This is a genomic window from Methylobacterium soli (assembly GCF_008806385.1).
Lineage (GTDB): Bacteria > Pseudomonadota > Alphaproteobacteria > Rhizobiales > Beijerinckiaceae > Methylobacterium > Methylobacterium soli.
Map to the genome: position 1 here is coordinate 1 of NZ_VZZK01000017.1, position 111,450 is coordinate 111,450.

Consider the following 111,450-nt stretch of genomic DNA (forward strand, 5'->3'; position numbering starts at 1 on the left):
AAGCCTCGCAACTCCAGCGTCCTCGGTTCAGACCGGATGGACAACCTCCTGAAAGCTCACACCTAGCGCCGGTCCCGCGCGGCTTGAGACGGGTTTGCAGGTGGCGCGTTGATGGATGAAGGAGTTTGCCCATGCCTTCACCGTTGTCTGTGGACCTGCGCGAGCGTGTCGTGGCTGCCGTGGCGGCGGGTGCCTCCTGTCATCGCGCCGCAGCTCGCTTCGGGGTCAGTGTTTCGAGTGCCAGCCGCTGGTCGGAGCGCTTCCGCGACCAGGGGCAAGTTGCGCCCAAGCCAATGGGCGGCGATCACACCTCGCATGCCATCGAGGCCCATGCCGCGCTGATCCTGGCCACCTCCAAACAGGAGCCGCGCCTCCTCCTGCGCGAGCTGCGCGACCGTTTGGCTGAGCAGGGCGTGCAGACCAGCACGAGCGGCCTGTCGCGCTTCTTCCAGCGGCATGGGATCACCTGGAAAAGGGGACGACGGATGCAGCTGAGCAGGAGCGTGCGGACGTGAGGTCTACCCGCGAAGCTTGGTTTGAGGCGCAGCCCGAACTCGATCCGGATCGACTGGTGTTCCTGGACGAGACGGCCGCAGCCACCAACATGGCGCGACGCTACGGTTGGGCGCCACGCGGCGAGCGCTGCCGGCTCGCAGCCCCGTGGGGGCATTACAAAACCACGACCGTCACGGCCGCCCTGCGCACGAGCGGGCTATGTGCCACCGCGCTGCTTGACGGACCCACGAACGGCACGCGCTTCCGCAGACGCGGCGGGCTTTTTGTTGCGCACCGAAGCGACCCTCAGTAGGGAGTCACCGCTCAGCTCGGCTGCTCTTCTGTCTCGGAGCCCTCTTGATCCGGTCCAGGCAACGGCAATGTTTGCCGACCTGCCTCAGATTCGCTCACCGGCAGATCATTGTTTGACGAGCGCTTGATGTCCGGCCCAGGCGGGCTCCCCTTGCCGGGGTGCCCCTGCTGATCGTCGATGCTGCCGAGGCCGCCTCCACCACCGGGCGAGTCCAGCGGTTTCGGATTATCCGGGCTGCGTGACTGGATCATATTTCCTCCGAACGTCCGGTTGTCTTGCCAAACTAAGCGGCGATCGGTCGGCATGTTCCGTTCGCGTGCATGGGTGACCGCCTTGGCGCCCAGCGTGGATCTCGCGCTTCTGACATGGCCCTGCCAGCAGATGTTCCTCCGATCCAGCGCTGGGGGGCCACTCTTCATCTTGCCCAATGTGACTCGCACGCAGCCTCACGGTTTGCGGAGCTGTTTTTCCTAAGACGAGCCGCTCGGCGTGAACGGCTCGTCTATTGGACTCAGATGAGCATCGCTCCGTGGCTCAGACTACGAAGCTGCCGTCACCGCCGGTTGGGCGGCCCTCAACGCTGCCGAACTCAAGGTAATGCTGCAGCGGATTGATGCCAGCCGCAGCAACATCTGGGTTGGCCGCAAGGTAGTTGCTCGTATCGAAGTTGGCCGAGGGGTCGCGGCCCTCTTTCCAGCCGAAGGTCAGGTAGTGTTCGAGGGGATTGATCCCCGCAGCCTTCACATCGGCATAGGCGGCGAGATAGCCGTTGGTGTCGAAGAACGCATTGGGATTGCGGCCTTCTCTCCACCCACTCGCGGCGTAGTGTGCCTCTGGATCCACGCCAGCGTTGAAGACGTCACGGTTGGTGCTCAGGTAGTACAGATCGTCGACAAGCGCATTGCCGTCGCCCTGGGTGATCGCGCGGTCTCCGAACTGGAAGATTTCGGTGTTCTTGACCGTATCGGTTCCGTCCGCACCGCTGATTGTCACCAGCGCGCCGGCGGAAACGACGCCCGCCTGGAGGAAGTTGAAGCTAAACACCGCCGTGTCGGTGCCAGGCGCACCGTCCAACGTATCGTTGCCGGCGCCCCCGATCATCACGTCGTTGCCGGCATCACCGAAGACGACGTCGTTCCCGGTATCGCCGAAGAGGGTGTCGTTGCCGAGATCGCCATCGACAAGGTCATCCCCAGGGCCGCCATAGACAAAATCATCGTCGTCACCGCCAGCGACGAAATCGTTCCCAGCCTCACCAAAGACCTGGTCGCGGCCTGCTTCGCCAACCAGAAAGTCGTTGCCGATGCCGCCATAGAGGATGTCATCACCGGGATTACCAGCGGCGTAATCGTCGCCATCCTGCGTGTAGATGGTGTCGTTGCCGGCCTCGCCGATGATCTGGTCGTTTCCTCCTCGACCGAAGATCGTGTCATCACCGGGGCCGCCGGCGATATAGTCGAGATCAGCGCCCCCTGTGATGGTATCATTGCCGTCTTGCCCGTCGATCCGGTTGAATCCACCAGGATCGGAGATCGTATCGTTGCCAAGTAGGCCGAGAATGATGTCGTCGGCTGCCGTGCCAGTCAGGATATCGTTGCCGTTCGTGCCTGAAATGGTAGCCATCGTACGTTTCCTCCGGTGCTGAGTTCCCAATCAGCTAAATTCTCATCCCACGACCAAAAGGTTTGTTCCTCTCCGGCATGTGCGCAGGAATGTCGCATTAATCAAAGTTAATACTGCAGAACCAGCCTCAAAAAACTTAGCCACAGCGAGCTAGTTCTTACGAGCGTCGAGTCGGCGAATTGCACGACCAGCTAAATACTGGTGCGCGCTGACCTTTTTAGAACTGAACGGTGCCGGCCGCGCCTAGGCATTCGAAAGGCCGCCGGCTCTCGGCTGTTTCCGCCACCTGCCGAGTGGGCGAGGCCGCCCTTGGGCAAGGCGGTCTGCAATCTCTATCGTATCGGACAGGTCTGGGTTCCCGCCCGCGGCGCCACGCTCTGGCGAGACGAAGCGCAGGTGTTCCGATCGGAACTGGTAAGAGGCAGCCAGCGTCCGGCAGGGAACAGGGAGAGCCCCGATGGCCGCCACGTATGTCGGCATCGACGCGAAATCCGACCGCACTCCCGCCTCTACTTCGTCCCGCAGCCCAGGCTCGTGAGGTTCCTTCGTTAACGTACCGCAACCGAAAGACAACTTATGTCGGGAAGCCAGCGGAGCAGGAGCAACCTCCGTCGCCGGGCCCCGTTGCCCGTCCCTGAGCCTGACTCAGCCAGCAGGGAGACAACATGAAGAAGCTCGCAATCCTTACCACGCTGGCGCTGATGTGCGCCGGCCCTGTCCTAGCTCAGGGCCGCGATCCGAATAGCTCGTCGGCTGCATCCGGCAATGCCGAAGAAAACAACAAGCCGCGGTCCAACTCGACCGGCGGCGGTGGGGGAAGCGGCCAAGGCCCTGGCGGCGGCGGGTAGTCGATCTCTACTTAAAGGAAGCGGCCTTGCAGCCTCACGGCTCGCGGGGCTTTTCGTTGATCTCAATTACTGCTGACGAGATGCAGACCCGACGTCGCGGGTGCTTGGGCGGAGTTTTCTCCGGAGCTCAGCTCCTCATCCCCGAACAGGACCGCGTATGTCTCGGGGTCGTAGAGGGCAGGATCATCTTGGCGAAGTCGCGGCCGGCAGGCCCAGAGCCTCAGCCCAGACCCGCAGCTTCTCAGGCGGAATGCGCCCACGCCCGGTCTCGATCTGCGAGATGAAGGTGTAGATCCCGGCGCCGACGAGTGCGCACATCTCGCGCTGCGACAGACCCTGCGCCTCGCGCAGACGCTTCAGGAGACGACCGCCTTCGCGGCGGAGCTCCTGACCTGACGACGTTCACCGAGAGCGCCGAGGCGCACGCCTTCAACAATTACGGCGTCAACTCGGTCCTCGACACGGTGGCGGGCGGCGGCCAGCCGAACGCCGGGCAGGACGTCGCTCAGGCACCGGCTGGTACCGGTACTAGCGGTGGAGCTGGGTCAGGCGGATCGGCGCCCTCCGAGCCGCAGATCGTCTACGTGGATCGTCCTGTTCCGGTACCGACTCAGTACGTCGATCGCCCGATGCCTACTGCCGAGGCGCATCACATCACCTTCATCGAGGACGGCAAGCTGCCCGCTGGTACCCTCAAGGCGGATGGAACATTCGACAGCGGCGCCGGGACAGCTAACGCCGGCTTCACCACTCTGATCGACCACGATGCCGGCTTCGATTTCTCCGTCCGGTCGCACGGTCGGCTGTCTGGCTTGTCCGACGACGCAACGGTAAAGCAGAGTGGTCACACGGTTACGGTCGATTACACTGCCCGTGCTGGCTCCCAGAACAACGACGCCGGCACGGATTCGACGAGGGGCAATGCCAGCCTCGACTTCCAGATTAGCAAAATGAATCTCGCTGACGCGGCCGATAACGCTAAAGGTAGCAAGGACGATTTTAGTACTTTTGTCCAATTCAGGTCTTCCAATGCGGATGGCACCCAGAAGGTGATCACGGGCTACCTTATGAACACGGATGATACTCATTTCGAGTTCCGCTCAACAGGTGACGGTGGCGTGAAAAAGGACACCGTGCTGATTTCCGGCTTCAATCCGGCTGGTGACCATATCAGCAACTCGACCAACGCAGGGTTCGGGGTGTTCTCGGGCAAAGCCGACGTGCCGGTCGGAGACTACCATCTCAGCTTCTGGGCCGTGGACAACACCGGAATCGATGCCGGCCGCGAGATTGCACGCCTCGACGTGAACCTGCACCTCACCGATCCCTTGCAGGCCCAATCCGCTATCGCACCTCACGTCGATTTTGCCTGATCCTTAAGCCCCGACGTCTCATACGAACAAGAAGGGCGCCCAACTGGGTGCCTTTTTTCGTTACGAGCTTCGGGGTTTTGACCTCATCTCCTTTCGTGTAGCGGATCGACATGAAGCTGATTTGCATTCTCGTGGCAGCGACCCTTGTGCCGAGCGGTCGCGAGGCCTTATTCAAGCCCGAGCTTTCACGGAAAGTCGATGAGCTGAATCACCGAACAGCGCGATCAGCGCCCGATCTTGCTCCAGTCCCAGTCGATGGTGTTGTCCTCGGGCAAGGTGATCATCGGCCGCACTTCAGACTTCGCCCGCTCGGCAGCTTCGGTCTGAGCACGGGCTCGGGCAAGTTCGCCTAGGGTGGAGAGATTGCCCATCGAGAGGAGTTGCGCGTAGGCCATTCCCACGCCGGCGGCTCGACGAAGCGGGCCGAAGGCAGCATCATCAAGCGTGTTCAGGGCGAGTTCGTTGACGCGGTGCAGGCCGCTTACCTGCTGCATGCCGTCCGCGCCCTGGATCGTGATTGGCCAGGGCTCGATCACCCCGGCCGCATGAAGCTGCGCGCAGGCGTTGGCCAGGACAGCTTCGCTCTTCGCGGCCTTCTGGAGGAAGGCCCAGACCTGCTGGAGGGACGCGCTGGGCTCGCCTGTCTCGTCGAAGAAAGCCTCGCCCTCTTCGCTTTCCACCACGAGCCCGCTCGCCTCATCGACACACAGCACGGGCTGCACTGCTGCGCTTCCCTTTGGCGCGCTAACCCGCCGCTTCGATGTCTGGTTCGTTCCCGGGAGGCAGTAGGGTTACTCCTTCAGCAGATGAAAGCCGGACCAGCTTCTACAGGCTCGGCCTCGCCACCACCGGCACCGGCGACCTCCCGCTTCCCCACCGTGCCGATCATTCCGGATAGGTCACGATCCGCTTGCCGTCGCGGGCTGAGTACCGCTGCCGCAGCGCGATGTCAGGCACGAGCTCGTCCGGCCGCAGCATCTCGAACGGGACCATCGCCTCGGCTGCAAGCGGAGCCGCCGCGCATGTTGCCGGACCTGGCAAAGGTGCCCGTCGCGATCGTGGCGGGCGACGCTTTGTTTCGGGCCACGATGGACGATTGAACGGCCAGGTTCCTGGAGGAGGCCGGAGCGAAGCCGGATCGGCTAGCACTGGCCGAGCACGGCATCCGCGGCAAAGGTCACATGATGACGCTGGCGGCGAACAACGGTGAGGCCGCTGACGCCCTCATCGGCTGGATCACCAGCAAGGTCCGATGAAGGATCGATTGCAGCGCAGGTCACCCCTCGTCCGCTCGAGGGCCTCTCGCGACCTCCTTCATCATCGCGTCGGGCAGGAGTCGTTGCAACTTCAGCGCCTCTTCGACTGGCGCCTCAAGCCAGGTGCTCCATTCGTCTTCGGTCGTCAGCAGCACCGGCACGGCCTTCGGGTGCACCGGGCCGACCACACACCGTTCGCCTCGGTTGTGAGGAAACTGTGGAGCCGGTGCTCCTCCTCGACCGGTTGGTCGCGCTTCGGTCCGCGCACGCCCGTCCACGGGCGCCAAATGCCCGCGAAGGCAAAGAGCGGGCGCTCCTCGTCCAGAGCAAACCACACGGGCGTCTTCTTCGGCTTGGTGTCGGCGTACTCGCTGAAGGCCGAGACCGGCACGAGGCAGCGGTATTCCGGCTTCAGCCAGGGCCTCCAGTAGGGCGACGCGACGTTGCGCACGTTCGTGACCGGCTGCGTGCCAACTTTCGGCGGTGGCGGGAATCCCCAACGCATCATGCTGAGTTCGCGACCATCGTCCCGTCGGCGCACCACCGGCGCCATCTGATCGGGGAAGATCCCGGGCAGCGGCGGCAGGTTGCCGGTTCGGTCCTCCGTGACGCCGAACGCCTTGCGGATGGCGTCCTGACCCTTGTTCAGGCTGTAGAGATTGCACATGCGGCTATCGTCGCGGGACAGCAGTCAAGGTTCAAGTGTATGAGCAGCGAAACCAACCCGCTGCCCGCCGACCGATAGGAGGCCCATGTCGGAGATCGTCTTCACCGTGCGATCCGAAAGCGACGGCGCACAGTACCGTCTGGAAGCCTCGAGGACAGATCGCGGCATTCGCTTCACCTGTAGCTGCGCGGCTGGTTTGAAGGGTGCCCACTGCCAGCATCGTCTCGCCCTGCTCCTCAAGGACACACGCGCCTGCGTGGAAGTGATCGATGCGGACGTCGCGGCCCTTCACCAGATGGCCAAGGGCTCGCACCTGATGCAGGCCGTCGAGATGATGGTGCAGGCGCAAGCGACTGTCGACGAGGCCCAAGCTGATCTCCGGCGAGCGAAGAGGGTGCTCGCGACCATGCTCGGCGGGTGAGCGAGACGAACTCGACCCGCGCAACTCACGGGAACTCCCTCAGAGCCTCAGGGATTTGTTCTCCGCCAATAATGATCGGAGGAACACACCATGAAGGCTTCACGTCTTATCAGCGCCGCTGCCATTCTGGCTCTCACAGCCGGATCTGCGTTAGCGGCTCCTTGCAATACCGGCTCGACGAAGGGCAAGAGCCCGGATCAGCAGACTTCAAACGAGAAGAGCTCGGACGTTGATAAGTCCAGCAAGAACCTCGCTGGTGGTCAGCAGCCGGCTTCGCCGGGTACGGTCGGCGCCATGAACAACGTCGGCGCCAATCAGATGACCGGCGACAAGCAGGCCTCGAACGATCAGAACACTCGCAGCGGACCCAAGGATCCGGCGAGCAAGAACCTTGCAGGCGGCGAGCAGCCTGCCTCCCCGGGGACCGTTGGCGCCATGAACAATGCGGGAGCCAATCAGCAGGTCGGACAGAAGGATGACGGGTGCTAAGCGCAATCGCTGTCAGCTAAGCGAAGACGAGCCCGCCCAGCATTCGCTGCGGCGGGCTTTTGCATGCGCACCTTGTCAGCACGGGCTGATGCTCCACACGAACGAAGAACCGGCCGCCACGACAGATGGGAAGCTCCATCCAACGCAACGACCGGTTCCCCGTTAATCATTGGAAGAACGAGCCCGAAAGCTCAGTCGGATAACAATCAGCCGCTTCGAAAGTTCAAGGCGTCGCCATACGATTGTACATGTTTGTCATGTCGACGCGCTCGCCCCGCTTCTCAGAGGGGAGCGATCTCGAATTCCATTCCTCGGCCAGGACCCTGGTCGGCATAGTCCACCAAGCTGTAGCCGCGCTCGCTCAAGGCCGTTTCCATGATGTCGCGGTGTCTGCGGAACATCTGGCCGATAGCAAGGGGTGTCAGTCGCGGGTTGCCCTGCCTTAGCCGATCAACCCCGATCTGCAACGGGGCACCTTCGTTCGGCCATGCGGACTAGCGCAGATGCCAAGTCGGCGGCTTTTGTTTCCGCCGCAGATTTCGGTTTGAATGCCTTCTTATCTCTCTGTCTGCGGTCGGCGTCAGCCGCCGGTCAGCCCCTCTGCGAAGTCCTCCGGCACCTCGCCGAATTGACCGAGGATCGTTGCGCTTTCCAACTCGCCCGTCTCGTCGTCGGCCACGACCCGTAGCGCTACCGTGCCTGGCATCCGGCCGGCCATGGACTCGGCGCGCTTCAACGCACCGCTCTCGGTCGGCGCGAGCTGCCGCTCCCCTGGTCCCAAGGCTTGCGCTTGATGACGAAGGTCTGCACCAGGAACGTCGTCTTCATACCCATTTCACTCTCCCCCTAAGCCGCTTGGCGCAGCTCGCGCACATCGCTGAAATCCAGCGTGCCGACGTGCCGGCCCTTGCTGTCGTGGACGTCGACGATCCAACTCGACCAGTCGAGGCGGCCGCCGCAGCTCTGCATGACCTCGCGCGCGACGCGTTCGGCGTGACCCCAAATCAGAAGCGGATCGGCCAATCGCTTGCCGGCTCGATCGAAGACCGCATGCGACCATCGGTGCAATGAAAGCGGTAACGATCGGCAGGCATTCGCTTTCTCCTATGCTGTCCACAGGCATTCACAGGCTCGCGAGATTGCGAGCCGAGCCGGATTGAAGCTCGCACGCCCATGATGTCTGTTCTCTGTATGTTCTCGTACCGGAGAGAGCCGTGGACGTCTATCGGATCGGCGAATTGGCCGCGGGCTCGGGAGCGCTTGTCCACGTTCCAATCCTGGGACAATGCCTCTGCGCCGGCTTCCCTCCGCCCGCCGACGACTTCCGGGAAGGCGCGCTGGAGCTGCCGCGCTGGCTCGCGCCCAACCCGCCTGCAACCTTCGCCTGGAACATCTCGGGCAACAGCATGCGAGCTGCGGGCATCTTCGATCGCGACCTTGCGGTGGTCGATCGAAGCCTCAAGGCCGGGCACGGCAGCGTCGTGGTCGCGGCGATTGATGGTGAGATGTCGATCAAGCGGCTGGTGATCGACGGCAATGTCGCGCGCCTCGCTTTCGACAACTCGGACTTGCCGGCCTTCGCGGTTGAGGAGCTGAGTGACGGCGAGATCTGGGGCGTGGTGCGTTTCTCGATCCGCTGGCACATTGCGCGTGCCCGGCTGGTGCGATCAGCCGCGCCATCGCGCTGATCGACGGCAATTCGTTCTACTGCTCCTGCGAGCGGGTGTTCGATCCGAAGCTCGCGGTCGTGCCGGTGATCGTGCTGTCCAACAACGATGGCTGCGCGATCGCCCGAACCGCCGAGGCCAAGGCGCTCGGGATCCGCATGGGCGCACCCTACTTCAAGATCCGCGACATGTGCCGGCGCAAGGGCGTGCGCGTGTTCTCGTCCAACTACACGCTCTATGGCGACATGTCGGCGCGCACCAACGCGGTCTACCGCGACTTTGCGCGAGCCGTGGAGATCTACTCGGTCGACGAAAGCTTCCTCGACCTCTCGGATGTGCGCGAGCATGAGCGTCTGGAACTCGCTCGGGACCTGCGCGCCACGGTGCGGGCCTAGACCGGGATCCCGACCTGCGTCGGCATCGGCCCGACCAAGACACTCGCCAAGCTCGCCAACCACATCGCCAAGAGCATCCCCGAGCTCGGCGGCGTCTGCGACCTCTCGGACGAGGACGAGCGCGCGGCCTGGCTCTGCCGCGTCCATGTCGGCGAGGTCTGGGGCATCGGGCGCGCCTCGCTCACCAAGCTCGAAGCCATGGGCGTCGACACGGTGGCGGAACTGCGCGACCTCGATCTGCGTCCGGTGCGCAAGGCCATGACGGTGGTGGGCGAGCGCATCATCCACGAGCTACGCGGCCTCGCCTGTCTGCCGCTCGAGCTGTTGCCGGCCCAGCGCAAGGGCTGCGCCGTCACTCGCTCGTTCTCCAGCCGCATCGAGGACCGCGCCACGCTGGAGCAGGCCGTCGCGGCCCATGCGACGCGGCTCGGCGAGAAATTGCGGCGGGGTGGGCTCGGCACCTCGCACGTCACGGTCTTCTACCACACGAGCGAGCAAGACCGCGGCGAGCCGATGCTCTCGGTCTCGACCACCGTGACGCTGCCGGAGGCGACGAACGACACGCTGGCGCTGATCAAGGCGGCGCGCCTCGGTGTCGCCAAGACCTGGCGCGAGGCCGGCGAGCGGCCCTGGCGCTACAGCAAGGCTGGCGTCGTGACGACGGATCTGATGCTGCTGAGGGACAGCCCGCGGGCGCTGATCGGGCAACTCGACCGCAAACGCTCCGATCCGCTCATGGCCGCGATCGACACCTGCAACGCTCGCTTCGGCCGTGGCAGCGTCGTGCCAGCCCGCGCCGGCCTCGAGGAGAAGCGGGCTTGGAGCACGAAGTTCGAGATGTGCACGCCGCGCTACACGACCCAGCTTGCGGAGTTGCCGACGGCCATTGCCTGAGACGGGCAGCGTGGGTTTCTCACCGCTTCCACGGCTCAACCAACGCTTGGATCAAGCTTCGCGCTTTGTGGATTCCGTGTCCGATCAGGCTACGGCCCCTGTCGACAGGGACCAGACCGCACTCCGTTGGTCGGTCAGCATATTCGGACGCCACGGGTTTGATCGGCTTCGCCGGCACACCCGCATAGAACCACCCAGGCCTGACGTCTCCCATTACGACACTGCCCACGCCAATCACCGAATGACGCCCAACTCGGCACGGCCCGAGAATGGTTGCGTTCGACGCGATCCAAGCACCCTGCTCGATTTAAATGTCGCGCCCCTGCTCCGGCACTGCAGTTTGGCGTGCGCTGTCGTATTGATCAATCGAATGTGTGCCCGTCAAAACGCAGACGTTGTGTCCGAAGAACGCGTGATCGCTGATGAATATGTGGCCGGAGACGGTGTTGAAGAGCGTGTTTACTAGACTGACGTCACGACCTAAATGAACGCGTTCGCGATCACCCCAGTAGGTGGGGCTAGCAACGATGCGCTCAAGGATATGAGGCATCAGCTCATCGACGAGATGCCGAGCCTCGTCCTGTGTGAAGCGTTGCGTCATCTCTTTTCAGGCTGCCCCAACAGGATCGAAGTGCGTTCCGCGCCGCGCATCTATGCGGTCGCTGGTCTCGGCGTTGACGATGCTCGTGCGCGGCGAGGCGTGGAAGCGAGCTGCCTCGGCCAAGTTCGGTTCGTACCCCTCGTTTCTCACGAACAACGTCAGCATCGGATCGTCCATGTAGGCTTCGACCGAAGCGGGCATACTTTCCTCCATGATCGCCTGAGCGTTGCAAGGGTCACCGATTGTCGACGATTCCGTCATGGCTCAGTTCAACGGGTGGCGATCACTCATGCCGAGCATGTAGGCCCCGGTCATGCTGGCGCAACGCGGCGCTTGAGGCTTGAGGGGCGAAGCAGTCGCGCCAAGCTGGAACGTCGAACGGCACGATCTAAGGGACAGTTGATGCATGTATGCATTCCGAGCGGCTGGAGAGGGCGCCGGGACCGGCGGGTGAGCCGAATCGCTCGAGAAGAGCACCGCGGTCCGTCACCAGCGACGTCATCGCCTGCCTTCAGAGACGCATCAACGGAATGGCGAGTCGGTGCACGACGAAATGCATCAAACGCACCAGCCCCTACCAGAACCTGAAGGCACCGAGTCTGTAATCAACGACATCGGGCGAATTCGGCATATCAAGCTCCGTTGGAAAGACTTCCGAACTCAACTCCAGATGAACGTCCGCTGTCCTGATGAGTGTCAATTCAAGCGTACAGGGAAGCGGCACGCCTCCCAATATCAAATATGGGGAGCAGTTGTTTGCGTGAACGTGTATGACCTTGTGATGTGCGGTTAGATTTCCGATCGCGTCGGATAACAACTTTATATAGCTCTCGTCACGAAAATTTCCCGTAAAGTGAAGCTCGATTACAATTTGTGAGAACGTCGCCAATAGATTAAACGGCGCGTTCGCTAACATGCTCCATTCATGGCCCTCGATATCGCACTTCAGGATCAGTTCTCGGCAATTTTCATGGCCATTCGCCGCGATGAGATTGGCCAACGTGTCAAGCGAGCTGTTCCCAGACTTTACCCCCTCGATGCCAATCTTGAACCACGTAAACAAATCATGTTTTGCCGGGATATCGTCTATCGTATGATCATATTGAAATACAGCTATACCGCGCCGAGCTATATCTTCATCCCATGAAACATCGTCATTGATCCCGAGAGAGTAGGCTGCCTCCACTCCTTCGAGCTTGTCGAGCATGATGTAACCGCCATCGTGATCTCGACCCATACGTACTTTCTTGAATTCAAGAGTAGCGTACGGAGCAAGTCGACGCAGGATCGGCAGCAAATCACTTTGCATTTTAGGCGACAGGTCATAAAGCTCGCTCCGGTGGAGAGCGAATTCCCTGAGCATTCCTTCCACGGACAAGTCATAGAGGCCGCGGCGCTGGAGCGCCGCATCCCTCAAACTGACAGCTTCTGCGGATCGCTGAATAATCTCAATCAGCTCACGGACACTGTCGCACCTGTTTGACCAATGAACACATATTTCCTCCGTCTCCGGATCTCTCAGAAACACAAGATTGTAGGCCCATTTCACATCGTCAATGCTGATAGTCATTATTTTCGAACCTCATGATGTCACTAACCAGACATCTTAATCTTGTATTTTTGGTAGATACGCAGCGACTGGCAAACAGGATTGGCCGTTGTTCGAGCGACTGCTGTGGACAAGCCTCCGTGAACGCGCAGTTGTCGCGGTCATGGCTCCAGTGCAGGCTTCGCAGATCCTGAGAGAGGGCAGGCCGTTCTCTTGTCAACGATGAAAATCGTTCTCTGATGGAAGGCGCCAAATCGGTCTCTCAGTTCACCGGTTGCTGGCCGCTCATACCGAGCAGATAAGCTCCTGCGATCAGCTGCTCGCCGGTCACCTCTTGGCCGTCGACCATGTAGGCCTGCTGGCCGTCCTGCTCGACAATTTCGAGCGCCAGACCGCCCGCGATGAGGGATCGGATCGCGTCGCTCAGAAGCTCGTCGATGGGCGAAAGCTCAGCCATGTACCAGATGGTACGCATTGCCAGCGGAAATCCCAAACAGGTCTCCCGCCCCTGTCCCCTCCCCGGCACGCTCCGCCCGAGGCGCGAGAGGACGTCGCGCCAAGTCTGAGCGCCGGACGGTCTGATCGGAAGCGTGGGTGAGGCTGACATCGACCGAGAGCGGCGGGGAAACGCCCGGGTCAGGCGAGCTGACGGCGAGAACCGCTAGTGCCGAGAGTGCGCAGCCCTTCGCCGACTGAGGGCGGCGCCGTGGCGCTGTGGTTTGCGGGAGCGGCGGATTTGGGCCTGCGGCGGCGCCACTTGTTGAGCCGCGGCAGCGGGACCGTCGTGAGCCGCGACGATGCGGCGCGCCTCGTCAACGCTCATCCCGCAGGTCGTCAGGCCTTGCAGAGTGCCCAGGGCGCGATGGTACTCAGGGAGGTTGGGGCATCCGGGGATGCCCCACGCCAAGGCTGCGGCGGGCACTCCAATCGCCGTCACGAAAGCGAGCAGGGCAGCGCTATTCCTGAACGACAAAGCCGAGGCTCCTCACGATCGATGGCGGATACCTGTCGGTAGGATACCGCATGCCTCGTCAGATGGGACCAGGCAGTTGGCTGCACCCCCTCTCGCGAGCCACCCGTCCGTCGGCCTCCTGCTTGGCTATGCGGAGGGAACTCGAGCCCGCCGGCCACGCTCCGACGCGACAGCACTGGGACGGCCAAAGTCGCGCGGGTGCACCGCGCAAACAGAGTGTTGTTGTGGAGTAGTTGGGGAGCGCCCGAGATTCCGCGTCATCGGATGGCGCTAAGTCATTGATATGTATGGTGGGCGGTGAGGGACTCGAACCCCCGACCCTCTCCGTGTAAAGGGGAGACTATTAATAGTCAGAAGCGTTCGGGGTGCAGCAAGAGTAGCCACCACGCTCTAGGACCTTCTCACTGATTGTGTCATAAGGAGCATCAAGCGAGCACCAGAGGATGGTTCTCTGCACCCCAGTTGCACCCCGAGTTCCTCCATGGGCCGCCGTGCCGACGCCGAAAACCTTGTGCGCCTAAGCCGGTCGGTTGTAACCAAGCTCGCGCTTCAGCCCGGCCAGGGGGAGCGGATTTGGTGGGATGCCGAACTGGCCGGGTTTGGCTACCGGCTCCGTGGTGACCGGGCAACGTGGGTGATCCGCCCTCCCCGTGGTGGCGGGCGCTCTTCCCTCATCACCCTCGGTGCCGCCAACCTCATCGACATCGCGGACGCTCGGCGAGCCGCGCGTGAACAGTTGGCGAAGGCCGCACTCGGCGAGGATACCCGCGCCGTGCGACGGATCGAGCGTGCGAAGGTTGGGCTGACCGTCAAGGACGTCTTCACCCGGTACACGGCAGATGCCGAGGGCAGGCTTCGCCCCTCGACCTTGGCGAACCTCCGCACGCATCTCGGCCAGCACTGGCAGGGGCTTCATGCCCTCCCCCTGGTATCGGTGCGCCGGGCTGACGTGGCCGAGCATCTGCGGAAGATCACAACCGGCTCGGGTCCGCAGGCTGCGCTGCGCGCCCGGCGAACGCTCTCCACCGTCTACGTCTGGGCCATTGGTGAGGGCCTGTGCGAGGCAAACCCGGTAGCAGGCACCAACCCGCCAGCCGTAGAGGTCCGACGCACACGGGTGCTGAGCGACGCCGAGCTTGTAGCGGTATGGGCCTCCTGTCCACCTACCAGCGACTTCGGCCGGATCGTGCGGCTTCTCATCTTAACTGGGCAGCGGCGAGACGAGGTTGCGGGCCTCTTATGGAACGAGATCGATGAAATGGGCCGGGTGTGGCGCCTGCCGGCACCACGCACGAAGAATGGTCGCGCGCATGCTGTGCCGTTGAGCGGGGCCGCCTTGGGCTTGCTGGAAGCCACCCATCGGATCGAAGGCAAGGCCTATGCTTTCGGCAGCGGTGACGGGCCATTCTCGGGTTTCAGCAGGGCGAAGTACCGCCTTGATAAACAGCTCGGCTTTAAGGAGCCGTGGGTGCTGCATGACCTTCGCCGTACCGCCGCTACCGGCATGTCCCGGCTTGGAACGTCGATTGAGGTAGTCGAGAAAGCGCTGAACCATGTCAGCGGCAGCTTCGGCGGCATCGTGGGGGTGTACCAGCGCCATGACTACGCGGACGAAAGGCGCGAAGCGCTGGATCGGTGGGCCTCGCACGTTTTGAGCTTGTCTGACGCCAAATGACCAGATAAGGAATCAGCAGCTCAAGTTCTAATTCGGGCCGTTGCTCCTGCTGGGGGGCGCGGTTGGACGGAAGCCAGCGTTAAGCGCCGGCCGACCTCAGCTTCCGAAGAACTGAGCGATCCCCTATGTCCAATACGAACGTTGTCCTGCGCCTCCCCGTGGCCTGCGAGGCTGCCAGCCTGTCGCTGAGCACCTTGCGCCGCCTGATCCGCGCCGGCCGTGGTCCGCGCGTCATCCAGCTTTCGGATCGCCTCATCGGTATCCGCCGCGCGGACCTGGACGATTGGCTGACCAGCCGCTCCCGCAAGTAGTTCATCACAGGTCCTAGCTACTAGGACCATGCGTTCGCATGTGTTCGTTTGCGTCTCTATATCTAGCTTAGTCAACAGCTAGAAGGACCATCCATGAACACTTCGAAGAAGTTCCTGACCCGACAGGAAGTGCGTAAGATGACCGGCTGGAGCCTCGTCTACATCGATAAATACGTCCCGCGAACCAAGGTCGGCGGCAAGGTGCTGATCCTGGTCGATGCGCTGGAGAACTTCCTGCCGGGCGGCAATCCGCTGTTCCGGGGCGAGGGCTCGCCCTTCGCGCTGGGCCTGCTGTTCCAGTGGAACGAGGGCAGTCCCTACGACCTCGGCTCGGACGACTGGAAGCGCTTCGGCAGCGAACTGGTGGACGCCTTCCGGGGCCACCTCAAGGCGACCGGCGCCTACGACACCGTGACCACGCTCGAAGACGCGCTGGCGTGGTCGAAGACGGTCGAGGGCCAGGCTTTCTTCGATCAGCACATCCCGTCGCCAGGCCGTCAGCGCCGCTTCGCTGTCTACGCAAAGTAATCCCCCGCCCGAGGCTCAATCGGACGAGGGATTGATACTTCCGCTAACCGTATTGTGAAGGACTGTCAGCCCCGTGAATATAGTACGTCAGCCCATTGCGGGCAATACGAACCCGACCCTGGAAGCTGCCCTGGGCTACGCCTTGCTCGGCTGGCACGTGATTCCGGTCGATCCGGTGAACAAATGGCCCGCCGATCCCCTGACGGGCCGCAAGTGGAAGGGCTGGAAAGAGGGTGCGACCACGGAGGCCGCCGTTCTGGCCGACTGGTTCGGTGTCGAAAGTCGCTTCGGTGTCGGCATCGCGACCGGCCGGAAGAGCCGCATCGTGGTGCTTGATTTCGACGTGTCGAAGGGCAAGGACGGCCTCGCCGATAAGGCGAAGCTGGAGGAGAAGTACGGCAAGCTCCCGGAGACCCTGACGCAATCCACGCCCTCGGGCGGCACCCAGGAATTCTACGCCCGCCCGGAGGAGGCCGAGGACCTTCCGAACCGCACCGGGTTTGGCTGGCAGATCGCCGGTCACCAGAACTACGCCCTGTGCGGTGTGGACGTGCGTGGCGACGCCGGTCAAGCCAACGTGCCGCCCACGGCGCGTGCTGGTAGCGCGTACCACTGGCACTCAGATCCCATTGGCACACCCCTGGCCGAGCTGCCGGCCGGCTGGATCGAAGCGCTGTCGGAGAAGCCGACGCCGCCCCCGAAGCCACCCATGTTTTCCGATCCTGATGCCGAGCCGAAGGCAGAGATCAAGGGCAAGATTGAGAGCGTCCTAGCCGGTTGCGCCGCGATCAGTCGCCTGAAGACCGAGCCCGGAAGCGTTCTCCAGTGGCTTTGGGCGATGGCGGCCGGTGTCATCGGTCGAACCGAGCGTGGCCGCCAAAACTTCCACGAACTCTCGGCCCTCGACAAGGACCGGTATGACAAGGACGATACGAACCTCATCCTCAACTACATGCTGGATAAGACCGGACCGCACGGGTGCGACAGCTTCGCCAAGGAAGTCCCCGATGCCTGCGCCGGGTGTCTGATACGGGGCAAGATCCGGGGACCAAAGGAGTTGGCCGAAAAGGACGCTAACCTGCTCGGCCTCATCCGAACCAATGTCTACACGACCGATGGCAACAAGTTCTACGATACCGAACGTCGGCTGGTGAAGTCGGAGAAAGACTTCTCGGCAACGCACGACCACCTCGTCATCAAGTCCGCTTCGCCGGACAAGAAAGACGATGAGGGTAAGCCGAAAATGCTGCTCACCCGGGGCAACAAAAGCAAAGTGTTTACTCAAAGCCCCCTGGCGGCCAAGGCCGATATTGGGGAGTACACGCCCGGAGAGGTTCGGCGCATCTACAAGAACAGCCTGGGCCAGAAAGTCGCTAATACGTGGATCGATGACGGTATTCCTGCCGTTCCGGGCGACTGCAGCGTCTGGGAGGATCACATCGATTGGCTGGTCCCGAACGATGAGGGTGAGCGTGACCTGTGGCTCGACGTCATGGCGCACTCGCTCCAGCGCCCCAACATCAAGATCCGGATCGCGCTCCTGCTGATCAGCCGCAATCACCAACTCGGAAAGGGCGCTCTGATCGAGACTTGGGGCGGGATGCTGGGAGCCACGAACTACGTGAAGCTTACCAACGCCGAGTTGCGGTCCGACTTCCAGGGCGGGATTTACAACAAGCGGCTCGCCTTCTTCGAGGAACTGTTCGTCCGGGACCGGGACATCTACGGTGAGACGAAGGCGCTGATCACCGAACCGAAGCTGCGCGCACAGTTGAAGTTCCAGGATTTCGCCCCGGCGCGTCCGCCCCTGGCTATCGTCGCGGCCAGCAATGAGGATGTGCCTGTTCGCATCACGGAGCCGGCCGATGTCCGTTGGCACGTCACCCGGATCGACCGGGAGCGCCGTAAGCCTGAGTACTACGCGCGACTGGACCGGGAGGGGCCGCGCCAAATCGCGGCTTGGAAGGCGAAGCTCCTCCGGCGCAACATCTCCAACTTCAATCCCGCCGCCCCCGCACCGATGACGAAGGCCAAGGCTGCGCTGATCGCGGATAGCCGGAGCCCGTTCGATAAGGCGCTGGACCACGTGCTCAGCGAGATCGGCCGGGAGGTAGTGATCTTCTCGGAGGTGAAGTCGAAGATGTTGCATCAAGGTCTGCGGGGCTCGGTGCAAGACCCTGAGATCGCCAAGGCGATGAAGGCACGGGGCTGGAAGCCGCAGGGCCAGCACAAGATCGGTCACGGCGATCTCAAGGGCTCATTCTGGAGCTTGGGCACCGAGTGGGACGGTGCCAGCGCGGGTGTGCTCCAGGCCGCCGTTCGGTGGCAGGGTGGGCCGGGGTAAACCGGTCTACCCTTCCGGAAAGGGTAGACGGAAAAACTCCAACCAAATCAAAGGTGTCTACCCCGTCTACCCGTCTACCCCCCTCCGAGCCATAGGTAGTTAGGGAGAAAAGAATTTTTTTAGAAATTAGGTAGACTGGTTAGACAGGTTAGACGGCGTTGTTTTTAAAGGGAAATTTCCGTCTACCCTCTGGGTGGGTGGGTAGACAAGGGTAGACGAATGACTGATCAGCAACCGCTCGGCCCACCCTGCCACCGGAGGGGCGCTACTATCAACATCCTGAGGACCACCCTCGGTGCGCTTCCCTCGGCCTCTGAGGTGGCTTTCCCGGGTCTGTTCGCATGGTCGCCAGTATCCACCTCCGCCGTCACCCGCACCCTGAAAATCGACAAGGGCTTGTGGGGGACGTGGCGCAATCGCGGGATCACACCGAGCCCGATGCCCGAGGCCTGGTTCCGGCGCGCCGCCGGCCGGCCCCTGAACTACCGGCTGGACAGTGTGCTGGCCTGGCTCGCGGCTCGGCGCGGCGAACCGTTTGATCCCCTCACCACCTGGCGGCTCAGCCTCTTGACCGGCTTCGAGACCGACGTGTCCGATCCGGAAGAGGTGCGGAAGCTTGCCCGCCTCTATGCGCAGGCGGTCGGCCCGCACCTCCCTGGTGGTGTGAGCTTCACGTCGCAGGGGTTCCGGGAATACCTCGCATCGCTCTTGATGTAGGTTGGTCCATCCAGATAGCCGCGTGAGCCTGCCATGCGTAAAGGGATGCTGGAGCTGATGAACACCCTGGCCTCAAGTGTTATCGCCTTGAACAGCCTGGCCGATGATTTGATGCAGGCGGCATCGTCGGTGGACGACGCCGTGGCAATTAAGGTGATGCGCGGCGTGGCCTCCGGCATCGGGTCCGCGCACTGGAGATGCAGGGGCAACTGGCTGTTCTGAGTGCGGACTACGCCGAGCGGTTACACACCGGCTCCTGGATCGAGTGAAGGCCGCCCTGTTATCATCCTAGTAAAACCAACATTTTTTGGAAATATAAATGTCAGATAGTGTATTTTAACAAGCATAAATATCTGTAAAATGGCACCCACCCATCCAATTACATTGTAGCGTCAAGTGTTTTGTTTGTGCTCTAGGTAGATTGTTCTGTTGCCCTCTTCCGGATCATGTTCCACTCTCCTGGCTACGCTTCGCCGTAGGCGAAGCAGGGGATGAGGTCGGGATGAGCAAGCCACCAGGGAACGGGCTGTGTGACAACCCCATGGGTTCCCATGGACCTGTCACATCAGTGCCTCGACCCCTGGTGGCCTACCTCAGAGTGAGCACGGACAAGCAGGGCCGCAGTGGTCTCGGCATTGAGGCGCAGCGCATGGCCATCACTGCCTTCGCCGAAGCCAACGGGTTCATCATCGTGGCCGAGCACGAGGAGCACGAGACCGGCAAGGGCAGCGATGCCCTGGAGCGCCGGCCTCAGCTGGCTGCCGCCCTGGCATCGGCCCGCAAGCTCCGATGCCCGGTGGGAGTGGCGAAGCTCGATAGACTGTCCCGAGATGTGGCTTTCATCGCCAGCCTGATGGCGCAGCGCGTCCCCTTCTTGGTGGCCGAGCTAGGTGAGAACGCTGACCCGTTCATGCTGCACATCTACGCGGCTCTGGCCGAGCAGGAGCGTCGGCTTATCGCGGCCCGGACCAAGGCGGCCATGGCTGGCCTGAAAGCACGAGGTGTCCTACTCGGAAACAGGACCAACCTCGCTGAAGCCGCGATTAAGGGCGCGACCGTGAACCGAGCCGACGCTTCGGCCTTCGCCGCCAACGTGCTGCCGGTGATCGAGAGCATCAGGGCAGCTGGTGCCGGCTCGCACCGGGCTATCGCTGCGGAGCTGAACGCGCGTCGGATCGGGACGGCGCGAGGCGGCACGTGGAGCGCCGTGCAGGTCGGGCGGATCGTGGCTCGCGCCAGCACCTGTTCACTCACTCCCTGAACCAGATAATTCAGCCCATGCTTGAAAAAATCTCTGCTATCAATTTGATAAACGACTACCATTCAAACGACGCCAGGCAAGCTTTCAGAGCTCAAACACCTCAGCTTAGAGCATTTGCTGTTGTTGGTATTGTATACGCAGTCCGGTGCCGCTGGCATCCATCCGCGGACATTACCAATATTCTTCGAGCAGAGCTAGCAGATGTATCATCGCTCTTGAATTTAGAAAAGAGAGCACACCAGACATATATAATACATATCAGACGAATGATGATCAAAATATGTAATCTAGATACTAACAGTGACGCTGTATTACCTATCAAGAATTCCAGAGATGAGCAGTCGGCCCTTCAGAGCCAGCTGCAATACTTACATTCCAAAAACATTTTCACAGCCGCTCACATGCGAATTTGGGCACTCAAGAAAGGAGTAGACCCACTGATCTGAGCCGAAAAACAGGTGATGCAGCTAAATTCAGGCTTAAAAACAAATAGTTACTTACCAGAACCGCCCTCACTCTAATCTCGGCGCTTCTTAGCCCGTCGTGGTTTTGGAGCAACGCCGCGGTTCATTCGCAACTTAAAGATGCAATTGCGCTAGACGTCCCGCGTTGCTCCCCGCACGGTCAGCGCAGAAAATGGCTACGCGGCGTTCGCCGCATCAAAAAGTGTACGGGGCGGGGATACCTATGACGGAGCTTACGCCCGGCGACTTCGTCGAACTGCGCGGGCGTCCCTGGCTCGTCGAGGCCGTAGACACCTACACACCGCTGAAGCCTGTGCGCCTCTCCTGCATTGCCGACGACGCTCAAGGTGAGCCGCTCGAGGTGTTATGGGACGCCGAGGTCGACGCGCGCGTGCTTGATCGCGATGACTGGGCGCGGGTTGGCCGAGGCGGCCCCGACAGCGCCGAGGTGCTTGCCGCCTACCTGCGGGTGATGCAGTGGAACTCGGCTACAGCCGCCGAGCGAGATTTGCTTCAGGCACCATTCCGAGCCGGGATTAAACTCGACGCCTACCAGCTCCTGCCATTGCGCAAGGCGCTGCGGCTGCCGCGGGTGAACCTCCTGATTGCCGACGACGTCGGCTTGGGCAAGACCATCGAGGCCGGCCTAATCGTGCGCGAGCTGCTCCTGCGGCGGAGGATCGACTATGTCGTCGTGTCCGCACCTCCGGCTATGACCGAGCAGTGGCGCGACGAGCTCGCTGCAAAGTTCGGCCTGTCGTTCACGATCATTGACCGTGAGCATCTGAACGAGCTGCGCCGCACGCGCGGCTTTGGGTCGAACCCTTGGCGCACCGGCTCGCGCTTCATCATTTCACACCGTCTTCTCACGGACGAGACTTACGCCGCCGACTTGCGCGAGGCGTTAGGCTCGTTCCGCGCCCGCGCGCTCTTGATCCTAGACGAGGCTCACCACGCGGCACCGGCGGCCAGTGCACGCTACGCTGTCTCGAGCCAGTTCACGAAGGCTGTGCGCGACTTGGCGGAGCGCTTCGAGCACCGCCTGTTCCTCTCAGCCACGCCGCACAACGGGCACTCGAACAGCTTCTCAGCTCTCCTCGAGATGCTCGATCCCCAGCGGTTCACCCGCGGCGTCACAGTGAGCCCGAAGGACATCGAGCCGGTCATGGTCCGGCGGTTAAAGAGCGACCTGCGCCGGATCAGCGGCGGCTTCCCGCACCGGGTCGTCGAGGCGATCCCGATCCATGGTCTCCCGGCAGACGCGCCTGAACTCGTCCTGGCCGACAAGCTCACAGCCTATGGCGAGTTGCGCCTGCAACGCATCGCCAAACTTCCGACGGCGAAGGCTGCTCTCGCCAAGCTCGCCTTCGTCGGCCTTCAGCAGAGATTGCTGTCCTCGATCGCAGCCTTCGCTCGGACGCTCGCAGTGCATCGCCGCTCGCTGCTCGCCGCGATCGAGGATACCAACGATGAGAACGTCCAAACGGTCGGTGTCGCGAACCACGATCACGCGGAGCTATTCGATCTCGGGCTCGACGAGGACGAGGCTGAGCGGGCGGCCCAAGCTGACGAGGACGCCACGGCGGACATCGAGACCCGGGCCGGCACCGTCGAGGCCCCACGCGCGGCCCTGCACGCCGAACTGGCGGCCGTCGACGCCATGCTCGTAATCGCTGAGAGCGAGAAGGGGAGGAGCGACGCACGCACGCGATGGCTTGCCAATTGGATCCGCGCCGAGTTGCTCGATGGCGCGCGCTGGCGGGAGCGCCGGCTCATCATCTTCACTGAGTACGAAGATACTCGGCGCTGGCTGGAGCGGCGTTTGATGGAGATGATCGGCGATACTGAGGACGCAGAAGCTCGTATCCTCGTGTTTTCGGGCGCCACGCCGGCCGATCGGCGCGAGGACGTTAAACGGGCTTTCAACGCTGATCCACGCGTGGAGCCTGTGCGCATATTGTTGTGCACGGACGCAGCGCGCGAGGGGCTGAACCTGCAGAGCCATTGCGCCGATCTCCTACACTTTGACTTGCCCTGGAACCCAGCGCGGCTCGAGCAGCGCAACGGGCGCATTGACCGCAAACTCCAGCCCGCACCAGAAATCCGCTGCCGCTACTTCCGCTACGAGCAACGCGCCGCCGACATCGTCCTCGACGCGCTGGTGCGGAAGACCGAGACGATCCGCGAACAGCTTGGCTCAGTTGGACAGGTGATCGAGGGGCGCATTGCGAAGCGGCTGGCAGAGGAAGGCATCCGGGCACGCGGCGAGACCGATCTTGCCCACGCCATCGCAGCTGAGGATGCCGCCGAGCTCCTCGCCCGCGCGCGCGACGAGATGGACGACGCCGAGCGCGCCCGCCACGAGCGCCTGCTGCGGGAGCAAGACGTGCTGCGCCAAGCGCTTGAAGCATCACGCGAGCGCGTCGGCGTTGACCCGGACGACTTGCGCCGGGTGGTGCGGGCCGCGCTCGCACGGGCCGATTACCAGCTCGATGAGGCAGTGTCCGACCCCGTCAATCTGGTCGAAACCTTCCGCTTCGATCCCGAACATCCGGCCTTCGCGGCTGAGGGCGGCTGGTCGGACGCCTTTGACGACCTTCGGGTCCGCCCGCGCCGCCGCGGCGAGCGGCTCAACGAGTGGCGCAGGGCCGCGCCTCCGCGAACCATAAGCTTTGAGACGCCGGAGCTCGCCGATGGGCGCCTCGCGTCGAACGTCGTGCAGGTGCATCTTGAGCACCGCCTCGTGCGACGCCTCCTCTCTCGCTTTATCAGCCAGGGCTTCCAGGCTGGCCTTTCCCGGGTTTCAATGATCCGAGGGCCCGGGGCGCAGCCGCGTGTCGTGTTGATTGGTCGGCTCTGCGTGTACGGGCCGGCGGCGGCGCGGCTGCACGAGGAGATCATCCCAGTCACGGCGATCTGGACCGAGGCTGACCGAGGCGTGAAGCCGTTGCGGCCACTCGGCGAGAGCGGCGGGGCGACGACGCTGCGCCAGCTCGAGGACGCTCTGCGCGGGGCTGTGCCAGCGCCTGAGGGCGCAGTCACCCGTGTTCAGCGCCTCGTCGCGCAGGACATTGACCAGTTGCGTCCTGAACTGGAGCGGATCGCGACCGAGCGTTTAACCCGCGCTGAAGCACTGCTCGCCCGCCGCGCGGAGGAGGAGGCGAACGGTCTCGCCGGCCTGCTCACTGGCCAGTGCGCGCGCATTGTGCGGGAGCTCGGCGCGGCTGAGCGGGAAGCCGCCCAGTTCGAACTCGGGTTTCTAGCCGAGGAGCGCCGCGAGCGCGACCGAGATCGCCGGCACTGGGGCGAGAAGCTCGCTGCCCTAGAGCGCCAGGTCGTGACAGAGCCCGAGCGCGTACGCACGGGATACCGGGTCAACGCGCACCGGCTTGAGCCTGTTGGCCTCGTCTATCTCTGGCCTGCGACCGGCTGAGATCCAGGCCATTCCATCCCGCTACCGTCCCAAATCGCGCCGCGGACCTGCATGCCCGATATTAATGTCGACCCGACCACCGATTGGCTGAAGTACCTCGAGCCGTTCAGTTCAGGCCTCGTCGTTGCTGGTCCTGTCCTGGCAGATCTTGGCCTCGCGCCGGAGCCGCAGGCCGCACGTGACACGGCTGCCGCTGCGTCCGTGATTGCGTTGCTCGAGGAAGAAGGTCCGGCACTGACTGACGCTTGGGCATTTTTTCGCGAGATCCTCGGGTGGGAGACCCGCATCGTTGCAGGCAGCCCCGGCGGTCCCACGATCCCCGAGGCGCTGCACGTACGCCTTCCCGAGCACGACACGACACTTGCGCCGACATTCGCTGTACGCGATCTCGCGGTGCGCAGCGGCGAAGCTTGGCAGCTCCTCGTCCGCGTAGAACCTCCAGGCGTCGGGCCGGACACGCGCGGGGCGCTTGACGGCTGGGAGGCCACGCCTCAGCAGCGCTTGGAGCGCCTGTTGCGCGAGACCGGCGTGCCAGCGGGTCTCCTCGTCACGGACAGCGTGTTGCGCCTCGTCTACGCGCCAAAGGGCGAGACCTCGGGTTGGCTCGGTTTCCCCCTGCGTCCGCTCGCCACGGTCGCGGGCCGGCCGATGCTCGGTGGCCTCAAGCGTGTGCTGGGCCGCGCCGCCCTATTCACGGATGGCGACACGCATCGCCTGCCTGCGATCCTGCGGCGCTCGCGCGACGAGCAGTCAAACGTCTCTACCGAGCTCGCCGGTCAGGTCCTCGGCGCTCTGCACGAGTTGCTGCGAGGACTGGACGCGGCCGACGCTGGTCTGATCCGCGGGCTCTCCGCAGCGCCCGCCGGCCAGGGGCACCTCTACGAGGGGCTGCTCGCGGTGCTTATGCGCCTCGTCTTCATCCTCTACGCCGAGGACCGCGGCCTGCTACCTTCCTCGGGCGAGGCCCGAGCGCGGGAGATCTATGAGCGCAACTATTCCCTGCGCGGCCTTTATGGACGGCTCGCAGAGGATGCGGGGCTGCACCCCGACACAATGGATGAGCGCCGCGGTGGGTGGGGGCAGCTCGTCGCCATGTTTCGCCTCGTCCACGGCGGCTACCCTGGCTTCGTGCGTCGCCGCGGTGGCAAGTTGTTTGACCCCGCTGTCTATCCCTTCCTCGAAGGAAGCGTAGAGGCGGGTGCGCCTGCGCGCGTGCTGCCGGTGTCGGACGGCTGCGTGCTGCGCGTGCTCGAAGGGCTGATGACCCTACGGAGCCGTGGCGGCGCCCGCGAGCGCCTGTCCTACCGTACGCTGGACGTCGAGCAGATCGGCTCGGTTTACGAGACGGTGATGGGCTTCACGGTGCTGCCGGCGAGCGGGCCAGCACTCGCTGTGAAGGGCGGCAAAAACAACCGCACACCGATCTTCCTCGACCTCACTGAGATCGTCAGGTTGAGGGGCGAGGAACGGCTGAAGCGCATCAAAGAGGCAGGCCGCGCGAGCCTCACCGCGGCGCAGGGCAAGGCGGTGAAGGCAGCAATCTCGGTCGCTGATCTCGCCGCGGCGCTAGACGGGATTGTCGACGAGCGCGCCTCTCCAGGACGCACAGTGCAGGCCGCCGGCACCCCGGTGCTTCAGCCCACCGACGAGCGCCGCCGCACTGGCTCGCACTACACCCCGCGCAGCCTCACCGAGCCGATCGTCCGCTACGCCCTGGAGCCGGCCTTTGACCGCCTCGGTGACGCCGCAGCACCGGATCAAATCCTCGACCTTAAAGTTTGCGATCCGGCGATGGGCTCGGGGGCTTTTTTGGTCGAGGCCTGCCGCCAGCTCGGTGCCCGCCTCGTGCAAGCTTGGGCCCACCACCATGCGACACCGGCGCTGCCGCCCGACGAGGATGCCGACCTTCATGCCCGCCGTCTCGTAGCGCAACGCTGCCTCTACGGCGTCGACAGGAACCCTCGCGCCGTCGATCTGGCCAAGCTATCACTGTGGCTCGCGACGCTCGCTGCTGACCACGAGTTCACCTTCCTCGACCATGCACTACGCGAAGGTGACAGCCTCGCGGGCCTGAACCGAGCCCAAATCGCCGCTTTGCATTGGGACGAAAGTAAACCGCCGACGCTCGCCGGCCACCTCGTCGCCGACCATCTGCGCGAGGCAGAAGTCGAGCGCTCAGCGATCCGCGCGCTTGCTGAGACCGCAAGCGAGGTAGAGCTCAGCCCGTTGCTGCGGCGTGTAGAAGCTAAGCTTAACGTCGCTCGCTTGATTGGTGACGGCGTGATCGCGGCGCATTTCTGCGCCGAAAAGCCGAAAGCTCGTCTCGCAGCGCTCGTCACCCTTCAGAAGGCTGTGCAGAGCCACCTCGGATCGGTGGCGTGGCACGACGCGGTCGCGCCGCTCTCGGCTGGGCTCACGGACGGGGCGCACCCATTGCGGCCGTTCCATTGGTCGGTTGAGTTTCCGGAGGTGTTCTCGCGCGAGAACCCCGGCTTCGACGCGATCGTCGGCAACCCGCCCTTCGCTGGCAAGAACACGACGATCACCGGCAACCGCGAAGGTTATCTCCCCTGGCTTCAGACCCTACACGCGGGTGCGCACGGCAACGCCGATCTGGTTGCGCATTTCTTCCTGCGGTGCTTCGCACTGCTGCGCGACGGCTGCGCCTTCGGGCTGATCGCCACCAACACGATTGGCCAGGGTGACACCCGCGACACTGGCCTCGCTGCGATCCTCGCGACCGGCGGGGCAATCAGGCGTGCGACGCGCCGTCTGAAATGGCCTGGCGAAGCCGCGGTAGTTGTAAGCGTTGTACACGTCGCCAGAGGAACGGCCGCCTCTCCGATCCTTGATGGGCGGCAGGTGCGGCGGATCTCGGCTTATCTTGTAGAGGGCGACCTTGACCGCTCACCAGAACGCCTCGTAGCCAACGCACGCAAGGCGTTCATCGGCTCTTACGTGCTCGGGATGGGCTTCACTTTCGACAACTCTGCGGCGGCGAAGGGTGAGGCAGAAAAGTTGGAAGTCATGCAGACTTTAATTGCGAAGGATAAACGGAACGCGGAGAGAATTTTTCCTTATATTGGCGGCGAAGAAGTCAATAACTCGCCAACTCATGCTTATCACCGCTATGTAATTAATTTTGCAGATTTCCCGCTTCGACGCGATCCTGCTCTTTCCTCTTGGAATGCAGCGTCAAAAAAAGACCGCGAGATATGGGTTAAGGAAGGAGTAGTTCCGTCTGACTATCACGGACCAGTCAGTGATGATTGGAGCGATTTGTTAGAAATCGTCGAACGGCGAGTTAAACCATCCCGGCGATCTCTTCCCCCCATCAATGCATGGAATAGATCCGTCGCTAAGAAATGGTGGCTATGGGGCGCCGCTCGAGTTGAACTGAACAAGACTATTGAGGCATCGAAAACGATATTGTTCATACCAAATGTGGCGCCACACCTTACAGTTGCGCGCCTACCTTCGGATATCGTCGTGGCTGCGCCGCATAACGTTATTGCCTATGAGTGCTATTCCGCGTTTGGAGTAGCTCAATCTCGAGCGCATGAAGTATGGACGCGCTTCTTTGCTTCCTCGATGAAGGATGACCTCCGCTACACGCCTTCCGATTGTTTTGAAACCTTTCCATTTCCGCCAAGCTTTGAGGCCGCGCTTGCTCTCGAAGCGGTCGGCCAAGCCTATCACGATCACCGCGCTGCACTGATGGTCGCGCGCAGCGAGGGCATGACCAAGACTTACAATCGCTTCCACGATCGAGCTGAGCGGTCGGAAGACATCCAGCGCCTGCGCGACTTGCACTCCGATATGGACCGTGCCGTGCTGGCAGCCTACGGCTGGGACGACCTTGCCGCTCGCGCGAAAGCTCAGTGGCTCGGCGATGAGAACGAGCCCGAGCACACTTACCAGGGTCGCCTGTTCTGGCCGTCCGCCTTCCGTGATGAGGTGCTCAGTCGCCTGCTCGCGCTGAACGCCGAGCGTGCGGCGGCCGAGCGTGCTGCGGGGCTCGTCGCAGCTTCGTCCGATGAGGCCGACGATGAAGCAGCCTGAACTTCGGGGCGTTGCAGCGAGCCAGCGGCTTTGCGTGACTGAGAGGAAGCGATGAGGACGATCCGAGAGGCTCGCTCCGGTGATGCCTGGTTGCGGCTGCTGCAAACGAAGGCAGGTTTCACAGGCGTCGTCTTCATTGAGGACAAGCGCCGCTTTACTATCGAGGGTGACACTGCGGACAAAGTTTGGCAGCTCCTGCAAGACGAGGCCGCCAAGCTTAACCCGAGCTACTTCGGATTTTCCGGCGCGCGGGCTCGCTTCCTACGGATGATGCCAGACGGCTTCGCGGATCCTGTCTATTTGGCGGAGGAGCGCGCCTACAAGTTGCGGGCGAAGGAGCGGCTCGACGCGGCCCTGCCGCTCGACGCAGCTCTGGCTTGGAATGGGGATGGCAAAGCCGCGCTGGCCGCCTTTCGGGCGACGAACTTGCTCTCGCCATTTGAGAGCACCCGGATCGGTGAGGCTCTGCGCTCATCGGCTGCCGCCCCTTACATTCGTGGCGCAGCGGCCTTTGCGAGCGGCGCGGTCGAGGATGGGATCCGAGCCATGCAGGGGGCCTTAAAACCCTTCGCGATCGCAAAATGGACAGCTCTTACCTACCTGCCGTTCCTCTGGCGGCCCGACGCGCACCTGTTCCTCAAGCCCGAGGTCACGCGCGAATTCGCCGAGCGCGTTGGACATCCCTTTGCCCACGCCTACGCGCCGGAGCTTCACCCGGACATCTATCGCTCGCTCCTCGACCTCGCCGCTGCGATGCGGACCGAGACCGCCGACCTGCAGCCCGCCGACATGATCGACGTGCAGAGCTTTATCTGGGTGGTCGGTCGCTACACTGAGGCCGACGAAGCCGCCGTTCTCGCTAAGGCAGTTGTGACGAAATCGGGAACCCCATGACCGCCACCACGCCGCTCGCCGTCCGCGGGCATATCGTCAAGACCTTCCGCCGCGACCTCGTTGGCCCATCACCCGACGACATCGATCTCTCTCGGGAGCGGCTCTCCGAGAACCCTTCGCGTTGGTATCTGACAGGCTTTCTGGCGCCTGCCGACGACGCAGCGACCTTGGGCGGCGATGCAGACACCGACGAGCCTGGTCTGCTGGATGAAGCCGACCACGAAGGCGAAGAGCCGGACCCAGTTGAAGCAGGTGGCGCGGCGGCCGATCGGCAGGAACCCGAAGCGTCCAACACGCGCCGCCGCTTCTTACCATCGACGATTGGGCTCACCGTGCTGTTGCCGCCCGACGTGCGCGAGGTCGAGGCGATCGTCACCTGGGGGGATTACGCCACGGTGCCGCCGCTGCCTGATAGCGTGCTGCTCGGCGAGCCGGAAACCGACGAGGACGGGAAGCCCAAACGCCGCCGTCGCGAGGACGTCAACTGGGTCCGCGCGCCGAAAGAGCGTCGCTTGCGCCTCGTCGTGCCCGAAGCTGGCCGGGCCACCGCCATCGTGGTTCCAGAAAGCGCGGCCGAGCAGGCAGCTATCGGCGGCCTCGAGCTCGACGCGCACGCCCGTCTGTTCTCCTACGAAACGCCGGATGGCGGCCGAGAGGAGGTCCGCGCGCTCACCGTCGTGCTAGTCAATCGCCGACGCCCGGCTGGGCGCTTCTACGCCGACGTGGCCTTCGCCTTTCAGGCGCGCTTACGCCTAATTTGCGCGCAAGGCTTACGTCCCCGGCGCGACCTCTCCGGCCTGAAGTCCGCCGACCCGGACCTGCGGCTCGCCGATCTGCACTATCGAGACGTGTGCGAGTGGGCGGTCGGCCGCAACACCGCCGCACGCTGGGAGGATCCGGCTGCGGGCTCGGTGACCTGGGCCGAGACTGACCCACTGCCCTCTGCTGAGGTCGAGCGCGTCGCACCGAACGAGGACGATGCCCTGAAGCAGGCCGTCGTCTTCGGCATGGATGACCTTGCGGAGGCTGCGCGAAATAGTGGTTCGTCCCTGGCACAGGCGCTTGGTGCGCTACCTGAGCTCTATGATGCTTGGGTTACGGCGAAGCAGCGTGTTGAACTCACTGGCTTGCCTGATCGTCGGCGTGCGACCGCTGCGACCCTTGTCACCGACCAGGAGCGTGCCCGGGACCGCATTGCAGAGGGCATTGGGCTGCTGACTGGCGATGGAGCTGAGAACCGCCACGCCCGCACTGCCTTCAGGCTGATGAATGCGGCGGTCGCTGAGGCGGCGCGTCGGCGCAATTCGGCCCACGCGAAACCGGCTTGGCGCCCATTCCAGCTCGCCTTCATCCTGCTCAACCTCGCAGGCCTAACCGAGAAGGCGCATCCCGACCGTGCTGTCGCGGACCTGCTGTTTTTCCCGACCGGAGGCGGCAAGACCGAGGCCTACCTAGGTCTCGCCGCCTACACGATCGCTCATCGGCGTGTGACCGGATCCGGCCTGCTCGGCGCAGGTGTGGCGGTCATTATGCGCTACACCCTTCGGCTGCTCACCCTCGACCAGCTCGCACGCGCTGCCGGCGTCGTCTGCGCACTCGAGCTGATGCGGACAGACGGCAAGCATCTCGATGAGAAGGACCGCCCTCTGCTTGGCGATTGGCCGATCGAGATCGGGCTGTGGGTAGGGTCTGATGCCTCACCAAACCGCCTCGGCGGCAAAGGCGACAAGGGGGATGACACCGCGGTTGGTCGTGTGGCCGATTTCCGAAAGGGCAAAGGCAAGGCGCCGGCACCGCTGAAAGCCTGCCCGTGGTGCAGCACGCCATTCACGAAGAACTCGTTCGCCTGCGTGCCCAACGACACTGCGCCAACGAACCTGGAGCTGCGTTGTGACAACCTCACTTGCGACTTCTCGGGATCGCGCGCGCTGCCAGTGCTTACCGTCGATGAGCCGATCTACAGGCGCCTTCCGGCCTTCCTCATTGCCACTGTCGACAAGTTCGCGAGCCTACCTTGGGAGGGGCGCACCGGCGCCTTCTTCGGGCACGTCGATCGCTTCGATGCGACGGGCTTCTATGGCGCTGCCGAGCCTCGGATTGGGCGGCGCCTCGACAACGGCTGGTCGCTTGATCCACCTGATCTTGTTATCCAAGACGAGCTACACCTGATCAGCGGTCCGCTCGGGACAGTCGCCGGCCTCTACGAAACAGCGATTGACGCACTCGCTACCCGCGTGAAGGGCGAGACCCGCGTGCGTCCGAAGATCGTCGCCTCAACTGCAACGGTCCGTAGGGCGGGTGCGCAGATAAAGGCCCTATTCGATCGGGACGCGACGCAGGTCTTCCCACCGCCGGGGGTGAACCGCACTGACAGCTTCTTCGCCCGCACTGTGTCGGCGGACGTCAATCCGGCGCGGCTGTACCTGGGTCTGGCCGCGCAGGGCCGCGGCCCGAAGCTCGTGTATCTACGTGCGCTGACGACCCTACTGGCGGCCGCGCAATCCGCCTACGCCGTGACGGCACCGGACGTACCGGAGGGCAAGCGCAACCCGGCCGACCCGTACATGACGGCGCTGTGCTACTTCAACGCATTGCGCGAGCTCGGTGGGGCACGACGCATCGTAGAGGACGAGGTACGGAAGAACGCGGCCTCCTACGGTCGAGAGCGGCGACGCCAGGAGCCTCCGGATCAGCCATTTGCAGATAGGCCCGTGCGCGAGCCCATGGAGCTGACTTCGCGCGTCTCAACCGACGAGGTCGCAGCTGCCAAGCAGCGGCTCGAAGCGGTGTTCGGTGGCGACGAGGCGACCGTAGACGTTGCGCTTGCCACCAACATGATCTCGGTGGGCCTCGATATCACGCGGCTCGGCCTGATGCTGGTGCAGGGTCAGCCCAAAACGGCGGCTGAGTACATCCAAGCTACGAGCCGCGTAGGGCGCGACCACGACCGACCTGGCCTCGTTGTGGCAATCCTCAACTTGCACAAGCCGCGCGATCGAATGCACTTTGAGCAGTTCGGCCACTTCCACCGGACGTTCTATCGGGCGGTTGAGGCCACGAGCGTGACCCCGTGGGCAGCCCGTGCACTTGACCGGGCGCTCGCAGCCGTCGTCGTGGCGGCCGCTCGCCATCTCGATCCGATGCTGACGCCGAACGAAGCGGTCGTAATGCTCCGAGACCAGTCGGCGACCCGGGCGGCGGTATGCGACACAATCGTCGCACGTGCGCCCGAAGCCGCGGTCCCCGGCGGCCGAGCGGCGCTGCGTGCACAGGTCGAGGGGCTGCTCGAGGCCTGGATCGCGACAGTAGATGCGCAGACGGCGAGCGGCGTGCCGTTCGGCTACGCGCAGAAGAAGAGCCCTGGGCGCCTCCTACACATGCCGCTCGAGCGCGACTGGGACGGTCTTGAGCCCGCTCACAAGCAGTTCCAAGCCAACCGCTCGATGCGAGACGTCGAGCCCGCGGTGCTTCTCAAAGTGCGCGACCGCAATGGTCACGCGATCGCAAACGCGGACGATGTCTGAGCATGAGCAAGAACGCCCAACGCCTGTCGCAGCTCGTTTCGACCTTTGGCCCCGGCAGCATGGTTGACCTGCCGACGCGCTCGATCGTCGTCGGAGGCTTGGAACAGTGGGACATGCGCCCCGGAACGTTTCAGCCGGTGAGCGAACCTCGCCTCGCTCAGCGCCTCCAGATACTGCTGCAAGAACGTGGTCAACTGGACCAAGGGCAGCGCCTCAACTTACGCACTCCGCCCGTGAGCGACGGCAACGGCGAACCGAAAGGCGTGGCTGCGCCTATCTTCCCGAACTGGTTCGTCTGCGACCAAGTCGAGGCGAACGCCGAGGGCACCCCGACGCGCCGGCGCCGGCTGGTGCAGTGGCGCGACCTCGACCCCAAAGGTCGCCGCCGCTTTACGCCCGAGGGCGGCAAGCGGACGGAGGTGACGCCGATCCGCTTCGTATGCGCTTGCGACAAGGGCCATTTGCAGGACATCGAGTGGCGCTGGGTCGTCCACGGCGCCACCCCTTGCCAAGAACCGATGTGGATTGAGGAGCGCGGCACGAGCGCCGACCCGGCTGACACCTCGGTGGTCTGCGGCTGTGGCAAGCGGCTATCGCTGCAGGAAGCATTTCAGCCCCGCCGCCTTGGCTTTTGCAAAGGCGAGCGCCCCTGGCTGCTCGACCGTGATCCCAACGGGTGCGGCGACGGCACTACGCCGCTCAAGCTGCTCACACGCACCGCGACCAACACGTACTTCCCGCAGGTACTGACTGTAATCTCGCTGCCGAGTGAGGAGGACGTGCTGACGAAGCTCGTGGACGAGATCATCGGCGAGATGAACAAGGTCACCTCCATCGAGCGTGTTGGCCTGTTTCGGGAGTTCAACGAAGCCGCAGCAGCGAGCCTCACACGCTACTCCGATGCTGAGATCTTTGACTGCCTGACCCGCCTGCGTGAGGGTGCCACGGCAGACGCAGCGCGCTCGCCGAAGGTCGCCGAGTTCGATCTTTTCGCGAGCGGGCGGCCGGAGATCGGGACGAACCACCCCGGTGCCAAACTCTACGCCCAGACTTTGGCGCGAAGCGACTGGGACGATGGAAGCTGGGCGAGCCTCAAGTTCGTGCAGGCGTTGGTAGCTGTCCACCGCCTTCGCGAGGTGTCCTGCCTCTACGGCTTCACGCGCTTCGAGGCAGCTCCGACCGCGGCCGACGGCGACATCGAAGATATCAGCCTGGCCGTGCATGGCGCGCCAATCGCCAGGGCGACCGACTGGCTGCCGGCCTGCGAACAATTCGGCGAAGGTCTGTTCGTGCACGTCGACAGCGACGCGATCGCCACGTGGCTCAATGGGGCAGGAGATCGCCATCGGCAGCTCGTCGGCGGCTACAACCGATGGAAAATCCGCTTTGGCGCTGCGGCTCCGAAATACCCGACCACACCTTACGTGCTTCTACACAGCCTGGCGCATGCGCTCATGACCGAGATCGCGCTCGACTGCGGCTACCCAGCAAGCTCGCTGAAGGAGCGCATTTACGCGCTCGGCCCGAATGGGGCGGAGCGCTGCGGCATCCTGCTCTACACCGCGAGTGCGGGCGCGCAGGGTACGCTTGGCGGGCTCGTGGGCACGGCGCCGCGCTTTGCACAGATCCTGCGGGCGGCGCTCGAGCGGATCATAATCTGCTCGAACGATCCCATCTGCTGCGACCATGACCCCGAGCATCAGACGGGCGACCGAGCAACGCATGGCGCGGCCTGCCACGGATGCCTGCTCATCGCTGAGACGAGCTGCGAGAGCCGCAACCTGTTCCTCGATCGCAGTTTGCTGGTGCCTACGATGTCGACACCGCGCTTCGCCTGCTTCGAATGCTAAAGCTCAATGCGCCCCGTATGCGCCCCGATTTCGACCTTCGGGGTGCAGGCAACACTGAGAAGCATGCTATGTTATTGAAGTTTATGGTGGGCGGTGACGGGCTCGAACCGCCGACCCTCTCCGTGTAAAGGAGACGCTCTACCAACTGAGCTAACCGCCCGCACCGCCGCCCCCGGATTGGGGCCGTCGGCGGCTGATCGCATGCTGGGCGCGTGGTAGGCCAAGCCGGCCCGGGCGCGCAAGCCCTCCGGAACGTCGATCCCCCAGGTGCGGCGCTCACGCCGCGGCCCAGATGCGACAAGCCCCCGGAGCTAGGGCTCCGGGGGCTTGTCCGTCAGATCGGCGCGGAGATCCGCACGCGGCGTCGCCGATCAGTGGGCGACGACGGCGGCCCCGTCATCCTCGGGCCGCGCGGGCTTGGCCGCGGGCAGCGGCTCGTCCCACTCGATCGGCTTGGGCTGGCGCACGAGGGCGTGCGTCAGGACCTGATCCATCCGCGAGACCGGGATGATCTCGAGGCCGTTCTTCACGCTGTCGGGCACCTCGGCGATGTCCTTGGCGTTCTCCTCCGGGATCATCACCGTCTTGATGCCGCCGCGGAGCGCCGCGAGCAGCTTCTCCTTGAGACCGCCGATCGGGAGCACGCGCCCCCGCAGGGTGACCTCGCCCGTCATCGCCACATCGCGGCGCACCGGGATGCCGGTGAGGGTCGAGATGATCGCGGTCGCCATCGCGATGCCGGCCGACGGGCCGTCCTTCGGGGTCGCCCCCTCCGGAACGTGGACGTGGATGTCCCGACGCTCGAACAGCGGCGGCTCGATGCCGAAATCGATGGCGCGCGAGCGGACGTAGGAGGCCGCCGCCGAGATCGATTCCTTCATCACGTCGCGCAGGTTGCCGGTGACCGTCATCTTGCCCTTGCCGGGCATCATGACGCCCTCGATCGTCAGCAACTCGCCGCCGACCTCGGTCCAGGCCAGCCCCGTGACGACGCCGACCTGGTCGTCCGCATCGATCTCGCCGTAGCGGAACTTCGGCGGGCCGAGGAATTCGGGCAGCGTCTCGGGCGTGACCGCGACCACCTTGACCTTGGCAATCAGGATCTCCTTCACGGCCTTGCGGACGAGGTTGGAGATCTCGCGCTCCAGGTTCCGCACGCCCGCCTCGCGGGTGTAGCGGCGGATGAGCATCATCAGGCCATCGTCGTTGATCGACCATTCCTTCGTGTCGAGGCCGTGCTTCTTCATCGCCTCCGGGATGAGGTGGCGACGGGCGATCTCCAGCTTCTCCTCCTCGGTGTAGCCGGCGATACGGATCACCTCCATGCGGTCCATCAGGGGCGCCGGGATGTTGAGCGTGTTCGCGGTCGTCACGAACATCACGTTCGACAGGTCGTAATCGACCTCGAGGTAATGGTCGTTGAAGGTCGCGTTCTGCTCAGGGTCCAGCACCTCGAGCAGGGCCGCGGACGGATCGCCCCGGAAGTCCATGCCCATCTTGTCGATCTCGTCGAGCAGGATGAGCGGGTTCGAGGTCTTGGCCTTGCGCATCGACTGGACGATCTTGCCGGGCATCGAGCCGATATAGGTCCGGCGGTGACCGCGGATCTCGGCCTCGTCCCGCACGCCGCCGAGCGACATGCGCACGAACTCACGGCCGGTCGCCTTGGCGATCGACTTGCCGAGCGAGGTCTTGCCGACGCCCGGAGGGCCGACGAGGCACAGGATCGGGCCCGTGAGCTTGTTGGCGCGCTGCTGCACGGCCAGGTACTCGACGATGCGCTCCTTGACCTTGTCAAGGCCGAAATGGTCCTCGTCGAGCATGGTCTGGGCGCCGAGGAGATCCTTCTTGATCTTCGAGCGCTTGCCCCACGGGATGCCGAGCATCCAGTCGAGGTAGTTGCGCACCACCGTGGCCTCGGCCGACATCGGCGACATCTGGCGCAGCTTCTTCAGCTCGGCCGTCGCCTTCTCGCGGGCCTCCTTCGAGAACTTGGTCTTCTCGATCTTGTCTTCGAGCTCGGCCAGCTCGTCGCGACCATCCTCGTCGCCGAGCTCCTTCTGGATCGCCTTCATCTGCTCGTTGAGGTAGTACTCGCGCTGGGTCTTCTCCATCTGCCGCTTGACGCGGGTGCGGATGCGCTTCTCCACCTGGAGCACGGAGATCTCGCTCTCCATCAGCGACAGCACGCGCTCAAGGCGCTGGGCCACCGTCGGGATCTCGAGGATCGCCTGCTTGTCGGCGATCTTGACCGCGAGGTGCGAGCCGACCGTGTCGGCGAGCTTGGAGGGCTCATCGATCTGGGTGACGGCGGAGACGACCTCGGGGGAGATCTTCTTGTTGAGCTTCACGTAGTTCTCGAACTCGGACACGACCGAGCGGGCGAGCGCCTCCGCCTCGACGCGGTCGCCGAGATCGTCCGTGAGCGTCTCGGCCTCGGCCTCGTAGAACTCGTCCGAGCGGTTGAAGCCCGTGATCTTGGCGCGGCCCGCCCCCTCGACCAGGACCTTGACGGTCCCGTCGGGCAGCTTGAGCAGTTGCAGCACGCTGGCGAGCGTGCCGATGGTGTAGATCGCGTCGGTCGCCGGATCGTCGTCGCCCGCGTTGATCTGGGTGGCGAGGAGGATGTGGCGGTCGGTGCGGACGGCCTCCTCGAGCGCACGGATCGACTTCTCGCGCCCGACGAAGAGGGGCACGATCATGTGCGGGAAGACGACGATGTCGCGCAGCGGCAGGACGGCGTAGGCGCCCGTCGAGCCCGGGACGACAGGCTGGCGCGATTTGGACTGAGTCATGGCTGACTTCCTCATGATGGACGCCGGGCGATCGCTCCTCTTTTCGAGAGCAAGCATCCTGCCAGGGGCCGACCGGGCCGCGAGGGTCGGAAGTATCTGAAGGGACTGTGCGGCTGGTGACGCAGCACCGCACCTCGAAGGGAGCGTGCGGCCACTGCGCTAGCCCTCAGGTGGCTCTCGGAGGCGCCTGTTTCAAGCGGCGCCTCCGAACCTGGCGGGGAACCGGCGATGCGAAATCTGCATGGCCGGCCAGTCACTTACGCAGTGCGCTTACGCACTCACGCTCGCCGGGACTTCCTTGTTCCGGTCGCCATGGATGAACAGGGGCCGGGACTTGCCCTCGACCACCTCCGGGCCGATCACGACCTGCTCGACCGAGTCGAGGCCCGGCAGATCGTACATCGTGTCGAGGAGGATCGTCTCCAGGATGGAGCGCAGGCCGCGAGCGCCGGTCTTGCGCTCGATCGCCTTGCGAGCGACGAGCGAGAGCGCCTCGTCCTGGAACGTCAGGTCGACATTCTCCATCTCGAACAGGCGCTGGTACTGCTTCACCAGCGCGTTCTTGGGCTCCTGCAGGATCCGCTTCAGGGCGGCCTCGTCGAGATCCTCGAGGGTCGCCAGCACGGGCAGACGGCCGACGAATTCGGGGATCAGGCCGAACTTCAGCAGGTCCTCGGGCTCGACCGCGCGGAAGATCTCGCCGGTGCGGCGGTCGTCCGGGGCCTGCACGGTCGCGCCGAAGCCGATCGAGGTGCCCTTGCCGCGGGCCGAGATGATCCGCTCCAGCCCCGCGAAGGCGCCGCCGCAGATGAACAGGATGTTGGTGGTGTCGACCTGGAGGAACTCCTGCTGCGGGTGCTTGCGTCCGCCCTGCGGGGGCACGGAGGCGACGGTGCCCTCCATGATCTTCAGGAGCGCCTGCTGCACGCCCTCGCCCGAGACATCGCGGGTGATCGAGGGGTTGTCCGACTTGCGGGAGATCTTGTCGATCTCGTCGATGTAGACGATCCCGCGCTGCGCCCGCTCGACATTGTAGTCGGAGGCCTGGAGCAGCTTGAGGATGATGTTCTCGACATCCTCACCGACATAGCCGGCTTCCGTCAGGGTCGTGGCGTCCGCCATGGTGAAGGGCACGTCGAGGATACGGGCGAGCGTCTGCGCGAGCAGCGTCTTGCCCGAGCCCGTCGGCCCGATCAGCATGATATTGGACTTGGCCAGTTCCACGTCGTTGTGCTTCGAGGCGTGGGCGAGGCGCTTGTAGTGGTTGTGCACCGCCACCGAGAGGACCTTCTTGGCGAAATCCTGGCCGATGACGTAGTCGTCGAGGACGCGCCGGATCTCCTTCGGGGTCGGCACGCCGTCGCGGGATTTCACCAGCGAGGACTTCGATTCCTCGCGGATGATGTCCATGCACAGCTCGACGCACTCGTCGCAGATGAACACCGTCGGGCCCGCAATCAGCTTGCGAACCTCGTGCTGGCTCTTGCCGCAAAACGAGCAGTACAGCGTGCTCTTCGAGTCGTTGCCGCCAGTCTTGCTCATATCGGTCTCCGATTCGTGCGCGCGGTGCCGGCCAGGGGCGCACGCGCATCGTTCAAACGTAAGGACATCCGCTTAAAGAAACAGTCACCTGCGCGCATGTGACGGGTCGGTGGGGCCAGAATCCCGATGCAAACATGCTGCCGCGGCAGGATCAAGGCTGATCATCCAACGCCCACGCCCCCGGACCGGGCGCGTGGGCACCGTCATCGGGCGCCTCAGGCCGCCACCGGCTCCGGCCGCTTCTGGATGACCTCGTCGATGAGGCCGAACTCCTTGGCGGCGTCGGCCGTCATGAAATTGTCGCGCTCGAGCGCCTGATGGATGGTGTCGTAGTCGCGGCCCGTGTGCTTCACGTAGATCTCGTTGAGGCGCTTCTTCAGGGCCTCGATCTCGCGGGCATGGATCAGGATGTCGGTCGCCTGGCCCTGGAAGCCGCCGGAGGGCTGGTGGACCATGATCCGGGCGTTGGGCAGCGCGAAGCGGTGGCCCGGCTCGCCCGCCGTCAGGAGGAGCGAGCCCATCGAGGCGGCTTGGCCGACGCAGAGGGTCGTGACCGGGCAGCGGATGAACTGCATCGTGTCGTAAATCGAGAGCCCCGAGGTCACCACGCCGCCGGGCGAGTTGATGTAGAAGGAAATTTCCTTCTTGGGGTTCTCGGCCTCGAGGAACAGGAGCTGCGCGACGATCAGCGACGCGCCGTAATCCTCGACGGGACCCGTGAGGAAGATGATCCGCTCGCGGAGCAACCGGGAGTAGATATCGAAGGCGCGCTCGCCGCGGCTCGACTGCTCGACCACCATGGGCACGAGCGCGCTGTTGTAGAAGTCGACCGGATCTCTCATCATCGTTGCCCCAGGGCTTCAAGGGGCCCGGCCTCGCGCGAATCACGCGGGACCGGGCGAATTCAGCGAACACCGGCGGCGCTTAACGCCGCCTCACTCGGAGCCCGCCGACCCTGAAGGCCTGCGGGTTTTCACTCGACCTTGTCGTCGGCCGGCTTCTCGTTGGCGGCGTCGGCTTCGGCATCCTCGTCGGCGAACAGCGTCTCCTTCGAGACGGGTTCCTCGACCAGTTTGACCTGTGCGAGGACGTGGTCAACCACCTTCTCCTCGAACAGCGGCGCACGAAGCTCGGCGAGCGCCTGTGCATTCTTCCGGTAGAAATCCCAGACCTGCTGCTCCTGGCCCGGAAACTGCCGGACCCGGGCGATGAGGGCCTGGTTCACCTCCTCGTCGGAGACCTTGATATCGGCGCTCTCGCCGACCTGCGCAAGCACCAGACCGAGACGAACGCGACGCTCGGCGATCTTGCGGTACTCCGCTTGCGCCTTCTCCTCCGTGGTGCCCTCGTCCTCGAAGGTCTTGCCGCGGGTCTTCAGGTCCTGCTCGACCTGGGCCCACACGGCCGCGAACTCCTGGTGCACGAGGCTCGGGGGCAGGTCGAAGGCGTACTTGCCGTCCAGCGCGTCGAGGAGCTCCTTCTTGAGCTTGCGGCGGGAGGCAGCCTCGAAATCGGTGCCGATGGCCTTGGAGACGGCCTCCTTCAGCTTCTCCAGGGATTCCATGCCAAGGCCCTTGGCGAACTCGTCGTCGATCTGGGCCTCGCCCGGGGCCTGGATCTTCTGGACGGTCACGTCGAACTCGGCCGCCTTGCCGGCGAGCTGCTCGGCGCCGTAGGTGTCCGGGAACGTCACCTTGACGAGGCGCGCCTCGCCGACCTTGGCGCCGACGAGCTGGTCCTCGAAGCCCGGGATGAAGCTCGCCGAGCCGAGCTCGAGGTCGATGCCCTCGCCCTTGCCGCCCTCGAACTCGGTGCCGTCGATGCGGCCGACGAAATCGATGGTGACGCGGTCGCCGGTGGCCGCCTCGGCGCCCTCGCCCTTGTCGCTGAATGGGCGGCTCTGCCCGGCCATGCGCTCCAGGGCCTCGTCGACCTCGGCGTCGCTCGGCGTCGCGACGTATTTCGTCAGGCTGACATCCGAGAGGTCGGCGAGCTCGAAGCTCGGCAGCACCTCGAGGGCGACCTTGAAGGCGAGGTCGGACTTGGCGTCGAGGGCCTTGTCGACCACCGACTTGTCGGAGGGGAACTCGACCTGCGGCTCGAGGGCGAGCTTGAGGTTGTTGTCCGTGATGATCTTCTGGTTGGCCTCGTTGACAGCATTCTGCAGCACGTCGGCCATGACCGAGCGGCCATAAACCTTGCGCAGGTGCGCCACCGGCACCTTGCCGGGGCGGAAGCCCTTGAGCTGCACCTTGTCCTTCATGCCGGACAGCTCGTTCGTCAGGCGATCCTCGAGCTCATTGGCGGCCAGGAGCACCTGAAACTCGCGCTTCAGCCCCTCGGAGAGTGTCTCGGTCACCTGCATCGTCGTCTTTCCGCTCTCAAGTCCGTGTGATCGTCTCAACTGCGAAAGCCCCGGACCTGCCGCATCGCGGAAGGACCCGAGGCCTGCGGGGAAGCGTGGGGCCGGGTCGCCGGCCGACTCAAAGCGGCAGGGCGGGCCGGCCTTCTGTTGATGAAGCCAATCCGTTCCCGACGGCGTCGCTGGTGCGGGCGGAGGGGCTCGAACCCCCACGTCTTGCGACACTGGAACCTAAATCCAGCGCGTCTACCAGTTCCGCCACGCCCGCGAGCGCCTGCAACCCGGCGCGCTTCCGGCCGCCGGAGGGCGGCTCTATAGCATGCGGGGCCGGGCCCGCAGCAAAAAACTTCATGGCGTGGCGCCGCTTCGCTCAGGTCGCGCCACGCGTGACGGCCCCCCTTCGCTTCCCTGGCGCCGCCCGGAATGCGGTGCTTCCCTCGGGCGCCGCCCGCCGGTGGCGCCGGGCGGATGCGCCCGCTACAAGCGGCGCTCCGCCCCAGCCCGCCCGAGGTGTCATGCCGCAAGCCCGCTTCGCGTCCCTGCCCGAATCGCCCGAGGTCGCCGCGTCGGACACCCCATCGGACAGGCCCTCGCGCCGGGGATTGCTCGGCGGCGTGGCGCTTCTCGGCCTGCTGCCGGGCCGGGCCTGGGCGCAGACGGCGCCGGCCAAGCCCGCGGGTCCGGGACCGGCCCCGGCGACCCCCGCCCCGGCCGCGGAGGCGAAGCCCCTGGTGGCCGGCCCCGCGAAGGCACGCTTGAAGCCCGAGCCCGCGCCGGAGACCGAGACCTGGGCCTTCGACGGCAAGAGCCTGCCCCCGACCCTGCGGGTGAAGCTCGGCGAGAGCGTGCGGCTGCGCGTCGAGAACCGAACGGAGCGGCCGCTCTCGCTGCACTGGCACGGGGTGCGCAACCAGAACCCGATGGACGGCGTCGGGGGCGTCACGCAGGCCCCGATCGCGCCGGGCGCCAGCTTCACCTACGCCTTCACGCCGCCCGATGCCGGCACTTTCCTGGTCAGGCCCCTCGTGGTCGGGGGTTCCAGCGAGCCCTCCGGCCGGGGCCTTGCCGGGTTCCTCGTCGTCGAGGAGAAGGCGCCACCCGCGGTGGACCGCGACATCCCCCTCCTGATGCAGGATTGGCGGCTGCAGGAGGATGGCAGCCTGCTGCCGTTCGGCCAGACCGCCTTCGCGGCAGCGGGCGGGCGCCTCGGCAATCTGGTGACCGTCAACGGGCAAGCGGTGCCCGAGGCGATCGAGGCCCGGCCGGGGAGCCGCCTGCGGCTGCGCCTCGGCAATGCCTGCAACGCCCGCGCGACCCGCATCCGGTTCGACGGCCTCAAGGTCTACGTGGCGGGGGTCGACGGCCAGCCCACCGACACCTTCGAGCCCCTGCGCGCGACGCTGCCCTTCCCGCCCGGCACTCGCTACGACCTTCTCCTCGACCTTCCCGCCGAGGCGGAGGCGAAGGGCAGCATCACGGCCCTCGTGGGCACCGGCCTCGTCCTGGCGACCCTGACCACGAAGGGCGAGCCCGTCACCGAGAAGCGGCCGCCGATCGGGCCGATCGGCGACAACAAGCTGCTGCCGGCCGAGGTGAAGCTGCAGAACGCGGTGCGGCGCGACATCACGATCACGGGCGGCGCCACCATCGCGAAGGACAAGCCGGAGGCGGAGCCGGTCTATACGGGCGATCCCGCCCGGATCTGGGCCGTGAACGGCGCGAACGGGGTCGCGGGCATCCCGCCCCTGTTCACGGTGAAGCGCGGGCAGGTCGTGGTCCTGGCGATCCGGAACGACACCGCCTTCCCGCAGGCCCTGCACCTGCACGGCCACGCCTTCCGCCTGCTGCACCCCCTCGACGACGGCTGGGAGCCCTACTGGCTCGACACCTTCCAGCTCCGCGAGGGCCGCACCGCCCGGATCGCCTTCCTGGCGGACAATCCGGGCCGCTGGCTCCTCAGCGCCACGGTTCTGGAGCGGTTCGATACCGGCCTCTGGACCTCCTTCGAGGTCGCTTGAGCGCGATCAGCTGAGATCCTGGGCCAGGCCCGAGAGGACCGCCGGCATCAGTTCCGGCAGATCCTCCGCGATGAGGCCGGGCCCGTGGCGGCGCCCGGCATCGCCGTGCAGCCAGACCGCGGCGGCAGCGCCCGCGAAGGGCTCCATGCCCTGTGCGATGAGCCCGGCGATCAGGCCGCCGAGCACGTCGCCGGAGCCTGCGGTGCCGAGATCGGGCGTGCTGTGGTCGTTGATCGCGACCCGGCCGTCGGGGGCCGCCACCACCGTGTCGGCGCCCTTCAGGACCACGACGGCGCCGGACAGAACCGCCGCCCGGCGGGCGCTCTCGACCTTGCCGAGGCCGGCCGCGACCGCGTCGGTCCCTTCGAAGAGCCGGGCGAACTCGCCCGAATGCGGGGTGAGCACGGCCCTGGATTCCCCGTCCGCGATGTGGCCGGCGAGCGCCGCGAACTGGCCCTTGAAGCTCGTCAGGGCATCCGCATCGAGGACGAGGCCGCGCCCGGCCGAGGCCGCCACCGCCACGAGGTCACGGGTCTGGGCGCCGGTGCCGAGGCCGGGGCCCGCCAGCACCACGTTGAGGCGCTCGTCGACCAGGAGGTCGTCGAGGTCGTCCGCGCTGTCGCAGGGCCGCAGCATGATGGCGGTGAGATGGGCGGCGTTCTCGGGGAGCGCGCTCGCCGGCGAGGCCATGGTGACGAGGCCGGCGCCGATCCGCAGGGCGGCGCGGGCGGCCAGCCGCGCCGCGCCGGTCCGGTAGGCGGGGCCCGACAGGACAAGGGCATGGCCCCGGGTGTATTTGTGGCTGGACGCGCTGAGGCGCGGGAAGGCCGCCCCCCAGAGGGCGGGCCCGTTGCGGAAGAGGGGCGGCGCGCAGGCGGCGAGCCCCGCCGCGAGGGCGTCCGGGCCGATCCCGATCTCCGCGAGGCGCAGGTCGCCGCAGAGGGCACGGCCGGGCTGGAGCAGGTGGCCCGGCTTGTAGGCCACGAAGGTGATCGTGCGGGTGGCCCGGACCGCGCAGCCCCGGATGGCGCCGCGATCGCCGTCGACGCCGCTCGGGACGTCGACGGACAGCACCGGACGCTTGGAACAATTCGTGAACGATACGGCGGTCTCGGCCTCGCCCTCGAGATCGCGCGCGAGGCCCGACCCGAACAGCGCGTCGATCACGAGGTCGACCCCCTCCGCGTCGAGCCCGGCCATCCCCTCGACGACCGGGCCGGTCCAGTCGGCGGCGGCGAGACCCGCATCGCCCGACAGCGCGGCGCGGGCGCCGAGGAGCCGGACCTCGACGGCGTGGCCGGCCTCGGCGAGGCGGCGGGCCGCGATGAGCCCGTCGCCGCCATTGTTGCCGGGGCCGCACAGGATGAGCACCCGTCCGCGCGCGGGCAGGAGCGCGCAGGCCTCGGCCGCCACCGCGGCGCCGGCGCGGCGCATCAGGTCGTAGCCCGGGATGCCCCCGGCGATCGCGCTTGCATCGACCCGGGCCATCGCCTCAACCGTGAGCAGCCGCGCCGCGTCCATCCTTGAGATCCCTGGCTGGTTGCCCGCCCGCCGCCCAGGTTGGCCGGGAGCGGGGCACGACACCGCATCGATGCCCAAACGATTTGCACAAACTGCCTATCTGATAGGCGGAATCGACCCATTCCGTCGGAAAACAGCGTGGCGGAGCCCGGACCGGAATGGTAGAAAACAGGCTCAGCGTCGTGAAGGTTAGGCTCGTCCGGCATGAAGAAGATCGAAGCGATCATCAAGCCCTTCAAGCTCGACGAGGTGAAGGAGGCCCTCCAGGAGGTCGGCCTCCAGGGCATCACCGTGATCGAGGCGAAGGGTTTCGGCCGCCAGAAGGGCCATACCGAGCTCTATCGGGGCGCGGAATACGTGGTCGACTTCCTGCCGAAGGTGAAGCTCGAGATCGTGCTCGCCGACGCGCTGGTCGAGGGCGCCGTTGAGGCGATCCGCAAGTCGGCCCAGACCGGCCGCATCGGCGACGGCAAGATCTTCGTCTCCACCATCGAGGAGGCGATCCGGATCCGCACGGGCGAGACCGGCGCCGACGCGATCTAGCGGATCGTGCGGGCTCGGACCGTCGTCGCGCTCCTGCCATCGCCCGATGGTCAAGGAGCCGGTTCCCTCGCGCCGGAAACGGCTCTAGATCACGGGCATTCCCGGCGCTCGAATCATCCTTCGCGCTCGAGATCAAGTCGAGACGCCGCGGGCCCCAATGCTCCGCGGCCTAACCACGGCTAAATGCCGATCATCAGGAGACATCAAGGGATGGCTAAAACGGCAGCCGACGTCCTGAAGGAAATCAAGGACAACGACGTCAAGTACGTGGACTTCCGGTTCACGGATCCGCGCGGCAAGTGGCAGCACGTCACCTTCGACGTCAGCCTCGTCGACGACGAGATCTTCACGGACGGCACCATGTTCGACGGCTCGTCGATCGCTGGCTGGAAGGCCATCAACGAATCCGACATGCTGCTGATGCCGGACCCGGCCACCGCCTGCATGGATCCGTTCTTCTCGGCCTCGACCATGTCGATCGTCTGCGACGTGCTCGAGCCCTCGACCGGCGCCCCCTATGCCCGCGACCCGCGCGGCACCGCCAAGCTGGCGGAAGCCTTCCTGAAATCCACCGGCATCGGCGACACGGTCTTCGTCGGCCCCGAGGCCGAGTTCTTCGTGTTCGACGACGTGAAGTTCGGCGCCGACCCCTACCACACCGGCTTCCAGCTCGACTCGACCGAACTGCCCACCAACGGCTTCACCGAGTACGAGGGCGGCAACCTCGGCCACCGCATCCCGATGAAGGGCGGCTATTTCCCGGTGCCGCCGCAGGATTCGGCGCAGGACATGCGCGGCGAGATGCTGGCGGCCATGCAATCGATGGGCGTCAAGGTCGAGAAGCACCACCACGAGGTGGCCTCGGCCCAGCACGAGCTCGGCATGAAGTTCGACACGCTGACGCTGCTCGCCGACCACATGCAGATCTACAAGTACTGCATCCACAACGTCGCCCAGAGCTACGGCAAGACCGCGACCTTCATGCCCAAGCCCGTCTACGGCGACAACGGCTCGGGCATGCACGTGCACCAGTCGATCTGGAAGAACGGCAAGCCGCTCTTTGCCGGCGACAAATACGCCGACCTCTCCCAGGAATGCCTCTGGTACATCGGCGGCATCATCAAGCACGCCAAGGCGCTCAACGCCTTCACCAACCCCTCGACCAACTCCTACAAGCGCCTCGTGCCCGGCTACGAGGCCCCGGTGCTGCTCGCCTACTCGGCCCGCAACCGCTCGGCCTCCTGCCGCATCCCGTGGACGACGAACCCGAAGGCCAAGCGCGTCGAGGTCCGCTTCCCCGACCCGATGGCCAACCCCTACCTCGCCTTCGCGGCGCTGCTGATGGCCGGCCTCGATGGCATCATCAACAAGATCGATCCGGGCCCGGCCATGGACAAGGATCTCTACGACCTGCCCCCGCGCGAGTTGAAGAAGATCCCGACCGTCTGCGGCAGCTTGCGCGAGGCCCTGCAGAACCTCGACCGCGACCGCGCCTTCCTGAAGGCCGGCAACGTCTTCACGGACGACCAGATCGATTCCTTCATCGAGCTGAAGATGGCCGAGGTGATGCGCTACGAGATGACGCCGCACCCGGTCGAGTTCACGATGTACTACTCGCTCTGAGAGACAGGGCCGGGCGCGAAGTGCCCGGCCCCCTGAGACGACCCGGCGCCGGGGCCTCCCAGGAGGCTCCGGCGTTTTCGTTGGGCTGACGAAGCCGAGGCATTGTCCTACGGCCTGGAATCGATGGGATTTCGTCGGGACCACCACTGAGTGAGAGAACGAAGTGGCTGCTCGTCTATCCCGTTTTCTCTCTTGGGCTCGGGGCCGCTCTGGTCTTGGCGTGGATCGGCGCGACAGGATGCTCGTAGCCGAACACGAGGGTGAGGTGCGGTTCTCGCGACGGCTGCTATGGGTGGTGAGTCGTCATTCAGCCGCTGCCCGAAAGCAGATGCCGCCGCAAAGGACAGCCATCGCCTCCGTCGAAAACCGCTCGGGCGTACTGAGAGCTGTTCCCGATCGCGTTGCGACGGGACCGTCGGCCGCGGCCGTGCCGAAGCGGGCGCGGATCCCCTCTCCCGTGCGGGAGAGGGACAGGGTGAGGGGTGCGACGTCTCCGGAAAGGCCGCATCCCTCACCCGGTCGGCTGACGCCGACTCGACCTCTCCCGAACGGGAGAGGTGGGGCGCCACCCTCTGGGTCATCTCGAGCCAACGCGCTGGCTGCCCCTGCCGCGGGTCCCCTCTCCCGTGCGGGAGAGGGACAGGGTGAGGGTCGAGACCTTTCAGAACGAGGTGCGCCCGATCGGCGCCGAGTCGGCGATACGACCGCATGCTCCATCCTGAAGGCGCTCATCCCTCACCCCAACCCTCTCCCGCACGGGAGAGGGGGTCCGTCGCGCCGAACCGGACCGGGGCTGCCTATTTTCCAGCCCGTTGCAACGCGCTCGGGCGTACTTAGGTGCCGTCGATGCGCTCCGGACGACACCCTCACGGTTACGTCCACCGCCGGCTTGATCCTCGGATATCAAGGTGCCTATCTCCGTTCACACCCTGATTCGGCGAGGCGCCTTGTCGTCAGCGAAGAAGGTTCGGGGGCACCGGCGGGCTCGCATTGAGCAGAGTGATCGTCACCCGTCGATTCGGCGCGATGTAGGGATTTTCGGGGAAAACCGGCTCGGTGTCGGCGCGTCCCACGACGGACACGAAGTTGTCGTTGGGAACCCCGGCACCCGACAGGATCTCGCGCACGGCGAGCGCACGCCCGGCGGTGAGGTTCCAAGGTTCGACGGTCCGCGCCGAGCCCGGGCGCGCGGCGGCCGTGTGGCCGGTTATGGACAGACGATTGGGCAGCCGGTTCAGGGCAGGCGCGAGCGCCTCCAGCACGCGACGGGTGCGCTCGTAAGGGTCGACAGAGCCCTCGCGGAACATGGAGCGCCCGTCCTCGTCCACGAAGGAAACGTTCACGCCCTCCTTGGTCGTCTCGAAGACGATGTTGCGCGACAGCTCGCCAATCTCGGGCATCTTCTGGAGCGCCTGCCGGAGGCTGGCGACGGCGTTGTAGTTGGCCTGCATGTCGGCGGGCGGACGGCTGGCCTCGCGATCGCTGGCGCGGCCCGGGCTGGTCGGGCGCGCTCCGTCCTCCGTCTTGGCAGAGCCCACCTCTGCGTCGGGGGGCGTCGTCGGCTTGTTGCCTGAAGCGTCCAGGGCGGTGCCGTACAGCATTCCGCCACCGCCACTGTTTGCAGGGCTCAAAGCCGCCGGCGCGAAGTATTCCGCCAAACCGATCTTCTGCTCCTGCGTCGTCATGCTGATCAGCCACATCAGCAGAAAGAACGCCATCATGGCGGTCACGAAATCCGCATAGGCGATTTTCCAGGCCCCGCCGTGGTGTGCGTGAGCGGCCTTCTTGACCTTCTTGATGATGATCGGCTGAGGGGGCTTGGCCATCGAGTCGCTGCTGGAGATTGGGGCAGATCTAGGCGGGCAGAGCGGCGGTTGCCGCTTCCACTTCGTTGAAGGTCGGGCGGACGTCGCTCATCAGTGCCTTGCGGGCAAATTCTACCGCCATCACCGGCGGCTGGCCGGCGATGTGGGCGAGGAGACCTGCCTTCAGTGAAAGGTAGTATTTGGATTCGGCCTCGAAGAGGCTCTTGAGCGACTGCGCCATGGGCCCGAAGAACCCGTAGGCGACGAAGACGCCGAAGAAGGTGCCGACGAGCGCGCCGCCGATCAGATGTCCGAGCACCTCCGGCGGCTCCTTGATCGCCCCCATCGTCTTGATCACGCCGAGCACGGCGGCGACGATGCCGAGCGCCGGTGTCCCGTCGGCGAGCGACTGCATGGCCGAAACGACACGCTCCTGCTCCTGGTGGTGCGTCTCAAGTTCCTCATCCATGAGAGCGTCGATCTCGTGGACGTTGTTGGCGCCCAGCGTCACCATACGCATGTAGTCGCAGACGAACTCGACCGCGTGATGGTTCGCCGCAAAGGTCGGGAAGGCGTTGAACAGCGTCGATTCGCTCGGATCTTCGATGTGCGGCTCGAGCGCCATCAAACCCTTCTGTTTCGCAAGTTTGTACAAGGAATACTGCATGCCCAGCAATTCGACATAGGATTGCTGATTGTATTTGGGGCCCTTCACCAGCGTGCCCAGCATGGCGGGCACGGCCTTGAGCACCGGCCCGGTGTTGCCGATGACGAAGGCGCCGATCGCTGCACCGAGGATGATGACGAACTCGTACGGCTGCCAAAGGACTTCCAGGTGGCCACCCATCGCCGCGTAGCTGCCAAAGACGCAGGCGAAGACGATCAGTGCGCCGACGATCAGCCGCATAATTTGTCATCCTTGCGCGGCGGCCGGTACAGCCCGCTCGATGCCACCAACCATCCGACAAATTGCCTAATAAGGTTAACGCCGGGTTTAGTGTTGTGGCCGGGCTTCCACTTGGCGACCGTCCTCGAACCGATCCCGTAGCGCTTCGAGCGCGCCCTCAGGCTTGCCTGACCATGCTGGACCGCTCGACGAATCGCCCACGTCGAAGGGCATCGCCGACGCCTTGAACGCCCAGAATATCCCGGCCGCGAAGGGCGGCCAGGGGAGCGCCACGCAGGTCCAGCGGGTCGAGGCGCGGGCTCCATGAGCGCGGATCTGCGCGGGACGATCCTGGAGATGATGGCCGTCCTCGGCTGACCGCGGTATGGTCGAGGCGTTGAGAGACGGCGACCGCTTCCGCTGCCGTGAGCCCTGCTTGGGGCCGGGTCACGCAATCATCGCCCTCCGGCGGCGTACCCTGGCCCTGGAACGGGTCAGGACCTCCACCGGATGACGCTCCGGTTCATGCGTCGCGTCGATACAGGGTTCGAGGTAGAGCGGCATGGTGTTGTGGGCCTGGTTCGACTCCCTGTCACTCCTCGACCAGCTCGTGGTCGGGGCATGCACCGCCGCGTTCCTGTCTTGCATCTATAAGGCCGGCTACAAGCATGGGTTTGCGGCCGGTGCAGCCGCTACCAAGACCCAATGGAAGATCCCATGGCCCTGATTTCAAATCCACTCAGGGTCAACCATCACGCGCCGCCGCCCCATGCCGCCGCAGAGAGGCTTTCAGAGTCCTGGCCGTTGCCGGGCGGTCGCGCGCGGATCGCCGTCATCGTGTCGGCATCCCGGGCGTGGGTCGGCTCCGCGACTTCATCGGGCAGATCCTCGAGAGCGACCGCGCCTTCCTGAAGGCTGGCAACGTCCTCACGGACGACCAGATCGATTCCTTCATCGAGCTGAAGATAGCCGAGGTGATGCGCTACGAGATGACGCCGCACCCGGTCGAGTTCACGATGTACTACTCGCTGTGAGGGCAGGGGGCGGGCGCCGGCCCGCCGCCTGATCGGGACGATCCGCGATGCCGGGGCCTCGGGAGGGCTCCGGCATTTGTCTTTCAGGCATTCGCTGAAAGAAAGCCTTGACGTTATGTATATAATCTTATATCAGAACAAATCGTGAACATATGGAGGTGGCGATGGCGTCATGGTCGATGACCCTGGAAAGAGCGCATTGGCTCGTCGCCGCCCTCCGCGTCCGCGTGGCCCTGGCCCGGGCGCAGCTCGCGCTGCGGGGCTACAATCAGTTCCAGCCGCGCGTGCCGGCCGGCGTCGCGGAAGGCGGCCGGTGGACGGCCGATGACGGCGGCGGATCCGGCGCGGAACGAGACGACGGCCGCATCCGGCTCGCCGAGAACGAGACCGGCCGACAGAAGCCCATCGATCTCCGCGAGGAGGAGATGCGCGGTGGACATACGCTGCGAAAGCATGTCGGAAAAAATGATGAAGAATTACTAGCAAAAGTGATAGGAAGTCGAAGGATATCGACTTTCTATCGGTATGGATACCACCGAGACGGCTCCTTTGCCTCTTTGGGAGATGCAAATTATTTGTAAACGAGGCTCTTAAAAGACATCCAGAAGAAATCGATCTCGTTTCCTCCGGTAAGAAAGATGATATTTTTATCAAAGAAAGATTCGGATATCGAACCGGGCGAGAGGCTTATACGGACGGGTACATCGAACCATATTTGCGGAACACGTACGGAGTCGGAATTCTGATTTTCCACGACCCGGGCAGCAGTCGCGGATTTCGTATCCACACTGCCTACCCTCGAAACGATAAACCTGAAAAGGATGGAGATTGACATGAAGCCTTCCCCGGAATTCGAGAAGTTCGGAATCAGATTCATACAAGATCTCGACACGGTTGCATCGAATGACGAGGAGATCTACAACTTCGTTTTGAAGCATTTTCTGGGCGAAGAGCGCGTTCGTCTGCGCGACTTCATCGATCATGCGCTCCGCGAAGCCTCGGACAGCGAGTTGCTGCAGCTCTGGGGATCTGTTGATGCCGACATCTATTTTCCGACGGCTGCCGATCTGAGGGCGATGCTGACGGGTGCGCGTGACCGGCTTTGATCCGCAGACACCGAGCTTGACGGCGCCGCCGCACCGTCTCCACATGGGCCCCTCGATGGACGATCCGACTCGCCGCGATGGCGCGAAGCAGAAAAGCGCGAAACCGCGCGAAGCGGCAGCTGGGGCGGCTTCCGCCGACGCAGGAATTCCTGCGCTTCGGGCAGCTGTTCCATCAGGACTTGCTGGAGGATCACGACGGCGTCGAGGCCGCCACGCGCTTCGCCCTCACGTTTTTCAGGGGCGAGGAACGGCGCAGGCTCCGCGACTTCATCGGGCAGATCCTCGACAGCGACCTGTCCCCTGACGAATTGAGCAAGCTCTGGAGCCTGACGGGCGCCGACTGGCACTTCGAACCGGCCGGGTATCGCCAGGTCTTCGGCTTCGTGCATGATCATCTGCGCAAAGGGCTGTCGCGTGGCCCGTCCGCCGCGGGCTCACGCTAGGCCATGAGGCACGCATGCTCGTCCTCGATCACCTCGCCGTCGTCGCGCCCTCGCTGGAGGCGGGGGTCGCGCATGTGCAGGAGAGCCTCGGGCTCGCCATGGGGCCGGGCGGGCGCCACCCGGAGATGGGGACGCAGAACCGCCTCCTGCGGCTGGGCGACGACCTGTTCCTCGAGGTGATCGCGGTCGACCCGGAGGCGGCGCCCCCGCCGCATCGGCGCTGGTTCGGCCTCGACGATGCCGAGGCTGTGCGGGCGGATTGGGCGGCGGGGCGGCGGCTGCGGAGCTTCGTGGCCCGGACCGACGGGCTCGACGCCGCCCTCGCCCGGCACACGCCGGAATTCGGGGCGGCCCTGCGGGTGTCGCGCGGGGAGCGGGCCTGGCGCTTCGGCGTGCGCCCCGATGGACGGATGCCCCGCGACGGGCTGCTGCCCGGCCTGATCGATTGGGGACCGGCCGGCTGCCCGGCGCCCGCCATGCCGGAGGCCGGGGCCCGGCTGCGGCGCCTCACCGTGACGCATCCGGACCCGGAGGCGGTCGCCGCGCTCTACGCCGATCTCGGCCTCACCGGCCCCTTCGCCTTCGCGCAAGGCCCCGCCTTCGCGCTCGGTGCCGAGATCGAGACGCCCTCTCGCCTCCGGCACCTCGCCTGACTCCACCATGACAGGGGGCCTCGCGAGACAGGGCGCTCCCCCTCCGTTAGGCTCGCGGCTCCCGCATCCGCTCCGCGAGGTTGCCATGTCGCTCGTCTGCCCCGTGATCCTCGGCACCGTCCGCTCAGACCGGCAGGGCATCCGCGCCGGCAAATTCCTCGTCAGGGCGCTGGAGGCGCGCGGGCACGAGGCGCCGCTGGTCGATCCCGAGGCGCTGGCGCTGCCGCTCCTCGACCGGATGTACAAGGAATACCCGAAGGGGGAGGCCCCGCGGGCGCTGGAGGATCTGGCCGGGCTGTTTCGCCGCGCCGACGCCTTCGTGGTGGTCTCGGCCGAGTACAACCACTCGATCCCGCCGGCGCTGTCGAACACCCTCGACCACTTCCTCGAGGAATATTACTGGCGCCCCTCCGCGATCTGCTGCTACTCGGCCGGCCAGTTCGGCGGCGTGCGGGCGGCGATGCAGCTGCGCGCCATGCTGCCCGAGATGGGCATGCCCTCGATCCCCTCGCTGCTGCCGATCCCGCGCATCCACAAGGCCCTCGACGCGGACGGGCGCCCGGCGGAGGACTGGCTGTCGCGGGCGGCCGACCGCTTCCTCGACGAGATGACCTGGTACGCCGAGGCGATGGGCGCGCAGCGCGCCAAGGGCACGCCGTACTGAGCGCCCGTGCCGCGAGGGCCTCGCGCCGTGAGGGCCGCGTGGCCTGGCATCGCCCTTGCGGCGGCGGGCCGCAGGCTCAGGAGACATCATGGACACCATGGCCCGGACGGTGCGGACCTTGCTCGCCAGCCTCGTGAAGGCGGCGCTGATGTCGGAGGACCGGGCCAGCGCCCTCTGGCGCGAGGAGGCGGCGCAGGCGCAGGCCAGGCTCCGTGCCGAGCCCGAGGCCGCCGCCGCCCTCACGCTCGACGGGCTCTGGTCGCTGGCCGTGCGGGAGGCCGAGGCGCCGGACCTGCGCGAGGCCGAGGGGCGGGTCTCCTTCGGGCTCCCCGCTGCCTGCCCGTTCACCCGCGCGGCGCTGACGGATCCGCATTTCGACGTCGATGCAGCGGTGGAGCGCATCCGCAAATCGGCCGCAACCGGCTGACGGCGCCTGTTGAGGGCGCAGGCCCCGGGCGTTGCCCCGGCGCCCGGCGATCCCCATCTTGGGAAGGCGGCGCCCCCGGGTGCCCGCTTCCCTTCTCACGATATGGACGTCGCTCGTTCAACGCAGGCGGCGCGGCGAGCCCCCTCTTTGGCCAAACGCATCAGCCCGCCCCCGGGCGACACCCCTTCCGGCGATTCCCCCTCAGGCGACATTCCTGCGCCCACCCGCGAGCAGATCCTCGCCTTCATCGCGGAATCGACCGAGGCGGTCGGCAAGCGCGAGATCGCCAAGGCCTTCAACCTCAAGGGCGCGGCCAAGATCGGCCTCAAGCAGATCCTCAAGGAGATCGAGGCGGATGGCGCCATCGCGCGCGGACGCGGGGGCTTGAGCCGGCCCGGGCGCCTGCCGCCGGTGGTGCTCGCCGACATCCGCTCGCGCGACCGCGACGGCGAGTTCCTGGCCGTGCCGGCCGAGTGGGACGCCGCCCAGGGCGAGGCGCCGCGCATCATCGTGGCGGCGCCGCGCGGCGGGCGCAGTCCCGGCCGGCCGGCGCCCGGCATCGGCGACCGGGTGCTCCTGCGCGTCGAGGCGGAGCCCGGCGCGCCGGGCCGCTACGGCGGACGCGTCATCAAGGTGATCGGCAAGAACAAGGCCGAGGTGATCGGCGTGTTCCGGGCGGGCGCGCAAGGGGGCCGCATCGTCCCGGTCGAGAAGCGCGCGCAGGGCCGCGAGATCCTGATTCCGCCGGGCCAGGAGGGCAAGGCCGAGGACGGCGACCTCGTCAGCGCCTCGATCGAGCACGAGACCCGCTTCGGCCTGCCCAAGGGCCGGGTGCGCGAGCGCCTGGGCTCCCTCGGCTCCGAGCGGGCCGTGAGCCTGATCGCGCTGCATCTCCACCATATCCCGCACGTCTTCGCCGAGGCGACGCTCGCCGAGGCCGACGCGGTGGAGCCCGCGCGCCTCGCGGGCCGCGAGGATTGGCGCGACGCGCCGCTGCTGACCATCGACCCGCCGGACGCCAAGGACCACGACGACGCCGTGATGGCGCAGCCCGACCCGGACCCCGCCAATCCGGGCGGCTTCGTCGTCACGGTGGCGATCGCGGACGTCGCCGCCTATGTGCGTCCCGGCTCGGCCCTGGACCGCGAGGCGCTGCTGCGCGGAAACTCGGTCTATTTCCCCGACCGCGTCGTGCCGATGCTGCCCGAGCGCATCTCGAACGACCTCTGCTCCCTGCGCGAGGGCGAGGACCGGCCGGCGCTCGCGGTGCGCCTGATCATCGGCCCCGACGGTATCAAGAAGCGCCACAGCATCCACCGGGTGATGATGCGCTCGCGTGCCAAGCTCGCCTACGCGCAGGCCCAGGCCGCCATCGACGGCCACCCCGACGCGGTGACGGCGCCCCTCCTCGAACCGGTGCTGCGCCCCCTCTGGGCCGCCTACGAGGCCCTGAAGACGGCGCGCGACGCGCGCGGGCCGCTCGCCCTCGACCTGCCCGAGCGCAAGGTGCTGCTCACCCCCGACGGCGCCGTCGACCGGGTGAGCGTGCCCGAGCGCCTCGACGCGCACCGGCTGATCGAGGAGTTCATGATCCAGGCCAACGTCGCCGCCGCGGAGGTGCTGGAGGCGGCGCGCCAGGCCCTGATCTACCGCGTCCACGACGAGCCGGCGCTCGAGAAGATGCGGGCGCTGGGCGAGGTCCTGGCCTCGGTCGGCATCAAGATCCCGAAGGAGGGCGCGCTGCGCCCGGCCCTGTTCAACCGCATCCTCGGAATGGTGGCCGAGACGGAGCATGCCAGCTTCATCAACGAGGTCGTGCTGCGCAGCCAGGCCCAGGCGGTCTACGCCGCCGAGAATCTCGGCCATTTCGGCCTGAACCTGCGCCGCTACGCCCATTTCACCTCGCCGATCCGGCGCTACGCCGACCTCATCGTGCACCGGGCCCTGATCACCGCCTGCCGGCTCGGGCCCGACGGGATCTCCCCCGACGTCTCGGTGGCGGAACTGAACCAGATCGGCGAGCAGATCTCGGCAGCCGAGCGCCGCGCCATGGCGGCCGAGCGCGAGACCATCGACCGGCTGATCGCCCACCATCTCGCCGACCGGGTCGGCGCCAGCTTCCAGGGCCAGATCGCGGGGGTGACCCGGGCCGGGCTGTTCATCAAGCTCGCCGAGACGGGCGCGGACGGCTTCGTGCCGGTCTCGACGATCGGGGCGGATTATTACCGCCACGACGAGGCCCGCCACGCGCTCGTCGGCGAGCGCAGCGGCGAGACCTACCGCCTCGGAGACCGGGTCGAGGTGAAGCTCGTGGAGGCGGCGGCCGTCGCGGGGGCGCTGCGCTTCGAGCTGCTCTCCGAGGGCCGCGCGGGGGCGGCGGGCGCTCCCAAAGGCGCGCGATCCGGACCGCGCGCCTTCAAGCAGGGCCCGCGCGGGCGCCCCGCCGGCATCCGCACCTCCGGGACCCGGCATCGCGGCGCGCGCAAATGAGGGGACTGCGCGCCATCGTTTCACCGACCGCCGGTTCGGGGGCCTGCACGACGATCCCGCGCCGCGTCGCCCGCGCCCCTCTCGACGGCCGCGGGCCGCGCCAGCCCTCCACCGGCTCGGCGATGACCCCTCTGGACGGACCGATCATGAACCCTGACCGCGACACCCCTCGCCACGAGATGCCTCTCCACGAGATGCCTCTCCACGAGATGCCCGCCCGCACCGGGCTCATCCGCGCCATGGCGCGCGGCTTCCTCGGGCGCTGCCCCCATTGCGGGGAGGGGCGCATCTTCGGGCGCTTCCTCAAGGTGCGGCCGGAATGCGACGTCTGCGGGCTGGAGCTGCACCATCACCGCGCCGACGACCTGCCGCCCTACATCGTCATCTTCATCGTCGCGCACGTGGTCGGCTACGTCATCCTGGAGCTGGAGATGGGCTACGACGTGCCGCTCTGGTTCCAGCTCGGCTTCTGGCCGCTCGCCACCCTCGGGCTGGCGCTCGGGCTGCTGCAACCCGTGAAGGGCGCCGTCGTCGGCCTGCAATACGCCCTTGGCATGCACGGCTTCGCCACGCTACCGAGCGGCGGACCCGCAGCCCCGCGGGGCGAGGAGCCGCGCCTTGGATCAACCGACGAGCGAGCCGCCGACACCCGCCACGGCCTCGGCCCCGCCTGAGGCGGCGCGGAAGGCCACCCTGCGCCCGCGCGACGCCGCGACCCTGATCCTGATCGACCGGCGCGGGCGCGCCCCGAAGGTCCTGATGGGCCGGCGCAACCCCGGCCTCGTCTTCATGCCGGGCAAGTTCGTGTTCCCGGGCGGCCGCATCGAGCTCGGCGACCGGCATATGCCGGTGGCCGGGACCCTGCCGGACTACGCCGAGGCGGCGCTGATCCGCCAGGTGAGCCGGCCGCCCCATTATCTCGGCCGGGCCCTCGCGCTCGCGGCCATCCGGGAGACCCAGGAGGAGGCCGGCCTTCTCCTCGGCACCCGGGACTACGGCCCGCCCGCGCGCGTGCCGCGGGGCTGGGAGGCGTTTCAGGCGCACGGCGTCCTGCCGGACCTCGAGGCCCTGCACCTCGTCGCCCGCGCCATCACGCCGCCGGGTCGCGCGCGCCGCTTCGACACCCGCTTCTTCGTCGCCGACCGGCGCGCGGTGGCGGCTGAGGAGCCGGGCCGCGTCGGCGCGGAGAGCGAGCTCGTCGAGCTCGCCTGGTTCTCCCTCGCGCAGGCGCGCAAGCTCGACCTGCCGGGCATCACCCGGGCGATCCTCGACGAGTTGGAGACGCAGATCGGGGTGGATTTCGCGCCCCACCGGCCGATCCCCTATCACTTCATGCGGCACGGGGAGCGCCGGCGCACGTTCCTCTGAGACGCCGACCCGCGAGACCCATCCGACACGAGCGAGCGACCGCGCCGACCGCCGCGGCGTCCCGCTCCCACCTGTGGCCCATGCTCGACACGACGCCCGACCTCGATCCCGCCCGCAATCCCGCCTCGGACCGCGCCCGCATCGCCGCCATCACGGCGGCGATCACCTGCGTGGCGGTCGTGGGCATCGGCCTCAGCCTGTCGATCCCGCTCCTGTCGATCGAGATGGCCCGGATGGGCGCGTCGAGCACGCTGATCGGCGTCAACACCGCCGTCTCGGGGCTCGCCAGCATCCTCACGGTGCCCTTCGTGCCCCGGCTCGCCGCCCGCGTCGGCGTGGTCCGGCTCCTCCTCCTCGCCATCGGCCTGGGGGCGGCCTGCCTCGTGGCCTTCCCGCTCCTGCCCACGATCGGCTGGTGGTTCGTTCTGCGCTTCGTCTTCTCGGCGGCCCTGGGGGCGCTGTTCGTCCTGTCCGAGTTCTGGATCAACGAGGCGGCGCCCCCCGCCCGGCGCGGCCTCGTGATGGGGGTCTACGCCACGATCCTGGCGCTCGGCTTCGCGGTCGGCCCGACGCTCCTCGCCCTCCTCGGAACGCAAGGGTTCGCCCCCTATCTGGCCGGCGCCGCCCTGTTCCTCGCCGGCATGCTGCCGATGGTGCTGGCGCGCGGCCTCTCCCCGGCGATCGGGCGGGGCCCGAGCCGGCGCTTCGCCACCTACCTGCGGGTCGCGCCCGCCGCGACGCTGGCGGCCCTCACCTACGGCGCGGTCGAGACCGGGGGCTTCGCGATCCTGCCCCTCTACGGGCTGCGCCTCGGCTACGACGCCGAGAGCGCGGCCGGGCTCGTCAGCGCGCTGGCCCTCGGCAACGTGCTGTTCCAGATCCCCTTCGGCTGGCTCGCGGACCGGATGGACCGGCGCGTCGTGCTCCTGATCGCGGCGGCCGGGGGTGCCCTCGGGGCGGCCCTGATCCCGGCGGCCTCGGGTTCCCTCCCCCTCCTCGTCGGGCTGCTCTTCGCCTGGGGCGGCATCGCCGGCACCCTCTACACGGTGGGGCTCGCCCATCTCGGATCGAGCGTGCGGGGCGCCGACCTCGCGGGCGCCAACGCCGCCTTCGTGGTGCTCTACAATGTCGGGTTGATGCTCGGGCCCCCGATCATCGGCGGCGGCATGGACCTGATGCCGCCCCAGGGCTTCGCCTGGACCCTGAGCGGCCTGTTCCTGGCCTACGGGGCGGTGGTGCTGTGGCGCCTGCGGGCGCCGGCGCGGCCTTGACGAAGCGGTTCGGATCGGGCATTGAGCCGCCCGTATTCGGCCGGGCCCTCCCGGCCCTTTTGCGTTTCGCTCTCATGCGGAATGCCGCACAGTTCAGGAGCGCCGCGCCATGGCCAAGGCCGTCACCGTCAAGATCAAGCTCGTCTCCACCGCCGACACCGGCTACTTCTACGTCACGAAGAAGAACTCGCGCACGCAGACCGAGAAGCTCTCGATGAAGAAGTACGACCCCGTCGTGCGCAAGCACGTCGAGTTCAAGGAATCCAAGATCAAGTAACCGGCCTCCGGTTCACGACCGCGCACGAAAAAGCCGCCCCCGCCCGGGGCGGCTTTTTCGTGTCCGGGCGGACGCGTCCCGACCCATCGGCCCGATGTCAGCCCCGCAGCGCCCCAGGGCCCGCAGGGCCTTGCGTGTCTGCTGGACTTGCCGGCTCAGCCGCCCTGGAGGCTCTCGGCAAAATCGTCCGGCACCTCGCCGAACTGGTCCAGGATGGTGGCGCTCTCCAGTTCGCCGGTCTCGTCGTCGGCCACGATCCGGAGCGCGGCGGTGCCGGGCATCCGGGCCGCCATCGCCTCCGCCTTCTTGCGGGCGCCGCTCTCGGTCGGCGCCAGTTCCCGGTCGCCCGGAACCAGGCGCTTCCGTTTGACCACGAAGGTCTGCACCAGGAAGGTCGTCCGCATCGCCATGGTGGCGCCCCGTGCCTCTCGTTGTGCCGATGATCCCGACCACCCTCGGCCGCGATCGGACGGCCGAACCGCCGCGCCTCTATAGGACCCACGGCCCCGAGGATCGAGACAGGATTGCGCCGGAGGAGGCCGACGGGCTCATGGGCGTTCCGGCCTCAAGGAGCGCGGAAGGCCGGCCGGTCCGGCATCAGGCTGGCGGCCCGCACGGTGCGGCGCACCGCCCGGATCGCCTCCGTGGTGCGCGGCGGGGCGCCCGCCGACAAGGCCTCGGTCTCGAGATCGGTGAGTTGATCGATGAGCCGCCCCTGCTCGGGCAGCCCCGGCTCCGCCGGGATGCGGGCCACCAGGGTGATCAGCCTGCGCAGGATCGGGCAGACGCCCGGCATTCGAGAACTCGGCACGGGGGACTCCAGGGACGCGGGGCGAGGTACGCAGAGCGGGGTGCACGGGACCGACCGGCGGACCGCGACCACCGGGGTCAACGCCGGCCGCGCCACGATGGTCCCGCGCGGCGGCCAAGTGAGGCACGCATGAGTGCGTGCGCGCGACGTGCGGGTTGCGGCCCGGGTCGCCCGCGCGGCGGAAGCCGGAGGGCTGGCGGCCCGGCCAAGTCGACCGCGGCCAGCCCCGAGATTCCGGAAAACAACGCTCAAATTCAGCGGAATTCGAGCGGTTTTTCCGCGCTTTTCGATCCGCTGTTGTAAATATCGTCTCGATGGCGTAGAAAGCAGCCATCGATCTTTGGCCAGATATCCGGCCGTTTCGCCTGAACAGGGCGCGCGCTCAGCATTTCTCCCACATTTCGAACATCCGTGAACGAGCGCGTGCTCAGCGTGCGCTCGTCCGATCCTATTGCCTACGAAGATACGGACATCTCCATGAGCACCGGCACTGTAAAGTGGTTCAACGGAACCAAGGGCTTCGGCTTCATCCAGCCCGACGATGGCAGCAAGGATGTGTTCGTGCACATCTCGGCCGTCGAGCGCGCTGGCATGCGCGAGCTGACCGAGGGCCAGAAGGTCTCCTACGAGATGGAGACGGACCGTCGCACGGGTAAGCAGTCGGCCGGGAACCTGCAGGCCGCCTGAGGCTTGCTTTCTGCCGGACAAGCATCGAAGCCGTTCCTCCCGGAACGGCTTCATCTGTTTTTCGACATCGGCGCGAATCGCGCGTCGTGTGAACAAGGATTCTGCGTGAGCCAATTCAAAGAAAACCAGCTTTCTGATCGGCTTGAGACCGCCGCCAAGGCGCGCGAGGCCCTGCTCGCCCGCTTCCGGGCGCGCCCCTCGGCCGACGATCCGGTCATCCTCGCCCGACAGGCCGCGCGCCGCGCCGTCATCGAGGCGCGTGAGGTCCGGGCCAGAGAGCGGGAGAAGCTTCGGGTCGCCGAAGAGGCGCGCCTGAAGGCGGAAGCCAAGGCCGCGATCGAGCGCGAAGAGGCCGAGATCGCCCGCATCGCCGCCGAGAAGGTGGAGCGTCAGGCCGCCCTCGCGGCCGAGCAGAAGGCCGCCCGCGATGCCCGCTTCGCGGCCCGCAAGGCGCGCGCGCGCCGCTAAGGCCCCTCGCGTCGGCGGCCGGGCCTGCCCGGCGCCGAGAGCCCCCCAAGATCGGAACCGCCTCCGTCCCGACGGCGACGGCTCCTGGCCCGCTGACGGCGCGCCGACCACCGGCCCGCGGCCAGGAAGGACACGACATGTCTCACAAGTTCAAGATCGGCCAGCAGGTGCGCCAATCCAGGATCGGCTACGCCGACAGCAAGGCCCCGGCCGAGAGCGTCTTCGAGGTCGTCCGGCTGATGCCCGAGGACCAGACCGGCGAACCCTTCTACCGGATCAAGTCCGCCACCGGCGAGCGCGCCGTGCGCGAGGGCGAGATCACCCCGGTCTCCTAAGGCGTCGCCGCGGCGTCGTCCGGGCGCGTCAGCGCGCCTGCCAGAGAAGGCCGACGAGACCGACATTGACGAAGGCGAGGGCGACGAGGAGGCCGAACAGGGCGTCCGGCCCGCCCTGCGCCAGCACGACGGCGCCGAGCGTCGGCGCGAGCGCCTGCGCCACCAGCCCCGGCCGGGCGAGGCGCCCGACGAGGGGCGCGTAGCGGGCCGGGCCGAACAAGGCGAGCGGCACCGTGCCCCGGGCGATGGAGTAGATGCCGTTCCCGGCCCCGTAGAGCACCAGCGCCAGGGCGACGGCGGGCAGGCCCGCCGCCAGCATGCCGAGGCCCAGGGCCACGAGGCAGATGGCGGCCGTCAGCGTCCAAAGGGGGTGGTGCCGGCCACGCCCCGCCATCTCGACCACCCGGGCCGCCACCTGCGCCGGGCCGATCAGGGCCCCGAAGGAGACCGCCGCCGCGAGCGCGACGCCGCGGGCCTGAAGCAGGGTCAGGAGATGAACCGAGAGCAGGGTCATCACGGTGCCGCCGAGCGTCAGGACCCCGGCGAAGAGCCGGAAGGCGTGCCGCTCGGCCGGTGTCAGGACCGGGGCGGCCTCGGCGACATTCCCCGGCTGGACCGGGAGGCGCGGCGCGGCGGGCACGACCAGGAGGATGAGCGGCAGCGACACGGCGAGCTGCAGCCCCGCATAGGCGAAGCAGGTGCCCCGCCAGCCGACATGCTGGATCAGGAAGGCCGAGAGCGGCCAGCTCACCGTGCTGGCGAAGCCGCCCCACAGGGTCAGGCTGGTGACGGCCGGGCGCGCCTCCGCGCCGTAGAGCCGCCCGAGAGTGGCGAAGGCAGGGTCGTACAGGCCCGTGCCCATGCCGAGGCCGAGGAGCAGCCAGGCTCCCACGAAGACCGGCAGGGCCGGGGCGAGGCCGAGAAGCGCGAGGCCCGCCGCCATGATGGCGGCCGAGAAGGCCAGGACCGGGCGCCCGCCCCGATGCCCGATCCAGGCCCCGACACGGGGCGAGATCAGCCCGGCGACGAGCAGGCCGAGGGAGAGGCCGCCGATGATCCAGACCATCGGCCAGCCCGTCTCCGCCGCGATCGGCCCGGCGAGCACGGAGAGCAGATAGAAGGACGAGCCCCAGGACAGGATCTCGAACACCCCGAGGGCGCTGATGACCGCAAGGCGCGGGCGGCCGCAGGATTCGGAGTTCATGGTGTTTCGGGTTCCTGAGCCGGCGAACCATCGCTGCGGGCCGCAAGCCTTAGCGCGGACCGGCCCCGCTTCCCATCCGGCCCGATCCGGAACCCGATCCGCCGCCCGGCCGTTTGCGGGTCTTCGCCGCCCGGTGAAGGCCGGGCGTGCCGAGAGACCACGGGAGGGACGCGATCGTGAAACACCTTGCATGGCTGATGGGCGCGGGCTTCGGCGCCGCCACTCTGCTGGCGCTGCCCGCCCAGGCCTATGAGTGGGGCGGCGGCTCCTGCGTCGGCCGCGGCTGCGTCCGCGCCATTCAGGAGGGCGAGTACCGCCCGGTCCGCGGCTACCGCGACCGGGAGCGCCCCGACATCCGGGTCATCGAGCGCCGCCGCGACCTGCGCGACGCCGAGGATTGGGACGAGGACGACGAGGATTGAGCCACCCGTGATCCTGTGATCCGCTGATCCTGCGCGTCGCAGGGGCGCCGCGTGGTGCCCGCGGGTGATCGCGAAGGGCGGGCGCGGGCCGCGAAGGAGGCCTCCGGGACCGATCGGGATCTCCGGAGCCCTTCGACGCTCCCAAGGGCGGCGCCTTCAGGGCGTCCCACCTCCGGATCGGCAGGGCCGATGCCCGGCCGTCGCATTCCCGCAACACCCAGGCCAGGCCGGCGCGCGGGCGGCGCGTGCATGTGCGCTCCGTCACCACGAAACAGGCGCGCCCGTGCCACGCAATCGTGGCGCAACGATCGGTCGCCAGAATGGCGTCGTCGCGGGCCGGGGGCCGGTGGGGAGGTTCGCATGGTGACGGACATGCAGTTTCGGCGGATGTGCTTCGTGGTCTTCGCCTTCGGGCTCGCGGCCGCCCCGCTCCTCAACACGCTGCTGCCCTGACCCCGGGGCGCGGCGTTGCCCCGACGGCGCCGGCGGCCTTAACCTCCGCCCCGGAGGCCGAGGATGACGGAGAGACCGGGCACGCGCGGACGGGGAAGCGAGGGGCTGTCCCTCCACATCCTGCCGAATGCCGGCACGATGATCGGGATCTGCACCACCCTGATCGGCCTCGTGAAGATCGCCGAGGGGCATATCGGCCCGAGCCATGTCGACGAGTATTTCGGCCTCGCGGCCTTGCTGTTCCTGGCGAGCGCCCTGACCTCCTACCTCTCCATGCGGGCTCTGACCGGCAACCGCCTCGGGGCGCAGCTCGAGCGCGCCGCCGACCTCTGCTTCATGGCCGGGCTGATCATGCTCTCGCTGATCTCGCTGCTCTTCGCCTACGAGACGATCTGACGGGCTTCGAGCGTCCTGAAGCGGACGGAGACGAACCCGGCGCGCCCGCGTTGATCTCTGTCATGCCGGAGAAGCCACCATGCAGAGCAGGCTTGGAACAGGGTTCGTGCTCGCGGGATGCCTGCTGATGCTCGGCTGGTTCGGCGCCGGGCCGGCGAGCGCCCAGCGGCTGGAGATCGGGCCGGAGGGACCGAGCGTGGACCTGCGCAGCCGTCAGCAGCGCGCGATCGACCGCGAGGATGCCCGCCGGGACCGGGAGGAGCTGCGCCGCGACCGCGATATCGACGACGATGACGACGCGGATGACGATCCGCCGCCGCGTCCGCGCTGAGGCAGGCGGAAGTCTAGGCGGCCTGCGCCTCGACGCGGTTCCGGCCCGCCGCCTTGGCGCGGTAGAGGGCGAGGTCGGCCCGCTTCAGCATGTCGCCGGCCGAGACGTCGGCGGGGTCGCGCACCGCGACGCCGATCGACACCGTGACGCCGACGCTGCGCGTCGCCCGCTGCACCGAGAAGGGCATCATCTCGACCCGCTCGCGGATGCGCTCGGCGATGAGCTGCGCCTCGGGCAGGCCGACCTCCGGCAGGATGATTACGACTTCCTCGCCGCCGTAGCGGGCGACGATGTCGATGCCGCGGGTGTGCAGGCGGATGCGCTCGGCGAAGGTGCGCAGAACCTCGTCCCCTGCCTCGTGCCCGTAGGTGTCGTTGATCGACTTGAAGCGGTCGATGTCGAGGATCAGGGCCGCCACCGGGCGCTGGCGCGCGATCGCGTCGCCGAACAGGGTGCCGAGATGGCTGTCGAGGTAGCGCCGGTTGTGCAGGCCCGTGAGGCCGTCCGTGACGGCGAGCTCCATCGAGGCCTGGACGGCGCCGCGCAGAACCTCCGAGAAGCGCTTGCGGCGCACCTGCGTGCGCACCCGGGCGACGAGCTCGTTCCGGTCGACCGGCCGCATCAGGTAATCGTGCACCCCGAAATCGAGGCCGCGCATGATCCGGCTCCGGTCGTGCGGCTCGGCCAGCATGATCAGCGGCACGGATCGGGTGCGGTCGAGGGAGCGGAGCTGGCTGCACAGGCGCAGGCCGTCGAAGCCCGCGAGATCGAGGCTGACCAGGATCGCGTCGAAGGCGTGGTCCGTCGCGGTCAGCAGGGCCTGGTGCGGGTCGGCCTCCAGCGTGACGACGTGGTGCTGCCCGAGGGAAGCGGCCATGCGCTCGGCCGAGGCGCGCCGGTCCTCGACCATCAGGATCTGGGCGTTGAGGCCGGTCTCGGCGGTGGCGAGGGCGAGGGGATCGCCCATGCCGAAATCCCGCGACGCCATGGCGCGGCTGCGCAACTCGTCCGTGACCGCCTTCAGGCGCACGAGGCTGCGCACCCGGGTGAACAGGGCGGTGTCGTCGATGGGCTTGGTCAGGAAGTCGTCGGCGCCGGCATCGAGCCCGCGCAGGCGGTCGGAGGGCTGGTCGAGGGCCGTGACCATCACCACCGGCAGGTGGGCGGTGACGGGGTTGTTCTTGAGGTGGCGGCAGACCTCGAACCCGTCCATGCCCGGCATCATCACGTCGAGGAGGACGATGTCGCAGAGACCCTTCTCGCAGATCGCGATCGCGTCGGGGCCGTTCATGGCTGCGAGGACGTCGAAATATTCCAGCGACAGCTTCGTCTCGAGAAGCTTCACGTTGGGAAATAGATCATCGACGATCAGGACACGGGCCGACATCGTTTCTCGCGTCTAGGTTGCGTAACGACGAATCTGACCCGTTCAGCGAGTACAGACTATCCGCCGACATTCATCGGGTGTCGCCAAGATACGTACGAACCGTTGCCAAAAACTTCGCGACCGAGATCGGCTTCGACAGATAGGCCTCGCATCCGCCTTCACGAATGCGTTCCTCGTCGCCCTTCATGGCGAAGGCCGTGATGGCGATGACCGGAATATCCTTGAGGTCGTCATCCTCCTTGAGCCATTTCGTGACCTCGAGCCCCGAGACTTCGGGAAGCTGGATGTCCATCAGGATCAGGTCGGGATGGTGCGCCCGGGCGAGCTCGATGGCCTCGATCCCGTTGGCGGTCTTGAGGGTGGCGTAGCCGTGCGCTTCCAGGAGATCGTTGAAGAGCTTCATATTGAGCTCGTTGTCCTCAACGATGAGCACCGTTTTCTTCATGGCCCATTGTTCCCGGCGCGCACGCTGCTCATTCTTTACGGACTCTTCGCCCGTCCGATCGCTTTGTAAGTGACACATGTTGATGAAACGCAAACCCGTTCAAGGTGATGATTCTACTGAACGCGTCGCGCTCGACGTTCTGGGCTGGCTCGTCGCCGACGAGGACCGGCTGTTTCCCTTCCTCAACGCCACCGGCCTCACCCCCGAGACTCTTCGGGCGAGCGCGGGGCAACCGGGCTTCCTGGCCGGCATCCTGGACCACGTGATGGGGGACGAGAACGTGCTCACGGCCTGCGCCAACGGCCTCGGCATCCCGCCCGAGACGATCGCCACCGCCTGGCGCCGCCTCGGCCCGCCGGAGCCGGAGGACTTCTGAGGGCGCGGCCCGCGCCCCGGCCTGCCCGGATTGCCGGGCCAGCCACGGCGCCCCGGTATGGCGGAGCGGGCAGGCCAAGCCCCTTCCCTTCAGGAGCCGAAACCCCGCCCTGTCAGGGCGTGCAGGGGGTGCCCTGGACCTTGTCGATGTCGAGGCGGGTCATGTCGCCCAGGATGGCGAAATCGCCGTAATCGAGCTTGAGGGCGCCGCTGACGCCGTTCTCGTAGAGGTCGAAGGTGAGGGTGTAGATCGGCGTGCGCTCGCCCTCCCCTTGCGTGAAGTAGCTGAGCGTCACGGGCCAGTGCGGCACCGCCGCCATCGGGCCGTCGCGCAGGGGTTTGTCGCGCTCGCTGCCCGCCGCGTTCGTCGGGGCCGTGACCTGGCGCCCGATCACCGCCAGGGTGTCGTAGATCTTGCGGCCGTCATCCGAGCCGTCGAAGATCTTGGCGGAGAGCGTGGTCTCGCCCGCCCGCGCGGCCTCGACGAGGCGGCGCATGTGCAGGCTCGGGAACAGGACCGGGCCCTTGTCGCCGACCTGTTCGCGCTTGGGCTCCTTGATGCGCACCTTCAGGCCCTCGGCCCCCGCATCGGCGGTGCCGTCGATCGCCGGGCTCGCGGCGCCGTTGAGCACCGTGGTGGTCTTGAAGCGGAAGTCGCGCCCGTCCGCGCTCTCGAAGGTGGTGTTACGCAGGTCCGAGGTGCGATTGCCGGTCTCGCCGCTGTCGAGCACCGTCACCTGCCGGGTCTGCATCGTGTAGCCCTTGCAGGCATCGCCCTTGAAATCGATCACGATGCGCCCGCGCGCGCTCTCGACGGCCCGGGTGCCGCCGCTGGAGGAGAGCGCGAGGTCGTAGACGGCGCGGTGGCTCGCGAGCGTCACGGGGGCGGCCTTGGCCGGGGCCTCCCCGGCGGGGGTGGCGGGCGCAGCCAGTGCCGCCCCGCCGAGGGCGAGGACGGCCCCGCCGAGGGCGAGGAGGAGGCGGGCGGAGGGGCGCAGCGTCATGGAATCTCCTGCATGGGCCCGCCTCAGGGCGCCGGGGCTGGCGGCGGCCCCGATGGTCCCGTCCGGGGCGGCCTCCGACCCGGCCGGCGGGCATCGATCAGATAGGATGCCGCGCGACCTGGGCAAACTTCGGGCCGGATCAGCGATAACCGGCGGCCTGGAGTTCGAACAATTCGGCGTAGCGCCCGCCGAGCGCCTGCAGCTCCGCATGGGTGCCGGATTCGAGAACCCGGCCCTGCTCCAGCACGAGGATGCGGTCGGCCATGCGCACGGTGGAGAAGCGGTGCGAGATCAGCACCGCCGAGCGACCCCGGGTGAGGTCGCGGAAGCGCTGGAACACCGCGTATTCCGAGCGCGCGTCGAGGGCGGCGGTGGGCTCGTCGAGGATCAGGATGTCGGCCTCGCGCATGTAGGCGCGGGCGATGGCGATCTTCTGCCACTCGCCTCCCGAGAGGTCGATACCATCCTCGAAGCGCTTGCCGAGGGGCTGGTCGTAGCCCTGGGGCAGCCGCCGGATCACCCCGTCGGCGAGGCTGCGCCCGGCCGCCTCGGCGATCCGGGCGGCATCCGCCCGCTCGGCGATGCGGCCGACCGCGACGTTCTCCGAGGCCGTGAGGTCGAAGCGCACGAAATCCTGGAAGATGACGCCGATGCGGGCCCTCAGGGCGTCGAGGTCGTAGGCGGGAAGCGGCCGGCCGTCGAGGAGGATGCGCCCCTCGACCGGATCGTAGAGCCGGGTCATCAGCTTGACGATCGTGGTCTTGCCCGCCCCGTTCTCGCCGACGAGCGCCAGCACCTCCCCGGCCCGCAGGGTGAAGCTTAGATGGCGAACCGCCCAGGCGGCGGCGCCGGGGTAGCGGAAGCCCACATCCTCGAAGGCGAGGCCGTGCCGGATCGGCTCCGGCATCGGCGCCGGGTGCTCGGGGGAGCGGATCAGGGGCCGGATCTCGAAGAACGAGAACAGGTCATCGAGATACTGGGCCTGCGAGGCGATCAGCGAGACGGCGAGGAGCATGTCCTCGATCAGGCCGCGCAGGCGCTGGAACGAACCGGCCAGGAAGGCGAGGTCGCCGATCGAGAACTGGCCCGCCACCGTGCGCCAGACGATGACCGCGTAGGCGAGGTAATAGGCGAGGGTCCCGAGCGCCGCGAAGCCCCCGCCCCAGGCGGCGCGGCGGATCATCAGGCTGCGGTTGTCGGCGAGGAGCTTGCGCGCGAGCGCGTCGAAGCGCTCCGTGAGGTAGCCGTTGAGGCCGAAGAGCTTGACCTCCTTGGCCGCCTCCACGCTGGCGCCGAGATAGCGCAGGTAGTCGATCCTGCGCCGCTCGGGCGTGCGCTGCCAGGCCAGCCGGTAGCCCTGGCGGTTGAAGTGCATCTCGTTGAGGAAGGCGGGCACGAGGGCGGCGACCAGGAGCAGGATCAGCCAGGGCGTGAAGGCCGCGAGGCCGACCGCGAAGGAGGCCAGGGTGACGCAGTTCTGGCCGAGCCCGAAGACCTGCGCGATCAGGTTGGCGCGGCCCGTCACCTGGCGCCGCGCCCGCTCCAGCCGGTCCTGCTGGGCGCTGTCCTCGAACTGGGCGAGGTCGAGGGCCGCCGCGTGGCGCATCAGCCGGAGGGTGGCGGCGTTGCCGTAGAGGTCGGCCATGAGGCCGTCCACCAGGGTGCCGAGCCGCCCCAGGATGTCGGTGAGGACCGCAAGCCCGAGTTCCAGGGCGACGAGGCCGGCCAGACGGGCGAGGTGCGGATCGGCGAGCCACGCCTCGAGCCCCATCGGGGTCGTGCGCGGGCGGCCATGCTCGGCCACGATCGCGTCGAGGATAAGCTTGGCGAGATAGAGCATCGCGACCGGCAGGCAGGCGCGCACGAGCCGCAGGGCGAGGCTCGCGGCGAACAGGCGCGGGCTCGCGGCGTGGACCTGCCGGAACAGGGCCGGCAGGTAGCGGAGCGCGCCGGCGCGCTCGCGGATCCAGGTTCGAACAAGGCGGGAGGGCATCGGCCCGACCATGGCGCCGCCGGGGCCTCGCGTCGATCCCGGCGCCCCGGACCCGCTGCCGCAGGGGCGACGACCGTCGCGCCGAGCCGTCCGCACAGTCACCCGGGCGGGCTCGGTTTGCGGCCGATCCGATTATGCTTATGTTAATGAACGCAGAAAATCTCGACATGAGGGGAGGCGCGATGCTCAGCGGCTCAGCAGTCTTGCGGGTTTCGTTGCTGCTCCTCGCAGCCGGCTGCCTCGCCGCGCTCGTGCAATTCTACTGGCCGCAGATGGGGACTGAGCCCGCGCCGCGCAGCACGGTGCCGTCGCGGCCGTCGCCCACGGATCCGGGCCGCAGCGAGGTGCGCCGCGTGGAGCCGCCCCCCGCGCCGGCGCCCAGTCCCGCGCCTGTCCCCAGCCCTGCGCCGAGCCCTGCGCCCGCGCCCGGCCCTGCGCCTACCCTTGCCCCCGCGCCCAGTCCTGCCCTCGTGCCCGCCCCGGACATGCAGCCCGGCGACACGGCCCGGACGGCCCCGCAGCCTCCCGCGCCCGCCGTTGCGCCATCCTCCGCGCCGGCCCCGCGCCCGGAGCCCGCGCCCGACACGGCCCTGTCGCCGGACCAGGACGGCGAGCCGGTGGCCGAGGGGGCGAACCCGCGGGCCGTCGCGCTGGTCGATCTCAACACGGGCTCCCTCGCGGAGCTGAACCGGCTGCGGGGCGGCGGCAATATCGGCCGCGCCATCATCCAGCGCCGGCCCTACAGCTCGGTGGACCAGCTCCTCAGCAAGCGCGTCCTCAGCCGCTCCACCTACGAGCGGATCAAGGATCAGGTCACCGTGCAATAACGCGTTCGGGCCGATGCGTTTGGGCCATCACGCCCGGATGCCGGGGGCTCGCGGGACCGCCCCGTGGAGGACGGCGCCGGATCACTTCCGCCCGCCGCTCTGGCGCGGCACACGCCGGGTGCCTATGGTGCGTGCGAGCGCGATCGCACGCGACGGTCGCTCCGTCGACAGGCCGAGGAAAGTCACATGCTCACCCAATCCGGCAGCGCGATCCTGCGCGATGACCTGGGCGTTCAGGAGACCACCGAGACGGACAACATCGTCCGCTGGGACGGCGAGAAGCTCTACGTGGAGCACGACGTCTACCACAACGGGCAGCTCGTCCACCGCAAGTACCGCCGCAACGTTTCGGAGCCCGTCGCCCAGGCGCTCCTCGCCCTGATCAACCGCGCCAAGCAATGAGGCGCCCGTCCGGGCGGGCGCTGCCGGGGGGCTCGGCTCCGAGGCGGCTTCTCCGCAGGGGCCTCCTGGCCCGCACGGGCCTTCTGATCCGCACGGGGCTTCTGGCCCTCTGCACGCTCCCGGCCCTGGCCGACCCCGCCACCGCGCAGGGGAGCGTCCGGCCCAGCGATGCGGCGCAAGGCGATGGTCCACGCGTCAACATCCGCTACGTGGCGCCGGAGCGCTTCACCGATGCCGAGAACCGCTTCACCTCCGGCCCGCCCCTGCGGGTGACGCTCGCCGAGATGACCCGCATCCTCGAGGATCTCGCCCGCCCCCGCCTGCGGGCCGGCGAGACCCTCGACCTCGCGGTGCTGGACATCGACCTCGCGGGGTTCGAGCAGCCGAGCGCGGCCCTGCCGACGGGCCTGCGCGTGGTGCGCGACGTGACCCCGCCGCGCATCCGCCTCGCCTACACGCTGCGGCGCGGGCGGCGCGTGCTGGCGCAGGGCGAGGACGTCGTCACCGACATCAACTTCCTGCTCACCAGCAACGCGCGCTTCTCCACTGGGCCGCTCTACTACGAGCGCGCCGTCCTGCGGGACTGGTTCGCGCGCCGCTTCCCCGAGGGACGCCCGACGCGGGATTGAGGGGCTGGCCGGGCTCGCCCGAGACGCCCGCCCCCCGCCGGGTCGCGCGCGGCCGCATCGTCAGGGTCGGGGCGGCCGCTCCTGGCCGGCCCACGAGGGAGCTCCATGCGGCGCATCGCCCAGATCTCGGACCTGCATTTCGGCCGCACCGACCCGGCCGTGGTGGAAGGCCTCGTCCGGGACCTGAATGCCGACCCGCCGGACCTGATCATCGCGTCGGGCGACTTCACCATGGCGGGGCGCCGCGTCGAGTACGGCGAGGCGCGCCATTTCCTGGCGCGGCTGCCCAAGCCCTGGATCGCCGTGCCGGGCAACCACGACATCTCGCCCTTCCACCTGGCGCAGCGCTTCCTCCGGCCCTTCGCGCGCTACCGGCGCTTCATCGCGCCCGAGACCGAGCCGACCTTCCAGGACGCGGAGATCGGCGTCGTCTGCCTCAACACCGTGCGGACCTGGGCGCCCGAGCGCGACTGGTCGCAGGGCAAGATCCACCGCTGGCAGATCGCCAGCGCGGAGGCCCGCCTCAAGGCGATGCCGCCGCACCTGTTCAAGATCGTGGTCGGCCACCATCCCTTCATGCCGCCCCCCTGGGACGAGGAGGCTCGCCTCGTCGGGCGGGCCGACAAGGCGCTGGCGGCCTTCCGGCGGGCCGGCGTCGGGCTGACGCTCGCGGGCCACCTGCACCGGCACTACGCGCGCTTCGCGGAAGCCGCGGGCGACGGCCCGGAGCGCGTCGCCGTCGACCGGGGCGAGATGCGGGGCGGCCGGGGGCGGCTCCTCGCCGTGCAGGCCGGCTCCGCCACCTCCACGCGCCTGCGCGGCAACGAGCCCAACGCCTATAACCGCATCGTCATCGCGGACGGTCTCGCCACCGTGACGGTCCGGCTCTGGACCGGCCGCGACTGGGCGGACGCGGCCTGAATCCGGAACCGCAGACTGAGTATGCGCGCAAGTCTCCGCCGCACACAATCCAACATTTGTTAGAACACGCACTGTACGAAACCGACCTTACCAGCGCGTCTTGATATCGACACAAAACAATACTCAAAAATTCACAGACATGGCCATGCTTCATGGCTGTGATGATTGGTCGATGCGTCACACGTGCGTCGGAGTGCTCGATGAAGACCTTGGGGATCGCGGTGGCCGTGGCGGCTCTGGGCTGCCTTGCGGGAATCCAGGCGGCGGAAGCGGCTCATTGCCGGCCCGGCAAGTACTATCGTCCCTCCCGCGGCGTCTGCGTCACCGAGGCGGCCTTCCGGCGGGATGTCCGCCACGTCTCGCACCAGCGGGCGAGCCGGCATGCCGGGCGCCGGGCCGAGCGCGTCCGCGTCGTCTACGTGGAGCGGCCGGTGCCGGTCTATGTCGAGCGCGCGGCGCCGCGCCCCGCGCAGACCGCCGAGGCGGTCGCGCCGGCTCCGGTGGTTGCAGCAGCTGCGATCGCGGCCGCGCCGGTCGCGGTCGCGACTCAGAACGTCGCGCCGGTCGCGGGCCCCGTCGCGAGCGCGCAGCAGGTCGCGGCCGTTCAGGCCGGCCCGGCGCCGGCCGCGTCCGGACCCGCGGAAGCCGAGATCCGCACGATCGCGGCGATCCCGTTCCAGGCGGTGGGCCAGCAATCCCTCAACCCGCTGCCGCCGAGGACGCGCGGCTGGGAATGGTCGCGCTGAGCGCGTCGCGAGGACCCTGCCGGCCACAGTGACCGGCGCAACCCACGAGCCTCTCTCGAACCTGGAGGGCGGCCGCTGCGCCCGGCTCCGGAGCCTTCGTCGAAGCGCGCGGGCCGCGCCGCCTCAGCCCTCGGCCCAGTCGTGCCCGGCGATCACGGCCTCGACCGGGCGGCTCCAGGTGGCGGGCTGGTCGGAGGCCCCGGTGCCGAGGGCGCATTGGACCATGACGCTGTCGCACCAGCGCCCGAACTTGTAGGCCACCGAGGGCAGCATGCCGACGCGGGCGAAGCCGCAGGCCTCGTGCAGGCGCAGGGACGCCTCGTTCTCGGCGTCGATATAGCCGATCATCTGGCGGTAGCCGCCGGCCGCGCAGGCCTCGATCAGGGCCGGCAGCAGCTTGCGGCCGATCCCGGCATGCAGGTGCTCGGGATGCACGTAGATCGAGTGCTTCAGGGTGTAGCGATAGGCCGGGCGCTTCCGGAACGGCACCGCGTAGGCATAGGCCGCCACCACCCCGCCCCGGTCGGCGACGAGGTGGGGCAGGCGCTTCTTGCGCATGCTCTTGCGCCGCTGCTTCAGGTCGTCGGGCAGGAGGCGGTCCTCCTGGTAATCGCCGACATCGCCGATGCCGCGGCCGATATGATGGGCGTAGATCGCCATCATGGCCGGGACGTCGGCGTCGGAGGACGGGCGGATCACGATGTCGCCGCAAGGTGCGGGCCCCGCGGCAGCCGTGGGGCTGAGGCCCTCGGCCATCAGGCGCCCTCGCGCAGGACGTAGGTGTAGAAGCGGATGCGCCCGTCCGGATCGACCTCGCGGTAGACGCCCTGGATCTCGGCCTCGAAGCCGGGGAACAGGTTGGCGGAGCGCTCGAACATCTTGAAGTAATCCAGCATGGGCTTTGCGCGCTCGTCCAGCCGCTCGCCGGGCAGCACCGTGCCGATTCCCGGCGGGTAGACCAGAAGCAAGGTCGTCGCCACGCGGCCCTCCGCCTCCGCGATCGGCACGTAATCGACCTTGTTGCGGGTCAGCATCTGGGCCGCGTCCTTGGGCGGCATCACCATCTCGGGCAGGTGCCCGGGCTCGAACTGCTTGCGCTGCAGGGCGCTCGTCCCGGATTCGCGGTGGAAGGCGTGGAAATCCGCGCAGAGGTCGCGCAGGCGCACGCCCCGGTACCGGTTCGGGCGCCGCCGCACGAATTCGGGCATCGCCTCCTCGAGGGGCACGTTCTCGTCGTGCAGGCGCTTGAAGGCGACGAGGCCCGAGATCAGCGTGCCGGCCTTCGACGATTCGACGCCCGGCGTCAGCAGGAAGAGCAGCGAGTTGAGGTCGTTCTTCTCGGCCACGATCCGGTTCTCGCGCAGGTACTGCGCGACGATCGGGGCCGGCACGCCGTGCTCCGCATAGGCGCCCGTCGCCCGGTCGAAGCCGGGGGTCAGCACCGTCAACTTGTTCGGGTCCGTCATGGCGTAGCCCGGCGCCACATGGGTAAAGCCGTGCCAGGTGGCGCCGGGGGTCAGCTCCCAGTAGCGCGGGTCGCTCGCGAGCTCGTCCGTCGAGACGCTCTCCCACGCGACCTCCCCGCCCTCGGGCCCCGCCACCACGTCCGGCACGAAGGGATCGAAGAACCAGCGCTGGACGGGGTCCTCGCGCTCCTCGAACTCGCGCCGGATCGCCCGCACCTTCTTGCGCCACTCGATGCCGAGCCGGATCGTGTCGTCCCACAGGATCATGCCGGAGCGCCCCTTCATCATCTGGGCGCCGACATCGAGGGAGGCGAAGAGCGGGTAGAAGGGCGAGGTCGAGGCGTGGACGAGGAAGCTCTCGTTGAGCCGCCGGTGCTCGACGCGCCGGGTCTGCCCGCGGATGTGGCTGTCCTTGGTGTGGATCTGCGAGGCCTGGCTGAAGCTCGCGAGCTGCTTGTGGGTGGATTGGGTCGCGACGATCCCGGGGGAGGTCTCGTCGAGGCCCTTGAGCCCCATGGCGAAGCGGCCGGCGAAGAGCGGGTGGAACTTCATGAAGCCCGCCCAGGCCTCGTCGAACAGGATGTAGTCGCAGAGATGCCCGATCTTCGCGAGGATCTGGCGCGCGTCGTAGATCGTGCCGTCATAGGTGCATTGCTCGATGACCGCGACCCGGAAGGGCCGCTCGCGGCGCCAGGCCTCCTTGTCGGCGACCAGGGGGTTGCGGCGGATCTTCTCGCGGATCGCCGTCTCGTCCAGCGCCTCGTGGTACATGGGGCCGATCAGCCCGTAGGCGTTGCGGTCGGTCTCCAGGAAGATCGGGATGCCGCCGCCGAGGAAGAGCGCCCCGTGATGGGCCGCCTTGTGGTTGTTGCGGTCGAACAGGACGAGGTCGTCCTCGGCCACGAGCGCCGAGAGCACGATCTTGTTCGAGGCCGAGGTGCCGTTGAGGACGAAGTAGGTCTTCTCCGCCCCGAAGATCTGGGCCGCCTCCTTCTGGGCCTTCAGGGCCGGGCCCTCATGGGTGAGAAGGTCGCCGAGATCGAGCACCGAATTGTCGAGGTCGTCGCGAAACACCGCCTCGCCGAGATGCTCGACGAAGATCCGTCCGATCGGCGAGCGGTTGTAGAAGATGCCGCCGTTATGGCCCGGGCAGGTCCAGAGCTGGTTGCCCTTCTCGGCATAGTCGACGAGGGCGCCGAAGAACGGCGTCTTCAGGGTCTCGGCATATTGCGTCACGCGCGAGACGAGGCCGCGGGCGATGAATTCCGGGGTTTCCTCGGCGAGGAAGATGTAGCCGTCGATGAAGTCGAGGAGCTCGACCGGGATGTCCTCGAGGCGCTTGCGCCGAACCATGATGACGATCGGCATCTCGAGGCCGCGCTTGCGCATCATGTTGATGAGCGCCGCCGCCTTGCCGTCGAGGCCGCGCTTGCCCCAATCCACCACCATGCAGCCGATGGCGGCGTCGGTCTGGACCGCGATGGCCGCGTCCTCGACGCGCCGGGCCCGCACCACCTCGAAGCCGCGCCCCTCCACCGCCGCCACGATCTGCTGGACCCGCACCCCTTCGAGATCGTCGGGATCGAAGTTCGGCGCGCACATCAGCACGGTGAAGCGGCGGTGAAAATCCATGGCGTTACGGCCCCCTGAGCATCGAGGCGCGCACCCTTAGGCGGGACTATGACGCTCGCATGACGAGGCGGCGATGCCCGCCCTCGCTACGACTTGGCCTCCCCGGCCGCTTCCCGGGCCAGGCGGAGGGCGCGCAGGCGCTGGGTCTTCACCTCGACGGCATTCTGCGTCGCCTCGTGGTCGGCCCAGGCGGCCGCGCCTGCGATGCTGCGCTCCTGCTGCTTGGCCGCACGGGTCTCGGCCCGGTCGCGAACGCCACTGTCGTTGGCCATCTTGGCTCCTCTCGCTGGGACAGTCGGATCCCGACAGATAGGGCGGCGAGCCAAAAAGGCTCATCCGGGTCTGATCGCGCGGTCCTGCGCGCTGGCCCTGCGCGGCTGCGAAGCCGCGTCCCGCATCAGTCCCGGGTTGCCGCGGAGGGGCCCCGGAATCCGGACCGGGGGCGTGCCGGCGCCGGAACCGAGCCCCGGCTCGCGCCTTCTCCCCAGCGAGGATCCCTCGGGAGACAGGTCGGACGAGACGCCAGGAGACACCCGATGAACCGCGAGCCAGACACCCCGCGCCGGCAGGCCACCCCCACCGCCCCGGAAGGCCGGCAGGCCGACCGCGACGCAGAGCCCGGTCCGCATTCCCCGCCCCCCGCCCGGAGCACCGAGAAGGGCCCCGAGAGCGGCGGCTACGAGCGGGGCCAGCACGACAGCGCCCCCACCAACCGCAAGGGCGGCTACGGCGCCGGCTGAGGCGCGGAACCTTCGCGGTTGGCCGAGGCTTGCCGGACAGGCCTCGCGGATGCGCCCGCCCCGCGGATGCGCCCGTGGCGGGAATCCAGCACGCGGCGGGCCCCTGGAGAATGCGGATGAGCTTTGGCGTCACCGGCCTTCACGGCCTCGAACAGCAATTCGCCGCGGAGACCATCGCCGATGGCGAGTTCGGCGTCAGCGTCCGCCAGGGCGGCGATCAGATCGTGCTGATCCGCCTGCGGGACGGCTCGGAGGCCAATGCCCGCGCGCTCGCCGACCTGCTCGCCGAGAAGGCCAGTGCCGTGATGACCCCCTCGGTGGTCCAGGCGATGCTCGACGAGGCAATCCTGCCGGGTTCCGCCTGAGGGGCCGCGACCTCCGGGCGGGCCCGAAGGCTTTCCGGCGCGCGGAACCGCGCGCCCTACCGCAGCACCAGGAGGGCCTGCGCGACCTCCGCGATGGCGGCGTTGCGGGCCTCGCTCGAGGCCGTGGAGCCGGTGAGATAGGCGGTCACCAGGATGGGCTCGCCGACCGGCGGCGCCAGGAGGCCGACATCGTTGGCGGTGCCGTTCTCGCCGGTGCCGGTCTTGTCGCCGACGCGCCAATCGGCGGGCAGGCGGGCGCGCAGGCGCGTCGCCCCGGTCTTGTTGTCCCGGAGCCAGCCGAGCAGGCGCGCGCGGGACGCGTCGGACAAGGCCGACCCGCGCAGGAGGCGCTGCAGGGTGTCCAGCATCGCGCCGGGCGTGGTCGTGTCCCGGGGATCCTCCGGGCGCGCCTCGTTGAGGTCCGGCTCGGTGCGGTCGAGGCGGGTCACCGGATCGCCGAGGGAGCGCAGATAGGCGGTGAGGCCCGACGGGCCTCCGATGGCCGAGAGCAGCAAATTGCCGGCGGTGTTGTCGCTGAGGGTGATGGCGGCCGCGCACAAAGCCTCCAGCGCCATCCCGCCCTCGCCGACCCGGGGCTCCGTGACGGGCGAGTAGGCGACGAGATCGGCCGCATTGTAAGTGACGCGCCGCTCCAGGCTCTCGCGGCCCGCATCGACCCGCGCCAGGACGGCCGCCGCCGCGAGGAGCTTGAACGTGCTGCAGAGCGGGAAGCGCTCCTCGGCGCGATGCCCCGCCCGAAGCCCCGTCTGAAGATCGAGCACGCCGACGCCGAGCCGGCCCCCGCTCCGCGCCTCGATCTCGGCAAAACGCCGCCGCAGCGCCTCCGCCTGATCGGCGGCCGAGGCCGCGCGCGGCCACGCGCCGGCCAGGCCCAGGCACGCGCTTGCCGCGCCCAGGATCGCGCGGGTGAAAACCCGTCTGCTCAGCATATCGAACCCCTCGCGTGCCGGCCGCAGACTGACCCTCACCGCGTCGCGATGACGGCGGGGCGCGCCGACCGGCTCGGGCCCGGAAACGGGCGGGCCAATGCCGGATTCAGCCCGCATTGTCGGGGCCGGAAGGCCGCGGGCGCGGCCTCCCGATCCTCGGAGCGGCACCCGGCTCAGTAATACGGCCGAGGTCCGTAGAAGCCGTAGGGCCGGTCATAGGGCCGCGGGCGGGCATAGCCGTAGCCGCCATACACGACGGGACGGCGCCAGTAGGGACGCGGACCCCAATTCGGACGGCAGCGGCCCCAGGGGTTGAGGTGGGCGCCGGGGCCGCAGGACCAATCGACGTTCCGGATCAGGGCCTCCCCGCCGGACGCGGCGAGCGGCGCGGGCGCCAGGGGAGCCGCGCTCGCGACGCCGGCGACACCCAGGCTGCCGGCGATCACCGCAGCCATCCCAAGCACGTTCACGTGCCTCATGACAGGATCTCCTCAGATGTCCGGCGACGGCCTCGGCCGTCCCGGCGAGGCAGAAGCTGCACCCCCGCGAATGAACCGTTCCTGACCCAACCTGGACGGTTTTGCGGCACGGTCCCGGGCCGGCCGGGACCCTGACGGGGAACGCCCGCTCCCAGGCTGCCGCGCCGGCGACGGAGGGGATGCGGGGCTCAGTTCATGCTCTTGCGCCGCCGCCCGCTCTCCCGCTTGGCGAGCTTGCGGCCGACCTCGAACAGCAGCATCTCCGAGAGCAGCTTCAGATGCGCGTCGTCCTCGTCGGCGAGGGCCCTGTGGGCCGCGACGCAATGGTCGGCGGCGCGCTCCAGCGGGTGGAGGGCGCCATCCCGCCCGGTCCGCACATAGGCATCCTCGCTCATGCGGCTCGGCGTGATGTCGATGACGATGCCCCGCCCCCGGAAGGGGCGCCCCGCGGCGTCGATCTGGTAGCGGCCCCGCGCCAGGATCCAGCGCGTCACGCCGTCGGCGGAGCAGACGCGGTACTCGGCGACGTAGGACCGGCCCTCCAGGGCGGACGCACCGATCAGCGTGGTGACGCGCTCCCGATCCTCCGGGTGAATGGCGGCCACGAAGGCCGCCAGCGGCGCGCCGGCCTCGGCGGAATCGGGGTTCACGTTGAACAGGAGCGCCACGAGGGCGTCCGCGTGCACGCGGTCCGCCGCGATGTCCCAGTTCCAGCTGCCGATGACATCCTGGGCATCGAGGGCCGCCTGGATGGAGGCTGAGCAAACCTGAGCATCACCGTCCTTGAGCTTGGGCACCGCCGATCCTGTCCGCTTGTGATGAGGTTGCCGGAGGTTAAGCCCGAATCAAATTGCAACTTCAAGTGTGAATGAATTGTGGACGCAACTCTGGCATGTTCTTCCTCGTACGGCTAAGCTGAGGCGAACCGATTGCTGCGTCGTGAGTCGGAGTGCGCCATGGGCTCGAAGGTTCCGCCCGCGAAGGCCCCGAAGATGGAGGTCCCCGAAGGTCGCGAGCACCTGCGGGAGACCGGCGCGGCCGGTCGGCCGGATGCCGCGGCACAGGGCCATGGCGGCCTCGACCTGTCGGCCTCCCTGCGCCTGACGCAGAGCCGGGACACGCACCTCCTGCGGCTGATCGCCGAGACGCTCGGCATGTCGGCCTCCGCCTTCCTGTCGCCCGGGGCGCCCGGAAATCAGGCGAGCCCCGCACAGGAAGCCGCGGGAGAATGCGGCGAGTTGATCCGGGCCTATCTGCGCATCTCCGATCCGAACGAGCGCCGCCGGTATCTGGAGCTGATCCGCATCGCCGGCAACCGCGCGTAGAGCCGCGCCCGATCGCGTTGCAACGGGCCGGAAAATAGGCAGCCCCGGTCCGGTTCGGCGCGACGGACCCCCTCTCCCGTGCGGGAGAGGGTCGGGGTGAGGGGTGCGCGCTGTCCGGAGAGACCGCCCCTCACCCGGTCGGCTCACGCCGACTCGACCTCTCCCGAACGGGAGAGGTGGGGCGTGCGCGATCGGCAGCGACGGGGGAACGCACTTCAGGATGGGACGCAGATGCCGCGACCGGCCCCCTCTCCCGTGCGGGAGAGGGTTGGGGTGAGGGATGAGCGCCTTCAGGATGGAGCATGCGGTCGTATCGCCGATTAGGCGCCGATCGGGCGCACCTCGTTCTGAAAGGTCTCGACCCTCACCCTGTCCCTCTCCCGCACGGGAGAGGGGATCCGCGCCCGCTTCGGCACGGGCGCGGCCGACGGTCCCGGCGCAACGCGATCGGGAACAGCTCTAGCCGGCCCGGGACGGGGCGTCGGGGCTCGCAGCCCCGGGCCGCGCGCGGGCGCTCGATCCGAGAGACGCCGCCGCGCGTGACCCGCATCACAGCGCGGGGGCCGCCCCGGACGCATGGTCCGCCCGAAGTGCCGGATCGGAAGCCATGTCACGTCGTGTCCTCGGCCTCCTGGCCCTGTTGTTCGTCACCGACGCGATCGTGGTGCACGGGCGCGGGCCGCGCCCGACCGCGATCGTCTACCCGGAGGGGGGCGAGGCGGCCCGCCTGCACCGGCAGCACACCCTGCCGCTGCTCTGATCCGCCTTGGCGGCGCCCTGCCCCCCAGATCCCGGGCGTTCCTAGGCGTCGTTCTCGGGCGCGAAGACCTCGCCTTCCTCGGCCAGGCGCGTGTCGGCCTCGTCGGCCTTCAACTCGGCGAGCGCCCGATGCTCGGAGAGAAGCCGCCGCATGGTGCGGTCCGCATCCGAGCAATCGGCCGGCTCGGTCGCGGGGGTGGCGCATCCCGCGATGGTCTCGTCGGCCTGCCGGTCGACGAGGTCGCGATCGGCCGGGCTGAGACCGCCGAGTTCCCCGAGGCCGAGTTCGAGGGCGACCTGCGCGGCGATCTCCTCGCGCTTCGCCCGCAGCGCCGCCACCCGCGCGCCCGGCCGGTCCTCCGGTTCGAGGCGCCCCGCCTGCCGGGCGAGCGTCCGACGCCAACCGGGCGGGAGCGCGACGCCGCGCAGGCCCATCCGCGCCTCGACGCTCGCCAGCACGACCTGCCAATGCTCCGGGCTCAGTTCGGAAATCTCCCCCGTCAGGCCGAGATTGTGGGCCGCGAGGCGGGCGGCCTCCTCCCATTCGGGGCCGAGGTCGTGCTTCTCGATCGGGACGGAGGCGATAGGCTGATCTGGCATGCCGGAACCCTTCACAGACCCTGCGGTGATACGCGGGCGGCTCCCGAAAGTCATGCGAGCCCGGAATGCCGACGGGCCGCGCGTGACGCAAAACGCGAGGAATCCGGGCCCGCGAGGGGTGATGTCCCGCTCCGTCGATCGCTCCATCCTACGGGCGGTTCCGGAGGACCTGCGCGCGCAGGGGCTGGACCAGCGCGAACCCGCGCTCCGGGTCGCTTTCGGCGACGTCTGAGAGGATGGCCTCGATCTGCGCGCGCCGGTCCCGCACCGCCTCGGCCCGCGCCGGATCGACGGCGAGCACGCGGCGCAGGAATTCGTCGACGCTCGCGAAGCTCTCCCGGCGCGCGAAGGTGATGTCGCGCTGGCAGGCGAACCGGCCGGCCGCGATCGCGGCCGCGAGGGCCGCCTGCGCGGCGCGCCGAACCGTGATCTCGTCCTCGATGAGCCTCAGCGCCGTGAAGTAGCTTCCCTCCGCCAGCGGTTCGATCACCAGGATCGCGGCGCCGGGCCGGACGATGCGGGCCGCCTCCGCGAGGGCCGCGGGCGCATCCGGGACATGATGGAGGGCGTTCAGGACGATGGCGCCGTCGAAGCTGGCGCTCGCGAAGGGGAGCGCTTCGGCCCCGGCCACCGCGAAACGCCCGGTCGGCACGGCATGGCGCGCGGCAGCGACCGCCGCCGGGTTGGGATCGATGCCGGTGACGGTCGCGCCCCGGGCGGCGAGCGCCCGCGCGAGCGTTCCGGAGCCGCACCCGATGTCGAGGAGGCTCCGCTCCGCAACCGGATCGAAGGCTTCGAGGATGAGGGCGAGCGAATCCATGGCCTGTCTCCGGCGCGTCGATCGCGGATGGCCCGCGATGGGCGCGGCGCCTGCGCGCCGGCCTGCAGACCCCATCCTCCCCATCGAGAGTGACCCCGATGGAGCGTCCGGCCGCATCGCGGCGCCCACAGACACGAGAGATTTCGTTCGCCGTCAACGGCGCGAGGCCCCGGGAGGCGACGCGCTCCGGCACTGGGCCGAGCCGAAGGGCGGCGCGGTTCATCAGGAGAAGGGCCGGATGCCGTCCGGTCGCGCCATCGCCGCGGATCCGCGCGTCAGGGCCTCGACCCAAAAGGCCGGGGCGATCGAGGGCTGTCCGACCGGCTAGAGTGCGGGCGATTGGGGCGTCCAGACGACGCGATCGTCCACGGCATAAGCGTGGCATTCGGCAGAACGGGCGCGGCATTCCGCCAGGCAGCGCGCCAGGGGGTCGAAGCCGCCCGATCTGTGGACGGCCAGCTTTCCGGGCGCGATGACGAAGGCGCGGGGGAAGGGCTGCGCCAGGAAGCTGCGATAGGACGCCCGGGCCGGCTCAGTGAGATCGGGAACGGCCGCGACGTCGTCGATCCGCGCGTATCCGCTCGCCGGAGGCGACGTGAGCGGCAGGTATTCCGGATGCGTGAGGCGCGCCGGCAGGCCGAGATGGCTCAGGAACGCGTCGAGGCTCGGGGCGAAGACCGGAATGCCCTCCGGGAAGCTCAGGAGCTTGTGCGAATCGAACAGAAACCGGCCGAAGGGCACAAGCTGCGCCTGTCCGCCTGCGGCGCGGTAGGCGCGAACCATCGCCTGCCGGGTGGGCCGCGGGAACAGGTGATCATTGTCCCCGTAGAACCAGATGGAGGGCGTCCGGCTCCTGGCGCCGAGCGCGGCGGCCCCGTTCCGCAGGGCCTCGCCGGAGGCGTGACAGCTCTCGGCCTGCACGCCCCCGTAGAAGTTGACGATGCCGCGCACGCGCGGATCGTTGAGGGCGCCGCCCCCCAGGGCGTTCCAGCCGCCGAAGCTGCTCCCCGCGACCACGACGCGCCGGGCATCGATTCCGGGCTCGCGGAGGATGATATCGAGGACGGCCAGGATGTCGCCCCCGACACAAGCCGGCTCATGACCGGATAAGCTTGCATCACTTAGACCCAACAAGGTGGCCCTGTTGAACTCAAGCCACATTATGTCAAGTTACGATTTTGTTTATGTTTGTATATTGGACAGATTTGTTTCGCAAATACTGCATTCATACCAGCATGGCATTCAAGGCAGCCACGGCGCGCGTGCGCGACAACCCGGCGCATGACCCTCTGCAACGTTCGGTTTGGCGCCTTGTGTTGCGTACCGGTGCGCGAATTGTCCCGCATTCCGGCATCTGAACCGGAATGGCCCGCCCGACACGGTGCGAACATGGGACCTTGGCTTTCGGGGGACAGCGCTCGATCCGGCCAAGCTCCGGGTGCTGACCGCTCTGTGGCCGCCAGGTCTGGCCTGATCGGTCTTGGTTGCCCGGCGCGGCCCATGATGGTGCGCGTGGGAACGAAGGCCTGATCCCGCAGGAACCTGAGCCTCTCGACAGCGTAGCTTGTGAAGAAGCTCCGCGGCCTGGGTTCTCAAGGATTCCCGATGTGCTTCCGTCCAGCCGTCGTCCTGTCAGCCCTCCTCGTACCAACGCTGGTCTCGCTTCCTGCATTGGCCGATGTGCGAATACGGATCGACCAGAGCCATCAGCGCATGTCGGTCGCGGTTGATGGACAGCCTCTCTACGATTGGCCCGTCTCGACCGGCTTGCCGGGGCATCGGACCCCGAACGGATCCTTTAGGGCCCTGCGGATGGAGCGCGTCTACTTCTCACGCAGGTACGACAATGCGCCGATGCCGCACGCGGTGTTCTTCACGTCGGTCGGGCACGCGATTCACGGCACCCATCACGCAAGGCAACTCGGCCGGGCCGCGTCGCACGGCTGCGTTCGCCTGTCTCCTTCCCATGCCGCAGCCCTGTTCAGCATCATCAGGGCGGAAGGGCCAGGCAACACTCGGATTTCGATCAGCGGACGTGAGCCACTCGTGGCAGCCCGGTTTGGCCGAGGCTTCGGGGCCAGGAGCCACCGGCCCGGGCATGAATATGGCCGCGCTATACCCACGGGAATGCCGCTGGAGCCCGGCGAGGGCTACGCTACCCGCATGCCGATGCGTCCATCCTCTCGTGAGCCATTCTATCCCCCCTATGGCTACGGCCGGGAGGATGACGATTTCGAGTAGCGGCCCACCCTTGAGGACCCGGGGGCGAAGTCCGGGACACGGACTTGGTGAGCGGGAAGCCTTCAGGATGTGCCCCCGCCCGGGGGCAGCCCTACGCGCGCCGGCGGCTTGCCGGGCCTGGAGGTGGTTGGGCCTTGAATTCAGTTTCCGTGGGCGCTCGTGACAGCGCCCTGCCCGGTGGTATCCTCCCCTTAACGCTGCGCTTCTCCTTCCGGAAGACCAGCCTTGCGCAAGCCCTCGACGATGCGCTGGTATTCGGCAAGAAAAGTAGGATCTTCGGACCAGCCCGCATTCGCCCATTTCTGGACTGTGTAGCCGGGCATCAACTCCAGCAGCCGGGCCACGGAATTGCGCGCAGATTCCTCATTCCCCAACCATGCATGAGCGGCGGCAAGATCGATCATGGCCTGCCAATACGGACCATCGGCGACCGAGCGATTGCACCACTCGACCGTCTCCCTCCATTTGGCCTGATGCGTGTAAGAGTGGCACATGTAGTATTTCCATATATTCGTCGATGGATCGCGTGGGCTGAGGCGCATCGCCTTGGCAATGTAGGGGGGAGCCTCCGCAGCATGCCCCGAAAGAATATTCACCAGCCCGGCCTGTGCGTAAGCGATCGCCAGATTCCTATCGGCCTCGATCGCGCCCTGCTGCATGTGGAATGCGTCTTCGAATTTGTGCCTGACGCGCAGCACATCCCCCTTGATCGAGCGAGCCGTTGCATTTTCACTGTTTGTCGACAGCACCTTTGAGATATTTCGATCGGATCGCATGATGTCTGATTGCTGATCTTCGCTCCACCTCGCCCCGGCCCTGATGATCAGCGCCCTGGACAGACCGATGAGAGCTTGGGGCGCTTCGGAATCGAGTGCGAGCGCCCGTTCGAAGATGGAGACCGCCTCATTGACGCTCGCCTTCGTCCGAGGCCGATTCAGGATCGCCCATCCGCGCATGGCGAGATCGGCAGCGGTCGGATTGTCGGGCCGTTCCCGGAGGGCCCGCAGACTCTCGGCCTGGGTGAGCTGAACGTCGAGCGAGCGGGCGAGGCGGGCAACAAACTCCACCTGCAGCTCACCCAGTCGGCTCCGGTCTCCTTCGAAACGATCTGCCCAGATGTGGGCCCCTGTCTCGGCCGAGATCAACTGTGCGTTCAGGATGACCCGCTCGCCCGTGCGCCGGACGCTCCCCTCAAGGACGTAGCGGACACCGAGATCCTTGCCGACCTGTTTCACGTCGACCGCCTTGCCCTTGTAGGTGAAGGCCGTGTTCCGGGCGATGACGAAGCTGCCTGTCAGATGCGACAGGTCCGTGGTCAGGTCCTCCGTAAGCCCATCGGCGAAGAAGTCCTGCTCGGGGTCGTTGCTGAGATTGGCGAAGGGCAATACCACGAGCGACAATCCCGGGACCGTCTTCGGGAGGTTGCTCGCCTGCGCGGCGGCGGTGGTTGCCGCCTCCGAAGCCCGATGCGTTGACCACGACCATAAGCCGAGCCCTCCTGTCACGAGGACGGCCGCGACGCTGGCGGTGAAGAGGAGGCGCTTCGAGACAAGTGGGCGAGCGGGCGAGGCCCCTCGCACAGCCGGCGTGCCACCGCCAGCGTCCTCCAGCTCTTCCTCGGCGGGCTGTTCGGGCAGGCTCGCCACGGCCGCAGCCGTGAGGCCAAACACGCCAATCGGCCGAGCGATGTTTTTCAGCTCCCGCTTGCCCAGATCCTCGAAGCGATAGGGCAGCTTGTCTCGCACTTGATCGTGCACCGAGCGAGAAACGCACAATCCTCCCGGTTCAGCCAGCGGTTCAAGGCGGGCCGCGACGTTGACGCCATCTCCGTACAAGTCGCCATCAGGCTCCGCGACGACGTCCCCGACATTGATGCCGAAGCGTAGGCGGAACACACGATCCTCAGGCAGGCCTTTGTCCCGACTCAGCATGGCACGCTGGATCCGCACGGCGCAGGTAACCGCCCGAAGCGGGCTCGGGAACTCCACGAGGAGCCCATCTCCCATGGTTTTGACGATCCGTCCGTGAGCGGCAGCGATGCTGGGATCGACCACCTCTCGGCGGAGCGCTTTCAGGCGACGAAGCGTGCCTGCCTCGTCAAGACCCATGAGGCGACTGTAGCCCACGATATCGGCAACCATGATGGCCGCCAGACGACGTTCTGCGCCGACTTTGTTCATGGCCCCCTCCTGAGCGGCCTTCGATGGCTGCCCACGCTCCTCACCGTGGCGAATTCTAGCATAGAGGATTGCTCGGCGGAGCAGCCCTCCATCGGCGTAAGGCCGTGCCGTTCAGCACAGATTTATCCCGACCAGACTGTCACCTCTGAGCAGTCGAACAGCTTGAGGAGGCCTCAATGTTGAAATCGATCATCTGCTTTTTGCAGATTTGGTGGCGAGATCAACGAATTTGTCGAGAGTTGCAAACCCTTGACTGTCGGAGCCTGGAAGACATTGGACTGGAGCCGTACCAAGTCCCCCGCCGTCGCCATTCGCTCTGACCCGGGCTGACGAACCGGGCGCCCATGAAAGACGGCCCTCACGACTCGAACCTCAGCCGCGCTTCGCTTGCGACAGCAGCGCGACAGACCGACCTGACCAGGGATCTTGCAGAGGATTGTGAACCAGCCGGACACCAAGCCTTCCGGAGGCTTGGAGATGGCGCACCCGACACGATTCGAACGTGTGACCTTTGCCTTCGGAGGGCGATGGTAGACATTGACACTAGCTACTACACACCGTCACTATCATTGAAAATCAAATGCTTAACGCACCGCTTTCCGACAAGACACGCCGTTGGTATCCTGCAACGCTGTAGCCCCGTTGTAGCCCGGAGAGTGACGTGGTCGGCAGGTTGACCCTCCAGATTGTCAAGGCAGCCAAGTCGCGCGAGAGCCGCTACACCCTATGGGACACGGAGCTGAAGGGCTTCGGGCTGAGGGTAAATGCCGACGGCACCAAGAGCTACGCGCTGAAATATCTGTTCCGCGGTCGGCAGCGCTGGCATACGATTGGCAAACACGGCTCACCCTGGACGCCCGACACCGCACGCAACGAAGCGCTTCGCCTTCTCGCGCAGGCGCGCAACGGGGTCGACCCGCAGGAGGTCAAGCAGGTGCAGGCGAATGCCGATCTGACTATGGCCGAGCTGTGCGACCTCTACCTCGCGGCGGCCCGTGCGGGCCAGATCCTTACGAAGTTCGACGAGCCGAAGAAGGCCTCGACGCTCCTAACGGACGCAAGCCGTATCGAGCGCCACATTAAGCCGCTTCTCGGGCGCAAGCGGGTGCGAGAGGTAACGACCGACCATATCGACGCATTTCTGCACGACGTTGCGACGGGTAAGACCGCCCTCGACGTTAAGACGGGCAGGCGCGGCCGCGCCATCGTCGAAGGCGGCCGGGGCGCGGCCACGCGGACGGTCGGGCTCCTCGGCGGCGTCTTCGCGTTCGCGGTGCGCAAGCGGCTGCGTCCGGACAACCCGGTGCGAGGCGTTCAGCGCTTCAAGGACGGCCGCAACGAGCGCTTCCTTTCCGGCCAAGAGCTCCTACGATTGGGGCAGGCGCTCGCGGCCTGCGACGAGGCGTGGGGACAGCATGCAGCCGATCTGGCCGCCTGGGTTGAGGCCGGCCGGCGCGGCCCCTCCCCGCGGACACCGACGCAAGCCGAGAGTCCGTCGGCGACTGGCGCCATACGGCTGCTGTTGCTCACCGGCGCGCGCAAGTCCGAGGTGCTGCAACTCGAGTGGGCCCACGTCGATCGCGAGCACGGCTATCTCCGTCTGCCGACGAGCAAGACGGGCGCGAAGGCGATCCCGATCGGAACCGCGGCACTGACCCTTATCGAGGCCCAGCCGAGGTTCGCTCACAACCCGTACGTATTTACCGGCAACATCGCGGGCCGGCACTTCGTTGGGCTGTCGAAGGTCTGGGAGCGCGTGCGAGCTCGTGCTGACCTGCCCGACGTGCGCCTGCACGACCTGCGCCATTCCTTCGCGAGCGTCGGAGCGTCCTCAGGGAACAGTCTGCTGTTGCTTGGCGCAATCCTAGGGCACCGCGACCCCAAGACGACACAGCGATACGCTCACATCGCGCGCGACCCAGCACGCGCTGCGGCGGAACACGTCTCGAACCTGATCGCAACCTCGCTCACCGCCTCACGGTAGGCACGTCGCTATCAGCGGGCATGAGTTTGCATCCCGAAGGAGCAGCGCAGCAACTCGCAGTGCAGACCATGTAGGCCGTGCAGACCATGTAGGCCGTGCAGACCATGTAGGCCGTGAGGGCTTTGAAGCGTGAGGTGCGCGTGGGTGCCAGCGCACGCAGCGAGAGCCAGGCGGCGAGACGAACCAGATTGAGGGCAGCGGCCGTGGCCACGCCCTGGAAGGTCATTTTGGCCAGCCCGCGGTAGCGCGCCTGACGCAGGCCGAAGCTGCGTTCGCTTTGCGCGATCGTCCCCTCAATGCCTTGTCGCTGCCCGTAGAGCTGTCGGCCCTCCGCGCTCTCCTGCCGCTGCCGCGAAGCCGCCAGCGCCTCGTGCTCGGCGCGCGGATGCAGGCCGAGTCGGCGGCTCGCCGCCCGGGTGCAGCGCGGCTTGACGGAGCACGCGCGACAGACGGCGGGTCTGAAGCCCGCGCGGATGAACGGACGTCCGGTCGCCTTGTCCCTGTACGTGCCCCACCTCGTGCTCTCGTGCTCCTCGGAGCAGCGCACGCGGTGGCGCTCCCAGTCGACCGCAAAGTCGGTGACCTGGAACGCGTCCTAATGCGCCAGCGCCAGGCGCTGACCCGGCTCGGTACGGACGGCGGCTTCGACCTCGACCCCGGCACAGCGGAGTAGACACGTTACGAGGGGCCCGAGACGTTGGCCGAGATGAAGCGGGCGGCCGCGGCACTTTGCGGGCTGGAGAAGACCGGGGTGCACGCGCTGGTGCAGGCCAACCCCAACGTCGTCGATGTCGAGATCGCGCTCACCGGTGCCCCGTCCGCAACCGTCGCCGCCGAGCCGGACGGGGCGGAGGCGGACGCCGCGCTCCTCACCCCGGAGGCCGAGCCCCATGCAACCCCGGCCCACACCCGCCAGGATCGGCTGGACGTAGCTAGCTTGGAGGAGCGGGGCGAGCCGGACGAGGCGTGGCTGGTGTTCCACGAGGCCAAGCTCGCCGCAAACCCGGGGCTTCGTTCAAAGACCACCCCGGCGATCGTCGAGCAGGTCGCCCGCTACCGGGCGAGCCTAACGGCGCAGGCGGAGCGGCTGGCTGCGGGCTACCCGGCGCTGTGCCGCGACCTCGTGCGGCTCGACGCCCTGCGCCGCGCGGTACGGACCGCCCACGGCCTCGACGCCGAGGCACTGCCAGCGCGCGACCCGCTCGTGGCGGAGGTCGCCTCTGGTGCGCGGACGTTGCGGGTCGACCCCGAGCCGCGCCTCGTGGTGTTTGGCTTCGACGCCGACCAGCGCGACGGCGCCCTGCGGGCGGTAACCGACGAGTTGCGCGGCCGGCACGGACTGCGGGTCTACGCGGTCGGCCGGCCAGGGGGACGCACGTCCAGCGCCTTCCGCCGCCTAGCCGGCGCGGTCGCCGACCCGACGCCCGACGCAGCCTGACAGCACCGGCCCGGAGGGGCGCGACCGCCGGCCGCAGTAGAAATCTGCGTCCGGTGGTAAATTCGCGGAGGGGCAACGGGAATACCTCTCCTCGGCTCCGCCGGAGCGTCCGTGAGACCCCTTCGTCATGTCCAGCCCGGTCCCTTACCCCGCCCCGAGCCGCTCCACGCCGCGCCTCCGGGGGCAGGCACACCCCGCCGCGATTGCGCTACGGCTCGGCGCGCTGCTCACGTTCCTCCTCGCCGCGGCGCCTGCCCACGCCGACTCGCCATTCGAGGGGCGCTACCAGGGCCGCGGCGACGGCCGGCTCGACCTGCAGGTGTTCGACCTCGGTGACGGGAGCGGCGCGCACTTCGTTGTCGCCGGCACCGCCGTCCCGAACGAGTGCACCGGCGAGCTGCGCGGTTTGGCCAAACCCAGCGGCCAGGGGTCCCTGGTGCTGACCCGCAAGGAGAGCGGGTCAGAGGAGGCCTGCACCCTCACCCTGCGTTTCGGTCCGGACCGCAAACGCGCGCGGATGGAGGAACAGGGCTGCGGCGACTTCCATGGGACGTCCTGCGCCTTCGACGGCGCGCTGACCCGCCGCTGACCGCGCTCGACGTCTTCCGGGTACCTCGGTGCGCCCGGACACCCCTTTGTTCCTTCCTCCCCTCACCTCCCTGACGGATCACCCCCATGATGCGCGCGATGCTGCCGCTTGGCTTATTGCTGTTAGCCATCCACCCGGCCCAGGCGAACCCGCCGGTTGACGAGACCAAGTCCGGCGGCTGCCTCGAACTCAAGCTCGACGGTCGGCCCACCCCCTGCAACCACGACTTCCGCTTCGTCGACGACGGCAAGGGCGAGATCAGCTTCGTCACGGGCTATGGCGACGGCAGGGCTGCCCCGAAGACGGTGCTGGCGCTATTCACCGCCCAGACGCCCGACATGGAGAACGCCTACGGCTACGCGCTGCGCCTGACGAACGTGACGCTCATGACATACGACAAGCCGGCCAGCCAGCGGATGTGGAAGGCCGCTGGCCTGTGCTTCCTGGTCAAGCCGAACCCGGTACGGGCCGGCGCGAAAGCGGTGCGGCAGGATATCGTCGTGATGTGCTCGGCGACGCTCGCCGACGCGGGTGTACCCGTACGGCGGGTCGACTGGAAGTTCGCGTTCTGACGGGGGCGAGCACCATGAGCACGACCACCACTGGCACCGACACCGCCGTTCCAGGTCTCGAGACCCATACCGGCGAGACCCCAACCAGCGAGACACCTGGACCAAGCGTCGGCATCTTCTGGGGCGTGCCGGAGGGCGGGCGCATGGTGCTGGTCACGGACCGCACGCCCCTGGCGGAGGCCGAAGCCTACGGCGACTGCCTCACCCACCCGCACGGGCACTACGAGGTTTGGGAGGCGTGGCGCAGGCTCGGCGCCACGACACTGCGCCGCCGCGGACTACCACCGGCCATCGCGGGCAACGAGTACGAGGCATTCCCGCGCGGGCGGGTGGTCTACATGCGCGGGCCGGCGCTGTTCACCCTCTACGCTGACCGGCGCCTGCAGAAGCCGGAGACCATCGCCGAACTCGTGCTGCGGTTCGGCCTTGCTGCCGAGTGCTACGCGGTGCGCTCGGACGCGCACTACCGCACCCTCGCCTGACGGAAAGGAGACGCGGCATGGGCGGCAGCTCGGCCGACATCGAGGCGCTGCTGGTCGACGTCACCGACCCAGACAATCCGACACCGGCGATGCTGCCGGCAATCTTCCGCGACATTGTCGGGCGCCTCGGCGCGGCCAGGCTCGCCTACGCCGTGGTCGGGCGCATCGCCCTGGCGCTGCACGAGCAGGCGCGGTTCGTGCGCGCGATCGAGATCGTCGCAAACCTCGACGCGGACGGAGACGATCGCGCCGCGGAGCTCGTGCAGGCGATGCGGGCCCGGTTCGCGACCCACATCGACCCACACCTGTGCCAACGGCCCATCAGCCTAACGCTGCGGCCCTATGCCTGCGCGACCGAGGCGGGACTGCTGGCGGAGGCGATCACCCGCACATGGTTCGGCGTGCCCGCGCAGCTGGCGAGCGCGGAGCACCTGCTCTGGCTTTGGTGCCAGTCCGACGCCATCGACCATCACGCAGACGCCGCCACGCTGGTCGCGGGAAGCACGGTCGACCTCCACCGCGTGCAGGGCCTGCTGCGAGAGACTGACGACAGCGACGAGGCAGGCCAGAGGCGGCTACGGCTGGCGATCGGCGACGCGGTCTTATCGACGGCGTCCTCGTTCAAGCGGTTCATGGATGAGCGGCGCGCACGGCTCGACCCGAACCGCGTGCCGGTGTGGCGCATGCCACAGGATGGCTCCGCCGAAGCCTGAGCTGATCTGACGGAGTGGGGCTACGTGACGCCCTCGCTGCGCAGGTCCCTTGACGTGGCGACTGCACACCGTGCGGCCCGCCAGCTACATCCTCCAGAAACACATTCCCCCGGGGCCGGCACAACGAGGAGGCCTTGCCCCTCAGCGGCAGGGTAGGAGCCATACGCGGCCCACGGCGCCAGCCCCCGACGCCGCCTCAGTCACACTACCGTAGCTCTCAACCCAGCCCGACAGCCCAGTCTTCCGCACTAGTGGACGAGCCGCCAGGCGGACCACCCGACCCGGCACATCGACCCTTTAGCGCCGATTAACTACACATCGGCGGCTGCCGGTAGATTGCGAGGCATTCCAGTCGCTCGGAGTTAAGGGGTTTCAGGCAGGGTGAGCCCCATGGAACGGAGACGAGACATGCGGACCCTGCTGCTGATCGGTGCTGCGGCTTTGGCGCTCGCCGGCAGCGGCCTTGAGGCCGCCGCACGCGGCCGCGGCGGTGGATGGGGCGGCTCGGTGTCCGTGCGCGGCTACGTCACCTCACGCGGCACCTACGTTGCTCCGCACACCCGCTCCCGCCCGGACGGCATCCTGAGCAACAACCTGTCGAATCGTCTGGATCGGCCGGTTCCTGCCGGCAGCGCGAGCTACGTCTCACTACCGCCGCCAGAGAGCACAGAAGTGGCCGGGGCAGCGCCAGGGACCGCCACGGCCGAGAAGGTCGCTAAGGCCGAGCCCTGGTGCCCGCCGGGGCGTCTGGTCGGCTCCGGGGCGGGCTTCTGTCTGATCAACTGAGCTACTTCTCGTCGACGGCACAGGGTGACCGTCAGATCCAGCCATCGTCCGCCTTCGTCCGGGGCATCGAGACACCCACGTGGCTCTGCCTGTCCACCGCTGACCTCTACGCCCATGCCTGTCGTCCTCGCGCGAAGGCCCGGCCTGGCCGTCACCTCGACAGTGTGGTGAGAGCGCCAGGAGGCGTTTTCGAGGCGGTCAGCAATGCCCCGTAAACGGGTCTCGGCTCCGCCTTCGCCCCGCCTTCCGGCAGCTGCCGTCCGGCATCTTCGGCCCCGGGATAATCGAACGCGGGTCGCGCATCTTGGCTGCGGCCGGTGCCCTCGGCGCGAACTTTCTTCATCCTGACATCGTACCGGTGGTCACCCGCGCCCTGGCCTGTCGCGAGCCCCGCGCGGCCTACGACATCGGCCGCCTCAACACCAACCTGCTGTCGTCGCGGCCGCTGGCCTTCGACCTGTTTGGCCCGCTCTCCCGCGATCTCACCCTGGCCGCCCGCTTCGTCACGGAGTTGCTGCCGGGGACGCTGACCGAGCTCAGCAACGTGCTGGTCAAGCACAGCCCAGGCCGCGGCGAAGCTCGCTTCACTGGCGACGCACCACTCCAGGGCCGACCAACGAACGGGAAGCCGGCACCGGAGAGGCGTACGCCCGCCGCAGCCTAATCGGGCTAGCGAGCTCTGCCACCGACGCTTCATTGGCCCTGGCAATCAGTCGCCTCCGCGTTCTCAGACGCGCATCCCTCGAACTCAAGCTGAGACTGGCACTTCGACAACCCCCATCCCGGATCACGCCACAAGTGCGCAAAACTAGCTCTGCGCCTCATTGAACGCAGCTCGAGCGTTCGAACCCGTGAGTAGCCCAAATCGCAGAATCAGCACTCAGAAGCGTGCGCGCAGCAGCACCTCATGAATATATACTACGGGTAGGCAGCGATTATGGGTGGTCATAAATTCAGAATAATCACGCTAATACTTCATGTAGCTAGCAAGACTCGAGAAATCCGGAGTAAAATCATGACGGAAACGATGCCACCTTTGCCGCCGTATGAGGAAGAGGGGTACATGATAGCCGAGCCCCGCATCGCGTTCACGATCGAGCGGATCGTTCGGGCTCGCAGGAATGAGATCTACCGTGCCTGGACTGATCCGGAGACGTTCAAGCGCTGGATTGTAGCCCCCAGTCAGGAACTGGTCTCCTACTCCTTCGAACCACAGGGGAGGACCGTCTGGAGCACAAAGAGCCAAACGGACAGCGACGTATGCGTCGAGTACATCGTGGACGTCCAAACGCACTGGCCATACAAGGCTCTTGAAGCTCAGTGCTTCACCTCGGCGGTGCGAGGCATGCGGAACGAGCATCCGGTTTACCTGCACCTGACACTCAGGAAACGTCGGGTAGAGGACCGGCCGGTTTCTACCAATTTCAAGCTCGAATTGAGCTATCACCACGCGACGCTGTGGCACTACACGAGCTGCGTCGATCTGCACACGTTCTGGCTCGACGCAACCGAGCGGCTCACGCAGCTCGTCGAGCAGGACAGCGTCCTATCCGGGGCGACGGCCTGAAGCACGCCCATCCCGGCGGCTTTGTTCGCCGCCTGGATGCGCATCTCGCGTAATCGGGCTGAGGAGCATGCGGGCGTTCATTCGTACGGCTTCCTAATTTTACCCGATCAGCCTGCTTCATTGCCAGCAGAGGCGGTCGGCTCCCGCTTACAACAGCGGCGCCCCTGCGACTGAGCCTGCGCCGCCAGTCCGATCTTGCCACCCGCCAACCACGCCGCTCAAGCTGCCGTTGCAACGGCGCTTCGACGCACGCGGACGCCTGACTTGCAGCCATCCCAACGCACCTGCCGCCGTCGACGACTACGCCGACTTCGGCCATCCCAGCACGATGCGGACAACCCTCACGCCGCCGACGCGCGCCAGCCACGATCTGCCCGTACGCCGCCAGCCTCCGCACCTCCGTGCCGAAATGGACGACGGCGCGATCCGCCGGCACGACGACACCGACCTTCGTCTGAAGTCCCGCTGAGCCCTTTCCGCTGGCTCATTCCTATTCGGATTGGACGCATGAGCGGGAACCCTGACCTGACCGCACCACCGCGGTCGCATGTCAGGGCTGCACCATGGCCAGCAACGAACTCATCCCACTGCCCACCGCAAGGGCACCCGACGCTTCATCCGCTGCCCTTGCCCTGCTCGATCCCAGCAACCCCGGAACACGACCCTGCGTGCAACTCCCCCGCGTCCCCACATCTGGCTATTCGGGCAAAATTGCCCGGAGCCAAGTGTTTGAAACTTCAGCACGCTCAACCCAATCCTACCGGCCACATGCGGCCTTCATGGCCACCAACGACCTGTAGCTCAGCCCCAGTGTGAAAGACCGAACTTTGTGCCCTGGTTCGTCGATGATCAGCCCGCCTCTGAGTGGCAGCAATGCGCCATGAGCCGTCCTTCAACCTCACCCGCCTGGAGGTCGGCTTCCGACGCGGCAACGGACGTAAAGGGGAAAGGAGCGTTCCGGCAGCCAGTTGGCCGCTGATCGTTCGTGACCTTAGCTTTTTGGATCTACCGCTTGACGAACCCGATGTCGGCGGCCACTGCCTTGAGGCGGTCGGGCTCGCGCTCCTTGCGCTCGCTGTACCGGTCGACGAGGTAGCCGGCCCGCTCGCGGGTCAGCAGGGTGAACTTCATCAGCTCCTCACAGACGTCCACGACCCGGTCGTAGAGCGGCCCCGGCTTCATGCGGCCGGCCTCGTCGAACTCCTTGTAGGCCATCGGAACCGAGGACTGGTTCGGAATGGTAATCATCCGCATCCAGCGCCCGAGCACACGGAGCGAGTTCACTGCGTTGAGGGACTGCGAGCCGCCCGAGACCTGCATGACGGCCAGGGTGCGTCCCTGCGTCGGGCGCACCGAGCCCTCGCTCAGAGGCAGCCAGTCGATCTGGCTCTTCATCACGCTCGTCAGGTTGCGTGCCTCTCGGGCGAAACCCAGACCTGCCCCTCCGACCAGATCGACCGGGACCTGAGCTCCTGCGCCCTCGGGTGGTCGGCGGTGGGCACGCGGGCGCGTGCCAGCCCAAAGGCCGGCTCGGGGCCGACCTAGGCGCGGCTTGGAGACCGCTCAACGAGGCTTCGTGCCTAATGGTGCGGGTCGCGGACGCCCCGCCGGGCCGTCACCCGTGCATAAACTTGGCCGGGCGCTTCTCCACGAAGGCGGCCATGCCCTCCTTCTGGTCTTGCGTGGCGAGCATGGCGTGGAACATCCGCGTCGTGGCCCGCCACGGCGCTTCCGTGATGTCGGGGAACCCACGCATGAGCTCACATGCCTACTACCCGACCGCCAAGGCGCTGCACTTGCTGACGGCGGCCCTCTGGATCGTGGCTTGGTTCTCCGCCGCCCACAAGGTCGCGGGGGCGCCCTGCCTGCGCACGCCCTACCACCCGCACCAGCTCGCCGGCATCATCAGCGGCCTGCAGGCGACCGTGGCGCCGGGCGGCGGCGAGAGCCAGAAGGCGGCCTGATCCCCTCCGGCCTCTGGACGCCCGCGCATCAGGCGGCCATCCAGCCCCCGTCGACCTCGAGGTTGACGCCGGTAATGAAGCTCGCCTCCGCGCTCGCGAGGAAGAGCACGGCTCGCGCGACATCGTCCGGATGCCCGAGGCGCGGCCATGGCGTGCGCGCCCGGGCCCGGGCCAGCACGGCCTCGTCGAGCAGGCGGCCACCCTGCCCGGTGATGATCTTGCCCGGCGCCACCGCGTTGCAGATGATGCCCTCCGCCGCGTAATCCGCTGCGACCTGCCGGGTCAGGTAGGCGATCCCGGCCTTGCCGACCCCGTAGGCAAGGTCCCCCGGCGCCGCGATCATGCCGTGCTGCGACGAGAGGTTGACGATCCGCCCGCGCTCCTCCCCGCGCAGGGGCTGGGCAAGCATCTGCCGGGCGGCTTCCCGGCAGCACAGGAACACGCCCTTGAGGTTCACCGCCATCATCCGGTCCCAGTCGGCCTCCGCGAGGTCCGTCAGGCGACGCGGGTGACGGATGCAGGCGTTGTTGACGATGACGTCGAGCCGGCCGTGCCGCCGGACCGTGTCGGCGACGAGCCCCTCCACCGCCGCCGCATCGGAGACGTCGGTTTGCCGGAACTCCGCCCGGCCGCCTTCCCCCCGGATCAGCGCGACGGTCGGACCGCCGCCCTCCAGCACGGCTTCGGTGACGTCAGCCACGACGACCGCGGCGCCGTTGCGGGCGAACAGGCACGCGATGGCACGCCCGATCCCAGAGGCCGCCCCCGTGACGATGCAGGTGCGGCCCGCGAGGCGGCAATTCGCGTCGATGACGGGGGTCTCCTGGCTCATCACGCGCTACCTCGGCATGGGGCCGGGCCGGCCGAGGAAGTCGGCGGCGGCGGCGGGCAGGTCGTAACGCGGCCGGTAGCCGGTCTCGGCGACGAGGCGCGCGATGCTCATCGGGGCACGGTCGAAGGCATCGTAGAGCCGGATATTGGCGTGAGCAGGCTCGGTGACGGACCAGGCGAAGCCGGGGTGGCGCGCCGCCACGCGGGCGCACCAATCCGCGAGCGACCAAGTGAAGCCGGCCGCGACGTTGTAGACCCGGTGGGGCAGCGCCGGCGCGTCGAGGAGCGCCAGCAGCCCCGCCACTGCGTCGCGGATGTAGAGCCAGTCCCGGTGCCCGGGGCGGGGGAGGCGCGCGGCGCCGCCGGCCTTCGCCAGCCTGAGCACCTGGAGCGGCGCGCTCAGCGTGTCGCGCACACCCGTGTCTCGCTCGAAGGGCCCGAAGCAGGTGCCGAGGCGCGCGGCCACGCAATTGATCCCGACGGTCTCGGCGAGGCGCAGGGCGGCGGCCTCGCCGGCCTGCTTGGTGATGGCGTAGAGCGAGCGCGGCCGCAGTGGCGTGGCGTCCTCGACGAGGGGCTCCGGGCCGGCGGCGCTGTCCCCGTAGACGGCGCCGGAGCCAAGATAGAGGACGCGGCGGACGCCGTGCGCCCCCGCCGCCCGGACCGCGTCCGCCACCGCCCCGACATTGACCGCCACGATGCCCGCTGGGTCGGCGCGCTCCCGGGCCGCATCCGCCGTAACCGCAGCGCCTATCACCAGGGTGTCGACCGGCTCGGCCGCGAAGATCGGGTCGAGGGCGCCGGGCTCGGTCAGATCCAGCGACACGGGCCGGTGGCGCCCGGGTCCGGTCCCGGCCGGCGCCGCGCCCCGGTCGACGGCGATGACCGTCTCGCCGCGGGCGATGAGCGCCTCCGCGAGCGCGGCGCCGACGAATCCGGCCGCTCCGGTGATCAGGTAAGTCATGAAATGTTCCGCTTCCGGACTCAGTCGCCGAGCTCGGATCGGGGTTTTCCGGTCGCGGATTCGAGGAAGCTGTAGTCCATGTTCCTCGCCACCTCCGCAGAGACATCTTTGGAGATGTACTTCAGGTCGCGCATCATCGCAGCGATCGCCAAAGCTTGCGGGCGGTACATCCGATAATCGGGCTGCAAGTTTTCGATCGCTGCGGCCGCAATAGGCTTGTCGAGGCCGGTCACCTTGGTGATCACGGCGATCCAGGCGTCGTGATCCTGCGCGACATGATCATCGATCTTGACAATGCCTGCGACGACCGATTGCACGGCCTTACGCTCGGCCGCGATCACGTCGGAGCGCGTCACCATCAGGTTCGTCAGGCGGCCCGCCGGCTGGTCGTAGGGATGGTCGAAGAACTTCCCTGCCCCAACCTGCCGAATCTGCGTCGCGAACGGCTCGACGGAACAGATCAGATCGACCTCGCCCCGACGAAGCGCTTGCGCATGATCTGACGGATTTGGAATATTGATGAACTCGACATCTTTGCGCATGTCGATGCCTTGCTTGGCGAAGGCGCCGCGCATGTGGATGTCCTGAGCATTGCCGCGAGAAGCCGCGACCCGGAACGGCTTGCCGGCCTTGCTGCGCTCAGTGATCATCGCTTTGAGCGCGGCCCAATCCCCCTCTTTCACAGCGAGATCGTTCGCGAGCAGCAGCTGGGAGCCGCCATTGACCTGACCGGAGACCGCTACGACGTCGAAGCCTTTATCGAGGGCGGTCGCGTAGTGGAGGTAGGTTACCTGCGCGACGTCGATGCTCTTCGAGACCAGCGCGGTCAGCACGTCGTTGCCAGTGTTGAAGCCGATCACCTCAACGGCGTTCACGTAATTCGGCAGCAGAACCAGCGGCGTGCAATGGGCACACTTGGCGAAGCCAAGCTTCAGCTTCGGCCTATCCTGCGCCAACGCCGCGCCCAGGAACAGCGGCAAAATCAGAAGGCAGGCGAGAAGACGTAAAGGTAAGCGCATCGAGATGATGTCCTTTCGACGGGGGATCCTGCGCTCACGCGGCGCTCGGTGCGGTTCTGCTGGATTCCGGGAAGGCGGAGGCGACGACGTCGGCGGTGTGGCCGACATGCTCGGCGAGGAGTTCCCCGGCCCGCGCCGCATCACGGGCCGCGAGAGCGTCGAGGATCTCGCGATGCTCCGCGATCGACTGTTCCCAGCGGTCCTCCAGCCGGAGTGCGAAGTAGCGGACCTGCTCGGCGCGCGACAGCAGAGCGGCGTGCATCTCGGCGAGCGGTGCGTTGCGCGCGGCCAGCACGATGGTCCTGTGAATCGTTCGGTTCGCGATAAAGTACGCCTCGCGCCGCCCGACCTCGTGCTCACGCTCGATCTCGTCTTGGAGGTCGCGCAAACGCCGCAACTCCGAGGTGGTGATGCGTATGGCCGCGAGTTCCGCAGCCAGCCGCTCGAGGCCGCCGAGAGCTTCGAACAACTCGCGGATCTCGTCGGGACGCATGGCGCGCACGCAGGGCGAGCGGTTCTGGCGCAGTTCGACGAGGCCGTGCTGCGCCAGGAGTTTGAGAGCCTCGCGCACTGGGGTCCGAGAGATGCCGAGCGCGGCGGAGAGCTCGACCTCGACCAGAGGTGCGCCGGGCGCGAGATCGCCTCGCACGATCATGTCGCGCAGCCGCTCGGCGGCCTGCTCATGCAGGCCCGATCTTAGGACCGGAAGGCCGGCCGTTAAGGCGAGGGACGGCAGCTTCCTGGGACGGCCGCGACGCGGGATAGGATCGGTCAAGGAGACGCCCAAATGACTGGTTTCTGCGCGGCATCTTAGCCTGAAACGCCGATGTTGCATGCCGCTTTGGTCGGCAAATCTGCTTAATCTGGAGACGTTTCGCTCCAATTGCATGCAGCATGCAGAAAATGCCTTGCGCGTTCTGGGCCGTGTCCCGATGGTGCGCCGAACAGTCCTGCGGGATGCCGGAGTGAACCTTCGCACGGCTCCCAGCGCCGGTCCGTCTCGGCGGTCCGTACCACGGGAGCATCCCTCGATGCAGACGGTCAGCCAATCCCTCCCGGGTGGCGCTCGGGTCGCGGTCCGCCAGGCCTGGCTCGAGCGCGGACGCTCGCGCCTGGAGCGTCTCGCCGTTCCGGTCCTCCTGCTGGCGGGCTGGGAAGTAATCGCGCGCTCGGGGTACCTGCCGCCGAGCCTGCTGCCGCCGCCCACGGCCGTCCTGCACGCCCTGGGCGACTGGACCCTCGGGATCGACGGGACCACGCAGGATTACTCGGGCACCTGGGCCCGTCACGCCCTCTCGAGCACGTGGCGCGTCCTCGTCGGCTTCGGCCTCGCAGCGCTGGCCGGCATCGCGATCGGTACCGCGATCGGGTGGTCGCGCTCCGTCGAGAAGGCGATCGAGCCGACGCTCCAAATGCTGCGGCCGATCCCGCCGGTCTCCTGGATTCCACTGGCCATCATCTGGTTCGGCATCGCCGACAAGCCGGCGATCTTCCTGGTCTTCCTCGGGGCCTTCTTCCCGATCCTGATGAACACCATCCACGGCGTGCGCACGATCGACCGGAACCTCGTGCGGGCCGCATCCATGATGGGGGCGAGCGAGCGGCAGCTCCTTTGGAACGTCGTGGTTCCGGCCGCCCTACCCTCGATCTCCGCGGGCCTGCGCATCGCGATCGGCTCGGCCTGGATGCTGACGGTGACGGCCGAGATGGTCGCGGTGAAGAGCGGGGTCGGTTACGTGCTCTGGGATTCCTACTACTTTCTCCGCTACGACATGGTGATCGCCGCGATGGTCTCGATCGGCCTGCTCGGGTACCTGTCGGACTGGGCGATCAAGGGATTGATGGGCCGCGTCCTGCGCTGGCAGCGAACCACCACCGTCCATGGCCGGGAGGGCTGACCATGGCCGAGATCGCCATTCGCAACGTCACGAAGACCTTCCACGACCGAGCCCGCGCCCGCGATATCCTCGCGGTCGACACCGTGAACCTGACGATTGCCGACCACGACTTCGTCTGTCTGCTCGGTCCCTCGGGCTGCGGGAAGTCCACGCTCCTCAACATGATCGCGGGCTTCGAGAAGCCGAGCACCGGCTCGATCGAGGTCGGCGGCGCCCGCGTCGAGCGGCCGGGCGCCGACCGCGGCGTGGTGTTTCAGCAGCCGACCCTGATGCCGTGGCTCGACGTTGCCGACAACGTGGCTTTCCACCTGAAGCTGAAGGGCGTCCGCCGCAGGGGGCGGCGCGAGCAGGCGCAATCCTTCATCGACCTCGTCGGCCTCACCGGCTTCGAGCGGCACTTTCCCTCCGAACTCTCGGGAGGCATGAACCAGCGCGTCGGCATCGCCCGGGCGCTTCTGATGAATCCGCGGGTGATTCTGATGGATGAACCCTTCGCGGCCCTCGACGCCCAGACCAAGATGGAGATGCAGGAGGAACTGGTGCGGATCTGGGAGCGCATCCGCTGCACCATCGTGTTCGTCACCCACAGCGTCGATGAGGCCCTGGTGCTGGGCAGCCGGATCGCCGTGATGACGCGCCGGCCGGGCCGCATCCGCGACGATTTCGCCTTCGATCTCCCGCGCCCGCGCGACGTGACGAGCCCCGCCTTCAACGATGCGAAGCGCCGGATCCTGTCCCTGATCCGGGACGAGGCCGCGACGGCCCGGCGGGCCGCCTGATGGCCGCGCCGGATGCACTGTGGGACGGGGACCTGACGGGCGCGCGCCTGCGCCTCGGGATGCTGACGCCCTCCTCGAACACCGTGCTGGAGCCGATGATGGCGGCGCTCGCCGCTGATCTGCCGGGGGCGAGCGTGCATTTTAGCCGCTTCCGGGTGACCGAGATCGCCCTGTCGGAGGCCGCGCTGGGGCAGTTCTCACTCGCGCCGATGATCGAGGCTGCCGAACTGCTCGGGCACGCGAAGGTCGACGCAATTGCGTGGAACGGCACCTCTGCGGCTTGGCTCGGCTTCGCACGCGACGAGGCGCTCTGCGCGGCGATCGAGCGGGCGACCGGGATCCCCAGCACGACCTCGGTCCTCGCCTTCCGCGATCTGTTCCGCGCGACGGGCGCGCGCCGCATCGGCCTCGTCACCCCCTATACGGGGGACGTGCAGGCCCGCATCATGGCCAATTGGGAGGAGGCGGGCTTCCCCTGCACGGCCGAGCGGCATTTGGCGCTCAGCGACAACTTTTCCTTCGCGGAGGTCGACGAGGAGCGGGTCGCCGAGATGGCCCGGGCGGTCGCCCGCGAGGGCTGCGACGCCGTGGCGATCGTCTGCACGAACATGCGCGGGACCCTTGTTGCCCCGGCCCTCGAGCAGGAGATCGGCGTCCCGGTCTACGATTCCATCGCCGCGACTATGTGGGGCAGCCTCGGCCTCACCGGGCGGGAGGCCGGGACCCTCGCGGCTCGCGGCAGTCTGTTCGCGGTTCCGCCGCCCTGCCGGCGCGAGCGCTGAGGAGGCGAGCGGTGCGGATCCTCCTTCTCAATCCCAACACCTCGCAGGACATGACCGACCGCATGGTGGCGGTGGCCCGGACCGTCGCGTCCGCGGGTACCACCCTCGTGCCGGTGACGGCGGCGCGCGGAATGCCCTACATCGCGAGCCGCGCCGAGGCGCAGATCGGTGGCGCGATCGCCCTCGAGATGATCGCGGAGCATCACCGCGGCGTCGACGCCGTCGTGATCGCGGCCTTCGGGGATCCCGGCCTGCTCGGCGCGCGCGAGCTCTTCGACATCCCGATCGTCGGCATGGCCGAGGCCGCGATGCTGAGCGCCTGCATGCTCGGGCGCCGCTTCGGCATCGTCACCTTCGCGCGGGCGCTGGGCCCTTGGTACGAGGACTGTGTGGCGATGCATGGCCTCGCGAGCCGCTGCGCCGGCATCCGGATGCTCGACGCCCCGGTCCGGGCCGTCGCCACGGTGCAGGACGACAGCGAGGACCTCCTCGTCGAGCTGGCGATCCGCAGCGTCGCCCAGGACGAGGCCGACGTCATTATCCTGGCCGGCGCTCCGCTGGCGGGCCTCGCCCGTCGGGTCGCCCACCGGATCCCGGTCCCGCTCGTCGATCAGGTGGGGGCCGCCGTGAAGCAGGCCGAGGCCCTCGTCGCTTTGCGTCCTCGCAAGGCGACAACCGGCACCTTCAGCCGGCCGCCGGCCAAGCCAGCGATCGGCCTGCCCCAGCCTCTGACGGAGCGGATCGCCCATACGGACGAGGCCGCCTCGCTCCGCGCCGGGTGAGGGGAAGCCCATGACCGAACTCGACCTCGCCATTCGGGGCGGCACCGTGGTGACGGCCGCCGATTCTGTGCGCGCCGATATCGGCATCCGCGACGGCCGCATCGTCGCGATCGCCGATCGCCTGGAGGGCGCTGCCCGCGAGATCGACGCGACCGGCCTTCTGGCGCTGCCGGGCGGCATCGACAGCCACGTCCACATCGCCCAGGCAGCGGGGACTGGCATCGTCATGGCGGATGACTTCGCCTCTGCGACCGCGGCGGCGGCGGCGGGAGGCAACACGCTGGTGATGCCCTTCGCACTCCAGGCCCGCGGCACCTCGCTGCGCGAGGCGGTCCAGGCCTACCGGGGCCTCGCCGAGGGCCGCTGCTACGTCGACGTGGCGATGCACATGATCGTCTCGGACGCGTCCCCGGGCGTCCTCGGGCAGGAGCTGCCGTCACTCGTCAAGGACGGCTACACCTCGTTCAAGGTCTTCATGACCTACGACGATCTCGTCCTCAGCGACCGCGAGCTCCTCCAGGTCTTCGACGTGGCCCGGCGCGAGGGCGCCCTCGTGATGGTCCATTGCGAGGGCTACGACGCCATCCGCTTCCTGACCGAGCGCCTCGAGCGCGAAGGACGCACCGCCCCCTACTACCACGCGGTGTCGCGGCCGGAGATCGTGGAGCGCGAGGCTGCCCACCGGGCGATCAGCCACGCCGAACTCGTCGACGTGCCGATCATGATCGTTCACGTCTCCGGCCGGGAGGCGATGGAGCAGGTGCGCTGGGCGCAGGCGCGCGGCCTCAAGGTCTACGCGGAGACCTGCCCGCAATACATCACTCTGACGGCCGAGGACCTGCGCGACGCCGGCGTCGAGATGAGCGGCGCGAAGTATGTCTGCTCGCCGCCGCCGCGCGAGGCGGAGAGTCACGCGGCGATCTGGGAAGGCCTAGTCCAGGGAGTGTTCCAGACCTTCTCGTCCGACCATTGCCCGTTCCGCTACGACGACCCCGCGGGCAAGCTGACCCCCCGCGGCCGGACCTCCTTCCGCTGGGTGCCGAACGGAATCCCGGGTATCGAGACGCGCCTGCCGATCCTGTTCTCTGAAGGGGTGTCGAAAGGGCGGATCAGCCTGCAGCGCTTCGTTGAATTGTCGTCAACGAACCATGCTCGCATCTACGGCCTCACCCGCAAGGGCTCGATCGCCGTCGGATACGATGCCGACATTGCCCTCTGGGACCCAACCCGCCGCGAGACGATCCGCCAGGAGATCCTGCATCATGGCGCCGACTACACGCCCTGGGAAGGGTTCGAGGTCGTCGGCTGGCCCGTCACCACGATCCTGCGAGGCGAGGTGATCGCCGAGGCTGGCCGCGTCGTCGGAACGCCGGGTCAGGGGCGGATCCTCGACCGGCAACCTCGCTGACAGAGCCCGCAGCATCACGGGCCCGCCGCGCGAAGGGCAGTCAGAGCTTCAGCGGTCCGCGGCGAGCCCGCCGGCGCTGAAGCCAGAGCACGGTGAAGAGGGCGGAGGCGATGACGACGGCCGAAACGGCGGTCGTCAGCGTGCCGAGGGCGTAGATTTCCGGCGTCGTCACCGTCGTGGTCAGGCCCTGGAGCTCCAGCGGCAGGGTGTTGCGTCCCCCGATCGCCTGGCTGGTCCGCGCCAGCTCGTCGAAGGAGAGGGTGAAGCCGAACAGGGCGACGCCGACGAGGGAGGGCGCGAGGATCGGCACGACGACATGGGCGAGCGTCTGCGCACCGGTGGCGCCGAGATCACGCGCCGCCTCCTCGTAGGCCGGGTCGAAGCGGTTGAAGACCGCGAACATGATCAGGAGGCCGAAGGGCAGCGTCCAGGTCAGGTGCGCGCCGAGGGCCGAGGTGTAGAGCCCCATCGCGGTGCCGTGGTCCTGGAGGATCGTCCAGCCCGTCGCCGCGGCGAGTGCCTTGATGCCGTCGTCGATCAGTCGAAACTCCAGGCCGATCCCGAGGGAGACGACGATTGAGGGCACGATCAGGCTAGCGACCGCGAGGGTGAACAGGAGATTGGAGCCCCGAAAACCCTTGCGGAAGGCGAGGCCCGCGAAGAAGGCGAGCAAAACCGTCAGCGCCATGGCAACGAGGCCGAGCCGGAGGGACCTCCCGAAGGCCGCCCAGATGTCGACCACGCCGACGCCGGCCCAGAGCCGCGAGAACCAGTGCGTCGAGACGCCGTTCAGCGGGAAGGTCAGGCCGCCCTGCGGTCCCTGGAAGCTGAGGACGAGGATCGTCAGCGTGGGGCCATAGAGGAACAGCACGAACAGCGCGAAGAACACTGCCAGGACGTAGAACGAGAGATTGCGGGGACGGCCGCTCACGCGCTCACAGCTCCCGGCGCAGGTCGATGATGCGGGTCAGGCCGAGGATCATCAGCATCACTGCGCCGAGCAGCACCATGGCGTTGGCCGCGGCGGCCGGAAATTGCAGGTACGACATCTGAACCTGGATGACCTTGCCGACCGAGGCGATCTGCTGCCCGCCCATGACGCCGACGGTCACGAAATCTCCCATCACGAGGGTGACGACGAAGATCGACCCGATGGCGATGCCCGGTTTGCAAAGGGGAATGACCACGTTCGTCAGGGTCTGCCAGCCCGTGGCACCCGCGTCGTAGGAGGCCTCGATCAGCGCACGGTCGATCCGCGCCATGCTGTTGAAGATCGGCACGATCATGAAGACGGTGTAGAGGTGCACGAAGGCGAGGGTGACGGAGAAGTCCGAGTAGAGGAGCCCCTCGATCGGAGACCTGATCAGGCCGAGGCTCTGCAGCGTGTCGTTGACGAGCCCGTTGCGTCCGAGGAGGGGGATCCACGAAATCATCCGGATCACGTTCGAGGTCCAGAACGGGATCGTGCAGATCAGGAACAGCACCGTCTGGGTCGTGCGCGAGCGGACGTGGAATGCCAGGAAGTAGGCCACCGTGAAGCCAATCAGCAGGGTGCAGACCCAGGTCAGCGCGCAGAACTTCAGCGTCGACAGGTAGGTCCGCACCGTGGTGCAGAGGTCGCTGCCGTTGAGGCAGCCCTCGAAGACGTCGCGGTAGTTCTGCAGGGTGAAGGCCGGAACGATCTCGTACTCGTTGTACTCCCAGAAGCTGACCATCAGGGTGAGCAGCAGCGGGATAGCGAGGAAGATCAGAAACACGAGCGCCATCGGCGCCGCCTGCAGGTAGGTCCGGCGACGCCGGCGCCGCTCGCCCGCGTTGAGGCTGGTCTGCGGCTTGTCGGCCGCGAGCGCGGGCGCGGGCAGAACAATCTCGGTCATGGAGCTCTCCTCGGCGCTACAAAGAGGCACAGAACCCGGGCGCCAAGCTTCGACGTCCGGTCGCGTCGCGCGCGGCAGGCGCGGCGATGCGAGGTCGCGCTCACGCGGCGATGAACTCGTTCCACTTGCGGACCATATATGTGTTCTCGTCCATCACCGCGTTCCAGCAGGCAACCGAGCCCATGCGCGCCTCGAAGGAACCGCCGTCGCGCGTCGCACCGGCCTTCTCGAGGGTCGAGCCGTCCGGACCCTTGATGTCCTTCTCGGCCGCCTTGCCCTCCATCCAGTAGGCCCACTCGTAGGGTTCCATATGCGCCTTGGCGGTCTCCAGGACCGCGGAGTAGTAGCCTTGCCGGTTGAGGTAGGCTCCGGCCCAGCCCGAGAGGAACCAGTTGACGAAGTCGTAGGCGGCATCGAGCTTGCGCCCGCTCAGCGTCTTCGGCAGGCCGAAGCCCGACGCCCAGGCGCGGTAGCCCTCCTTCAACGGCTGGTAGATGCAGGGCACCCCCTGGGAGCGGACCTTGGTGACGGCGGGCGACCACATCGACTGGATCACGGTCTCGCCGGACGCCATCAGGTTCACGGACTCGTTGAAGTCCTGCCAGAAGGCCCGGAACTGGCCCGCGCGCTTAGCCTCGATCAGGAGCTTGATGGTGCGGTCGATCTCCGCCTTCGTCATGTTCCCCTTGTCGCCGTAGGTGTAGTCGCCCGTCGCCTCCACGACCATCGCGGCGTCCATGATGCCGATCGACGGGATGTTGAGGATCGACGCGCGCCCCTTGAACTCGGGGTTCAGCAGTTCCTTCCAGCTCCCGATCGGCCGATTGATCAGGTCCGGACGGATGCCGAGGGTATCGGCGTTGTAGGTCGTGGGGATCAGGGTGATCCACTCGGTGGGGAAATTCGCGAAGGTCTTTCCATTCTGGCCCTCGAGATAGAAGACCTTCTTCGGCGCCGTGCCCTGGTCCCCGATCGTCTTGCCGGCGACCTCGCCCTTGGTGAACACGCTGGTGATCTTGTCGGCGAGCTTGATGCGCTTGGCATCCATGCCGAGGATATTGCCCGAGGGGATGATTTTCTTGAGGCTGAAGAACTCGGTGTCGACGAGATCGAACGAGTTCGGCTGCGTCACCACGCGCTTGGTCACCTCGTCTGTGACCACCGGGATGTACTCGATGGTGATGCCGAGATCCTCCTTCACCTTCCGGGCGATCTCGGCCGATTGATTCACGGCCGTTCCGAGGTAGCGAAGCGTCACGGGCTCGGCCGCGTGGATCGCCGGAAATCCGGTGATCGGCCCGGCGCCGAGCGCCAGGCCGGCTCCTTTCAGGAAGGTGCGCCGGTTCGGTGTGGTGATCTCGCTCATGCGGGTGTTTCCCCTGGCTTGTTCTGCGCGAAAGGTATGATGTCAGGCGTCGAGCCGGTGTGCGGCGGCCTCGTCCCAGCCGACCGGAATGGTATCGCCGAGGGCGAACGGGTGCGCGGCGAAGGCGTGATCGCTCAGCACCGCGGTCAGCGCCGAGGAGCCGTCGGCCGGCCGCTCGATCCCGTCGGCATCGAGGCCGACCAGGACGCTGGTCCCTTGGTATTCGACCGCGACCACCCGCGCCCGACGAGCCCCCTGGCCGGCATCCTCACCGAGGCGCATCCGGTCGGTGCGGACGGCGATGGGACCTTCAGGGAGGCTGATCACGTTGTGGCCGCCGATGAAGCGCGCGACAAACGCGGTCGCCGGGCGCTCGAACACGGTGCGCGGATCGGCGGCCTGCTCGATCCGTCCACCCCTCATGACCACGACGAGGTCGGAAAGAGCTATTGCCTCCTCCTGACTGTGCGTGACGTGGATGAAGGTGAGGCCGAGTTCCGCCTGGATCCGCTTCAGCTCGACCCGCATCCGGCCGCGCAGGAATGGATCGAGGGCAGAGAGCGGCTCATCGAGGAGAAGGACCTTCGGGCCGGTGACCAGCGCGCGGGCAAGCGCCACGCGCTGCTGCTGGCCGCCGGAGAGCTGGGCGGGCAGACGTTCGGCCAGACGCTCCATCTGCACGAGGCTCAACATCGCCATGGCCTTGGCTTGCCGCTCGGCCTTGGCGATCCCGCGCATCTTCAGGCTGAAGGCGACGTTGTCCCGGCAGTTCAGGTGTGGGAAGAGCGCGTAGCTCTGGAACATCATCGCGGTGCCGCGTCCGGCAGGCGGTGCATCACCGACGGAATACGGCCCGATTACGACGTCGCCGCTCGACACGGCCTCGTGCCCGCCGATCATCCGCAGCGTGGTGGTCTTACCGCAGCCGGACGGCCCCAACAGGCAGCAATAGGCCCCTGACGAGATCTTCAGGTCGATCGCGTCCACGGCGAGGGTGTCGCCGTAGCGCTTGGTCAGACGGATCAGCTCGACATCCATGCGGTGCTCCCTGCGCTCTCGCGAGCAAAGGGCAGGCCAGAACCTTGGCCACTGCGGCGTTTCCGCCTCCGGCGAGGCATCTTCGAGACAGTTGGCGTCGGGGCTGCCGCGAGAAGCAGCAATCATCCAGTCTCGGTCGGTCCGAACTTGCATGCGCGCGTCACGCGCCGCCGAGCATCCGCGACAACGGGCCCGACAGTCCAGCGGTTTCGACGATGATTCGCGGCGGCGATGGCTCGGTTCGGGAGGCGGCAACGATCACCGCGCGTGTGCCTGCCTCGACCGAGCAGATCACCGGCACCGGAACCGCGGGCTGGATGCGCTCCGCCATTCCGGCGAGTGCCGCACCACCGAGGATAACGGTCTGCGCTCCCTTCTCCTCTACACAGGCGCAGCAGGCGGCAGCGAGATGGGCCAGGGCGGCCTCGGGGTCGCGGGCGATCTCACCGCCGGTCTGCGGGATCGTTCTCACCCCGGCGAATTGCTCGGAGAGCCCGAGCGTCGCGACGATCTCGCCGAGGATCGGCTGCCACAGGGCGCCGCCGGTGACGATGGCGAAGCGCCGGTCGGCACCGGCCGCCGCCCTGCAGGAGGCCTCGACCATGCCGACGACCGGCACCGCTGAGATCTCCTGCAGGGCGCACAGGCCCGGATCGCCGAAGCAGGCGAGGAAGACGGCATCGTGGCCGTTCGCGTGCTCGGCGAGGCATTCGAGTGCCGCATGCCCCGCGATCGCGAGGGCCGCGCGGCTCGCGATGTAGCGCGCGCCGAACCGGGCGGTGACCGGCTCGAACGCGGCTTTCCCGCCCCCGATGCGCCGCACATGCCCTGACACCAAGTCGGTGACGGTCTCGCTGGTATTCGGATTAATCAGGAGGATACGCATAATTCAACTGTCTCGACCTTCGCTCGGCCGGTCCGACGCGCATTGCGAAGGATACGCCAGGAGCGAAGCCTAATCTCGATGCCAGTCTCAAAGCCACGGAGCCAGCAGCGGATGCGATGTCCTGAGGTTGGATCGTCGACGTCCACGACAGCAAGGTCTGGCACGTCGGCACACTGGATTTCACTGACGTACGCGAGCGGTGCGAGGCGGCTTAGGAGAGAGCGCGATGAGTTATGAAGACGACGTCCTGGTGCAGACGTCCGTGATCAAGCGGAAGCGCCTCGGACTAGAAGAGCGGCAGCTTGACCCGACGGAGAGCGGAGCGCTGAAGCGGGCCGAAGCGATAGCTGGCCGGATGCCTAGGACAGCCGCGCTCCGGATTGTAGTTGACGATGAGACGGGCGAGCTGGAAAGCGCGACGATCCTCGGTCAATTCGGCGAGGTGCCGGAGGACTTCGCGTTGGGACTGACCGGCTGAGGCAGCAAGCGGATTGAGAACCTATCCGGATCGGTCGGCGCGGTGGTGGAGCGGGGCGACGGCGCATTCGGAGGGATCGAAGCAGCCTCGGTAGGTGCGGCCCAGGTCTTGATGCATGAGGATGGCGGCGGGCCAAGTCGCTGGGTTCGTGGGGCGCCTGACCCGCCGGCCGCACCGAACTGCTGGGAGGCGGGCGATGCGACGCAGAGACATAAGCAGATCGCGTGCCTCCCGACGGCGGACCGAGCCAACGTCGAGGAAAGACCCGGCCCGCCAGTCCGACCGCAGGGTTGAGCAATTCGCCGCCAGACAGCCCACGATGTGCACGGCGTGGTTAGCACGCCATTACCGAGACATGACGAAACCTGTTCGACGAATGCCTACTGGTTGACGAACAAC

General features: G+C 67.3%; 111 protein-coding genes, 2 tRNA genes and 9 pseudogenes. 71 read left to right on the forward strand and 51 right to left on the reverse strand.

The window, feature by feature from the left end; translation table 11 throughout:
• Positions 1–131: 131 nt before the first annotated feature.
• Positions 132–763, forward strand: a pseudogene (locus tag F6X53_RS16555) (IS630 family transposase); the annotation flags it as partial.
• 56 nt (positions 764–819) lie between these two features.
• Here F6X53_RS16555 and F6X53_RS16560 read toward each other — a convergent pair.
• Positions 820–1,113: a hypothetical protein gene (locus tag F6X53_RS16560; RefSeq protein ID WP_151001319.1), complete on the reverse strand. Its 294-nt coding sequence runs from the start codon at positions 1,111–1,113 to the stop codon at positions 820–822.
• 229 nt (positions 1,114–1,342) lie between these two features.
• Positions 1,343–2,431: a calcium-binding protein gene (locus tag F6X53_RS16565; RefSeq protein WP_151001320.1), complete on the reverse strand. Its 1,089-nt coding sequence runs from the start codon at positions 2,429–2,431 to the stop codon at positions 1,343–1,345.
• 665 nt (positions 2,432–3,096) lie between these two features.
• Here F6X53_RS16565 and F6X53_RS16570 point away from each other — a divergent pair.
• A complete protein-coding gene (locus F6X53_RS16570) occupies positions 3,097–3,279 on the forward strand; it encodes a hypothetical protein (RefSeq protein WP_151001321.1) in 183 nt (60 codons plus the stop codon).
• Between the two features lie 183 nt (positions 3,280–3,462).
• Here F6X53_RS16570 and F6X53_RS34000 read toward each other — a convergent pair whose 3' ends face one another.
• On the reverse strand, positions 3,463–3,597 hold the full coding sequence (locus F6X53_RS34000; protein ID WP_373875937.1) for a hypothetical protein: 135 nt from the start codon (positions 3,595–3,597) through the stop codon (positions 3,463–3,465).
• Here F6X53_RS34000 and F6X53_RS16580 point away from each other — a divergent pair.
• Complete coding sequence (locus F6X53_RS16580) at positions 3,588–4,652, forward strand: hypothetical protein (RefSeq protein WP_151001323.1); 1,065 nt, start codon at positions 3,588–3,590, stop codon at positions 4,650–4,652. The two genes, F6X53_RS34000 and F6X53_RS16580, sit on opposite strands and share 10 nt — an antisense overlap.
• Before the next feature lie 224 nt (positions 4,653–4,876).
• Here the strand turns inward: F6X53_RS16580 and F6X53_RS16585 are convergent, their stop codons facing one another.
• Positions 4,877–5,374, reverse strand: a complete 498-nt coding sequence (locus F6X53_RS16585; RefSeq protein WP_151001324.1) for a SapC family protein — start codon at positions 5,372–5,374, stop codon at positions 4,877–4,879.
• Positions 5,375–5,928: 554 nt separating this feature from the next.
• Positions 5,929–6,575 (reverse strand): annotated as a pseudogene (locus F6X53_RS16595) (SOS response-associated peptidase).
• An 85-nt stretch (positions 6,576–6,660) separates the two neighbouring features.
• Here F6X53_RS16595 and F6X53_RS16600 point away from each other — a divergent pair.
• Both F6X53_RS16600 and F6X53_RS16605 read left to right on the forward strand, forming a co-directional pair.
• Entirely contained in the window at positions 6,661–6,996 is a 336-nt protein-coding gene (locus tag F6X53_RS16600) for a hypothetical protein (RefSeq protein ID WP_151001325.1), read from the forward strand.
• A gap of 90 nt (positions 6,997–7,086) precedes the next feature.
• Entirely contained in the window at positions 7,087–7,485 is a 399-nt protein-coding gene (locus tag F6X53_RS16605; protein ID WP_151001326.1) for an exopolysaccharide production protein YjbE, read from the forward strand.
• A gap of 281 nt (positions 7,486–7,766) precedes the next feature.
• On the opposite strand, the pseudogene F6X53_RS33200 reads toward F6X53_RS16605, so the two are convergent.
• From F6X53_RS33200 to F6X53_RS34005, 3 genes and pseudogenes are all read right to left on the reverse strand, one after another.
• Positions 7,767–7,995 (reverse strand): annotated as a pseudogene (locus tag F6X53_RS33200) (adenylosuccinate synthase).
• Positions 7,996–8,065: 70 nt separating this feature from the next.
• A pseudogene (locus tag F6X53_RS16615) lies at positions 8,066–8,319 on the reverse strand (hypothetical protein).
• Between the two features lie 12 nt (positions 8,320–8,331).
• A complete protein-coding gene (locus F6X53_RS34005) occupies positions 8,332–8,553 on the reverse strand; it encodes a DUF6894 family protein (protein ID WP_425324695.1) in 222 nt (73 codons plus the stop codon).
• 146 nt (positions 8,554–8,699) lie between these two features.
• On the opposite strand from F6X53_RS34005, the gene F6X53_RS16625 reads away from it, so the two are divergent.
• Together F6X53_RS16625 and F6X53_RS16630 are read left to right on the forward strand one after the other, a co-directional pair.
• The gene (locus F6X53_RS16625) at positions 8,700–9,173 is read left to right on the forward strand and encodes a LexA family protein (RefSeq protein ID WP_151001327.1); all 474 of its coding nucleotides are present in this window, start codon (positions 8,700–8,702) and stop codon (positions 9,171–9,173) included.
• Positions 9,152–10,441: pseudogene (locus F6X53_RS16630) on the forward strand (Y-family DNA polymerase). The gene F6X53_RS16625 and the pseudogene F6X53_RS16630 overlap by 22 nt, the downstream one beginning before the upstream one ends.
• Before the next feature lie 19 nt (positions 10,442–10,460).
• Here the strand turns inward: F6X53_RS16630 and F6X53_RS34010 are convergent.
• From F6X53_RS34010 to F6X53_RS16655, 5 genes are all read right to left on the reverse strand, one after another.
• The gene (locus F6X53_RS34010) at positions 10,461–10,748 is read right to left on the reverse strand and encodes an acyltransferase (RefSeq protein ID WP_151001419.1); all 288 of its coding nucleotides are present in this window, start codon (positions 10,746–10,748) and stop codon (positions 10,461–10,463) included.
• Positions 10,749–11,042 carry an LbetaH domain-containing protein gene (locus F6X53_RS16640; protein WP_151001328.1) on the reverse strand — a complete coding sequence of 98 codons (294 nt, stop codon included), beginning with the start codon at positions 11,040–11,042 and terminating at the stop codon, positions 10,749–10,751.
• Between the two features lie 6 nt (positions 11,043–11,048).
• Positions 11,049–11,303 (reverse strand): hypothetical protein, encoded by a 255-nt coding sequence (locus F6X53_RS16645; RefSeq protein ID WP_151001329.1) that lies wholly within the window; start codon positions 11,301–11,303, stop codon positions 11,049–11,051.
• A gap of 313 nt (positions 11,304–11,616) precedes the next feature.
• Positions 11,617–12,612: a hypothetical protein gene (locus F6X53_RS16650; RefSeq protein WP_151001330.1), complete on the reverse strand. Its 996-nt coding sequence runs from the start codon at positions 12,610–12,612 to the stop codon at positions 11,617–11,619.
• Between the two features lie 241 nt (positions 12,613–12,853).
• Positions 12,854–13,066 carry a hypothetical protein gene (locus F6X53_RS16655; RefSeq protein ID WP_151001331.1) on the reverse strand — a complete coding sequence of 71 codons (213 nt, stop codon included), beginning with the start codon at positions 13,064–13,066 and terminating at the stop codon, positions 12,854–12,856.
• A gap of 979 nt (positions 13,067–14,045) precedes the next feature.
• On the opposite strand from F6X53_RS16655, the gene F6X53_RS16665 reads away from it, so the two are divergent.
• From F6X53_RS16665 to drmB, 12 genes are all read left to right on the forward strand, one after another.
• Complete coding sequence (locus F6X53_RS16665; protein WP_151001333.1) at positions 14,046–15,239, forward strand: tyrosine-type recombinase/integrase; 1,194 nt, start codon at positions 14,046–14,048, stop codon at positions 15,237–15,239.
• Between the two features lie 125 nt (positions 15,240–15,364).
• Entirely contained in the window at positions 15,365–15,550 is a 186-nt protein-coding gene (locus tag F6X53_RS16670; RefSeq protein ID WP_151001334.1) for a helix-turn-helix transcriptional regulator, read from the forward strand.
• A 93-nt stretch (positions 15,551–15,643) separates the two neighbouring features.
• On the forward strand, positions 15,644–16,078 hold the full coding sequence (locus tag F6X53_RS16675; protein ID WP_210386388.1) for a hypothetical protein: 435 nt from the start codon (positions 15,644–15,646) through the stop codon (positions 16,076–16,078).
• Between the two features lie 73 nt (positions 16,079–16,151).
• Complete coding sequence (locus F6X53_RS16680) at positions 16,152–18,422, forward strand: bifunctional DNA primase/polymerase (RefSeq protein WP_151001336.1); 2,271 nt, start codon at positions 16,152–16,154, stop codon at positions 18,420–18,422.
• A 438-nt stretch (positions 18,423–18,860) separates the two neighbouring features.
• On the forward strand, positions 18,861–19,139 hold the full coding sequence (locus tag F6X53_RS16685; protein WP_151001337.1) for a hypothetical protein: 279 nt from the start codon (positions 18,861–18,863) through the stop codon (positions 19,137–19,139).
• A gap of 33 nt (positions 19,140–19,172) precedes the next feature.
• Positions 19,173–19,361 (forward strand): hypothetical protein, encoded by a 189-nt coding sequence (locus F6X53_RS16690; protein ID WP_151001338.1) that lies wholly within the window; start codon positions 19,173–19,175, stop codon positions 19,359–19,361.
• Positions 19,362–19,680: 319 nt separating this feature from the next.
• A complete protein-coding gene (locus tag F6X53_RS16695; RefSeq protein ID WP_238298250.1) occupies positions 19,681–20,400 on the forward strand; it encodes a recombinase family protein in 720 nt (239 codons plus the stop codon).
• 687 nt (positions 20,401–21,087) lie between these two features.
• Positions 21,088–24,297: a DISARM system SNF2-like helicase DrmD gene (gene drmD, locus F6X53_RS16700; RefSeq protein ID WP_151001340.1), complete on the forward strand. Its 3,210-nt coding sequence runs from the start codon at positions 21,088–21,090 to the stop codon at positions 24,295–24,297.
• Positions 24,298–24,348: 51 nt separating this feature from the next.
• Positions 24,349–28,359 carry a DNA methyltransferase gene (locus F6X53_RS16705; RefSeq protein WP_151001341.1) on the forward strand — a complete coding sequence of 1,337 codons (4,011 nt, stop codon included), beginning with the start codon at positions 24,349–24,351 and terminating at the stop codon, positions 28,357–28,359.
• Between the two features lie 51 nt (positions 28,360–28,410).
• A complete protein-coding gene (locus F6X53_RS16710; RefSeq protein WP_151001342.1) occupies positions 28,411–29,253 on the forward strand; it encodes a hypothetical protein in 843 nt (280 codons plus the stop codon).
• Complete coding sequence (gene drmA, locus F6X53_RS16715) at positions 29,250–32,777, forward strand: DISARM system helicase DrmA (protein ID WP_151001343.1); 3,528 nt, start codon at positions 29,250–29,252, stop codon at positions 32,775–32,777. The genes F6X53_RS16710 and drmA overlap by 4 nt, the downstream gene beginning before the upstream one ends.
• 2 nt (positions 32,778–32,779) lie before the next feature.
• Complete coding sequence (gene drmB / locus F6X53_RS16720; RefSeq protein WP_151001344.1) at positions 32,780–34,627, forward strand: DUF1998 domain-containing protein; 1,848 nt, start codon at positions 32,780–32,782, stop codon at positions 34,625–34,627.
• 84 nt (positions 34,628–34,711) lie between these two features.
• On the opposite strand, the gene F6X53_RS16725 is transcribed toward drmB, so the two are convergent.
• From F6X53_RS16725 to F6X53_RS16750, 6 genes are all read right to left on the reverse strand, one after another.
• Positions 34,712–34,787, reverse strand: a tRNA-Val gene (locus F6X53_RS16725).
• A 211-nt stretch (positions 34,788–34,998) separates the two neighbouring features.
• Positions 34,999–37,422 (reverse strand): endopeptidase La, encoded by a 2,424-nt coding sequence (gene lon, locus F6X53_RS16730; protein ID WP_151001345.1) that lies wholly within the window; start codon positions 37,420–37,422, stop codon positions 34,999–35,001.
• A 270-nt stretch (positions 37,423–37,692) separates the two neighbouring features.
• Complete coding sequence (gene clpX / locus F6X53_RS16735) at positions 37,693–38,964, reverse strand: ATP-dependent Clp protease ATP-binding subunit ClpX (RefSeq protein WP_151001346.1); 1,272 nt, start codon at positions 38,962–38,964, stop codon at positions 37,693–37,695.
• A gap of 215 nt (positions 38,965–39,179) precedes the next feature.
• Positions 39,180–39,806, reverse strand: a complete 627-nt coding sequence (locus tag F6X53_RS16740; protein ID WP_151001420.1) for an ATP-dependent Clp protease proteolytic subunit — start codon at positions 39,804–39,806, stop codon at positions 39,180–39,182.
• A gap of 131 nt (positions 39,807–39,937) precedes the next feature.
• The gene (tig, locus tag F6X53_RS16745; protein ID WP_151001347.1) at positions 39,938–41,329 is read right to left on the reverse strand and encodes a trigger factor; all 1,392 of its coding nucleotides are present in this window, start codon (positions 41,327–41,329) and stop codon (positions 39,938–39,940) included.
• A gap of 180 nt (positions 41,330–41,509) precedes the next feature.
• Positions 41,510–41,594 (reverse strand) — tRNA-Leu (locus tag F6X53_RS16750).
• A 247-nt stretch (positions 41,595–41,841) separates the two neighbouring features.
• Between F6X53_RS16750 and F6X53_RS16755 the strand changes: the two genes are divergently transcribed.
• The gene (locus tag F6X53_RS16755; RefSeq protein ID WP_151001348.1) at positions 41,842–43,344 is read left to right on the forward strand and encodes a multicopper oxidase family protein; all 1,503 of its coding nucleotides are present in this window, start codon (positions 41,842–41,844) and stop codon (positions 43,342–43,344) included.
• A gap of 6 nt (positions 43,345–43,350) precedes the next feature.
• Here F6X53_RS16755 and F6X53_RS16760 read toward each other — a convergent pair whose 3' ends face one another.
• Complete coding sequence (locus F6X53_RS16760) at positions 43,351–44,865, reverse strand: NAD(P)H-hydrate dehydratase (protein ID WP_151001349.1); 1,515 nt, start codon at positions 44,863–44,865, stop codon at positions 43,351–43,353.
• A 204-nt stretch (positions 44,866–45,069) separates the two neighbouring features.
• On the opposite strand from F6X53_RS16760, the gene F6X53_RS16765 reads away from it, so the two are divergent.
• Positions 45,070–45,408, forward strand: a complete 339-nt coding sequence (locus F6X53_RS16765) for a P-II family nitrogen regulator (RefSeq protein ID WP_150965187.1) — start codon at positions 45,070–45,072, stop codon at positions 45,406–45,408.
• Between the two features lie 210 nt (positions 45,409–45,618).
• Positions 45,619–47,031: a type I glutamate--ammonia ligase gene (gene glnA, locus F6X53_RS16770; protein WP_151001350.1), complete on the forward strand. Its 1,413-nt coding sequence runs from the start codon at positions 45,619–45,621 to the stop codon at positions 47,029–47,031.
• Positions 47,032–47,984: 953 nt separating this feature from the next.
• Here glnA (F6X53_RS16770) and F6X53_RS16780 read toward each other — a convergent pair.
• Together F6X53_RS16780 and motA are read right to left on the reverse strand one after the other, a co-directional pair.
• Complete coding sequence (locus F6X53_RS16780; RefSeq protein WP_151001352.1) at positions 47,985–48,857, reverse strand: flagellar motor protein MotB; 873 nt, start codon at positions 48,855–48,857, stop codon at positions 47,985–47,987.
• A 28-nt stretch (positions 48,858–48,885) separates the two neighbouring features.
• Complete coding sequence (gene motA / locus F6X53_RS16785; protein ID WP_151001353.1) at positions 48,886–49,743, reverse strand: flagellar motor stator protein MotA; 858 nt, start codon at positions 49,741–49,743, stop codon at positions 48,886–48,888.
• A gap of 163 nt (positions 49,744–49,906) precedes the next feature.
• On the opposite strand from motA, the gene F6X53_RS32435 reads away from it, so the two are divergent.
• The 13 genes and pseudogenes from F6X53_RS32435 to rpmG all read left to right on the forward strand — a co-directional run bounded on the left by F6X53_RS32435 (position 49,907) and on the right by rpmG (position 59,455).
• Positions 49,907–50,050, forward strand: a complete 144-nt coding sequence (locus tag F6X53_RS32435) for a hypothetical protein (protein WP_191970868.1) — start codon at positions 49,907–49,909, stop codon at positions 50,048–50,050.
• A gap of 517 nt (positions 50,051–50,567) precedes the next feature.
• Positions 50,568–50,756: pseudogene (gene glnA, locus F6X53_RS16790) on the forward strand (glutamine synthetase); the annotation flags it as partial.
• 164 nt (positions 50,757–50,920) lie between these two features.
• The gene (locus tag F6X53_RS16795) at positions 50,921–51,337 is read left to right on the forward strand and encodes a hypothetical protein (protein ID WP_151001354.1); all 417 of its coding nucleotides are present in this window, start codon (positions 50,921–50,923) and stop codon (positions 51,335–51,337) included.
• A gap of 252 nt (positions 51,338–51,589) precedes the next feature.
• Positions 51,590–51,862, forward strand: coding sequence for a hypothetical protein (locus tag F6X53_RS16800; RefSeq protein WP_151001355.1), 273 nt, complete (start codon positions 51,590–51,592; stop codon positions 51,860–51,862).
• A 77-nt stretch (positions 51,863–51,939) separates the two neighbouring features.
• A complete protein-coding gene (locus F6X53_RS16805; RefSeq protein ID WP_151001356.1) occupies positions 51,940–52,305 on the forward strand; it encodes a hypothetical protein in 366 nt (121 codons plus the stop codon).
• Positions 52,306–52,319: 14 nt separating this feature from the next.
• The gene (locus tag F6X53_RS16810; RefSeq protein ID WP_151001357.1) at positions 52,320–52,958 is read left to right on the forward strand and encodes a VOC family protein; all 639 of its coding nucleotides are present in this window, start codon (positions 52,320–52,322) and stop codon (positions 52,956–52,958) included.
• Between the two features lie 85 nt (positions 52,959–53,043).
• On the forward strand, positions 53,044–53,622 hold the full coding sequence (locus F6X53_RS16815) for an NADPH-dependent FMN reductase (protein ID WP_151001358.1): 579 nt from the start codon (positions 53,044–53,046) through the stop codon (positions 53,620–53,622).
• Positions 53,623–53,710: 88 nt separating this feature from the next.
• Complete coding sequence (locus F6X53_RS16820; RefSeq protein WP_151001359.1) at positions 53,711–54,049, forward strand: hypothetical protein; 339 nt, start codon at positions 53,711–53,713, stop codon at positions 54,047–54,049.
• A gap of 147 nt (positions 54,050–54,196) precedes the next feature.
• Positions 54,197–56,539: a ribonuclease R gene (gene rnr / locus F6X53_RS16825; protein WP_373875887.1), complete on the forward strand. Its 2,343-nt coding sequence runs from the start codon at positions 54,197–54,199 to the stop codon at positions 56,537–56,539.
• Positions 56,540–56,733: 194 nt separating this feature from the next.
• Entirely contained in the window at positions 56,734–57,213 is a 480-nt protein-coding gene (locus F6X53_RS16830; RefSeq protein ID WP_151001421.1) for a DUF983 domain-containing protein, read from the forward strand.
• Complete coding sequence (locus F6X53_RS16835) at positions 57,158–57,907, forward strand: NUDIX hydrolase (protein ID WP_151001361.1); 750 nt, start codon at positions 57,158–57,160, stop codon at positions 57,905–57,907. Before F6X53_RS16830 ends, F6X53_RS16835 begins: the two co-directional genes overlap by 56 nt.
• Positions 57,908–57,987: 80 nt before the next feature.
• On the forward strand, positions 57,988–59,178 hold the full coding sequence (locus F6X53_RS16840) for an MFS transporter (protein ID WP_151001362.1): 1,191 nt from the start codon (positions 57,988–57,990) through the stop codon (positions 59,176–59,178).
• Between the two features lie 109 nt (positions 59,179–59,287).
• Positions 59,288–59,455 (forward strand): 50S ribosomal protein L33, encoded by a 168-nt coding sequence (gene rpmG / locus F6X53_RS16845; protein WP_151001363.1) that lies wholly within the window; start codon positions 59,288–59,290, stop codon positions 59,453–59,455.
• A 155-nt stretch (positions 59,456–59,610) separates the two neighbouring features.
• On the opposite strand, the gene F6X53_RS16850 is transcribed toward rpmG, so the two are convergent.
• Together F6X53_RS16850 and F6X53_RS16855 are read right to left on the reverse strand one after the other, a co-directional pair.
• Complete coding sequence (locus F6X53_RS16850; protein ID WP_151001364.1) at positions 59,611–59,865, reverse strand: hypothetical protein; 255 nt, start codon at positions 59,863–59,865, stop codon at positions 59,611–59,613.
• Positions 59,866–60,020: 155 nt separating this feature from the next.
• On the reverse strand, positions 60,021–60,266 hold the full coding sequence (locus F6X53_RS16855; RefSeq protein WP_238296220.1) for a hypothetical protein: 246 nt from the start codon (positions 60,264–60,266) through the stop codon (positions 60,021–60,023).
• A gap of 477 nt (positions 60,267–60,743) precedes the next feature.
• Here F6X53_RS16855 and F6X53_RS16860 point away from each other — a divergent pair, with 477 nt between their 5' ends.
• From F6X53_RS16860 to F6X53_RS16870, 3 genes are all read left to right on the forward strand, one after another.
• Entirely contained in the window at positions 60,744–60,953 is a 210-nt protein-coding gene (locus F6X53_RS16860) for a cold-shock protein (protein WP_151001423.1), read from the forward strand.
• 105 nt (positions 60,954–61,058) lie between these two features.
• Positions 61,059–61,421: a DUF6481 family protein gene (locus tag F6X53_RS16865; RefSeq protein ID WP_151001365.1), complete on the forward strand. Its 363-nt coding sequence runs from the start codon at positions 61,059–61,061 to the stop codon at positions 61,419–61,421.
• A gap of 137 nt (positions 61,422–61,558) precedes the next feature.
• A complete protein-coding gene (locus tag F6X53_RS16870; RefSeq protein ID WP_151001366.1) occupies positions 61,559–61,756 on the forward strand; it encodes a hypothetical protein in 198 nt (65 codons plus the stop codon).
• Positions 61,757–61,784: 28 nt separating this feature from the next.
• On the opposite strand, the gene F6X53_RS16875 is transcribed toward F6X53_RS16870, so the two are convergent.
• Complete coding sequence (locus F6X53_RS16875; RefSeq protein ID WP_151001367.1) at positions 61,785–62,960, reverse strand: MFS transporter; 1,176 nt, start codon at positions 62,958–62,960, stop codon at positions 61,785–61,787.
• 176 nt (positions 62,961–63,136) lie between these two features.
• On the opposite strand from F6X53_RS16875, the gene F6X53_RS16880 reads away from it, so the two are divergent.
• From F6X53_RS16880 to F6X53_RS16890, 3 genes are all read left to right on the forward strand, one after another.
• A complete protein-coding gene (locus F6X53_RS16880) occupies positions 63,137–63,382 on the forward strand; it encodes a hypothetical protein (protein WP_238296219.1) in 246 nt (81 codons plus the stop codon).
• A gap of 516 nt (positions 63,383–63,898) precedes the next feature.
• Positions 63,899–64,231, forward strand: coding sequence for a hypothetical protein (locus F6X53_RS16885; RefSeq protein ID WP_151001368.1), 333 nt, complete (start codon positions 63,899–63,901; stop codon positions 64,229–64,231).
• 79 nt (positions 64,232–64,310) lie between these two features.
• Positions 64,311–64,562, forward strand: coding sequence for a hypothetical protein (locus F6X53_RS16890; protein WP_238296217.1), 252 nt, complete (start codon positions 64,311–64,313; stop codon positions 64,560–64,562).
• A gap of 13 nt (positions 64,563–64,575) precedes the next feature.
• Here F6X53_RS16890 and F6X53_RS16895 read toward each other — a convergent pair whose 3' ends face one another.
• Complete coding sequence (locus F6X53_RS16895; RefSeq protein ID WP_151001369.1) at positions 64,576–65,949, reverse strand: PleD family two-component system response regulator; 1,374 nt, start codon at positions 65,947–65,949, stop codon at positions 64,576–64,578.
• A 70-nt stretch (positions 65,950–66,019) separates the two neighbouring features.
• Complete coding sequence (locus F6X53_RS16900) at positions 66,020–66,394, reverse strand: response regulator (RefSeq protein WP_151001370.1); 375 nt, start codon at positions 66,392–66,394, stop codon at positions 66,020–66,022.
• Between the two features lie 82 nt (positions 66,395–66,476).
• Between F6X53_RS16900 and F6X53_RS16905 the strand changes: the two genes are divergently transcribed.
• A complete protein-coding gene (locus F6X53_RS16905) occupies positions 66,477–66,770 on the forward strand; it encodes a DUF3572 domain-containing protein (protein ID WP_151001371.1) in 294 nt (97 codons plus the stop codon).
• A 112-nt stretch (positions 66,771–66,882) separates the two neighbouring features.
• On the opposite strand, the gene F6X53_RS16910 is transcribed toward F6X53_RS16905, so the two are convergent.
• Positions 66,883–67,773, reverse strand: coding sequence for a cell envelope integrity EipB family protein (locus tag F6X53_RS16910; protein WP_151001372.1), 891 nt, complete (start codon positions 67,771–67,773; stop codon positions 66,883–66,885).
• A gap of 139 nt (positions 67,774–67,912) precedes the next feature.
• Entirely contained in the window at positions 67,913–69,766 is a 1,854-nt protein-coding gene (locus F6X53_RS16915; protein ID WP_151001373.1) for an ABC transporter ATP-binding protein, read from the reverse strand.
• A gap of 470 nt (positions 69,767–70,236) precedes the next feature.
• Here F6X53_RS16915 and F6X53_RS33205 point away from each other — a divergent pair, with 470 nt between their 5' ends.
• From F6X53_RS33205 to F6X53_RS16940, 5 genes are all read left to right on the forward strand, one after another.
• Positions 70,237–70,593, forward strand: a complete 357-nt coding sequence (locus F6X53_RS33205) for a helix-hairpin-helix domain-containing protein (protein ID WP_238296222.1) — start codon at positions 70,237–70,239, stop codon at positions 70,591–70,593.
• Between the two features lie 186 nt (positions 70,594–70,779).
• Complete coding sequence (locus F6X53_RS16925) at positions 70,780–70,995, forward strand: hypothetical protein (RefSeq protein ID WP_151001375.1); 216 nt, start codon at positions 70,780–70,782, stop codon at positions 70,993–70,995.
• Positions 70,992–71,624, forward strand: a complete 633-nt coding sequence (locus tag F6X53_RS16930) for a DUF3016 domain-containing protein (RefSeq protein ID WP_151001376.1) — start codon at positions 70,992–70,994, stop codon at positions 71,622–71,624. The genes F6X53_RS16925 and F6X53_RS16930 overlap by 4 nt, the downstream gene beginning before the upstream one ends.
• Positions 71,625–71,729: 105 nt before the next feature.
• Positions 71,730–72,545: a metallophosphoesterase family protein gene (locus F6X53_RS16935; RefSeq protein ID WP_151001377.1), complete on the forward strand. Its 816-nt coding sequence runs from the start codon at positions 71,730–71,732 to the stop codon at positions 72,543–72,545.
• Positions 72,546–72,745: 200 nt separating this feature from the next.
• The gene (locus tag F6X53_RS16940) at positions 72,746–73,291 is read left to right on the forward strand and encodes a hypothetical protein (protein ID WP_151001378.1); all 546 of its coding nucleotides are present in this window, start codon (positions 72,746–72,748) and stop codon (positions 73,289–73,291) included.
• Positions 73,292–73,414: 123 nt separating this feature from the next.
• On the opposite strand, the gene F6X53_RS16945 is transcribed toward F6X53_RS16940, so the two are convergent.
• The 3 genes from F6X53_RS16945 to F6X53_RS16955 form a co-directional block, all read right to left on the reverse strand.
• Entirely contained in the window at positions 73,415–74,047 is a 633-nt protein-coding gene (locus tag F6X53_RS16945; RefSeq protein ID WP_151001379.1) for a GNAT family N-acetyltransferase, read from the reverse strand.
• Positions 74,047–76,389, reverse strand: a complete 2,343-nt coding sequence (locus tag F6X53_RS16950; protein WP_151001380.1) for an Orn/Lys/Arg family decarboxylase — start codon at positions 76,387–76,389, stop codon at positions 74,047–74,049. The genes F6X53_RS16945 and F6X53_RS16950 overlap by 1 nt, the downstream gene beginning before the upstream one ends.
• An 86-nt stretch (positions 76,390–76,475) precedes the next feature.
• A complete protein-coding gene (locus F6X53_RS16955; protein ID WP_151001381.1) occupies positions 76,476–76,661 on the reverse strand; it encodes a hypothetical protein in 186 nt (61 codons plus the stop codon).
• A gap of 264 nt (positions 76,662–76,925) precedes the next feature.
• Here F6X53_RS16955 and F6X53_RS16960 point away from each other — a divergent pair, with 264 nt between their 5' ends.
• Positions 76,926–77,129 carry a hypothetical protein gene (locus F6X53_RS16960; RefSeq protein ID WP_151001382.1) on the forward strand — a complete coding sequence of 68 codons (204 nt, stop codon included), beginning with the start codon at positions 76,926–76,928 and terminating at the stop codon, positions 77,127–77,129.
• A gap of 116 nt (positions 77,130–77,245) precedes the next feature.
• Complete coding sequence (locus F6X53_RS16965; RefSeq protein ID WP_151001383.1) at positions 77,246–77,494, forward strand: hypothetical protein; 249 nt, start codon at positions 77,246–77,248, stop codon at positions 77,492–77,494.
• Positions 77,495–77,550: 56 nt separating this feature from the next.
• On the opposite strand, the gene bla is transcribed toward F6X53_RS16965, so the two are convergent.
• The 3 genes from bla to F6X53_RS16980 all read right to left on the reverse strand — a co-directional run bounded on the left by bla (position 77,551) and on the right by F6X53_RS16980 (position 79,720).
• Positions 77,551–78,444: a class A beta-lactamase gene (gene bla / locus F6X53_RS16970; RefSeq protein WP_151001384.1), complete on the reverse strand. Its 894-nt coding sequence runs from the start codon at positions 78,442–78,444 to the stop codon at positions 77,551–77,553.
• 173 nt (positions 78,445–78,617) lie between these two features.
• On the reverse strand, positions 78,618–78,923 hold the full coding sequence (locus tag F6X53_RS16975) for a GCG_CRPN prefix-to-repeats domain-containing protein (protein WP_151001385.1): 306 nt from the start codon (positions 78,921–78,923) through the stop codon (positions 78,618–78,620).
• Between the two features lie 188 nt (positions 78,924–79,111).
• Complete coding sequence (locus F6X53_RS16980; RefSeq protein ID WP_151001386.1) at positions 79,112–79,720, reverse strand: PAS domain-containing protein; 609 nt, start codon at positions 79,718–79,720, stop codon at positions 79,112–79,114.
• Positions 79,721–79,879: 159 nt separating this feature from the next.
• Between F6X53_RS16980 and F6X53_RS16985 the strand changes: the two genes are divergently transcribed.
• Complete coding sequence (locus F6X53_RS16985) at positions 79,880–80,248, forward strand: hypothetical protein (protein ID WP_151001387.1); 369 nt, start codon at positions 79,880–79,882, stop codon at positions 80,246–80,248.
• A gap of 607 nt (positions 80,249–80,855) precedes the next feature.
• On the forward strand, positions 80,856–81,008 hold the full coding sequence (locus F6X53_RS32440) for a hypothetical protein (protein WP_191970869.1): 153 nt from the start codon (positions 80,856–80,858) through the stop codon (positions 81,006–81,008).
• A 41-nt stretch (positions 81,009–81,049) separates the two neighbouring features.
• On the opposite strand, the gene F6X53_RS33210 is transcribed toward F6X53_RS32440, so the two are convergent.
• The 3 genes from F6X53_RS33210 to F6X53_RS17005 all read right to left on the reverse strand — a co-directional run bounded on the left by F6X53_RS33210 (position 81,050) and on the right by F6X53_RS17005 (position 83,588).
• Positions 81,050–81,607: a hypothetical protein gene (locus F6X53_RS33210; protein WP_244965584.1), complete on the reverse strand. Its 558-nt coding sequence runs from the start codon at positions 81,605–81,607 to the stop codon at positions 81,050–81,052.
• 148 nt (positions 81,608–81,755) lie between these two features.
• Entirely contained in the window at positions 81,756–82,544 is a 789-nt protein-coding gene (locus tag F6X53_RS17000; protein WP_342353997.1) for a class I SAM-dependent methyltransferase, read from the reverse strand.
• A 207-nt stretch (positions 82,545–82,751) separates the two neighbouring features.
• A complete protein-coding gene (locus F6X53_RS17005; protein ID WP_151001389.1) occupies positions 82,752–83,588 on the reverse strand; it encodes a dienelactone hydrolase family protein in 837 nt (278 codons plus the stop codon).
• 444 nt (positions 83,589–84,032) lie between these two features.
• Here F6X53_RS17005 and F6X53_RS17010 point away from each other — a divergent pair, with 444 nt between their 5' ends.
• On the forward strand, positions 84,033–84,668 hold the full coding sequence (locus tag F6X53_RS17010) for a L,D-transpeptidase (RefSeq protein WP_151001427.1): 636 nt from the start codon (positions 84,033–84,035) through the stop codon (positions 84,666–84,668).
• Between the two features lie 191 nt (positions 84,669–84,859).
• Here the strand turns inward: F6X53_RS17010 and F6X53_RS17015 are convergent, their stop codons facing one another.
• Positions 84,860–86,848: an adenylate/guanylate cyclase domain-containing protein gene (locus tag F6X53_RS17015; protein ID WP_151001390.1), complete on the reverse strand. Its 1,989-nt coding sequence runs from the start codon at positions 86,846–86,848 to the stop codon at positions 84,860–84,862.
• Positions 86,849–87,024: 176 nt separating this feature from the next.
• Between F6X53_RS17015 and F6X53_RS34015 the strand changes: the two genes are divergently transcribed.
• A complete protein-coding gene (locus F6X53_RS34015; protein WP_151001391.1) occupies positions 87,025–87,168 on the forward strand; it encodes a YjiS-like domain-containing protein in 144 nt (47 codons plus the stop codon).
• Between the two features lie 341 nt (positions 87,169–87,509).
• Entirely contained in the window at positions 87,510–88,832 is a 1,323-nt protein-coding gene (locus F6X53_RS17025) for a site-specific integrase (protein ID WP_151001392.1), read from the forward strand.
• A 109-nt stretch (positions 88,833–88,941) separates the two neighbouring features.
• Here the strand turns inward: F6X53_RS17025 and F6X53_RS17030 are convergent.
• A pseudogene (locus F6X53_RS17030) lies at positions 88,942–89,424 on the reverse strand (transposase); the annotation flags it as partial.
• On the opposite strand from F6X53_RS17030, the gene F6X53_RS33705 reads away from it, so the two are divergent.
• The 10 genes from F6X53_RS33705 (at position 89,383) to F6X53_RS17075 (ending at position 95,448) form a co-directional block, all read left to right on the forward strand.
• On the forward strand, positions 89,383–89,505 hold the full coding sequence (locus F6X53_RS33705; protein WP_280526037.1) for a hypothetical protein: 123 nt from the start codon (positions 89,383–89,385) through the stop codon (positions 89,503–89,505). The pseudogene F6X53_RS17030 and the gene F6X53_RS33705 overlap by 42 nt on opposite strands.
• Positions 89,506–89,538: 33 nt before the next feature.
• Positions 89,539–90,270, forward strand: coding sequence for a hypothetical protein (locus F6X53_RS17035; RefSeq protein ID WP_244965585.1), 732 nt, complete (start codon positions 89,539–89,541; stop codon positions 90,268–90,270).
• 127 nt (positions 90,271–90,397) lie between these two features.
• Positions 90,398–90,859, forward strand: coding sequence for a hypothetical protein (locus tag F6X53_RS17040; protein WP_151001393.1), 462 nt, complete (start codon positions 90,398–90,400; stop codon positions 90,857–90,859).
• 86 nt (positions 90,860–90,945) lie between these two features.
• Entirely contained in the window at positions 90,946–91,431 is a 486-nt protein-coding gene (locus F6X53_RS17045) for a hypothetical protein (RefSeq protein ID WP_151001394.1), read from the forward strand.
• A 14-nt stretch (positions 91,432–91,445) separates the two neighbouring features.
• Positions 91,446–91,913, forward strand: a complete 468-nt coding sequence (locus F6X53_RS17050; protein WP_238296054.1) for a hypothetical protein — start codon at positions 91,446–91,448, stop codon at positions 91,911–91,913.
• Positions 91,914–91,930: 17 nt separating this feature from the next.
• A complete protein-coding gene (locus F6X53_RS17055; protein WP_151001395.1) occupies positions 91,931–92,626 on the forward strand; it encodes a hypothetical protein in 696 nt (231 codons plus the stop codon).
• A gap of 408 nt (positions 92,627–93,034) precedes the next feature.
• On the forward strand, positions 93,035–93,412 hold the full coding sequence (locus F6X53_RS17060; protein WP_151001396.1) for a hypothetical protein: 378 nt from the start codon (positions 93,035–93,037) through the stop codon (positions 93,410–93,412).
• A gap of 283 nt (positions 93,413–93,695) precedes the next feature.
• Positions 93,696–94,076, forward strand: a complete 381-nt coding sequence (locus F6X53_RS17065; protein WP_342353998.1) for a hypothetical protein — start codon at positions 93,696–93,698, stop codon at positions 94,074–94,076.
• A 351-nt stretch (positions 94,077–94,427) separates the two neighbouring features.
• The gene (locus F6X53_RS17070; protein WP_191970871.1) at positions 94,428–94,979 is read left to right on the forward strand and encodes an SRPBCC domain-containing protein; all 552 of its coding nucleotides are present in this window, start codon (positions 94,428–94,430) and stop codon (positions 94,977–94,979) included.
• Between the two features lie 229 nt (positions 94,980–95,208).
• Positions 95,209–95,448 (forward strand): hypothetical protein, encoded by a 240-nt coding sequence (locus F6X53_RS17075; RefSeq protein WP_151001398.1) that lies wholly within the window; start codon positions 95,209–95,211, stop codon positions 95,446–95,448.
• 536 nt (positions 95,449–95,984) lie between these two features.
• Here F6X53_RS17075 and F6X53_RS17080 read toward each other — a convergent pair.
• A pseudogene (locus F6X53_RS17080) lies at positions 95,985–96,478 on the reverse strand (NAD(P)H-dependent oxidoreductase); the annotation flags it as partial.
• A gap of 116 nt (positions 96,479–96,594) precedes the next feature.
• Positions 96,595–96,687, reverse strand: a pseudogene (locus tag F6X53_RS17085) (enoyl-CoA hydratase); the annotation flags it as partial.
• A 46-nt stretch (positions 96,688–96,733) separates the two neighbouring features.
• Here F6X53_RS17085 and F6X53_RS17090 point away from each other — a divergent pair.
• On the forward strand, positions 96,734–96,943 hold the full coding sequence (locus tag F6X53_RS17090; RefSeq protein WP_151001399.1) for a hypothetical protein: 210 nt from the start codon (positions 96,734–96,736) through the stop codon (positions 96,941–96,943).
• A 28-nt stretch (positions 96,944–96,971) separates the two neighbouring features.
• Here the strand turns inward: F6X53_RS17090 and F6X53_RS17095 are convergent, their stop codons facing one another.
• The 4 genes from F6X53_RS17095 to F6X53_RS17110 are packed head-to-tail and all read right to left on the reverse strand — an operon-like array spanning position 96,972 to position 100,646.
• Positions 96,972–97,775 (reverse strand): SDR family NAD(P)-dependent oxidoreductase, encoded by an 804-nt coding sequence (locus F6X53_RS17095; RefSeq protein ID WP_151001400.1) that lies wholly within the window; start codon positions 97,773–97,775, stop codon positions 96,972–96,974.
• A gap of 6 nt (positions 97,776–97,781) precedes the next feature.
• Positions 97,782–98,738 (reverse strand): NAD-dependent epimerase/dehydratase family protein, encoded by a 957-nt coding sequence (locus F6X53_RS17100; RefSeq protein ID WP_151001401.1) that lies wholly within the window; start codon positions 98,736–98,738, stop codon positions 97,782–97,784.
• 20 nt (positions 98,739–98,758) lie between these two features.
• Positions 98,759–99,757: an ABC transporter substrate-binding protein gene (locus tag F6X53_RS17105; protein WP_151001402.1), complete on the reverse strand. Its 999-nt coding sequence runs from the start codon at positions 99,755–99,757 to the stop codon at positions 98,759–98,761.
• A 34-nt stretch (positions 99,758–99,791) separates the two neighbouring features.
• Entirely contained in the window at positions 99,792–100,646 is an 855-nt protein-coding gene (locus tag F6X53_RS17110; RefSeq protein WP_244965586.1) for a GntR family transcriptional regulator, read from the reverse strand.
• 142 nt (positions 100,647–100,788) lie between these two features.
• Here F6X53_RS17110 and F6X53_RS17115 point away from each other — a divergent pair, with 142 nt between their 5' ends.
• The 5 genes from F6X53_RS17115 to hydA are packed head-to-tail and all read left to right on the forward strand — an operon-like array spanning position 100,789 to position 105,406.
• Complete coding sequence (locus F6X53_RS17115) at positions 100,789–101,655, forward strand: ABC transporter permease (RefSeq protein WP_151001403.1); 867 nt, start codon at positions 100,789–100,791, stop codon at positions 101,653–101,655.
• 2 nt (positions 101,656–101,657) lie between these two features.
• Entirely contained in the window at positions 101,658–102,434 is a 777-nt protein-coding gene (locus tag F6X53_RS17120) for an ABC transporter ATP-binding protein (protein WP_151001404.1), read from the forward strand.
• Positions 102,434–103,216, forward strand: coding sequence for a maleate cis-trans isomerase family protein (locus F6X53_RS17125; RefSeq protein ID WP_191970872.1), 783 nt, complete (start codon positions 102,434–102,436; stop codon positions 103,214–103,216). Before F6X53_RS17120 ends, F6X53_RS17125 begins: the two co-directional genes overlap by 1 nt.
• Before the next feature lie 11 nt (positions 103,217–103,227).
• Positions 103,228–103,998: an aspartate/glutamate racemase family protein gene (locus F6X53_RS17130; RefSeq protein WP_151001405.1), complete on the forward strand. Its 771-nt coding sequence runs from the start codon at positions 103,228–103,230 to the stop codon at positions 103,996–103,998.
• A 10-nt stretch (positions 103,999–104,008) separates the two neighbouring features.
• Entirely contained in the window at positions 104,009–105,406 is a 1,398-nt protein-coding gene (gene hydA, locus F6X53_RS17135) for a dihydropyrimidinase (protein WP_151001406.1), read from the forward strand.
• Positions 105,407–105,446: 40 nt separating this feature from the next.
• On the opposite strand, the gene F6X53_RS17140 is transcribed toward hydA, so the two are convergent.
• The 5 genes from F6X53_RS17140 to F6X53_RS17160 all read right to left on the reverse strand — a co-directional run bounded on the left by F6X53_RS17140 (position 105,447) and on the right by F6X53_RS17160 (position 110,573).
• The gene (locus tag F6X53_RS17140; protein WP_151001407.1) at positions 105,447–106,337 is read right to left on the reverse strand and encodes an ABC transporter permease; all 891 of its coding nucleotides are present in this window, start codon (positions 106,335–106,337) and stop codon (positions 105,447–105,449) included.
• A gap of 4 nt (positions 106,338–106,341) precedes the next feature.
• The gene (locus F6X53_RS17145) at positions 106,342–107,283 is read right to left on the reverse strand and encodes an ABC transporter permease (protein WP_151001408.1); all 942 of its coding nucleotides are present in this window, start codon (positions 107,281–107,283) and stop codon (positions 106,342–106,344) included.
• 100 nt (positions 107,284–107,383) lie between these two features.
• Positions 107,384–108,649, reverse strand: a complete 1,266-nt coding sequence (locus F6X53_RS17150) for an ABC transporter substrate-binding protein (RefSeq protein WP_151001409.1) — start codon at positions 108,647–108,649, stop codon at positions 107,384–107,386.
• A gap of 42 nt (positions 108,650–108,691) precedes the next feature.
• Positions 108,692–109,687 carry an ABC transporter ATP-binding protein gene (locus F6X53_RS17155; protein WP_151001430.1) on the reverse strand — a complete coding sequence of 332 codons (996 nt, stop codon included), beginning with the start codon at positions 109,685–109,687 and terminating at the stop codon, positions 108,692–108,694.
• 160 nt (positions 109,688–109,847) lie between these two features.
• Positions 109,848–110,573, reverse strand: a complete 726-nt coding sequence (locus tag F6X53_RS17160; protein WP_151001410.1) for an aspartate/glutamate racemase family protein — start codon at positions 110,571–110,573, stop codon at positions 109,848–109,850.
• Between the two features lie 226 nt (positions 110,574–110,799).
• Here F6X53_RS17160 and F6X53_RS17165 point away from each other — a divergent pair, with 226 nt between their 5' ends.
• Entirely contained in the window at positions 110,800–111,051 is a 252-nt protein-coding gene (locus tag F6X53_RS17165; protein ID WP_151001411.1) for a hypothetical protein, read from the forward strand.
• The last annotated feature ends 399 nt before the right edge of the window (positions 111,052–111,450 follow it).

Excerpts from the sequence above, each read along its gene's own strand:
- F6X53_RS16560 (WP_151001319.1), bottom strand. The coding sequence starts at position 1,113 with ATGCCGACCGATCGCCGCTTAGTTTGGCAAGACAACCGGACGTTCGGA.
- F6X53_RS16565 (WP_151001320.1), bottom strand. The coding sequence starts at position 2,431 with ATGGCTACCATTTCAGGCACGAACGGCAACGATATCCTGACTGGCACG.
- F6X53_RS16570 (WP_151001321.1), top strand. The coding sequence starts at position 3,097 with ATGAAGAAGCTCGCAATCCTTACCACGCTGGCGCTGATGTGCGCCGGC.
- F6X53_RS34000 (WP_373875937.1), bottom strand. The coding sequence starts at position 3,597 with ATGTGCGCACTCGTCGGCGCCGGGATCTACACCTTCATCTCGCAGATC.
- F6X53_RS16600 (WP_151001325.1), top strand. The coding sequence starts at position 6,661 with ATGTCGGAGATCGTCTTCACCGTGCGATCCGAAAGCGACGGCGCACAG.
- F6X53_RS16605 (WP_151001326.1), top strand. The coding sequence starts at position 7,087 with ATGAAGGCTTCACGTCTTATCAGCGCCGCTGCCATTCTGGCTCTCACA.
- F6X53_RS16640 (WP_151001328.1), bottom strand. The coding sequence starts at position 11,042 with ATGACGCAACGCTTCACACAGGACGAGGCTCGGCATCTCGTCGATGAG.
- F6X53_RS16645 (WP_151001329.1), bottom strand. The coding sequence starts at position 11,303 with ATGACGGAATCGTCGACAATCGGTGACCCTTGCAACGCTCAGGCGATC.
- F6X53_RS16650 (WP_151001330.1), bottom strand. The coding sequence starts at position 12,612 with ATGACTATCAGCATTGACGATGTGAAATGGGCCTACAATCTTGTGTTT.
- F6X53_RS16655 (WP_151001331.1), bottom strand. The coding sequence starts at position 13,066 with ATGCGTACCATCTGGTACATGGCTGAGCTTTCGCCCATCGACGAGCTT.
- F6X53_RS16665 (WP_151001333.1), top strand. The coding sequence starts at position 14,046 with ATGGGCCGCCGTGCCGACGCCGAAAACCTTGTGCGCCTAAGCCGGTCG.
- F6X53_RS16670 (WP_151001334.1), top strand. The coding sequence starts at position 15,365 with ATGTCCAATACGAACGTTGTCCTGCGCCTCCCCGTGGCCTGCGAGGCT.
- F6X53_RS16675 (WP_210386388.1), top strand. The coding sequence starts at position 15,644 with ATGAACACTTCGAAGAAGTTCCTGACCCGACAGGAAGTGCGTAAGATG.
- F6X53_RS16685 (WP_151001337.1), top strand. The coding sequence starts at position 18,861 with ATGCCCGAGGCCTGGTTCCGGCGCGCCGCCGGCCGGCCCCTGAACTAC.
- F6X53_RS16690 (WP_151001338.1), top strand. The coding sequence starts at position 19,173 with ATGCGTAAAGGGATGCTGGAGCTGATGAACACCCTGGCCTCAAGTGTT.
- F6X53_RS16695 (WP_238298250.1), top strand. The coding sequence starts at position 19,681 with ATGGGTTCCCATGGACCTGTCACATCAGTGCCTCGACCCCTGGTGGCC.
- drmD (WP_151001340.1), top strand. The coding sequence starts at position 21,088 with ATGACGGAGCTTACGCCCGGCGACTTCGTCGAACTGCGCGGGCGTCCC.
- F6X53_RS16705 (WP_151001341.1), top strand. The coding sequence starts at position 24,349 with ATGCCCGATATTAATGTCGACCCGACCACCGATTGGCTGAAGTACCTC.
- F6X53_RS16710 (WP_151001342.1), top strand. The coding sequence starts at position 28,411 with ATGAGGACGATCCGAGAGGCTCGCTCCGGTGATGCCTGGTTGCGGCTG.
- drmA (WP_151001343.1), top strand. The coding sequence starts at position 29,250 with ATGACCGCCACCACGCCGCTCGCCGTCCGCGGGCATATCGTCAAGACC.
- drmB (WP_151001344.1), top strand. The coding sequence starts at position 32,780 with ATGAGCAAGAACGCCCAACGCCTGTCGCAGCTCGTTTCGACCTTTGGC.
- lon (WP_151001345.1), bottom strand. The coding sequence starts at position 37,422 with ATGACTCAGTCCAAATCGCGCCAGCCTGTCGTCCCGGGCTCGACGGGC.
- clpX (WP_151001346.1), bottom strand. The coding sequence starts at position 38,964 with ATGAGCAAGACTGGCGGCAACGACTCGAAGAGCACGCTGTACTGCTCG.
- F6X53_RS16740 (WP_151001420.1), bottom strand. The coding sequence starts at position 39,806 with ATGAGAGATCCGGTCGACTTCTACAACAGCGCGCTCGTGCCCATGGTG.
- tig (WP_151001347.1), bottom strand. The coding sequence starts at position 41,329 with ATGCAGGTGACCGAGACACTCTCCGAGGGGCTGAAGCGCGAGTTTCAG.
- F6X53_RS16755 (WP_151001348.1), top strand. The coding sequence starts at position 41,842 with ATGCCGCAAGCCCGCTTCGCGTCCCTGCCCGAATCGCCCGAGGTCGCC.
- F6X53_RS16760 (WP_151001349.1), bottom strand. The coding sequence starts at position 44,865 with ATGGACGCGGCGCGGCTGCTCACGGTTGAGGCGATGGCCCGGGTCGAT.
- F6X53_RS16765 (WP_150965187.1), top strand. The coding sequence starts at position 45,070 with ATGAAGAAGATCGAAGCGATCATCAAGCCCTTCAAGCTCGACGAGGTG.
- glnA (WP_151001350.1), top strand. The coding sequence starts at position 45,619 with ATGGCTAAAACGGCAGCCGACGTCCTGAAGGAAATCAAGGACAACGAC.
- F6X53_RS16780 (WP_151001352.1), bottom strand. The coding sequence starts at position 48,857 with ATGGCCAAGCCCCCTCAGCCGATCATCATCAAGAAGGTCAAGAAGGCC.
- motA (WP_151001353.1), bottom strand. The coding sequence starts at position 49,743 with ATGCGGCTGATCGTCGGCGCACTGATCGTCTTCGCCTGCGTCTTTGGC.
- F6X53_RS16795 (WP_151001354.1), top strand. The coding sequence starts at position 50,921 with ATGGCGTCATGGTCGATGACCCTGGAAAGAGCGCATTGGCTCGTCGCC.
- F6X53_RS16800 (WP_151001355.1), top strand. The coding sequence starts at position 51,590 with ATGAAGCCTTCCCCGGAATTCGAGAAGTTCGGAATCAGATTCATACAA.
- F6X53_RS16805 (WP_151001356.1), top strand. The coding sequence starts at position 51,940 with ATGGCGCGAAGCAGAAAAGCGCGAAACCGCGCGAAGCGGCAGCTGGGG.
- F6X53_RS16810 (WP_151001357.1), top strand. The coding sequence starts at position 52,320 with ATGCTCGTCCTCGATCACCTCGCCGTCGTCGCGCCCTCGCTGGAGGCG.
- F6X53_RS16815 (WP_151001358.1), top strand. The coding sequence starts at position 53,044 with ATGTCGCTCGTCTGCCCCGTGATCCTCGGCACCGTCCGCTCAGACCGG.
- F6X53_RS16820 (WP_151001359.1), top strand. The coding sequence starts at position 53,711 with ATGGACACCATGGCCCGGACGGTGCGGACCTTGCTCGCCAGCCTCGTG.
- F6X53_RS16830 (WP_151001421.1), top strand. The coding sequence starts at position 56,734 with ATGCCTCTCCACGAGATGCCCGCCCGCACCGGGCTCATCCGCGCCATG.
- F6X53_RS16840 (WP_151001362.1), top strand. The coding sequence starts at position 57,988 with ATGCTCGACACGACGCCCGACCTCGATCCCGCCCGCAATCCCGCCTCG.
- rpmG (WP_151001363.1), top strand. The coding sequence starts at position 59,288 with ATGGCCAAGGCCGTCACCGTCAAGATCAAGCTCGTCTCCACCGCCGAC.
- F6X53_RS16850 (WP_151001364.1), bottom strand. The coding sequence starts at position 59,865 with ATGGCGATGCGGACGACCTTCCTGGTGCAGACCTTCGTGGTCAAACGG.
- F6X53_RS16860 (WP_151001423.1), top strand. The coding sequence starts at position 60,744 with ATGAGCACCGGCACTGTAAAGTGGTTCAACGGAACCAAGGGCTTCGGC.
- F6X53_RS16870 (WP_151001366.1), top strand. The coding sequence starts at position 61,559 with ATGTCTCACAAGTTCAAGATCGGCCAGCAGGTGCGCCAATCCAGGATC.
- F6X53_RS16875 (WP_151001367.1), bottom strand. The coding sequence starts at position 62,960 with ATGAACTCCGAATCCTGCGGCCGCCCGCGCCTTGCGGTCATCAGCGCC.
- F6X53_RS16885 (WP_151001368.1), top strand. The coding sequence starts at position 63,899 with ATGACGGAGAGACCGGGCACGCGCGGACGGGGAAGCGAGGGGCTGTCC.
- F6X53_RS16890 (WP_238296217.1), top strand. The coding sequence starts at position 64,311 with ATGCAGAGCAGGCTTGGAACAGGGTTCGTGCTCGCGGGATGCCTGCTG.
- F6X53_RS16895 (WP_151001369.1), bottom strand. The coding sequence starts at position 65,949 with ATGTCGGCCCGTGTCCTGATCGTCGATGATCTATTTCCCAACGTGAAG.
- F6X53_RS16900 (WP_151001370.1), bottom strand. The coding sequence starts at position 66,394 with ATGAAGAAAACGGTGCTCATCGTTGAGGACAACGAGCTCAATATGAAG.
- F6X53_RS16905 (WP_151001371.1), top strand. The coding sequence starts at position 66,477 with ATGAAACGCAAACCCGTTCAAGGTGATGATTCTACTGAACGCGTCGCG.
- F6X53_RS16910 (WP_151001372.1), bottom strand. The coding sequence starts at position 67,773 with ATGACGCTGCGCCCCTCCGCCCGCCTCCTCCTCGCCCTCGGCGGGGCC.
- F6X53_RS16915 (WP_151001373.1), bottom strand. The coding sequence starts at position 69,766 with ATGCCCTCCCGCCTTGTTCGAACCTGGATCCGCGAGCGCGCCGGCGCG.
- F6X53_RS16925 (WP_151001375.1), top strand. The coding sequence starts at position 70,780 with ATGCTCACCCAATCCGGCAGCGCGATCCTGCGCGATGACCTGGGCGTT.
- F6X53_RS16930 (WP_151001376.1), top strand. The coding sequence starts at position 70,992 with ATGAGGCGCCCGTCCGGGCGGGCGCTGCCGGGGGGCTCGGCTCCGAGG.
- F6X53_RS16935 (WP_151001377.1), top strand. The coding sequence starts at position 71,730 with ATGCGGCGCATCGCCCAGATCTCGGACCTGCATTTCGGCCGCACCGAC.
- F6X53_RS16940 (WP_151001378.1), top strand. The coding sequence starts at position 72,746 with ATGAAGACCTTGGGGATCGCGGTGGCCGTGGCGGCTCTGGGCTGCCTT.
- F6X53_RS16945 (WP_151001379.1), bottom strand. The coding sequence starts at position 74,047 with ATGGCCGAGGGCCTCAGCCCCACGGCTGCCGCGGGGCCCGCACCTTGC.
- F6X53_RS16950 (WP_151001380.1), bottom strand. The coding sequence starts at position 76,389 with ATGGATTTTCACCGCCGCTTCACCGTGCTGATGTGCGCGCCGAACTTC.
- F6X53_RS16955 (WP_151001381.1), bottom strand. The coding sequence starts at position 76,661 with ATGGCCAACGACAGTGGCGTTCGCGACCGGGCCGAGACCCGTGCGGCC.
- F6X53_RS16960 (WP_151001382.1), top strand. The coding sequence starts at position 76,926 with ATGAACCGCGAGCCAGACACCCCGCGCCGGCAGGCCACCCCCACCGCC.
- F6X53_RS16965 (WP_151001383.1), top strand. The coding sequence starts at position 77,246 with ATGAGCTTTGGCGTCACCGGCCTTCACGGCCTCGAACAGCAATTCGCC.
- bla (WP_151001384.1), bottom strand. The coding sequence starts at position 78,444 with ATGCTGAGCAGACGGGTTTTCACCCGCGCGATCCTGGGCGCGGCAAGC.
- F6X53_RS16975 (WP_151001385.1), bottom strand. The coding sequence starts at position 78,923 with ATGAGGCACGTGAACGTGCTTGGGATGGCTGCGGTGATCGCCGGCAGC.
- F6X53_RS16985 (WP_151001387.1), top strand. The coding sequence starts at position 79,880 with ATGGGCTCGAAGGTTCCGCCCGCGAAGGCCCCGAAGATGGAGGTCCCC.
- F6X53_RS32440 (WP_191970869.1), top strand. The coding sequence starts at position 80,856 with ATGTCACGTCGTGTCCTCGGCCTCCTGGCCCTGTTGTTCGTCACCGAC.
- F6X53_RS33210 (WP_244965584.1), bottom strand. The coding sequence starts at position 81,607 with ATGCCAGATCAGCCTATCGCCTCCGTCCCGATCGAGAAGCACGACCTC.
- F6X53_RS17000 (WP_342353997.1), bottom strand. The coding sequence starts at position 82,544 with ATGCGGCCGGACGCTCCATCGGGGTCACTCTCGATGGGGAGGATGGGG.
- F6X53_RS17005 (WP_151001389.1), bottom strand. The coding sequence starts at position 83,588 with ATGTGGCTTGAGTTCAACAGGGCCACCTTGTTGGGTCTAAGTGATGCA.
- F6X53_RS17010 (WP_151001427.1), top strand. The coding sequence starts at position 84,033 with ATGTGCTTCCGTCCAGCCGTCGTCCTGTCAGCCCTCCTCGTACCAACG.
- F6X53_RS17015 (WP_151001390.1), bottom strand. The coding sequence starts at position 86,848 with ATGAACAAAGTCGGCGCAGAACGTCGTCTGGCGGCCATCATGGTTGCC.
- F6X53_RS34015 (WP_151001391.1), top strand. The coding sequence starts at position 87,025 with ATGTTGAAATCGATCATCTGCTTTTTGCAGATTTGGTGGCGAGATCAA.
- F6X53_RS17035 (WP_244965585.1), top strand. The coding sequence starts at position 89,539 with ATGAAGCGGGCGGCCGCGGCACTTTGCGGGCTGGAGAAGACCGGGGTG.
- F6X53_RS17040 (WP_151001393.1), top strand. The coding sequence starts at position 90,398 with ATGTCCAGCCCGGTCCCTTACCCCGCCCCGAGCCGCTCCACGCCGCGC.
- F6X53_RS17045 (WP_151001394.1), top strand. The coding sequence starts at position 90,946 with ATGATGCGCGCGATGCTGCCGCTTGGCTTATTGCTGTTAGCCATCCAC.
- F6X53_RS17050 (WP_238296054.1), top strand. The coding sequence starts at position 91,446 with ATGAGCACGACCACCACTGGCACCGACACCGCCGTTCCAGGTCTCGAG.
- F6X53_RS17055 (WP_151001395.1), top strand. The coding sequence starts at position 91,931 with ATGGGCGGCAGCTCGGCCGACATCGAGGCGCTGCTGGTCGACGTCACC.
- F6X53_RS17060 (WP_151001396.1), top strand. The coding sequence starts at position 93,035 with ATGCGGACCCTGCTGCTGATCGGTGCTGCGGCTTTGGCGCTCGCCGGC.
- F6X53_RS17070 (WP_191970871.1), top strand. The coding sequence starts at position 94,428 with ATGACGGAAACGATGCCACCTTTGCCGCCGTATGAGGAAGAGGGGTAC.
- F6X53_RS17090 (WP_151001399.1), top strand. The coding sequence starts at position 96,734 with ATGAGCTCACATGCCTACTACCCGACCGCCAAGGCGCTGCACTTGCTG.
- F6X53_RS17095 (WP_151001400.1), bottom strand. The coding sequence starts at position 97,775 with ATGAGCCAGGAGACCCCCGTCATCGACGCGAATTGCCGCCTCGCGGGC.
- F6X53_RS17100 (WP_151001401.1), bottom strand. The coding sequence starts at position 98,738 with ATGACTTACCTGATCACCGGAGCGGCCGGATTCGTCGGCGCCGCGCTC.
- F6X53_RS17105 (WP_151001402.1), bottom strand. The coding sequence starts at position 99,757 with ATGCGCTTACCTTTACGTCTTCTCGCCTGCCTTCTGATTTTGCCGCTG.
- F6X53_RS17110 (WP_244965586.1), bottom strand. The coding sequence starts at position 100,646 with ATGCAATTGGAGCGAAACGTCTCCAGATTAAGCAGATTTGCCGACCAA.
- F6X53_RS17115 (WP_151001403.1), top strand. The coding sequence starts at position 100,789 with ATGCAGACGGTCAGCCAATCCCTCCCGGGTGGCGCTCGGGTCGCGGTC.
- F6X53_RS17120 (WP_151001404.1), top strand. The coding sequence starts at position 101,658 with ATGGCCGAGATCGCCATTCGCAACGTCACGAAGACCTTCCACGACCGA.
- F6X53_RS17125 (WP_191970872.1), top strand. The coding sequence starts at position 102,434 with ATGGCCGCGCCGGATGCACTGTGGGACGGGGACCTGACGGGCGCGCGC.
- hydA (WP_151001406.1), top strand. The coding sequence starts at position 104,009 with ATGACCGAACTCGACCTCGCCATTCGGGGCGGCACCGTGGTGACGGCC.
- F6X53_RS17145 (WP_151001408.1), bottom strand. The coding sequence starts at position 107,283 with ATGACCGAGATTGTTCTGCCCGCGCCCGCGCTCGCGGCCGACAAGCCG.
- F6X53_RS17150 (WP_151001409.1), bottom strand. The coding sequence starts at position 108,649 with ATGAGCGAGATCACCACACCGAACCGGCGCACCTTCCTGAAAGGAGCC.
- F6X53_RS17155 (WP_151001430.1), bottom strand. The coding sequence starts at position 109,687 with ATGGATGTCGAGCTGATCCGTCTGACCAAGCGCTACGGCGACACCCTC.
- F6X53_RS17160 (WP_151001410.1), bottom strand. The coding sequence starts at position 110,573 with ATGCGTATCCTCCTGATTAATCCGAATACCAGCGAGACCGTCACCGAC.
- F6X53_RS17165 (WP_151001411.1), top strand. The coding sequence starts at position 110,800 with ATGAGTTATGAAGACGACGTCCTGGTGCAGACGTCCGTGATCAAGCGG.